Genomic DNA, 110622 nt, shown 5'->3' with positions numbered 1-110622 from the left:
CAGCAGTTGAGTACGTTCGTTTATTGGAGTAGCCACAAGCTTCGCCGTTGCACTTGCTGATATGAAACTCGTATCCAACCATGTGCTGGGATTGATCGACCTCAATGACTGATAGTCTACCAACGCGACACTTGGGGCAGGCTTCACCAGCCCGCAACCCTGCCAGTTCAGATCTTAGTTCTGAGACCTCTATCTTCGCATCGGCTAGTGCGACTTGTGCATCCGCAAGAGCAGACATTAATTCCGCAAGCTTCATTTTGAAGGACGCTTCATCTACTGATTTGTCGATTTCACGAATGTCCTTGGCCAAGTCGAGAGCTAACCGGGCTGCTGTTAGTCCGCCGAGAATATCCATATCAGCTACCGACCATACCCAATGCCAGCCTCAGGAGCAAAATACTCTAGCCCCCAAGGGGTTGGCGATGCCATTTCTTTGAGGCGAACGGACATACACTACAAATCCATCAGCAGCCGCCGAGGATCTTCCAACGCCTCTTTCACTCGAACAAGGAACGTCACAGCCCCTTTGCCGTCCACGATCCGGTGATCATAGGACAGCGCAAGGTACATCATGGGCCGGATCACCACCTGACCGCCAATCGCCATTGGCCGATCTTGGATCTTGTGCATGCCCAATATACCTGACTGCGGCGGGTTCAGGATGGGCGAGGACATGAGTGAGCCGTAAACGCCGCCGTTCGAGATGGTGAACGTGCCGCCCTGCATTTCGGCCATGGACAGCTTGCCATCGCGTGCGCGTGCGCCTTTTTCGGCGATGGCCTGTTCGATTGCGTGGAAGGACATGGCGTCTGCGTCGCGGATCACTGGCACCACGAGGCCCGTGGGCGTGCCCGCGGCAATGCCCATGTGCACAAAGTTCTTGTAGACAATGTCTGTGCCATCGATTTCGGCATTCACTTCGGGCACTTCCTTCAGCGCATGGCAGCACGCCTTGGTGAAGAAGGACATGAAGCCCAGCTTCACCCCGTGTTTCTTCAGGAACAGGTCCTTGTACTCATTCCGCAAGGCCATCACCTCGGTCATGTCCACCTCGTTATAGGTGGTGAGCATGGCGGCGGTGTTCTGGCTGTCCTTCAGGCGCTTGGCGATGGTCTGTCGCAGGCGGGTCATCTTCACCCGTTCCTCGCGCGCGGCGTCATCGGCAGCGACCGGCGCACGGGGCGCGGCGACGGGGGCCGCCGGGGCAGGTGCGGTGGCTGCAGCTGCAACGGCTTTGGCTACATCCTCTTTCATCACACGGCCATCGCGACCCGTTCCGGTGACTTGGTCGCCACTGATCCCGGCCTCGGCCATCGCTTTCTGAGCTGACGGCGCATTTTCGACATCCGAGTGGCCTGTCCCCGCGGGGACAGCAGCCGGTGCGGCCTCGGGAGAGGCTGCGGCAGGCGCGGCGGCTGCGCCAGAGGATGAGATCACGGCCAATTTGGCCGATGCGTCTACGGTGGTCCCTTCAGGCGCCGTGATTTCGGCGAGGACGCCAGCGGCGGGAGCGGGCACTTCGACGCTGACCTTGTCGGTTTCCAGCTCGCAGAGCATTTCGTCTTGCGCGACGCTGTCGCCCACGGCTTTGAACCATGTGGACACGGTTGCTTCGGTCACGCTTTCGCCCAATGTGGGCACCATGACGTCAACGTTGTCTCCGCTCTTAGCGGGAGCGGCGGCGGGCGCTTCGGCCTTTGGAGCAGCCTTGGGCGCGTCGCTGGATGCTGCCGCTGCCCCACCTTCGGCGATGTTGGCGAGCAGGGCGTCCACGCCAACGGTTTCGCCCTCCGCCGCCACGATGTCAGCCAGCGTTCCCGCCACAGGGCTGGGCACCTCAACCGTAACCTTGTCGGTTTCCAACTCGCACAGCATCTCGTCCACCTCAACACTGTCGCCGGGTTTCTTGAACCATGTGGCGACGGTGGCTTCGGTGACGCTTTCACCCAGGGTGGGCACGCGGACTTCGGTGGTCATGGTGTTATCCTTCGATGGTCAGCGCTTCGTTCACGAGCGCGGCTTGTTGGGCTTTGTGCTGGCTGGCCAGACCTGTAGCAGGGCTGGCAGAGGTGGCGCGGCCCACGTAAGCAGGGCGTTGGTGCTTGGCCTTGATGCGGGTCAGGACCCATTCGATATTGGGTTCGATGAATGTCCAGCCGCCCTGGTTCTTGGGCTCTTCCTGGCACCAGACCATTTCGGCCCCTTTGAACCGCTCCAGTTCCTTGACCAGAGAGATTGCCGGGAATGGGTAGAACTGTTCAATCCGCATCAGATAAATGTCGTCAATGCCGCGGGCGTCACGTTCTTCCAGCAGGTCGTAGTAAACCTTGCCCGAACACATGACGACGCGCTTGATCTTGTCATCTTTGGCCAGCTTGGTGTCGGAATTTCCGTGCTCAGCATCGTCCCACAGCACACGGTGAAAGGACGAGCCGGTTGTGAACTCGTCGGCCTTGCTGACAGCCAGCTTGTGACGCAGCAGCGATTTGGGTGTCATCAGGATCAGCGGCTTGCGGAAGTCACGGTGAATCTGGCGGCGCAGGATATGGAAGTAGTTGGCGGGCGTCGTGCAGTTGGCGATGATCCAATTGTCTTGACCGCACATCTGCAAGAAGCGTTCAAGGCGGGCAGAGGAGTGCTCCGGCCCTTGCCCCTCGAACCCGTGCGGCAGCAGAACGGTCAGGCCGGACATGCGCAGCCATTTGCTTTCCCCCGAGCTGATGAACTGGTCGAACATGATCTGCGCGCCGTTGGCAAAATCGCCGAACTGGGCCTCCCACAGAGTCAGTGCGTTGGGTTCGGCCATCGAGTAGCCATATTCGAAACCCAACACCGCGTATTCCGACAACATCGAGTCGATGACTTCATACTGCGCCTGACCCGCGCGGATCTGGTTGAGAGGGTAGTACCGCTCTTCGGTCTCCTGGTTCACGTAACCTGAGTGCCGTTGGCTGAACGTGCCGCGGGTCGAGTCCTGACCGGAAAGGCGCACAGGGAACCCTTCGGTCAGAAGCGAGCCGAACGCCAGCGCCTCACCCGTGGCCCAGTCAAAGCCTTCGCCGCTGTCGAACATCTTCCTCTTGGCCTCGATCAGACGGTCCACGGTCTTGTGCATCGGGAAGCCGTCTGGCGTGGATGTCAGGGCTTTGCCCACATCGGCCAGGGTTTCCGGCGCGATGGCCGTCTTGCCGCGCTGGTAGTCTTCCTTATTCTTGTCGAGGTGAGACCACTTGCCGTCCAGCCAGTCGGCCTTGTTCGGTTTGTAGTCCTTGCCCGCCTCGAACTCGTCATTCATCTGAGCCTGGAAGGCGGCTTTCATATCCTCGATCTCGCCCTCGGGGATCAGGCCATCACGGACCAGGCGTTCGGTATATAGCGTGAGCGTCGTTTTGTGCTTCTTGATCCGCTTGTACATCACCGGGTTGGTGAACATGGGCTCGTCGCCCTCGTTGTGGCCGAAGCGGCGATAGCAGAAGATGTCGATCACCACGTCCTTGCGGAACTTCTGACGGAACTCTGTGGCTACCTTTGCGGCGTGCACAACTGCCTCTGGATCATCCCCGTTTACGTGGAAGATGGGTGCCTCGACCACCAACGCGTTGTCGGTGGGATAGGGGGAGGAGCGCGAGAAGTGCGGCGCGGTTGTGAACCCAATCTGGTTGTTCACCACGATGTGCATGGTGCCACCGGTCTTGTGGCCGCGCAGGCCTGACAGCGCGAAGCATTCAGCCACAACACCCTGACCGGCAAACGCCGCATCACCATGCAGCAGGATCGGCATGACGCTGGTGCGTTCGTGGTCGTTGTTCTGGTCCTGTTTGGCGCGCGCTTTGCCCAGCACCACCGGGTTCACGGCTTCCAGGTGCGAGGGGTTTGCGGTGAGTGACAGGTGGACCGTATTGCCGTCAAACTCGCGGTCCGAGGACGCACCGAGGTGGTATTTTACATCGCCCGAGCCATCCACGTCTTCGGGTTTGAAGCTGCCGCCCTGGAATTCGTTGAAGATCGCTTTGTAGGGTTTGGCCATCACGTTTGCCAATACCGACAGGCGCCCGCGGTGGGGCATCCCGATCACGATGTCATTGACCCCTAGCGCGCCGCCGCGCTTGATGATCTGTTCCATCGCGGGGATCAGGCTTTCGCCGCCATCCAGACCGAAGCGTTTGGTGCCCATGTATTTGACATGTAGGAACTTCTCGAAGCCCTCGGCCTCGACCATCTTGTTCAGGATCGCCTTGCGCCCCTCGCGAGTGAACTGGATTTCTTTGCCGAACCCTTCGATCCGCTCCTTGAGCCAGCTGGCCTCCTCGGGGTCCGAGATGTGCATGTATTGCAGGGCAAAGGTGCCGCAATAGGTGCGTTTCACGATGGCGACGATTTCGCGCATAGTGGCGACTTGCAGGCCCAGCACGTTGTCGATGAAAATCGGTCGGTCCATGTCCGCTTCGGTGAAGCCGTATGACTTTGGGTCCAGTTCAGGGTGCGGGGTCTGATCACGCATGCCCAGCGGATCAAGGTCGGCCACAAGGTGCCCCCGGATGCGGTAGGCACGGATGATCATCAGGGCGCGGATACTGTCGAGCACGGCGCGCTTGATCTGATCGTCGCTGACCTCAACGCCTTTTTCCGCCGCCTTCGCCTTGATCTTGTCGCCCGCGCCTTTGACCTCGGCCGGGGCGGCCCACTCACCCGTCAGGGCCTGGGTTAGATCATCGCCCGGAACCGGAGGCCAATCCGTGCGCGCCCAGGACGGCCCCTCGGCCTCGCGTTTGACGGACACCTCGTCATCGCCCATCGCCTTGAAGAACGCCTGCCAGCTTTCGTCAACCGCGCCGGGGTCATTGGCGTAGCGTGCGTACATCTGTTCGAGGTATTCCGCATTGTGCCCCTGCATGAAGGAGGAGGCATGGAATTGGTCGTTGGGGGATTGGTCGGTCATTGGTGTACCTCAGCACAGAGCTCGGGCGGGAACGTCGCCCTTGAGCCATTGGATCCAAGACGGGTCCAGGGTTTCAAATTGGGCATCATCAGTGTCGCAAATTGCCCGTGTGAAAGTCAGAATTTGGTCCATCTCAAACGCACCTTTCTCGAAGATAAAGTGCCGTGTGATTGCATTGGGTGCGCTTGGAGCGAGTTGGATACCTTTAGGGATAGCAACAACTCGGAATCGGTCCATTGGTTTGGCGCCGTCCGCAACCACGGTCTGCGATGAAACGGCCAAAAACAGGAAACCGACTATCCGGCGGCACCGTCGGGTATCCCCCGACCGCCCCCAAGGGCCGGGGATACTCCCCCACCCACGGTTGGGGGACACCCTCAGAGCATATGACCGCCAGTGCAGCATGCTATGCTTAGCCCTTAATCGCTTCCATAACCGCCTCGCCCAGCGTCGCCGGGCTGTCGGCCACCACGATGCCTGCGGCACGCATGGCTTCGATCTTGTCCTCGGCACCGCCTTTGCCGCCCGCGACGATGGCACCCGCATGGCCCATGCGGCGCCCGGGAGGGGCGGTGCGGCCTGCGATGAAGCCGGCGGTGGGTTTCCAGCGGCCCTTCTTCTTCTCGTCGGCAAGGAACTGGGCGGCGTCTTCTTCTGCGGAGCCGCCAATCTCACCGATCATGATGATGCTTTCGGTCTCGTCATCGGCCAGGAACATCTCCAGCACATCGATATGCTCGGTCCCCTTGATGGGGTCGCCGCCGATGCCTACGGCCGACGATTGGCCCAGGCCCATATCCGTTGTCTGTTTCACTGCCTCGTAAGTAAGGGTGCCCGAGCGGCTTACGACACCCACGCTCCCGCGCTTGTGAATGTGGCCGGGCATAATTCCGATCTTGCAGGCGTCGGGCGTGATGACACCGGGGCAGTTGGGGCCGATCAGGCGCGAGGACGAGCCTTCCAACGCGCGCTGGACTTTCATCATGTCCAGCACCGGAATGCCTTCGGTGATGCACACGATCAGGGGCATCTCGGCGTCGATGGCTTCGAGGATCGAGTCCGCCGCAAAGGGCGGCGGGACATAGATGACGGAGGCATTCGCATCGGTCACATCCATTGCCTCATGCACCGAGTTGAAGACAGGCAGGTCCAGATGTGTCTGACCACCTTTGCCAGGGGTCACGCCGCCCACCATCTTCGTGCCATAAGCGATGGCCTGTTCGGTGTGGAACGTGCCCTGCGAGCCGGTCAGGCCCTGGCAGATCACTTTGGTGTTTTCATCGATGAGTACGGCCATGAAGCGCTTCCTTGGTTTGTCAGTCGCAGACAGACTGGGTCTGCGGCGAGAGAGTAGTTTTAGCGAAGGGAAAAGCGTCGAGCTTGGCGTGGCCACGCGCGATCGCGGAAAGGATGGAGAAGGGGTAGGCGGTTTCGAAATAGGTGCGCAGCAACTTTTGGCGATACAGCAACCACCCCTTTGGGCGTTGACGGCCCACATCGGATATCCCGTCATCCAATGGTTTGTTGCCCTGCGCGAAATGGGCCGGTGTCACCCGCGCCACGCCAAGTTGTCGTACAGCGGGCGAGACGTTCAGATTGATCAACAATTGATCGATGGTCAGCTCGAAAGGCAGCTGGGCCAACAACGTTATGGCCGCTTGCCGGGTCAACATGTAGACGGCTGCCCCGGTGCGGCGCGACAGCGCCTGTCGCATGACACCTTTGCGTGTTTTGCTGCCCGAACGCTCGAGCTTTACGATCTGTACGTCGGCGGGCCACCAGTATAGGTCAGCGAGCCACCGCCCCAGATCGGGGGTACCAAACGCGTGATCCTCAAGAATGAGACAGTGGGTTGCATTACTATCGAGAAAGCGTTCCCAGACGCGGGTATGGCTAATAGTTACGGTCCGATCCTGCTGCTTGAACACACCCCAGGGTCCAAACGGGCGCGACAGGCCGTCCAAAGTTCCGTCGGTATCAGTGCAATGCCAAAATCCGGTATGGACGTCACATGCGGCGCCGGTTGCTTGCAATTGGCGGGGCACGCAGTCACGCTGCGTTTGCGCCCGGACGAGGTTAATCATCTCGACATAAACGTGCGTCATCCGGATGTCCCCACGTCTTGGGGAAGCCGGTCGACCGAGATGAGCGTCTTACCTTGGCGTGTGCCGACATGGACCACTGCAACACGCCTGCGCAACAATGCGCGACCTTCGAGATAAGCTGTACCGGGTTCGTTGGCATATGGTGTCGGCAGGGTAATGGGCGTGCCAAAGACCGGCGGTTCAGCCATCTTGGCCCGAACAGCAACCACGGCACGTGTCGCATGATCGCCTTGGAACTCCACGGCGCAGTGGCGTTCGGCGTGATCGGGTGTTCCGGGGGCAGGCTCAAGCGATTTGTCCCAGAAGGTTAGATAGAAGGGCAAGGGTGCTCCCGCGACGCTCTGCATGTTTGCGCGCGCGCGCTCGATTGTCTGACCTGCTTTGAAGCAAACAGATACAAAGGCGTCGACAGCTGGATGCGTTCCGGCGGTGACAGGCAAGGCCAGACTGCACAGACACAAAGCACCAAAGATATAACGTGCGCCTAGCGCCATACAATCCAGACTCCGGTGAGTTTTTGACCCAGCACGTTTGTGCGCGCCACCATCTTCAATCGTGTCCCGGCCTGTGCACCGGATATCGCCCATTCCTGTTGTGCATTTCCCGTGGCCGCGACCGGCGTCAGAGCATAGCCCGCCGCCGTGACAGTGTTCACCAGTGCTTGCGCAGTCGTGGCTTGGTCCTGCCGGCGGACAGAAATGTTGCATTGGAAGATATTGGATCGTCCGGCGCCCAGGGCGACACTCATGAAAATGTCACCACGCCGCTGACCTGAGAGAAAGTAGTTTCGTCCCGCCTCGTCCGGGGCAACCCCGAAATCGCGTCGGCTCACCTGATCGAAGCGCTTTTCGACGCCAGCCATGCTGGGCAGCGATGCGACACAGGTATCCTCAAAGGCCTGCGCGGCCAATGCTATGTTTCCTGTCGGTTTCGCGCGGTTGGGCACTGCCGGTTGCGCAGCAGGCGTCGCGACAGGCGCGCTGCCGCCGGACATCACCGACCGGATTTCGGATGTTGGAATGTCGCGGGCGGCGCGCGCACGCGGCGCGCTGCCTTCACGCTGCTCCAGCCAGACAGCTGTCGAGGCCAACCCAACAGGTGGCAAGCTCTGTTGGACCGGAATGTCTGGCCGTCTTTCGCTGCTGCATGCGGCAACTGCCAAAAGGACGGCGACAACTACTCCCGCGCGCATCATCGGCGTCAGCCCTTAACCGCTTTCACGATTTTCTGGGCGCCGTCTTTCAGGTCGTCGGCCGCGATCACATCAAGACCAGAGTTGTTGATGATGTCCTTGCCCTGCTGCACGTTGGTGCCTTCGAGGCGCACAACCAGCGGGACTTGCAGGCCCACCTCTTTCACAGCGGCGACAACGCCCTCGGCAATCACATCACAACGCATGATGCCCCCAAAGATGTTGACAAGGATGCCCTTCACGTTCGGGTCTGATGTGATGATCTTGAAGGCTTCGGTCACCTTCTCCTTCGTCGCACCGCCACCCACGTCTAGAAAGTTGGCAGGCTCCGCGCCGTAGAGCTTGATGATGTCCATCGTCGCCATGGCCAGGCCCGCGCCGTTCACCATGCACCCGATCTCGCCATCCAGCGCTATGTAGTTCAGGTCGTATTTGGAAGCGGCGAGTTCCTTGGGGTCTTCCTCGGTCTCATCGCGCAGCTCATTGATGTCTGTGTGGCGATAGATGGCGTTGCCATCAAAGGATACTTTGGCGTCGAGCACTTTCAAATCACCGCCGTCGGTCACGATCAGTGGGTTGATCTCGAGCATCTCCATATCCTTCTCTTCGAAGGCTTTGTAGAGCAGGCTCATCAGGCCCACGCATTGCTTGATCTGTTTGCCCTCGAGGCCAAGTGCAAAGGCTATGCGACGGCCATGATAGGCCTGATAGCCGGTGGCCGGATCAACAGAGAAGCTGAGAATTTTTTCGGGAGTCGCCGCCGCGACCTCTTCGATGTCCATCCCACCCTCGGTCGAGCAGACAAAGCTGATGCGGCTGGTCTGGCGATCCACCAGCAGCGCAAGGTACAGTTCGGTTTCGATGCCCGACCCATCTTCGATATAGATGCGGTTGACCTGTTTGCCGACGGGGCCCGTCTGGTGCGTGACCAGGGTACGGCCCAACATCTTCTTGGCTTCCTCGGCGGCTTCCTCGACCGATTTGGTCAGGCGCACGCCGCCCTTGTCGCCTGCATCCGCTTCCTTGAACTTGCCCTTGCCGCGGCCACCGGCGTGGATCTGTGCCTTGACCACCCACATCGGCCCATCAAGGGCGCCCGCTGCCGTCTTCGCCTCCTCTGCCCTCAGAACGACACGACCGTCCGAAACGGGCGCTCCGTAGCTGCGCAAAAGGGCCTTGGCCTGGTATTCATGGATGTTCATGGCAGTTTGATCCCGTATAGATACGTCAACGTTGGGCCTATACGACCAACACTGAACAGCGCGTAAACGGGAAATATGTCGTAGTGGAGGTTTTGTGCGCGAAAATCGGACATTTGTGATCACTGCATTAAATCGTGTGATCACAAATCTAGATTTGAAAAGGAATCAACCCCCATGGCGACGCAATTTCCTATAAAACCAGAGGAAAATGGCGTGCGCTGGGGCGTGGTAATGACGGCAAGCGAACCGTTGGCCCTGGTCGAAACCAATGTGCGGTGGCACCTCGCAACAGGTGCCGAGACCGTTTTCGTGTTCCTTGACGACCCGAACGATCCGTCAAAAGATGCGCTTGGGGCAATTCCGAATTGCTCGGTTCATCTGTGTGACGATCGCTATTGGAATGAAGCCAAGCCCAAAAATGGTCGGCCGCCGTCGCAGATGCGGCGCCAAACAATCAATGCCAACTGGGTGCAGAGCCATTGTGATCTGGATTGGCTGTTTCATATCGATGCCGACGAATTCATCTGGCAAAATGGCGATCTCCGGTCCGAACTTGCAGACCATGGTGATCCCCGCACCGAAGTGAACTTGCCGGTGTTCGAAAGGGTCTTTCCGAATGGGCAGCAGCAGTCCCTGTTTGACGGCGCATTTCGCGCGTCATCGGATTTGATACCGGACCACGCCAATACCGTCTTTGGTTCTTTTGCGTCGCTCATGAAGCGTGGACAGTATTCGCATGGCGCAGGCAAAAGCGGCGTATGTGTGGGGGCCGGTTTGCGCCTTGGAGTGCACAACGCGACACGCACCGGATTGGGCGGGCAGCAGAGACGCGCGGCCAAACGTGTTTCAGAGACGGCGCGCCTGTTGCACTTTGATGGCGTGACGCCCCTTCACTGGATGATGAAAGCGTTGCGCTACCGCCAGACGTCCCCAGAGGTGCAGGCGAAGGTGTTGCAGCCACACCGCGCGGCTCAAATCAGATGGATGATGGAACGTTCGGACACGATGGACAGTATGCGACACGCTCATCGGTCCATGTTTGCACTGACAGTTGAGCGACGTTTGAAATTGAACGCCTTTGGTTTGCTGCACGAGATACCATTCAAGCCCAAAGGCGTCTTGGGCGCAGATTGCCCCAACCTCGACCCCGACGCGTTCGATACTGAATTGCTCCGCCGCACTCCGTGGCTGCGCGGACAGTTTGAAGACTAGGGATTTGTCATGGTTGTGTCGGCAACCCGATAGCAATAGCGCTTGCTATAGAGTGTCCAGAGATTTTGAGTTCGAAATATGCCGCTTGTCCGCCTTGATAAAACACTGATCTTTTTTGTGCACATCCCCAAGACCGGGGGAGCAAGTGTCGACCGCTATCTTTCAAAGGTTGGAAACATCGCCCTTTGGACGCCTGGAACCATGCAGTGGTCGAAATGCTCGCCACAGCATATCCATGCAGAATTGCACACACGCATGATCCCTCGTAGCTTCTATCAACACGGTTTCACCATCTTGCGGGATCCCGTGGCGCGTATGATCAGCGAGTACAGATACAGGGCGATGCGTCGCCAGTCAGACAGACCCTTGCCTGAGTTTGACATATGGGCGATCCGTATGTTGCAGCGATATGAGAGCAATCCCTATGTTCTGGACAATCATATTCGCCCGCAATCGGAATTCGTCTCGGACGGCCTCAAGCTGTTTCGCTATGAAGATGGGCTGGATCCGGTGTTCGACTGGATCGACGAAATCGGTGGTCATGCGGCCCTGCCGCGCAAATGGCATAACAGATCCTCTGGTCCGCAGGTCGAACCCTCCAAGGAAGTTGCGGACTTGATCCGTGAATTTTATGCGCAGGATATCGCGTTGCTGGATCAGATCTCGTCAGCATAGCGGGTTTTGACAGGTTGCCAACATACCCGGCATCGCCAAACTGATGGTTCAGGAGGCCGCCGTGTCCGTCGTGGGAAGGGTCTTATGGGCACGCCACTTGGTATAAAGGATGTATACCAGAGCGCCCTCCGGAATGGCGGTCACAAGAAACGGCAAACTTGCATATATATCCACCACGATGATGGCGCCCAGTGCCCCAAGAATGCGATTTCGGTCTTTCTTGAACTTTCGGTGGGCTGGCGTTTCCGTATCTGATGACGTGTCGTCCGCCGCCGGGGCAAAAGCCGTTGCGCGGTCAATCTTGGGACCAAGGTTGTCAAGGTGTCGTGGGGCGGTGACGCCGTCTGCGACGACCGCATACACACCAACTTCTTCCGCGAGATGTTTGGGGGTCGCGGGTCCAAGCGGGCGCAGCTCGACCTTTCCCAGTTTGCCATGTGCATGATCGTACACCTGTTGCGAGATCAGGATGCCGCCCACATCTGCCATCTCTTGCAAGCGCGCGGCCAGGTTCACGCCATCACCCAGCAGGTCAGCCCCTTCGATGATCACATCATCCAGATGAATGCCCAGCCGAAATGGCAGTAGATCGGCCCGTGCATTCAGCGTGCGTTGTACGTCTACCGCGCATTTCACAGCGCCGACAACGGATGGAAAATCAACGATCAGGCCATCGCCCGAGGTGTTGGCGATGCGACCGCCGCATTCTGCAATCGCGCTGTCCATGACATCGCGCGTCGCGCGCAACGCCTGCACTGTACCTTCCTCATCCCGGCTCATCCGACCGGAATAGTTGGCCGCGTCCGCCGCCAGAATGGTGGTCAGCTTTCGTTCAATGGGGCGCGACTGAGACATGTGAACCATATAAACATAAAAAGGGCCGGATGCGACGGCATCCGGCCCCTAAATTCATCGCCGCGGCAAATTTACGCGAGGCTGTCGTCGATGCCCTTGCAGGCCTCCATCAAGCCTTGAACGGCTTTCACGGAGGTGTCGAACATCTCTTGCTCTTCCTTGGTGAGCTTGATGTTGACGATCCGCTCGATCCCGCCTGCACCGATCACGGTAGGCACACCAACATACATGCCTTTCAGGCCGAAATCACCGTCGCAATGGGCCGCACAAGGCAGAACGCGCTTTTGATCCTTGAGGTATGCTTCGGCCATTTCGATGCCAGCTGTTGCGGGTGCATAGAAAGCAGAACCGGTTTTCAGCAGGCCAACAATCTCGGCACCGCCGTCGCGGGTGCGCTGCACGATGGCGTCCAATTTCTCTTGCGTGGTCCAGCCCATCTTGACCAGATCAGGCAGCGGAATGCCTGCAACGGTCGAATAGCGGACCGAGGGGACCATGGTGTCGCCGTGGCCACCCAGCACAAAGGCCGTGACGTCTTTCATCGATACGTCGAACTCTTCCGCCAGGAAGTGGCGGAAACGGGCGCTGTCCAGAACACCGGCCATCCCGCAGACTTTTTCGGCTGGCAGGCCCGAGAATTTCTGCAGGGCCCAAACCATCGCATCAAGCGGGTTGGTGATGCAGATCACAAAGGCGTCGGGTGCGTTGGCGGCAATGCCTTCGCCCACGGATTTCATGACTTTGAGGTTGATGCCCAGCAGGTCATCGCGGCTCATACCCGGCTTGCGGGGAACGCCTGCGGTGACGATGCAGACATCCGCGCCCGCGATATCGGCATAGGATTGCGTGCCTTTCAGCTTAGCATCGAACCCTTCCGAAGGGCCGGACTCCGCGATGTCGAGGGCTTTGCCCTCGGGGGTGCCTTCGGCAATGTCAAACAGGACAACGTCGCCCAGCTCTTTCAAAGCTGCGAGGTGGGCAAGTGTCCCGCCGATTTGACCGGCGCCGATCAGGGCAATCTTGGGTCTGGCCATGAGTGAAAATCTCCGCACTAGGGGTTTTTGCTGGCGCGGTGCCTAGCGCGAGATGGGGCGTCACGCAAGGGTGCCGCACCGCAGCGTATCGCGACAGGCGTGCTGGTGCATATCACATTCGCGCGCTAAGGGTGCAGGACAGCACTGTTTTTCAAAGGGTCGTGCGGGCGTGAACCTGGATCTGTGGTTTTTTGCAATCGCTGCACCGGCGGTGGTCTTTGCGGGGGTTTCCAAGGGCGGTTTCGGGTCTGGCGCATCCTTTGCGTCTGCTTCGATTCTGGCGCTGGTGATTGAACCGGGCATGGCGTTGGGGGTCGTGTTGCCCCTGCTGATGCTGATCGATGCCGCGACGCTCAAACCGTATTGGGGCAAGTGGGATTGGCGCGTGTCGGCGTTGATGATTGCGGGCGGGTTGCCAGGCGTCGCGCTTGGCGCGCTGTTGTATTCGCGTACCGAACCGGACGTGTTTCGAGTGCTGATCGGCGTGATCTCTGTCGGCTTTGTCATCTGGCAGGTGGGACGCAGCCGAGGCTGGATCAGAACGGCATCGCGCGCCTTGCCCGCTTGGTTCGGTGCGCTGACGGGCACAGTTGCGGGCTTCACCAGCTTCGTCAGTCACGCGGGCGGACCGCCTGCCGCTGTATACCTTCTGTCTCTGCGTCCCTCAAAGACGGCATACCAAGCCAATACCGTCCTGATCTTCACTGCAATCAACATCTTCAAATTCGTCCCGTATGCCTTTCTGGGTATGTTCACGGCCCAAACAGCGATCGCAAACATCGCCCTTGCTCCCTTTGCGCTGCTGGGGGCCTGGCTGGGTGTACGGGCGCATCATCTCGTACCGGAACGTGCATTCTTTTTGTTGACCTATGTGTTGTTGGTGATGACGGGCGCGAAGTTGATCTGGGACGGTCTGACATGACCACATGAACACTTACGGTGGGTGATACAGCCCAAGCCGTGCTGTTGTACCGGCACCTTGTCGGAGAACAGCCGCTCGCATCGGAATCGGCATTTGCCGCGTTGATTGCCCACCCGGGCACATCGGTGTGGGGTGCCTTTCTGTCGGATCATCTGGTGGCGATGGCAACGCTTCATGTCTTGCCGAACATGACACAGGGTGGTCGTCCCTACGCATTGGTCGAAAATGTGGTCACGCATGAAACGCATCGTGGAACGGGGCAGGGTCATCGGGGTGATGAAGGCGGTGATCGACGCAGCGTGGGCGGTGGAATGCTACAAGATCATGCTCCTGACCGGGCGCACGGCAGAAGCCAGAGGCTTCTACGAAAAACTGGGTTTCGGCGCGGACGACAAATGGGGCATGACCATTCGCCGTGTTCCCGTGCGTTAAGGATCGTGACGGATCATGACTCGCCTTACAGTTGGTAAGGCGGATATGTGGTCCGCCCCAAGGCAAAGCAAAGGCGCACCGAGGTGCGCCTTACAAAGGACTATCAGGATACTGTAAGGCGGACGTGTCGTCCGCCGCACCGGTTCAGGCGTCGCTACCCTTGGCAGGCAAGGCTTCGGCGAGCGTTTCATAGGCCTGACCGCTGGCAACAAGGCAGGTCATCCCGTTGGGCGTTGTTACTGTGATCGTCCACGATCCGCTTTCGTCCGAGGCAAAAACCTCGATCACTGAATTATTGGCCCCAAGGCCCATGGATTGGCGTGTCTCGCCATAACCTTCGGCGAGACGGCTCACCACGATATCGCGGGGTCCGCAATTGCGGGCCTGCTGCGCCTGTGCCGCATTCACCATTGCCGCAAGCGCTAGAACGCCCGCTATCATCACATTCATCATCCGTGTCATCACGTTCAGCCTTTCACAAAGGAAGGCGTCACCTCTGGTCATCTGGCCCAGCCGGAACCCCGGCGATGACCGGGCAGCCCCGGTTCACACCCGACCCTTTGCGCATTCCGTGAAGTGTTCGGCGGCCCTGCCGAAACGGCCCTCCCCGCGCTGTCGGATTGGGACAAATGTGCGGATCTAGCCTTGAATAGTGGTTAATGCAGCGTGCGCAGGTCGTTAAAATTTGATGAAAGGCTGCTGAACCCAACGAAAGTAGGGACTCCATTTCTGCAGCGCAGAAAAATAGCGCTTGAACTATCTGGCAAAAAGTGGCCCTTTCCGCGCAACTTTATGACTCGCAAGGATCGCACGCAATGGCCCTCGACCGTCCCCTCCGCTCTGTTCTCTACATCCCAGGTTCGAAACCACGGGCGTTGGACAAGGCGCGCGGACTGCCGGTTGATGCGATCATCTTCGATCTCGAAGATGCCGTATCGCTCGAAGAAAAGGAAAGTGCGCGGGCCACATTGGCCGAGGCGCTGGCACAGGGTGGCTATGGCGCACGGTTGAAAATCGTGCGGATCAACGGCTTTGACACGGCTTGGGGTCGAGATGATGCGCAGGCAGCCAAGGATATGGGGGCCGACGCGATCCTGTTGCCCAAGGTCTCCTCGCCCGCCGATCTGGATGCACTGGCTGAGATCACCGGGGACACGCCTCTTTGGGCGATGATGGAAACGCCTCTGGGCATGATCAACGCGCCCGCCATCGCTGCGCATCCGAAACTTCAAGGCATGGTCATGGGCACCAATGACCTGGCCAAGGAGTTGCAGACACGCTTCCGGCCGGATCGACTGCCGCTGCAATCCGGGTTGAGCCTGTGTTTGCTGGCGGCCAAGGCGCATGGCTGTGCCATCGTCGACGGCGTTTACAACACGTTCAAGGACGATGAAGGTTTGCAATTCGAATGCGAACAGGGCCGTGATATGGGTTTTGATGGCAAGACGCTGATCCACCCGGCGCAAGTCGACATCACGAATGCCGCTTTTTCCCCGTCCGAGGCGGAGATCGATCTGGCCCGCCGCCAGATCGCAGCCTTTGAAGAGGTGGAAGCCGCGGGTCAGGGCGTGGCGGTTGTCGATGGACGTATCGTCGAGAATCTGCACATCGTGACTGCGCGCGAAATGTTGGCCAAGGCCGAGGCTATCGCGGAGATGGCAAAGGGATAAGCGATGTATTGGATTGTGTTGATTGCAGGTGTCGCCTTGTGGTGGGCGGCGCATCTGTTCAAGCGGGTGGCCCCGGCACGTCGGGCATCTATTGGGGATCCGGGCAAAGGCATCATTGCCTTGGTGCTTGTCGGGTCCATTGTGCTGATTGTTATCGGCTACCGGGGTGTGGATTTTGTCCATGTCTGGCTGCCCCCAGAATTCATGATCCACATCAACAACCTGCTCATGCTGATCGCAATCTACCTGCTCAGCCCAGCACCCAAACGGGGCAAGCTGGTGTCAGGCATGCGTCATCCCATGTTGACCGGGTTCAGCCTGTGGGCCATCGCGCACTTGCTGGTGAATGGTGATGTCGCCTCGATACTGCTCTTTGGCGGCTTGCTGGTTTGGGCCATTGCAACCGCGCGTATCATCAATGCAGCCGAACCCGGCTGGCAACGTGGGCCAGAGGGTACGCTTGCAAAGGACGCCATGTTCCTTGTCGGGTCCGTCGTCTTGCTGGGCGTAATCGGTTGGGTCCACAACTGGCTGGGTGTCTGGCCGTTCCCGGGGTAAATCCATGAAATTGTACCGCTTTCTGTCCGAAGAGGACACGTCCGCCTTTTGCCACAAGGTTACTGCCGCGCTGAACGCGGGATGGGACCTGCACGGCTCACCGACCCAGACTTGGGACCACGCCGCGGGGATCATGCGTTGCGGACAAGCGGTCGTGAAAGAGGTGCCGGGGGACTACACCCCGGACATCAAGCTAGGAGAGCAGTGATGGCCAAGACCAATGCGGGCCGGTTTTTCGAAGATTACAGTGTTGGCGATGTGCTGACGCACGCGGTTCCGAGGACGGTCGGGGCAGGCGAGCGGGCGCTGTACCATGCGCTTTATCCGGCGCGGCACGCTCTGTACTCGTCAGACACGTTTGCACAGGCGTGCGGAATAGCCGCGTCACCGCTGGATGATATGATCGCTTTTCACACTGTCTTTGGCAAAACCGTCCCGGACGTGTCGCTGAATGCCGTCGCAAACCTGGGCTACGCCGAAGGCCGGTGGCTGAAGCCGGTGTGGCAGGGTGATACGCTTACCTCGCAATCCGAGGTGATCGGGGTCAAGCAGAACTCGAACGGTAAGTCCGGCGTGGTCTACGTGCGGACGACCGGGCGAAACCAGCGGGATGAGGCGGTTCTGGAATATGTGCGCTGGGTGATGGTGCGGAAGGGCGACCTGGATGCGCTCGCGCCTGAGACGGTTGTTCCCGACTTGAACAAGGTTGTCCCCGCGGGGACACTTGCAATACCCGACGGTTTGAACTTCGAAAACTACAATTTCGATCTGGCTGGAGAGCCGCACCGCTGGGGCGACTATGCGGTTGGCGAACAAATCGACCACGTGGACGGCGTAACGATGGAGGAAGCCGAACACATGATGGCGACCCGTCTGTGGCAGAACACGGCAAAAGTGCATTTCGACACATCCGCGCGCCCTGATGGGACCCGGCTGATCTATGGTGGGCACGTGATTTCGATGGCGCGCGCGCTGTCGTTCAACGGGTTGGCCAACGCGCAGATGGTCGTCGGCCTGAACGCGGGCGCACACGCCAATCCTTGCCTGGCGGGTGATACGGTCCGGGCATGGTCCGAAGTGCTGGACAAGGCCGAAACCTCTGCCCCCGGTGTTGGGGCGATCCGGTTGCGGTTGGTCGCGACCAAGGGCGGTGCGCCGTTCCAGTTGCGGGGGGAGGACGGCAAGTATCTGCCCGAGGTCTTGCTTGATCTCGATTACTGGGCCCTGATGCCCATGTAAGGATGCCGGGGTGACGCGCGTCTGGCGACGACGCCCCACCCGCCATCCCGCAGGACGCGAAGGAGAGACATCATGCTGCGATATGTGTTGCCGTTTCTGTTGCTACCTGGCGTGGCGCTTGCAGATGAAGAGCGTGAGGCCTTTGTCGAGGCCAATCTTCTGGGTATCTTCTATCACGAATTGGGCCACGCGCTGATCGACATCCTCGCCCTGCCGGTTTTCGGGCAAGAGGAAGATGCGGCTGATGTCGCGTCGGTTCTGCTGATTGACGGCTTCTATGAGGAAGAGGCAGCACAGGCGCTGGCCTATGACGCCGCCTTTGGGTTCTTGGGAGAAGCCGCTGCGGCTGCCGACATCGCCTATTGGGATACGCATGGACCGGATGAGCAACGTTTCTACAACACGGTGTGCCTTTTCTACGGTGCCAATCCAGAAGCGCGCGAGGATTTTGCAATTGACCTTGGCCTTCCCCCCGAGCGCGCAGAAACCTGTCCTGATGAGTTCGCATTGGCGCTCGACAGCTGGGGGCCCGCCTTTGACGAGATTGCGGGGCGGGGCAATACGATCCAGTTCGATCACGGTGGGCATGCCCTGCTGACAACGGACGTTATGCGGGCCGAGGTTGCCGCACTGAACGATGATTTCGATCTGCCCATCACGCTGACAGTCCGGGTCGAGGAATGTGGCGAGGCCAACGCGTTTTATGACCTTGGCACCACCGAAATCATCATGTGCACAGAGTTCGAAGACCATCTGCGCACGCTTTATGACGCGCTTGAGTGACCGTACGTTTGTGAAGTGCACTGTGTGACAGGACGCGCTAGGCTTCTGTCATGTGGCGCTTGGCTTCCATCTGTCTGGCATTGGCGTCGCCAGCGCGTGCATGCGAGTTGGCGCTGCTTCTGGCTGTGGATGTGTCAGGCTCGGTTGATGGCGATGAATACCGCATCCAGATGGACGGCATGGCCCATGCGTTGCGGGATGGGATTGTGGCCGATGCGCTGATTGCGCAAAATGCGCAAGTGAGCCTTGTACAGTGGACAGGTGCTTCCCGTCAGCGTCAGACAGTGCCATGGACAGCCATCCAGACCTATCAGGACGTGTTGACACTTGCCGACCGGATCGAAGGCGACGCGCGCGTCTGGCGGAACTACTCGACGGCCATTGGTGAAGCGCTGGCTGTGTCACGTGTGTCCTTTGCCCCTGTGGCTCACTGCCAGCGCAAAGTGATCGACGTGTCCGGCGATGGGGTCTCGAACGAAGGGGTGGAGCCGGCGACGCAGCGCAAAGTGCTTACGCAGGACAACATCACGGTGAACGCCATCGCGATTGAGACCGACGATACGGATCTGACGGCGTATTTCTTTGAAAACGTGATCACCGGGCCTGGCGCTTTTGTGGTCACAGCCCAGGGATTCGAGGACTACCCCGAGCAGATCAAACGCAAGCTACAACGTGAGACGACAAAACAGGTGACTTATTCTGCACAGTGACCAATCTTGTGATCACACGCATTTCAACCGTGATCACGTTTGCGCAGAATCCTGCAAATGCGCCAAAAAACCGCGCCAATTGTGAAGGCGTCGCGCGTGACATGTCTGTAAAAAGAGGTATCAAGAAGCAACCGATCACAAAGGATGCACAATGGCAGACGTCAACCGGGGCAATCGCCCGCTTTCGCCGCACCTGCAAATCTACCGCCCACAGTGGACATCGATGTCGTCCATTATGGTGCGCATCACCGGGATAGGCTGCCTGATCGCCTCTGTGCTTGTGGTTGCTTGGCTCTTGGCCGCTGCATCATCCGAGGCTGCATTTGCCGTGGTTGATGGTCTGCTGCGCAGCGTGCTCGGCAATCTGGTCCTGATCGCAGCAGTGTGGGGCATCTTTTATCACATGCTGGGTCGGCTGCGTCACGTGTTGTGGGACTTCGGCCATTTTATCCAGGTCCCCGTGTCCGAAGACATGGCCAAGGGCATGTTCATTCTGGCCACTTTGCTGACCGTTTTTGTTGTGATCGCAGTTTAGGGGAGGGTTCGATATGCGCTTTTTGACAGACCGCAAACGCGCCATGGGCCTGGGGTCCGGACGTGAAGGTACACACCATCATTGGCAGATGATGGTCAGTTCGATCCTGCTTGTGCCGCTCGTGCCAATCCTTGTCATCCTGTTCGCGTCGGCCCTTGGCGGCAGTCATGCCGAAGTTGTGGCGTTCTTCAGCCGTCCCATCCCGGCCATTCTGATGGGGCTATCCCTGATCGTGATCGTGCTGCACCTGATGCGTGAAGCGCATGCGGCGATTGAGGATTACGTTCATGGGACAGCTGGTAAGTTGACGTTAATCGCAACCACCGCATTTGCCTACACTATGATCGCGGCAGGCCTGTTTGCGATCGCGCGCATCGCGCTTTGAAATAACCAAGCGCGCTTCGCCAGCGCCGCTGTGAAACGAGGAGGCCGAAATGGCTGCATATGATTACGAGACGCATGAATATGACGTCGTGGTCGTTGGTGCCGGTGGCGCTGGACTGCGCGCGACATTGGGCATGGCCGAACAAGGCTTGCGCACCGCTTGCGTGACCAAGGTGTTCCCCACACGCTCACACACTGTTGCGGCACAGGGTGGCATCGCGGCGTCCTTGTCCAACATGGGCCCCGACAACTGGCAGTGGCACATGTATGACACGGTCAAGGGCTCGGACTGGCTGGGTGACACGGATGCGATGGAATACCTCGCTCGCGAAGCACCCAAGGCGGTCTATGAACTGGAGCATTACGGCGTGCCGTTTTCCCGTACGGAAGAGGGCAAGATCTACCAACGGCCATTCGGCGGCCACACCACCGAATTTGGCGAAGGACCGCCCGTGCAGCGCACCTGCGCCGCGGCCGACCGGACCGGCCACGCGATCCTGCACACCCTCTATGGCCAGTCGCTGAAGAACAACGCGGAATTTTACATCGAATACTTCGCCATCGACCTGATCATGTCCGAGGATGGTGTCTGTCAGGGTGTGCTTTGCTGGAAGCTGGATGACGGCACCATGCACCTGTTCGCCGCCAAGATGGTTGTGCTGGCAACTGGCGGTTATGGCCGTGCTTATTTCTCTGCCACTTCGGCCCACACCTGCACCGGCGATGGCGGTGGCATGACGGCCCGCGCCGGTCTTCCGCTGCAGGATATGGAGTTCGTACAATTCCACCCCACCGGCATCTACGGCTCGGGCTGCCTGATCACCGAAGGCGCACGGGGCGAGGGCGGATACCTCACCAACTCGGAAGGCGAGCGGTTCATGGAACGCTACGCACCGACCTACAAGGACCTCGCGTCTCGCGACGTGGTCAGCCGCTGCATGACCATGGAAATCCGCGAAGGGCGCGGCGTGGGCGCCGATGGCGACCACATCCATCTGCACCTCAATCACCTGCCACCCGAAACACTGGCCGAACGGCTGCCGGGTATCTCGGAAAGCGCGCGCATCTTTGCAGGCGTCGACCTGACCAAGGAACCGATCCCGGTCCTGCCCACCGTGCACTACAACATGGGTGGCATCCCCACGAATTACTGGGGTGAGGTGCTGGCACCAACCAAGGACAATCCCGACAACGTCTCACCCGGTCTGATGGCCGTGGGCGAAGCGGGCTGTGCCTCGGTTCACGGTGCGAACCGTCTGGGCTCCAACTCGCTGATCGACCTTGTGGTGTTTGGCCGTGCGGCGGCGATCCGGGCCAAGGATGTCGTGGATGCAGACGCGCCTATACCGACGCCAAGCAAACGCTCGATCGAAGCCGCGTTCTCGCGCTTTGACGGCCTGCGCTATGCCAAGGGCCACGTGCCCACGGCCGAGCTGCGGCTCGAGATGCAGCGGACCATGCAGGCCGATGCGGCGGTGTTCCGCACAGACAAAACGCTGGCGGAAGGCGAAGAGAAGATGAAGGGCGTGGCAGGCAAGCTCGAGGACCTGCAAGTCACCGATACGTCGCTGGTCTGGAACTCCGACCTGATGGAAACGCTTGAGCTGACCAACCTCATGCCGAACGCTGTGGCCACCATCACGGCGGCAGCGGCGCGCAAGGAAAGTCGGGGCGCCCACGCGCACGAGGATTACCCCGACCGCGATGACGAGAATTGGCGCAAGCACTCTTTGATCTGGTTTGAAGGCAATCAGGCGAGCCTTGGGTTCCGTGGTGTGCACCTGCAACCGCTGACCAGCCACAACGATGGCGGCATTGACCTCAAGAAAATCGCGCCCAAGGCGCGGGTCTACTAAGCCCCGCATGGCCCACGCGGTACGCAGCACGGATGATGTGGCACTCGTCCCCGGACGGGTGCTGCGCGTCTATGGCATGCGCCGCTCGGGCAACCATGCGCTGATTGATTGGATCATGCGGAACACCAGCGGCGGTGGGCTGTTCCTGAACAACTGCAAACCGGGCCGCGACCCACTGGAAACAACGCGCGCCGTCACCGTCTATCGCGACGGGACGCAGCTGGACATGCCAGGCCGGGAAGCCAGGATTGCCGCGGCAGGTGACGCGCCCACGGCGCTCGTATCCTACGAGGACCGCATGCCGCCGCTTGAGCGCAAACCGCTCTATGCAGCGCCCGAAACTTGCGTGCTCATCTACCGCAGCTTCTTGCATTGGGCCGCGTCTCTGCTGCGCAAGATCCAGGGCAATCCGGGCTACGGTCCCGTTGATCGGATGCGGGTGATGATGAACGCCGTCAACACCTATGGCACGATGCTTGAGCGGGTGCAGGACGGTGACGTCGTACCGCTGCTCTATGACCGCTGGAATACCGAGGACAGTTATCGTGCCGAGATGGCGGCGCGCCTCGACTTGCCGGGGCGCGACCTGAGCAAGGGGCGGGTCCAAAGCTACGGCGGTGGCTCGTCCTTTCAGGGCAAGTCGGTGGCCCCCGAAACACTTACAACCGATCAACGCGCCGCCCAGATGGCAGATGATCTTGAGTATCAGCTGATCCTGTGGACAGCGGCCCGCGACCCCCATTTCATCGCGCGGCTGGCCGAGGTGTTTCCCGAAGACGCGCTGCGCCTGTCCGGCCTGCTGCGCACCGCCAAAGCCGAGGTAACCCTGCCATGATCCGTGCCGCCGCCCTTGTTGCTCTCCTGACGCTTACCGCTTGCGAAGAAACCACCCAAGCGGTGGACAACGTCGCCCGCCGCAGCGCCAAAGCCGCTGTTTCGGAAACCATAGTCACGCGCTTCCCGGCTGTGCCGAAACAGGCGGTCACGCCCTTTACCGACTGCATCATCGACAACGCGTCAGCGCGTGAGATCGGTGAATTTGCCAAGGACGCCGTGATAGGCGTCTCAGAAACAACCGCTGCTCTGGTACGTTCCGTGCTTGAGCGGCAACAGACACAACAGTGCATCGTCGGGGCAGGTCTCTCTGTCCTGACCGCGTGAAAGGAGAACCGCAATGGTCCAACTGACGCTTCCCAAGAACTCTCGCATGACGACAGGCAAAACCTGGCCCAAACCCGAAGGGGCCACCAACGTGCGCAAGTTCAGCATCTACCGCTGGAACCCCGATGACGGGAAAAACCCGCAGGTCGACACCTATTTCGTCGACATGGACACCTGTGGCCCGATGATCCTGGACGCGCTGATCAAGATCAAGAACGAGATTGACCCGACCCTGACCTTCCGCCGCTCCTGCCGCGAAGGCATCTGCGGGTCCTGTGCGATGAACATCGACGGCATCAACACGCTCGCCTGCATCTACGGCATGGACGAGGTGAAGGGCGACGTCAAAATCTACCCGCTGCCACACATGCCCGTGGTCAAGGACCTGATCCCGGACCTTACGCATTTCTACGCCCAGCACGCGTCGATCATGCCCTGGCTGGAAACCAAGACGAACCGCCCCGCGAAAGAGTGGAAGCAGTCAATCGAGGATCGCAAAAAACTCGACGGCCTCTATGAATGCGTCATGTGCGCCTCCTGCTCGACTGCATGCCCCAGCTACTGGTGGAATGGTGATCGCTACCTCGGGCCAGCAGCGCTCCTGCACGCCTACCGCTGGATCATCGACAGCCGGGACGAGGCGACAGGCGAACGGCTCGACGACCTTGAAGATCCGTTCAAGCTCTACCGCTGCCACACGATAATGAACTGCGCCAAGACATGCCCCAAGGGCCTGAACCCGGCTGAGGCGATTGCCAACATCAAGCAGATGATGGTCGAACGTACCGTCTGATGCGGGTATGAGCGACGTCTGGGCGGCCCTTCTGCTGGCAACACTTGCAGGCGGATCGATCCCGCTGGGTGCCTGGATTGCGACATTCAACGCCGCCTGGCCCAACTGGCTCAAGACCGAAGCACGACACGGCGTGATCGCGTTCGGGGCCGGTGCGCTTTTGGCCGCCGTCGCTCTTGTACTGGTCCCCGAGGGCACGGAACGGCTTGGGCCTGGCGCTGCCCTTAGCTGGTTCTTTGCAGGCGGTGTCGCTTTCGCCATGATTGACCGTGCGCTGTCGCGGGCGGGGGGCAAATTCGCGCAGTTTCTTGCCATGATGATGGACTACCTGCCCGAGGCGATGGCGCTTGGCGCCCTTATCTCAGGTGATCTTGGCACCGCGCTCCTTGTGGCGGGCCTTATTGCCCTGCAAAACCTGCCCGAAGGCTTCAATGCCATGCGCGAATTGTCAGAAGATGGCCCCGCGCCGCTGTGGCTGTTTGTACTGATGGTCCCACTCGGTCCGCTGGCGGCTTGGGTCGGGGTATCCCTGCCACCCACCCAAGAGGGTGTGATCGGCGCGGTCATGATGCTGGCGTCGGGTGGTATACTCTTCCTGATGTTCCAGGACATCGCACCACAGGTGCCATTGAAGAACGCGCATCTGCCGACACTGGGCGCTGTGTGCGGCTTTGGCCTAGGATTGGCCGGCGACCTGCTGATTTAGCCCTTCGAGCCTGACGCATCTTGCCTCCGCACCCCCCGGCTGCCGCTGAAGGCCGATGTGTGATACCCTGCGCGTGATCAAACGGGGGTGGACATGTCGGATATCACCATTCTCATCGGCACGACCAAGGGTGCGTTTCTTTTGCACAGTGCCACGCGCGACACCTGGAAACTGACGGGACCGCATTGCGACGGTTGGGCCATTAACCATGTGATTGGCGATCCCAAGACAGGCAATATCTGGGCCGGTGGTGGCAATGCTTTCAGCGGTGCCGGGATCTGGCGGTCCGAAAATGGCGGCGCGACATGGCAGCTGTCCAAACTGTCGAAAGGAGAGATGGACAGCTGGGCCGAAGACAATCCGGAAGAGGCAGCCCTTTTCGGTTGGACGGCGCACGACACCAGTTTTGACGGGGATGTCACCGCGATCTGGTCACTGTCACTGGCCAACGGGCGGCTCATGGCAGGTGGCAATCCCGGCCGTCTTTATGAAAGCACCGATGGCGGCCAGAACTGGAACCGCAACGATGCGCTCAGTGATCATGGCACGCGCGACAGCTGGAACCCCGGTGGGGCGGGGCTGGTCCTACACACGATTGTTCGCGATACCAAGGATGACGCCAAGATGTGGGTGGGGATCTCGGCGGCAGGCGTTTTTGCGACCGAGGATGGTGGCGCCACATGGGACCGGCGCAACCGGCTCTCCAATGCAGAAAGCTGCGGCCAACATGCACATTTGGCAGCACCCCGGGATGGTGAAACTGGGCACTGTGTGCATAATTTCGTCCGCGCCAGCACGGATGTGCTCTATCAGCAAAACCACCACGGGGTCTGGCGGTCGTCCGATGACGGCCGCAGTTGGGAGGATATCACAGAAGGGCTGCCCTCGACCTTCGGGTTTCCCATCGCCGTACATCCCCACAAGCCACAGATGATCTGGACCCTGCCGCTCAACGGTGACAGTGACGGGCGCTATCCACCGGATGCCAGCGCCGCCGTTTGGCGGTCTGAGAACGGCGGCGACACCTGGACAGACCAGCGAAACGGATTGCCACAAGACACCTGCTTTTTCACCGTGTTGCGACAGGCCATGGCGACCGATCAGCAGACGCAAGCGGGAGTGTACTTTGGCACAAACTCCGGCTCGGTCTTTGCATCACGGGACGAAGGTGAAACATGGGATGAAGTCGCCCGGCACCTGCCGACAATCCTCTCTGTCGAGGTGATGGACCGTATCTGACACTTGCACCCAACGTGCGGGCAGTTAGGCTGCGCGCATGACCGATGCCCCCGACTATGCCGACGCTCACCGCGCCATCCCGCCAGTGATCTGCTACCCGCCCGAGACATTGCCGAAACCGGATATGGCGCGCTATGCCCGTGCCCGTGATGGCATGACCAAACTGTCCGAGATCCTTGCCGCCCCACGCGAGGCGGCAACGTTCGACGTGCCTGCGGGTCACATCTTTCGCATCTCCTCTGTCGAAGGGCCGCAGGTCGGTGATCTGAACCTCTGGAATGCAAACGACCTGTCCGAACGGTTCTACTCGGGCAAGACGCGGGCCTTGCACGGCACCCATGTGGACACGGGCGACAGATTGTGGACCAGCTTTCCCACCCTTCGCCCGATGGCCACGATCATCCATGACACGCTTGATTGGTACGGGTTCGATGAGTTTGGGGGTGGTGTGCATGACGTGATCGGTACGCGGTGTGACCCCTATACAGGCAACCTCTTGCAGGGTGGTCACTACCATCACTGTTGCCATTCAAACCTGACCCGCGCGCTGGCCGACCACACCGGACTGTCGCTGGTCGAGGCCGAGCCGCATGTGCATGACGTCATGAACGTCTTCATGTGCACCGGCTTCACCCGCGACACCGGTCAGTACTTCATGAAGGCGTCACCGGTCCGTCCCGGCGATCATATCGATGTCTTTGCCGAGATCGACCTGCTGGGCGCGCTCAGCGCCTGTCCGGGTGGCGATTGCGGGTCCGAGCATTCCTCGGACACCGCGCCCTGCTTCCCGCTCAAGATCGAAGTGTTTGCGCCCGCACCCGGCGCACTTGATGGCTGGCAGAGCCCGCCGGTCAACGGCTACGACCGCAGCCACGGACGCGCATAGCGCGACAGGGTCCAGCCTTCCCTGTTTTGGAAAAATCCCCGCCGGAGGCTCCGACGAAGGCCACATGCATAACGGTGCATTCATCGCGCGTTAAGCAAGACGCGCTACAAGAAAGTTAACCAACGCTTGCATGACCGTGACGGTGGGGGTGCACAGGGGGTGTACAGATGGTGCACGCGGGGTGACAGGCTTGTGCCACCCCTAATAGGCTGAAAAATAGTGCTAAAATAGCGTCGCGTCAGGCAAACGCGGCTTCCAGCGCAATTTCCACCATATCCCCAAAGGTCTTTTCACGATCTTCCGACGGCAGGGCTTCACCTGTCTGAAGGTGGTCACTGACGGTCAGCACAGCCAGTGCGCGGCGCCCGTGACGCGCCGCCAAGGTGTACAGCTCCGCAGCCTCCATCTCGACGGCAAGGATGCCATGGCGAACCATCTGTTCGTCCAGGTCGGCCCGCTCGGCATAGAACACGTCGGATGAATAGATGCCGCCCACATGCGTCCTAGTGCCCTTGGCCTGGGCCGCATTTACTGCTGCCGCCAACAGACCATAGTCGGCACAGGGGGCATAGTTGATCTCTTTGAAAAAGCCCGAGGACGGTGACGTGATGGTCGTCGATGTCATCGCAATGATCACGTCGCGGATGCCCACATGCGGCTGCATGCCCCCGCATGATCCAATGCGGATCAGCGTCTGCACGCCATACGTGGTGATGAGTTCATTGGCATAAATCGACAGGGACGGCATGCCCATGCCTGACCCCTGGATGGTGACCCTGTTACCCTTCCACGTCCCGGTAAAGCCCAGCATGCCACGCACTTCGTTGACCAGTTCAGCATTCTCGAGGAACGTCTCAGCCGCCCACTTGGCGCGATAAGGGTCGCCGGGCATCAGCACGGTTTCAGCAATTTGGCCCGGTGCGGCACCGATATGAACGGTCATGGTCAACTCCTTCGTCTGGGAACAGCCGTTGCAGTACTCGCTTTCAGCGGAAAGGAGAATAGCACGCACGACAACGGCGCAGATTTGCGCATGGATCGCACATCAAAATGTGGAAGATGCGCCCGAAACAAAAAAGGCCACGTTCCCGTAGCAAAAGGAACGTGGCCTTTCTTGAATTGGCGCGCGGTCAGATTTCCATCTTCTCCGCTGGTGTGCCTGCTTCGACGGCTGCCTTGAACCAGTTTGGCTGACGCCCTTTGCCAGTCCAGGTTTGCGCAGGATTTTCAGGGTTCATGTATTTCGGTTCGGCACTCGACGCTTTCGCGCTTCCCCGTCCCGATTTCTTACTCGTCAACTCATCCAGCGAAAAACCATACTCTGCTGCCGCTTTTTGGGCCGCGGCCAAAGCATCATGCCGCTCTGATTTGCGACGTTGCACAATTGCCTCGTCTATGTCAGCGCGCAGTGCTTCTAGTTCTTTGCGGCTCATTTTGTCGAGTTTGATTGCCATTTTTTGTCCAGTTTATTTTAAGATTACATACTCTATTTGGTGAAATCTTAGGAAAATCAAGAGCCTGACTGATCGTAATTGTGTCAGCAGCGGGGACTTGCTCGTTATGCGCGTTTCTTTCGACTACGAGTGGAAAACTGACTTGGTGAATTGATGGCACCGGAATTGAGCTTCCCGTAGGGCGGGAGAGGCCTATGGCAATTGAAACTGAAGATCATTGAAGCGGTGGTCGACGTGACCAAAGCTTATTCTGATTTGGCGCAGTCACTATCGTTGGTCCTATTGGACGCAACTGCCGCCCAGCAAAAAAGGTACAGCCAAAACATTATTGAAACCGCGAAACTGCGCGCGCAGTTTACAGAAGGATTGATCCGGTTTCGGGCCGGGCTGATTGGCTGCACATAGACAGAGGGTGATATGGCCGCAGCAACGCTGGCGCGGGCTGTGATGCCTGGGCAAGCAGGGATACTGCCGCAGCATCCACCACCCAGACCGGAGTGGACACAGCTTTGCAGCCCCTGCAGCGGGTCGCTGACCTCGCTCAGGCAGTATCGGTTTCGAAAAAAGCGCAGTGACGGCTATTCTGCCGCAACAGCCTTTGGATCGGCCAGTGTGACGATGTCCTGCATGATCGTGTTCAGCTCGAAATCTTTGGGCGTATATACCCGGGCGACGCCCATGGCGCGCAACCGATCGGCGTCGTCATCGGGAATGATACCGCCGACAATCACCGGCACGTGTCCCAGCCCCGCGGCTCGCATGCGCTGCATCAGGTCTTCGACAAGTGGAATATGGCTGCCCGACAGGATCGACAGGCCCACCACATGCGCATCGTCATCACGGGCGGCGGTCACGATTTCCTCAGGTGTCAGGCGGATCCCTTCATAGGCGATGTCCATCCCGCAATCACGCGCGCGGACGGCAATCTGTTCTGCACCGTTCGAATGACCATCAAGGCCCGGCTTGCCTACAAGAAATTTCAAGCGACGACCCAAACGGTCGCTCACAGCATCAACAGCATCGCGCAAATCATCCAGCCCCTCGGTCATGTTCGAACGACCTGACGACACGCCGGTTGGCCCGCGATACTCTCCGTGCACCGCACGCATTTGCGCCGCCCATTCACCGGTGGTGACGCCAACCTTGGCGCAGGCGATCGAGGCAGGCATGACATTCTGGCCCGCCTGCGCCGCTGCTCGTAAATCGGAAAGGGCAGCCTTCACTGCGGCATCATCCCGTTCTGCGCGCCACGCGTTCAGCCGGTCAATCTGGTCTTGTTCGACAGCCGGATCGACAACCATGATTCCGCCATCGCCGGTCATCAGTGGGGAAGGCTCCCCAGCCTGGTACTTGTTTACGCCAACCACAACGGTTTCACCCTTTTCAATGCGGTTCAGACGCTCGGCATTCGATTGCACCAGTTGGGCTTTCATATAGTCAATTGCCGCAATGGCTCCGCCCATCGCATCAAGGTTTTCCAATTCGTGGCGCGCGCCGGTTTTCAACTCCTCGACCTTGGCGTCAACAGCAGGATTGCCATCAAACAGGTCGTCATATTCCAGAAGGTCCGTTTCAAAGGCCATAATCTGCTGCATGCGCATCGACCATTGCTGGTCCCATGGACGCGGCAGACCCAGCGCCTCGTTCCAAGCGGGCAATTGCACCGCACGGGCCCGCGCCTTTTTCGACAAGGTCACTGCCAGCATTTCAATAAGAATGCGATAGACGTTATTTTCTGGCTGCTGTTCGGTCAGGCCAAGTGAATTGACCTGCACCCCGTAACGGAAACGGCGGAATTTTGGGTCAGTCACGCCGTAGCGCTTCTCGCAAATCTCATCCCACAGATCGACAAACGCGCGCATCTTGCACATCTCGGTCACAAAGCGGATGCCTGCATTCACAAAGAAGGAAATGCGCCCGACGACAGCCGGAAAATCGGTCGGGTCAATACGTGGTTTCAGTTCGTCCAGAACAGCCGTGGCCGTGGCAAGAGCGAATGCCAATTCCTGCTCAGGCGTCGCGCCCGCCTCTTGCAGGTGATAGGAACACACATTCATCGGGTTCCATTTCGGTGCGTTGGTGTAGCAGTATTCGGCCACATCCGCGATCATCTTGAGTGATGGTTTTGGCGGGCAGATATAGGTGCCGCGGCTTAGGTATTCCTTGATCAGGTCGTTCTGAACTGTGCCTTGCAACTTGGACACATCCGCGCCCTGTTCCTCGGCCACGGCGATATAAAGCGACAGCAGCCATGGGGCTGTTGCATTGATTGTCATCGATGTGTTCATCTGTTCGAGGGGAATGTCCGAGAACAGCGTATGCATATCGCCCAGATGCGCTACGGGGACACCAACCTTGCCGACCTCACCGCGCGCCAGAACGTGGTCGCTGTCGTACCCGGTTTGTGTTGGCAGATCGAAAGCCACGGACAGGCCGGTTTGACCTTTGGCGAGGTTTGACCGGTAGAGCGCGTTGGATGCGGCGGCGGTTGAGTGTCCGGCGTAGGTGCGGATCAACCAGGGGCGGTCTTTCTGTGCAGGCTGCGACATGGCGTACTCTCCCGTGAATCGGCTGGGTAACAAAATTTCGTATGATGTGAGGTATAGGTAATTTTGTGGCGCAGTCAATCCGCTGCGTTGCGGCATTTTCCGCGTTGCGGCCAGACGGCTACGACAAACATCAGCCATCCCAGAACCCCGACGCTGTGGGCTGACAAGGTGATGGGCCCGGTAAAGGTTAGCAGTGCCAGGATATCTTCCGGCGGGGGCGGCGCCTTGATCACGGATTGCGCAGGCAACCCGTCAAAAATCATGCGGTAGTAGGTATAGTATCCTTGCGGTGATGCCCAAACAAAGGTGATGAAGGCGACCAGCCACACGGGCACCCGGATGATCAGCGGGCGCCTCAGCACCAGCAAACGTGTGAACCCAAGAGCAACAACAGCAAACAGAAGGGATACAACGGCAAGGCCGATCTGTCCCCAAACGGTCAGAGTATAGAAGGAATCTCCGTCATACATTCCGCCACTTTCAGGCCGCGACAGGGGAAAGACCAGCCCATTTCGCTTGCTCCTACCCCATACGCCTGCGAGGGTTCACGCGATGATGAGATCGGTTGAACTCCCCCTCTGGCTTTTTGTGCTGATCGTGTTGTTCGCAGCCGTGACCTTTGCATCGCATTTCCTGTTCCCGTCGGTGCGCTGGTTCTTTCGACGGCGGTTGGAGCGGGCGGTGAGCCGACTGAACGAGCGGCTGACACGGCCCATTGAGCCTTTCAAGCTGGCCCGCCGTCACGACATGATCCAGCGTCTGATCTATGACCCGGAGGTGACGGAGGCCATCGTTCAGCACGCGGATGAGAACAACGTGCCCGAGAACGTGGCTTTTGAACAAGCGCGCCGCTATGCCCGCGAAATCGTGCCCAGTTTCTCTGCGTTTGCCTATTTCAGCTTCGGTGCGCGCGTCGCACGGTGGTTGGCAACGGCGCTCTATGATGTGCGGACCGGCCTCAACAACGATCAGCAAATCCAAAGCGTGGACCCGGATGCGACGGTGGTTTTCGTCATGAACCACCGCAGCAACATGGACTACGTTCTGGTCACATATCTTGCGGCGCGGGCCTCGGCGCTCAGCTACGCGGTGGGGGAATGGGCGCGTGTCTGGCCATTATCGCGTTTGATCAAGTCGATGGGCGCTTACTTTATCCGCCGCAGATCGCGGGGTGCGCTGTATCGCAAGGTTTTGTCCCGCTACGTGCGCATGGCAACTGCGGGTGGCGTGACCCAAGCCATCTTCCCCGAAGGCGGGCTGAGTGTGAATGGTCAGCTGATGCCGCTCAAGATGGGGCTCCTATCCTATGTCGTTGATGGGTATGACCCCAGCAAACGTGACGTCGTCTTTGTTCCCGTCGCGATTAACTACGACCGTGTGCTCGAAGATCGCGTTCTGATCGCTGCCGACAAACGAGGAGATCGCCGGTTCGGGGTCAGTATCACCGTGGTGATGGCGGCCATTCTACGCCTGTTGTGGCAGTGGATAACGCGGCGGTATCGCAAGTTTGGCACAGCTTCCGTTGTCTTTGGCCCTCCGGTCTCCCTTGCGGCTTTGGGTCAGGATCGTGACCTGGATCAACTGGCAGAAACGCTTCGTGGTCGAATACAGGATGTGATGCCAGTCCCGTTTGTCCCGTTGCTGGCACGCATGTTTTTGCAAACGGACACGCCGATCCCGGATACGGATATGACCCATCGGATCAAGACGGCCATGCCATCCGAGCGTGGAACACGGCCGCCATTGACAGACGATGATCTGAGCAACCGCATTTCCCGTGCTTTGGGCGACATGGAACGGCGCGGCATGATCCATTGGATCGACAATGGATGGGCAAAGGTAAGCGACGAACAGGACCTGTTCCGCTTTTATGCCAATTCAATCGACGATCTGTATCCGGACAGCATCACACCGGAAGATGCTGCGCGCGCAAAGTCATAAAATTACAAAAAAGCTAATGCATGGGTTGCTTTATTTCGTGACGAGCCATATTCAGCCGTAACGCAGTCGATTCTGCGCTGCGGCACGGAATTTTCAACCCGGAGGCTCAACATGGCACTCGACACTGGCATCGCGTCCTACGACGCACCTGAAAAAGACCTCTACGAGATGGGTGAAATCCCACCCATGGGGTATGTCCCGAAACAGATGTATGCGTGGGCCATTCGGCGCGAACGCCATGGTGAGCCGGACACGGCAATGCAGTTGGAAGTGGTCGATGTGCCAAAGCTCGACAGCCACGAGGTGCTGGTTCTAGTGATGGCCGCAGGGGTCAACTACAACGGTGTCTGGGCCAGCCTGGGCAAGCCGATCTCGCCCTTTGACGGGCACGGCCAGCCGTTCCACATCGCCGGTTCTGATGCTTCGGGCATCGTTTGGGCCGTGGGTGACAAGGTAAAGCGCTGGAAAGTCGGGGATGAGGTGGTGATCCACTGCAACCAGGACGACGGCGACGACGAACACTGCAACGGCGGCGACCCGATGTACTCGGAAAGCCAGCGCATCTGGGGTTATGAAACACCCGATGGGTCCTTTGCCCAGTTCACCAATGTGCAGGCCCAGCAGCTGATGCCACGGCCCAAGCACCTGACATGGGAAGAAAGCGCGTGCTACACGCTGACGCTTGCCACGGCTTACCGCATGCTGTTTGGCCACGAACCACATGACTTGAAGCCCGGCCAGAACGTTCTGGTCTGGGGCGCGTCCGGCGGCCTGGGATCCTATGCGATCCAGTTGATCAACACAGCCGGAGCGAATGCGATTGGTGTGATCAGCGACGAAAGCAAGCGCGACTTCGTCATGGACCTGGGCGCCAAGGGTGTCATCAACCGCAAGGACTTCAACTGCTGGGGTCAACTGCCCACGGTCAACACACCTGAATATGCGGAGTGGTTCAAGGAAGCTCGCAAGTTCGGTAAGGCGATCTGGGACATCACCGGCAAGGGCGTGAATGTTGACATGGTCTTCGAACACCCTGGCGAAAGCACGTTCCCGGTCTCGACCTTTGTGTGCAAGAAGGGCGGTATGGTTGTGATCTGCGCGGGTACCACTGGCTACAATCTGACCTTCGACGTGCGTTACATGTGGATGCATCAGAAGCGTCTGCAAGGCAGCCACTTCGCCCACCTCAAGCAAGCGTCGGCTGCCAACCACCTGATGGTCGAACGCCGCCTTGATCCTTGCATGTCCGAAGTCTTCGCCTGGAATGACCTGCCTGAAGCGCACATGAAGATGCTGCGCAACGAACACAAGCCCGGGAACATGTCGGTTCTGGTGCAGGCGCCCAAGACCGGTCTGCGTACTCTTGAAGATGCGCTGGAAGCGCGGCGTTAACGCCATACACGCCAAAGATGAGTGTAAACGCCCGCGAATCACCCTGTGGTTTCGCGGGCGTTTTGCTGTTCCAAGGCCAGATGTAGCTGGATCAATGGCTTGTAAATTACCACCTCGCTATTTCTGGGGAGGGGAAATACGTGAATTTTCGGGGCAAGTTAACACATGCTATAGTTGTGTTAACCTTTCATTAACCACTCGGGAGTGAGTTTGATCATGAAAAGTGACTGGATACTGGACGTTCTTACGGACCTAAAGACTTTTGCCCGCTCCAACGACATGCATGCGCTCGCTGAGCAGTTGGACGACACCGCAATCGTCGCGATGGCCGAGATCGCCGCGATGAAGGAAACACAGGATGGTCAGCGTCACGACGGCGAGGCAGCCGTTGGAACCTATTTTGGAGGGTTTGGAGCAAGCTGAGGGGCTCGCTGCCCTACAGGCGGCGTCCGAAGAAATACGCGACCACTACAGGGTCGATCACGTGGTGTACCACTGGGTCGATTCCGCCGGGGATCAGTATGGTTGCGGAACGTATTCGGATGTCTGGCGTGACCGGTATCTTGAGCAGAATTACCTGCGTATTGATCCGGTCATAATGGGGTGTTTTCAAAGGTTTCACCCCGTAGACTGGAAACGGCTGGACTGGAGCAGCAAGTCCGCCCGCACCTTTCAAGCCGAAGCCATTGCACACGGGGTCGGGAACCAGGGTTTCTCGGTTCCGATCCGCGGCCCGAACGGCCAATTTGCACTCTTTACGGTCAGCCACTCATGCGACGACAAAACATGGGCCGAATGGACAGACGCGCATCGCCGTGACCTGATCCTGATCGCGCACACGTTCAACGAAAAGGCGCTCGATTTCGAACCGGACCGGGCGCCGGAACAATCCCAAGCGCTCAGCCCGCGCGAGGTTGACGCAATGACCTTTCTGGCCATGGGATACAGTCGCGCGCAGGTGGCCGATACGCTTTCGATTTCGGAGCACACTCTGCGCGTCTACATCGAAAGCGCCCGGTTCAAGCTGGGTGCAATGAATACGACACATGCCGTTGCTCGGGCCATGAGCCGGGGCTTGATCGTCGTATAAAAAACGCTTGTTGCCTGAGAGGGCAACATAACGGACGGGCATGCGTACAAGATATTAACTTACGTTACGGTACCTTCTGGTCACACCTCCCCGGTTTGATAAGGAGTACAGCGATGCTGCGTTATGTTTATGCCTCTGATCTTGGTGATTATCCCAAACTTGCCCGCACCATGTTTCGTGATCGTGCGGACCAATTCAAAACCCGATTGGGTTGGGATGTGAACGTTGATCAGAACGGTTATGAGCGTGACGAATACGACGATCTGAACCCGCTTTATGTCATTTGGGAAGAACCCGATGGCTCGCACGGCGGCTCCATGCGCTTTCTTCCCACGACCGGCCGCACAATGGTGAACGAACACTTTGGCGATCTGATCTCTGGACCCATTACCAGCCCATTGATCTGGGAATGCACCCGTTTCTGCCTAACACGCGGGGCCGGTGGTCATGTCGCTGCCGCTTTGATGCTGGGCGGTGGGGAAATCATGCAGAACTTCGGGATTGAGCACTTTGTGGGTGTCTTTGACGCTCGGATGGTTCGCATATACCGCATGATTGGTTCCTCGCCCGAGGTGCTGGGCAGCAAGGGTACGGGCCGTGACCAGATCAGCGTTGGTCTCTGGCACTTTGACGAAAGCGCTGCAGCGGTTGTCGCAGAGCGGGCGGGTGTCCCGATGGAACGATCGCGCCAATGGTTTGACCGCGCATTCGGGATGACACGCTACCGCAACTACGCGCGCAGCGCCTGATCCCGCTGGCACCTACCGCGACCCATCTATAGGGTCGCGGCATGTCCACTTCCCTTGCCCTTTCTGACGACCAGGCCAGCGCTTTTGACACCGTAACCGAGATGTTGCGCGGTGCTGGCATCGATCTTGATGACGCGCTTCTTATGCCGCCGAAATCCTCGGCCACGTCCGTCATGGCAATCACGGGCAAGGCTGGATCGGGCAAGACACTTCTGCTGTCCGAACTCTACAAGGCGCTCGAAGCTGCCGGGGTCGAGATCGTGTCGGGCGATTACGAATCCCGCAGGCACAAGGACCGCCGGACCCTTGCCATTCTTGCCCCCACAAACAAGGCGGCAAGCGTGCTGCGCTTTCGCGGCGTGCCTGCGACAACGATCCACCGCATCCTCTACACACCAGTCTATGACCCAGAATACGAACGCATTGCCGAATGGCTCGCCGGCAATGGCGACCGGCCTGACGTCGAGGGGCTGACCGACCAGGCACTCGATCGAGCCTTTGCCTTCTACCAAACAAACAAGTCCATTCCCGGCGCATTGGCTGCTGCGGGGTTGCGTGGAAGCGACTTCATCACCGGTTGGAAACGGCGCGAGGAACCGCTGGATATTGGCTTCATCGACGAAGCCTCCATGTTGGATGACAAGCAGTTCGAGGATCTGAAAGAGATTTTCCCAACCCTCTTGCTGTTTGGTGATCCTGCACAGTTGGCCCCAGTCAACCAATCTGGCGCGATGGTGTTCGACAAGCTGCCCGAACGCCGGGTCATGAACCTGGGCCGTATCCACAGGCAGGCAGCGGACAACCCGATCCTCGACCTCGCCCACGCGCTGGCCGACCCGCAGGTCGATTTCTACCGGTTTGAAAAGATGGTGGAGGAGGCCGCAGCTGGTGACGAACGTGTCGTCTGGGGTCAGCGGGTCGAGGTGGACCTGATGGCGCGCAGCCCGGTCCTTGTCTGGCGCAACGCCACACGCATCCGTCTGATCAATGCCTTCCGTGCGGTGTACGAAGCCCCCGATGACCGCCTGATCGAAGGCGAACCACTGATCTGTGACGGTCTGGAACTGCCGCTGAAACACCGCAAGAAACGGCTCGATCTCGAAGCGCGCGGGCTGATCAAGGGCGCGCAGGTTGTTTATCTTGGGGAAGGGCGCAAACCCGGCTTTTCCCGCCTGCACGTGATCGGGGCCGAAGACCCGCAGGTCTCGGCTGCGTCAATTGTGAAGATAGAAAAACCGGACGAGGAAGAACCTTTTATCCCCTATGCCGCGCGCATGGGCGCCACATTCCTCCACGGGGCCGCCGTGACAATCCACAAGGCGCAAGGGTCGCAGTGGGACACGGTGCAGGTGTTCGCGCCTGACCTTTATGTGGCCGCCCGCATGAACCGGACAGAGGCAGGGCAGCCCCTCTGGAAGCGGCTGGCCTACGTGGCCATCACGCGGGCACAGAACAGGCTGATCTGGGTGGTACGGAACAGGTTGTCAAAACCGACAGGTCCGCTGCGCGTCGACGATTTGCGCAGCGTTCCGGCTGCCACCCTCACCCTCGCGCCCGAGGAACCAGAACTCTAGTTGCGCAACAGTGAAAACGCAGCCGACGCAGTCCATCCGGCTGCAATGGCAATCGCGAGGGACATCAATCCGTACCAGAACGGGTTTTCGCGGCTAAGGACGAACAACCAGCGCTCCAGTCCTACTTTGCGGACGTCAATGGTTGTCTCGTAGCTGGCCACCACCTCTGCGTCCCGCGTCAGAAAGATGCGCGTTTCATAGGCGCCTTCTGTCAACGCCGCCGGCAGGCGGATGCGGGTCCGAAACAGCGTGTCTTCATCGACAACAACCTGACCTTCAAGCAGCTGGTAAGTCTCGGCAGCGGTGTTGATGCGGATCAGGGCCGCCACATAGGAACTGGCATCCAGAACCGAGTTTGGTGCGCCGACGGCATTCAGTTTGCTGGTGACAGATACGCGGTGTTCCAGATTCTCACGAATCCCCAAGACTTCCTCGAGTGGGGCGCTTGATGCCACAGCGTAGTAACTTGGTGCCCCATCAAACTCGACCGCGTCGGTGTTGACCCAGATACCGAAACGCCGCTCCTTGCGGCGCACGGTGACGGGCTCAGGTGGGCCTGCAATGGTGACGATGACACCCAACTCACCCTCGGGGATGGGGGCTTCGCGTTTGACCGCGCCAAAGATCAGGATTTCGGATCCATCAAAGCTGGTGGTGATCGCCACTTCGTCCTGGCTCAGACCCAGTACGACCTCTTCGGCCCAGGTGGGCAGGGCGACGAGAATGAACAGGGCCAACCAGCGCAGCATCAATGACCCCCCACCGCACCAACAGAGTACAGTTCGGACGGCATGACAAGCAGATCAAAGGCCAGCTTGCCGCAGACAACCAGCACCATCAGGGCCAGCAAGATGCGCAGCTGTTCCGCCTTCATCCGCACGCCGATACGCGTGCCGATCTGGGCACCGATCACACCCCCAACCAACAGCAACACGGCCAATACCACATCCACCGTAAAGTTCGTCGTGGCATGCAGCATCGTGGTGAAGGCGGTGACAAAGATGATCTGGAACAGGGATGTCCCGACAACCACCTTGGTTGGCATGCCAAGCAGATAGATCATGGCAGGCACCATGATGAACCCGCCACCAACACCCATGATGGCGGCGAGGATGCCAACACTCAGTCCGACCAGAAGCGGCGGAATGACCGAGATATAAAGACCAGACACCCGGAACCGCATCTTGAAGGGCAGCTTGTGGATCATCCCGTGTTTCTTGCGGGTGGGCATTGCACTGCCCTTGGCAGTTTTGCGGATCGCATTAAGGCTTTCGACAAACATCAATGCGCCGATCACGCCAAGAAAAACGACGTAACATAGACGAACCAGCAGATCGACCTGACCCAGCGACTTGAGATAGTTGAAGATCAGCACGCCCAGGGCCGCCCCTATGAGGCCGCCAATCAGCAGCACGGTCCCCATCCTCAGGTCCACCGTCTTGCGCCTGAGATGGGCCAGCACGCCCGAGAAGGACGAGGCAACAATTTGGTTGGCTTCAGTCGCAACCGCGACAGCGGGTGGAATGCCAATAAAGAACAAAAGCGGCGTCATCAAGAAGCCGCCACCAACACCAAACATGCCGGATAGGATACCCACCATGCCGCCCAATCCAAGAAGAAGGAACGCGTTAACCGATACCTCGGCGATGGGCAGGTAGATTTGCATGGGTACTGTTAGGACGGCACGGTATGGGAAATCAAGATGTCATGCCGCTACGCAGCAAACTGGGGTTAAGTTTGTGAGAAATCTGGACCTATAGCAGGGCGCACAGACATGTGCGCCTTACAACAAGGGGGGTGATGGCACATCAAGATGCGCCTTACCGCTCTTTCACATAGGGCTCGCCGCCCGCACGCGGGGGAATCGCCTTGCCCACAAAGCCCGCAAGGATCACGACCGTCAGGATATAGGGCAGGGCGTCCAGAAGCTGGACCTGCACTCTAAACCCAAGCGCGCCTTCGATGATGTCAGGGCGCAGGGCGATGGCCTGCAAGTAGCCGAACAGCAGTGTGGCCCACAGCGCATGCCAGGGCCGCCACTTGGCAAAGATGAGGGCGGCCAGCGCGATAAAGCCACGACCGGCGGTCATGTCCTTGACGAAGCCAGCTTGTAGACCCGTCGCAAGATAAGCCCCCGCGATGCCACATAGGATGCCGCAAATACCAACGGCCACAAAACGCAGGCCGACGACCGATACACCGGCTGTATCCACGGCCGCCGGGTTTTCACCGACAGCGCGCAGGCGCAAGCCAAAACGGGTGCGGAAGAGCAGCCACCACGTGCCCGGCACGGCCAGAAGCGCCACGTAGACAAGGATTGAGTGGCCCGAGATCAGCTCGGCATAGATCGGGCCAAGGAACGGCACGCCGCGCAGGCTTTCGGCAAAGGGCAGGATAATTGGTTCGAACCGGCCACCGCCGATCAGCGACGGGGTGCGCCCACCTTGCTGAAACCAATCCTGTGCAATCAGCACAGTCATGCCCGCAGCAAGGAAGTTGATGGCCACGCCGGAAATCAGCTGATTGCCCCGGAAGGTGATCGAGGCAAGGCCATGGATACCGGACAAAGCCATCGACGCGGCGATACCGGCCAAAAGCCCAAGCCAGACAGAGCCCGTCATGGCCGCTACGGCAGCAGAGAAAAATGCCGCAAACAGCATTTTGCCTTCAAGGCCGATGTCAAAGATGCCCGCACGCTCCGAGAACAGGCCGGCAAGACAGGCCAGCAGCAGAGGCGTTGCCAGACGCACGGTTGAGTCAAGGACCGAGAGGTCGAAAAGGGCGAGAAAATCCATCGTACTTACTCCGCCGGTTCAACCGATTTGGACGTCCGTGCATTGCGGGCCGCAAGGAATATCCGTTCCAACGGCATCCGCACCATGTTGTCCAGTGCACCTGTGAACAGGATCACAAGCGCCTGAATGACGACAATCAGCTCACGTGGAATCGATGTCCACAGCGCCAACTCCGCCCCACCTTGGTAGAGAAAGCCAAAAAGGATCGCGGCCAGGAAGACGCCGAAGGGGTGGCTGCGACCCATCAGGGCCACCGCGATGCCAATAAAACCTGCACCCTCAACCGCGTTCAGAACCAGTCGCTCGGCCTCGCCCATCACGTTGTTGATGGCCATCATGCCCGCGAGCGCCCCCGAGATCAGCATGGCGATCATGGTGATGCGCACGGCCCCTATACCCGCGTATTTGGCAGCGCGGCCTGACTTGCCATAGGACCGGATCTCAAGGCCCAAGGGCGTGCGCCAGATCAACAACCAGACCAGCACACAGGCGATAATGGCGATGACCAGCGACACGTTTGCCGGTGCTGCCTTGGAGAAGTTGATGCCAATCGGGGCCAGCATCTCGTGTAGGTTCGGCAGATGCACAGCTTCGCGGAACCGCTCGGTGGCGGGGTCCATGCTGCCCGCTGGGCGCAACTGGTTGACGAGCATGTAGTTCAGCACGGCAGCCGCGATGAAGTTGAACATGATCGTGGTAATCACGATATGGCTGCCCCGCTTGGCTTGCAGATAAGCAGGGATCGCGGCCCAAAGTGCACCAAAGACTGCAGCACCCGCCGTTGCAGCCAACAAGGCGATGGTCCAATGCGGCCAGGGAATGAACAGCAAGACAAGAGCAACGCCAAGCCCGCCCAACATGGCCTGACCTTCGCCACCGATGTTGAACAGCCCGGCGTGGAACGCCACGGACACGGCCAGCCCGGTAAACATGAAGTTGGTCGCGTAGTAGAGCGTGTAACCCCAGCCATAGGTCGACCCAACCGCGCCAGTGACCATCAGGTTCACGGCCTCTACCGGATTCTCACCAATGGCAAGGATCACCAGCGCCGACAGAAGCGCCGCAAGGATCAAGGAGATAAGCGGAACAAGGATCACCTCGGCCCATTTTGGCATCACATCCATGGTTCAGACCTCCTTCGACGCATCGCCGTGCGCATGGGCAAGGTTGGCTTCAATCTCGGCCATCGTGTGGGGCTTGTCGGTGTCGGTAATGCCCGCCATCAGCAAGCCCAGCTCTTTTTCGTCGGTCTCGGTCGTCTGCCGCTCACCCATGATCTGTCCGTCAAACATGACGGCCACGCGGTCGGCAAGACCCAGAATTTCTTCCAACTCAACCGACACAAGCAGGATGGCTTTGCCCTGATCACGCAGGGCAACGATCTGTTGGTGAATGAATTCGATGGCCCCGATATCCACGCCACGCGTGGGCTGCCCGATCAGCAACAGGTCCGGGTTCCGCTCAATCTCGCGCGCAAGCACGATCTTCTGCTGGTTCCCACCGGAGAAGTTCTTGGCCGCCAGATGCGGATGCGGCGGACGCACGTCAAAGCGCTCCATCTTCTCGGCCGTATCGGCCTTGATGGCCGCATTGTTGCTCAGCAGGCCCGAGGTATAGGCCGCATCCCTGTGATAGCCGAATGCTGTGTTTTCCCAGGCCGCGAAATCCATGATCAGGCCTTCGCGCTGACGGTCCTCGGGCACGTGGGCGATGCCACGGTCGCGGCGTGACCGTCCATCCGAATGCTTGCCGGTCAGGTCAATGGGCTGGCCATTCAAGGTCACGGTCCCGGTTGCGTCCTCGTAGCCACCTAGCACCTCAAGCAATTCTGACTGACCGTTGCCTGCAACCCCCGCGATGCCCAGAATTTCACCTGCGCGCACCTGTAAATCGATGCCACGCAAACGCTCAACGCCTTGTTCGTCCACAACTTTCAAGTTCTTGACGTCCAAGACAACGTCACCGGGTGCCGCCGGCGCCTTGTCAACGCGCAGCAACACCTTGCGACCGACCATCAACTCGGCCAGCTCTTCGGGACTGGTTTCAGCGGTTTTGACTGTGGCAGTCATTTCGCCCCTGCGCATCACGCTGACGGTGTCGGTGATGTCCATGATCTCGCGCAGCTTGTGCGTGATCAGGATGATCGTTTTGCCTTCTTCCTTTAGACGCCCGAGAATGCGGAACAACTGATCCGCCTCGGCAGGCGTCAGCACGCCCGTGGGCTCGTCAAGGATCAGAATGTTGGCCTGCCGGTACAGGGCTTTCAGGATCTCGACACGCTGCTGCATCCCCACACCGATCTCTTCGATGACGGCATCCGGATCGACCTTGAGGTCGTATTCCTTCTCCAGCTCCAAGAGGGTCTTGCGGGCCTTCGAAAGCGACGGCTTCAGCAAGCCACCGTCTTCGGCGCCCAGAATGATGTTTTCCAGCACGGTAAAGTTCTCGACCAGCTTGAAATGCTGGAAGACCATGCCGATTCCGGCGGCGATGGCCGCCTGGCTGTCGGGGATCTCGGTCTTGCTGCCCCCGATGAAAATCTCGCCCGCGTCCGCCTTGTAGAAACCGTACAGGATCGACATCAGGGTGGACTTGCCTGCGCCATTCTCACCGATGATCCCGTGGATTGTGCCAGGCATCACGCGGATCGAGATGTCTTTGTTGGCCTGAACAGGGCCGAAGGCTTTGGAAATGCCTTTGAGTTCAATGGCGGGGGCTGTCATGCGGTATCTTCCGTTCCCATGAAACCGACCATGCGCGTCAGCTTGCCGTTTATGTCATGGTCGATGAAATATTGTACACGCGCCATCGGCGCACCGTCACGCGTCAAATCAAGGGTGACGCGCGCGTGTGTATTGTGACGGGATGTTGCGACGATCTTGGCTGCCGCGTCGGGTACGCGTTCGGCGAACACCGTCAGAAAATCCAGAAAAGCGGAAACGCCCTGATACGGGTGCGGTGCGTGCGGGTCAGCATAGTAGAAGTTTTCATTTAAAGCGGGCGTAACCAGAGCGGCGCGCGTTGCGGCGTCGGGCTCACCCCAGGCATCGAAGATGGGTTGTAGTTCCAAAGTCATGCAATGCGCCAGCTTGAACGGCAGGCCGCGCCACATGATGTGTGGCGCGGCCCTTGTTTCATTCAGATCGGATCAGAAGTTCAGCACAGGGCAGCTGTCGTCCGACATATAATCGTGAACGGTCAGCGTGCCGCCCGCGATCTCTGCCGATGCTGCGTCCACGGCGGCCTTCATCTCGTCCGAGACCAATTCCGCGTTGTGCTCGTCCAGCGCATAGCCGACGCCGCCATTGGCCAGACCCATGACGTTAAAGCCGGTTTCCATGTCTACACCATCGGTAAAGGCCTGGAAGACGGCGTTGTCCACGCGCTTCATCATCGACGTCAGAACCTTGCCCGAGTGCAGGTAGTTCTGGTTGCTGTCCACACCGATCGACAGAATGTCTTCGTCAGCCGCGGTTTGCAGAACACCAACGCCTGTGCCACCCGCAGCAGCATAGACAACATCAGCACCCTGGCTGATCTGTGCCTTGGTCAATTCCGATCCCTTCACAGGGTCGTTCCAAGCGGCGGGCGTCGTGCCGGTCATGTTGGCGATCACGGTTGCGTCGGCGTTCACGGCCTTGACACCTTGGGCGTAGCCGCACGCGAACTTGCGGATCAGCGGGATGTCCATGCCGCCGATGAAGCCGACCGTGCCGGATTCGCTGGCCTGCGCCGCCATCATACCCACGAGGTATGAGCCTTCATGCTCGTTGAAGACAACGGAACGGACGTTGGGGGCGTCCACAACCATGTCGATGATGGTGAACTTGGTGTCGGGATAATCAGAAGCAACCTGACCCAGTGCATCGGCAAAGGCAAAACCGGCCATGACGATTGGGTTCGCACCGGATTCGGCAAAGCGGCGCAGGGCCTGCTCGCGTTGGGCTTCGGATTGCAGTTCGATCTCGCGGAAGCTGTTGCCGGTCTCGTCCGCCCAGCGTTTCGCACCGTTGAAGGCCGCTTCGTTAAAGGATTTGTCGAACTTGCCGCCCAGATCAAAGATCAGCGCGGGTTCGGCCAGCGCAGCACCTGCGGACAGGGCCAGGGCCGCAGTCGCGCCAAGGAATTTCTGCATCATGGTCATCTATCAGGTCTCCCAGTTTTATCATGGTTGGGGCGGTGGCGGCGGACCACCGAACGCCCGGGATCAAAAGATCATACGGGATTAGGCCGCAGGGGCGGGGGGGCGTCAACCGCTTTTTAACCCATGGGGCGGGTGTGAAGGGGGCTAACCTTGCGCAAAGCTGATTGGGTAGGCAGGGTGGCTGTCTGCCCCCGCTCGGCCCTACGGGCGAAGCCCTCCCGAGGATTTTTTGAGAACAGACAAGGGGAGGGCCGCGCGCATGATCAGCGCGTCAGCACGGCTGTCCGGGCGATGGTAGTAGTCCGGACGGGTCGCAATGATTTCAAAGCCTTGGTGGGTGTAGAGTGCAATGGCGTTCGCGTTGTCCGATGCCACTTCAAGAAAGGCGCTAGCGCACGTCGTGGCTGCCTCTGACATCCAAGAGGTCATCAACTTCGTGCCAATTCCCTGGCCCTGATGCGCCGGGTCAACGGCGATGGTCAGCAGTTCCGCCTCCGCTGCAATCCCACGCCAAAGGGCGAATCCATGCGGGACCGTGTTTAGATGCGTGTGGGGATTCGCCAAAAGATCGACGAACTCCTGCGCTGACCATGGGCGTTCGCGGGTAAAGGCAGCCCCATGTAAAGCGGCAAGTGTGTCCGGTGTCATGGCAGGATCGGTGGCGGTGCATCCCGCGCCGGTGCCGCATCCGGTGGACGGACATAGAACGGGGCAGGTGGCGGTGTCTTGGTCGGCCAGACAGAGGCGGCGTGCAGTGCGATCGCGGTGGCCAGTTCTGCGGGGGCAGGATGCGGCGCTGGGTTCGAGACTTCCGCAACGGGTCGCAACTGTGCTTTGCCACTCTCCGTGACATAAGCCATGTCACGGGGGGCCGGGATAGCGACGGTCGTGCCGTCTGGTGCAAGCCGCGTCCGAGCCTCGAAACCTGTGACGCCGTAGGCGGGGCACCCGAGCCCAAGGGCCAGGCCGCGCGCCGCCGACACGCCAATCCGAATGCCGGTGAAGTTGCCCGGCCCGGTTCCCACGGCCAGTGCATCCAGATCGGCCCAGCTTACGCCCTGGCAGTCCAGGACCTCTTCAAGCAGGCCCATCAGTCGCTCGGCTTGCCCGCGTGCCATCTCTTCGCCAACGGCGGTCAAAACTGCCTCGCCGCGCACCAGTGCCGCCGCGCAATGGGCCGCGGAGGTATCAAATCCAAGGATGAGAGGTTTTGTCATTCGGCCACGGTGTTCAAAGCATCACGTGCCGACGCATCGGAACGCGGCAGATCGTCATCGATATGCAGCCACGGCAAGGCACTGCCAGAATGGCTGTGCATCGCGGGTGCAAGCTGCTCCGCCTGATCAATGATCCCGATAGGCACATAGATCTGGTCCGGCAAGTAGTCGAAGGCCGCGCCCAGCGGCGCATGACAGGTGGGACATGTCCAGCGTTCGACACCAGCGGCACCCCGAAATGCATCCGGCAATTGTGCGATCACATCGGCCCGATCAAAGGCGGCAAAGGCCGCGACCGGCGCGCCAGTCCAGCGACGACAATCGTCGCAATGGCAATAAGCCACCGTGAAAGGTGGCTTATCCAGCGTCAGTCGGGACGCACCGCAATAGCATCGGGCCGTGATCGGCCCGGCAGTGTCAGACGGCAACAGGGCGTACCTCTGTCACCTCGGGAATATAATGGCGCAGCAGGTTCTCGATCCCCATTTTCAGTGTGAGGGTCGAAGACGGGCAGCCCGCACAGGCACCCTGCATGTGCAGGTAGACAACGCCGCGGTCAAAGCCGTGGAAAGTGATGTCTCCACCGTCCTGTGCAACGGCGGGACGGACCCGGCTGTCGAGCAGTTCCTTGATCTGACCAACAACGGCGGCATCTTCACCATCATGCTCTGCATGGCCGGAGGCCGGAGCGTGGCCATCATCCATGACAGGCTGGCCGGATTGGAAGTGCTCCATGATCGCACCCAGCAGGGCCGGCTTGATATGATCCCAATCGACGGCATCCGCCTTGGTCACGGTGACAAAGTCGGTGCCAAAGAACACGCCCGTCACACCTTCGACCGCAAAGATGCGCTTGGCGAGCGGTGACTTGTCTGCCGCCTCGGCGGTTGGAAAGTCGGCCGTACCCATTTCAAGCACGGACTGGCCGGGCAGGAATTTCAGCGTCGCGGGGTTGGGTGTGGATTCGGTTTGGATGAACATGGGCACAGCTCCTGAGCGTTACACTAGGATATGCGGATGCGACGGCGCGCTGTCAAGGTTTGGAACGATTCTAAAGTGGGCGAGGACACACAGATTGCGATCAGGTGATGGCTTCCAGCTTCTCTTTACTCAAATCGCCCGGCACGACAGTCATCGGAATCGGCAGATTGCCTGCGTTGCGGCTCAGCTGCGTGACAAGCGGGCCAGGGCCCTTTTTGTCCGTCCCAGCACCCAGCACCAACACACCGATCTCTGGGTCGTCATGGACCTGCGCCATGATCTCGTCCACGGCCTGCCCCTCGCGGATAACCAGCTCTGGGTCGATACCCTGCTTGTCGCGCATCCACTTGGCGAACACCTCGAAATGGGCGTGGATGCGCTCGCGGGCCTCCTCGCGCATGACATTGCCGACACCGATCCAGTGATTGAACTCGTCCGGTGGGATCACCGATAGGATTGCAACGCCACCGCCCGTATGGTTGGCCCGCATTGCTGCAAAGCGCATCGCGTTCAGGCACTCACGGCTGTCATCCAGCACCACCAGAAATTTGCGCATCCTGTCCTCCGCTCACGTGCCGGCACAATGGCCCAACGTCCGCGCGCGCGCAATCCCGCGTGTGATCACGAGGCGCGGGCGTGGGCAAGCGCCTGTTCCAACCGGTCATTGCCCCAGAACAACGCACCATCCACGACAAAACTCGGGGCACCAAACATCCCACGTTCCAGCGCCTCTTCGGTCGCACGACGTAGCAGGGCCTTGCCTTCTGGTGCGGTGGCCGCAGCCAGCACTGGCGCTGCATCCAGTCCAATCTCGTTCAGAAGGGTGGCGATCACGTCGTCGTCCGAAATATCGCGATCCTCGGCAAAATTGGCATGATACACGGCACGGACAAAGGCTCCGACCCACGGGGCATCCAAATGTGCCGCAGCAATGCGTGCAGCCAGCAGGCTGCCCCGCGGAAACGAGGATGGCTTGGCAAAGGGCAGCCGCAGATTGGAACAGCACCGCGCAATGTCCGTCCACATGTAAGCCCCCTTCACCGGAAACATGTTGAACGGCGAATCCGTCATGCCCTGCGCGCCAAAGACAGGCCCCAGCAGAAAGGATCGCCAGACCAGCGGCACCCCGGCCTTGGCACAGGCATCTTCGATCCGGGCAGCACTCAGATAGCTGTATGTGCTGGCGAATTCGAACCAGAACTCAAGCGGCTTACCCATGGCTTGCGGCCCAATCCCAATACATCTCTCGCGCGCGGCGGGTGACAGGACCGACTTGGTAGGACGTGTCCTCGAACCCCGACACAGGCGTGACTTTCATCATATTGCCAGACAGGAACACCTCGTCAGCGTCCTCGAAATCCTCGAATGTGAGGACTTTTTCGATGACCTCCATCCCATCGGCACGCATGTTTGACATGTGGCGGGCGCGGGTGATGCCGGACAGGAACGTGCCGTTCGGGATAGGGGTAAAGACCACGCCATCCTTGACCATGAACACGTTGGCAGTGGCGCTTTCGGCCACGTTGCCCATCGCATCGGCCACCAGCGCGTTCTGAAAGCCACGCTTGCGCACTTCGGCCAGCATACGGGCATTGTTGGGGTAAAGGCATCCAGCCTTGGCGTTGACCACGTTGTCTTCGATCACGGGGCGGCGAAACCGCGTGCGTCCCAACGTGATCGACGTGGACGGATCAGCCATCGGGATCGCTTCGAGGCAAATGGCAAATCCGGTGGCGTCCGGCTTGGGCACGATGCCTGACGCATCGCCGTCCAAACCCCAGTACATGGGCCGGATGTAAACGGCATCGGACGGATCATAGGCTTTCAAACCTTCGTGGATCGCCTCCACGATATCTGCGCTTTCCATGGTTGGGGTCAGCATCAACGCCTCAGCGGACCGGTTTACACGGGCGCAATGCAGATCCAGGTCGGGCGCACGGCCATCAAACCAGCGTGCGCCGTCAAACACCGTGCTGCCCACCCAACTGCCATGATCTGCGGCGCGCATGACGGCAACGTCTTCATCATGCCATGCACCTTCAAAGAATGTGCGGATCTTGGTGCCGGTCGCCATATCAGTCCTCCCCTACTGACCCGCAGGCTAGCAGAGACAGGTCAAGGGTCCAGACCTTTTCACTTCGGTTCCTTGCGCAACTGATACACACCTTCGGGCAAGTCCAGTGCCGCAGCCAAATCACGCGCCTGTTCCGGGGACAGGGTGATCTTGACCACGCTGTCGGTGCGCGGGTCATATTGCTCGACCGTGATCACCTCGGCGAACGAGTTGATCACAACATCTTCCTGCAGCGGGGCGGCCCCGTCATCCACCAGCGTGACGACTGTGGCGTCGAATTCATGCTCGATTGTAAACATGGGTTTAAGCGTATGCCATGCGCGCAGAGTTGCAAAGGGGCACACGGCTGCGTGAACAGGGCTGGAAGCTGCCAACATGCGTGATAGTATCTACTGCGTTTTCTACGAAAGGACATCGCCTTGATCACGCGTCTCTTGGCCGCCCTGACAACACTGGCTTTCGTGGCCGCCTGCGATGATGTGGTAATCGCGCCAGCGCCCACCGGTGGCCCCGCGCCCGCCACGCAGAGCGTGCCAGATGAATTGGGCTCGCGGCAGCAATCCCTTCGTGCCTTTGCCGAGGTAGTGCGCCGTGTCGAACCCGTGGCTGAACGCGAATGCCGTGCCCGGACGCGGGACGTGAACTGCGATTTCAGAATCATCGTGGATGATCGGCCAAACGCCCCTTCCAATGCCTTTCAAACGCTTGATGACGATGGCCGCCCGCTGCTGGTGTTCACAGAGCGGCTGATCGACGACGCGCGGAACGTGGATGAGCTGGCCTTTGTCATGGGCCACGAAGCGGCGCACCACGTGCGCGGCCACATTGCGCGGCAGCAACAGAATGCGGCTGCAGGGGCGGTCATCTTCGGCGGTTTGGCCACAACGCTGACCGGCGGTGATGCAACTGCAATCGAGTCCGCCCAGCGGATCGGGGCGCAGGTGGGCGCACGGACCTATTCCAAGGATTTCGAGCTTGAGGCCGACGCGCTGGGCACCGTCATTACGGCCGCCGCGGGCTATAATCCGGTCAACGGAGCCGAGTTCTTCAACCGCATCCCCGATCCTGGTGACCGATTCCTCGGGACGCACCCGCCCAACGCGCAGCGCATCGAAACCGTGCGCCGTACCGCCGCCGGTCTTTAGACCGGTGCGGATGCACCGCGGCGTTTCAATCGGACCAGGATGCCGACAAGAGACATCGCCACCCAGAAGATCTGCAAAAGGGCCGAGGCCAGATTGAAACTGGCCATCAGCCCCAGCAACACGCAGCTTGCGGCAACGAGGTTGATGCAGAAATAAGCCAGACAATCGCTGCTTAGGCAGCGGGTGGTCAAAAGGCTGTAATTCGTCACATAAAGGGCAAAGCCCAGAATGCCGATCAGCTCATAAATGGGCATCGGCGGCAGTATTGAAAACGTCATGGGAAAATCCCCGGTTTGAAATTGTCTTTAATCAATCAATGCAGCGGGGATAGCACATGCGGGCCCGTCTGTCGGGTCTGGGAAACCCGACCTTGAAGCAGCTTGGGCACATCCTGACTGACCGCGGCTCGAAATACGCCGTGTCCGGCTGTCCCGTCATATCGCGGGCCGACATTGACGCTGCACTAAAAGACCTCAAACGCGATCGGGTCTATGCCAAGGCCACCCACAATACGTGGGGTGCCGCACTTTCCGATGGTGGCCCGATCAAGGGCGACGATGGTGAGGCGGGCGCGGGTATGGTGATCCTGCGCATGCTCGAACGCGAGGTGCTGACCGATCACCTGGTCGTGGTCACCCGCTGGTATGGCGGCAAACATCTGGGCGGTGACCGCTTCCGCCATGTGCAAAGCTGCGTGCGCGCCTATCTCGACCAGCTTTGATCTAGATCAAGGACCTTCCGCACCGCGCCCGTCAGGCTGGAACCATCCAAGGATCTCGTCGAAAGGGACGCCCGATGACTGACGCCCGATTGAAGACCCACGCCGATTTGGTCGACCGCATGGCCACCGCCCGCGGTGTCGACCTGCAAGAAGCCGCCCTGCGCGCGCATCTTACACCCTCCGACATCTCGGATCTCGTGCTGAAATGTGTGGGTTGCACAAAGCCTGACGCCTGCGCGCAATGGCTGGAAATGCAGCCCGGTCGAGTATCTGAAACGCCGGACTTCTGCCGCAACGCCGAAGCATTTGGCGAACTGGCCCGCCGCTCAGACTGACACGCCGAGGGCCACAGCCCCAAAGAAACAGGCGGAGGCGGCCAGAACGAAGCTGTGCCAGATCGCGTTCTGAAAGCGCAGCGACTTCTGCGCGTAAAACACCGTGCCCAGCGAATACAGACCGCCGCCCGCCACGATCAACGCGGTCGAGGCCCCGGGCAGGTTCTGCCACATCGGCCAGATCAACAGCACGCTCGCCCAGCCCATCGCCAGATACAGCGCCAGCGACCCGCGCGCATCCGTGGCCCAGAAGCTCAGCTTGGCCACGGCCCCCAGCAGGGCCACCATCCAGACAGCGGCTAGCACCACGTAAGCAAAGGCTGACCCGATCAGGACAACCAGCGGCGTGTAAGTGCCCGCAATCTTGAGGTAAATAGCGGCATGATCGACCCGGTGAAACACCGGACGCGACCGCTCCCACGGCAGCAGATGATAGGCCGCAGAGGCCACAAGGGCAAAGACCGCAAGGCCGGTATAGATGCTGGTCGCAGCAATCTGTGCCGCCCCTTGGGTCTGCACAACATGAACCAACAGCATTGCACTTGCTGTGATCCCGGCTGTCAGACCAAGAACATGAACAGAAGCATCGGCAAGGGTTTCACGAACGGAATTTGGGTATGGCATCTGGGCAGCCTGACCTGTGAGATGCGCGTAGTCTAGGCACAAACCCTCACGATTCAGTTGACGTTGCTGCCGCCTGACGCCGCAGGTGCCACTGGTAGATCAGCGGCGCCAACACATGGTCATATGCTTTGGACGCCAGCCAATGGAGACCGGGCAGCGACACGATCCGTGCCAACCAGTGATAACGCGGCATGTCCTGCCACAGCACGATGAAGGCCGGGATGCCCGAATACATCTGACCACCCCGCAACACGTACAGACGGCGCGCCGCCTCGTCCCGGCTTAGCCCCCAATCCGTCATATCGATGCAATTCAGATCTTCAAAGCGGATGGGCAGGGCACGGCCCTCACTATACTTGGCATAGTGGTCAATCTCGAAACTGCAGACAGGGCAATCTGCGTTATAAAGCACCCGGGTATCTTCAGTCATGATGCAAATATAGAGCCGCACCAGCGCGGCTCTACAGACAAAGCGCCGCACTTACCGCGGTTTGTTCCCGTCAATCCAGCGCGACATCATCACCTTGTCCTTGAAACACTCCGCCGGGATCTGGCGGCGCTTCAGACGGGCAATGCGTTCGGCAAACTGCACCTGCTTTGCGCTGGGATAAGCTGAAAAACGGCCCTCTTGGGCTTTGGGCTTGGCCCGATCGATCCACGCCGACAAACTCGCCCGGTCACGGAAGAGTGCCGCAGGCAAGGGGCGGCCCGTCTTTGCAGCCAGCGTCCGGGCATAGACAATCTGCTTTTCCGTTGCAGGCTGCGCGTCAAGAGGCAGGGCCGTCTGCACCGGCTCGAACAGGCCGGGAAGGGTAGGATGGATCGACATATCTGTTCTCCTTGCTTTCGCCAGGGTGGAGAACAAATATAGAACAAATTAACCAAAACGCAAGGTTTGTGGGGAAAGGCCGCGAATGTGTTGAATATGGATAGGTGCAACCGGGCCCTTATTCAGCCCGCTGTCACCAGCTTTCCCCACAGGTCGTAGTCACCCGCCTCGTCCACCTCGACGGTGACGATATCGCCGGGGGTCAAATTCTCGAACCCCTCGTCGATGAACAGATTGCCATCGATCTCGGGCGCATCTGCCTTGGTCCGGCAGGTGGCGGCCTCGTCGTCCACCTCGTCAACGATCACGTCCATGCGCTGACCCACCTTGGCGGCCAGCTTGGCTTCGGAAATGGCCGCGGCCTTCTCCATGAACCGCTCCCAGCGTTCCTGCTTCAGTTCAGGCGCCACGTGATCGGGCAGGGCGTTTGATCGCGCGCCTTCCACGTTTTCGTACTGAAAGCATCCCACGCGATCCAGTTGCGCCTCGTCCATCCAGTCCAGAAGGGTCTGGAATTCCTCTTCCGTTTCACCGGGATAACCCACGATGAATGTCGAACGCAGAGTAATCTCAGGGCAGATCGACCGCCATTCGGCGATCCGGTCCAGCGTCCGTTCGGCGGCAGCAGGGCGTGCCATGCGGCGCAGCGTATCTGTGTGGGCGTGCTGGAACGGAATATCCAGATAGGGCAGCACCAGCCCCTCCGCCATCAGCGGGATCAGCTCGCGCACATGGGGGTAGGGATAGACATAGTGCAACCGTACCCACGCGCCCAGTGATCCCAGATCGCGGGCCAGATCAGTGATATGCGCGCGGTGTCCCCTATCCTCGGCATGTTTGATATCGACGCCATAGGCCGACGTGTCCTGAGAGATGACCAGCAGTTCCTTCACTCCGGCCTCGACCAGCTTTTCGGCTTCCCGCACAACGGCATGAGCAGGGCGGGACGCAAGGCGGCCACGCATGTCCGGGATGATGCAGAACTTGCACTTGTGGTTACAGCCCTCTGAAATCTTGAGGTAACTGAAATGGCGCGGGGTCAAGCTGACGCCGCGCGCGGGCAGCAGATCGACAAACGGGTCCGGGTCTGGCGGCACCGCCGCGTGCACGGCATCCAGCACCTGCTCGTATTGATGCGGCCCGGTCACGGCCAGCACTTTGGGATGTGCGCCGGTGATGTACTCAGGTTCCGCGCCCAGGCAGCCGGTGACGATCACGCGCCCGTTCTCGTCCAGCGCCTCGCCAATGGCATCAAGGCTTTCGGCCTTGGCACTGTCCAGAAAACCGCAGGTGTTCACGATCACCGCATCCGCGCCGGAATAGTCGGGCGAGATGCCGTAGCCCTCGGCCCGCAGCCGGGTCAGGATGCGTTCACTGTCGACCAGGGCTTTGGGACAGCCCAGGCTGACCATCCCGATTGTGGGCTGGCCGGGGCGGCGTGTGCCGTCCAGCGTGGCTTTGGGGGCAATATCGGGGCGCAGATCAGGCGGGTTTGTGCTCATGGCTTGCCTCATATGTGATGTGGTGGCCCGGGAAAAGGGTTGGGTGCTATGCGTGCGCTGCGTTACGCTGGTCTCAATACGTCGTCAGAACGGAGCAGTCGTCATGAAATGGATTTTGCGCCTCATCGGGTTTGTCCTGGTTCTTGTGCTTGTGGCCGTCGTGTCCTTGTTCTTCCTGCCTGCCGACCGCATCGGCGTCATCGCTGCTGACCAGATCCGAAAGGCAACGGGGCGTGACGTGACCATCACCGGGGTGTCGATGACACTGTGGCCGGTGTTGGGTGTGCGGGCAGATGGGCTTGAGGTTGGCAATGCCGAATGGTCCGAACAGGGGCCCATGCTCACGGCTGAGAATGCTGCGATTGGCGTGGACCTCATGGCCTATATCCGCGACCGCGAAATCCGCATCACCAATATCGAAGCAACGCGCCCCACCATCCGGCTCGAAAGTCGTGCTGATGGGCGGGCAAGCTGGGTCTTCACCGATGCCAGTGGAGAGGCGCAGATCGAAACCGAGACGGCACCCACCCGCGACGCGCAGCCTTTGTCGATCCAGAAGCTACAGATCACGGACGCCACGTTGGTCTATGCTGCGGAAGGGTCAGATACGCTTTCATATTCAGGTGTGGACCTGTTTCTTGACTGGCCCGAGCGTCTGGGCCCGGCCACCATCGACGCGACCCTGCGCCCCTCGGGGACACCGGTTGAGGTAGACGCCACCATTGGCGGGTTCGCGGGCTTCATCGCGGGACAGGTGCAACCCGTCAAGGCATCCATCGAAGCAGGTGGGGGGCTCTTGACGCTGGACGGACGCGCCAGCACCGCCGGAGAGGTTGCAGGCACGCTTGGGTTGAACCTGCCGGATACCGATACGTTTATGGCCGCCTTGGGCCTGCCGCGCCCCGGTCTGCCAGCAAAACTGGGGGAGTCGGTCGAGATGTCGACGCAGCTCACCCTCACCGCCGACCGACGCCTGTCCCTGCGCGATCTTCGGGCAGACCTCATGGGCAACATGGTGACTGGCGCGGCCGATATCAGCCTGAACGGCACACCGACAATCAACGCCCAGCTGAATGCCGGTGCGCTGGACCTGAGCAGTGCAACCGGCGGGGCCAGTGAGGGTGGTAGTGGCAGTTCCTCCTCCTCGGAGACTGAGGTAGGCACCGGCTGGCCCACGGATCCGATCGATGCCAGCGGGCTGGCGGGGTTCAATGGTGAGATCGCATTGGCCGCCTCTTCCATCGACCTTGGCCAATTCAAACTGGGGCCGACGCGCACCCTTTTGCGCAACGATAACAGTCGCATGGTGTTCGAACTGCGCGAGGTCGCCGCCTACAATGGCACCTTGGCGGGCGAGTTTGTGGTCAACAACCGCTCGGGTCTGAGCGTGGGCGGGAACCTGACGGCGCGGGGCCTTGGCCTGCAACCCTTCCTGCGGGATGCCGCGGACCTTGAGATGTTGACCGGCAAAGCCAATGCGCAGGTGAAATTTCTTGGCGTCGGTTCCAACGTGGACGCGATCATGAAGTCCCTTTCGGGCAATGGGTCATTCAATGTCGCGGGCGGCACAATCGAAGGGCTGGACCTTGATGGTCTTCTGAAATTTGGTCGTGGCAACGGACGCACAACGGTGTTCGAAGACATGAGCGCAAGCTTCCGAATGGAGGGCGGTAACCTTCTGAACGATGACCTTCTTGTCGTGCTGCGCAGCTTCGAGGCGCGGGGTGCTGGCCGGGTTGGACTGGGCCAGCAGGACATCGACTATCTGTTCACACCCACGGCACTCAAAGGCGATGATGGCCCCGATCTGGCGATCCCCGTGCGCATTCGGGGACCTTGGGCCGACCCCAGCATTCTGCCCGATCTGGACTCGGCCATTGACCTGAAGCTGGACGAAAAACTCGAGGCCGAGAAAGCCAAGATCGAAGCCAGGGCCAAGGACAAGGTCCGCGAGAAAGTGACCAAGGAACTGGGTGTCACCGATGAGGGCCAGGACCTGGAAGGTGCGGCCAAACGGAAGCTGGAAGATGAGGTCAAAAAGGGGCTGCGGAGCTTGTTTGACTGATTTGTCCCCGCGGGGACAGCCTGTTCGGTGGCGTCACGGAATCTTGGTGGTTTTCTGAATTTGTAATGGCGTCAGGGACTTGGCCTTGCGCACGGTCGGTTTGGGCCAAATTAACCAGATTTTCGGCAAGCTGCCCACGAAGGCGGGCGGCAATTTGGTGCGGGTGCGGGACGGGCAAATGACGGTGCGGGGCTGTACTGCTTTTTCGGGTTTCTGAGACCGATCTTTCCTGCGCAAGGTTGGCATGTGACGCACATTGGTCTGGTCTATCGTCGCCGACCCACCTTTGAATTCTGATCGGGCAACGGCGGTGACGCGTTTCCAATTCAGTACGGCAGACCAACATAGTTGAGCGCCATTGCCGCTTGCGCCTCTTGGCTGTCGCGCAGGAAGGCAAGTTCGGCCAACTGCATTTTCTTGTCGAAGGCGGTTTGTCCGGGGAAGTGGTGCATGAGGGTCGAGAACCACCAGCTAAATCGTTGTGTTTTCCATACACGGCCCAGGGCGCGTTCCGAGTAACGGTCGATCCCGTTGCTGTCGCCCTCTCCGTAGAATTGGCGCAGTCCCTGGTTCAGATAGTGAACGTCTGATGCGGCGGTGTTGAGGCCCTTGGCTCCGGTCGGTGGAACGATATGGGCCGCGTCGCCGCACAGGAACAGACGCCCCCAGCGCATCGGCTCGCACACGAAGCTGCGCAGCGGCGCGATGGATTTTTCGATGCTGGGGCCGGTGATCAGTGTGTCTGCGGCCTGCGGTGGGATGCGGCGGCGCAATTCGTCCCAGAAGGCGTCGTCCGTCCAGTTGGACGGGTCATCTGATGTGTCACACTGGATGTAGTACCGGCTGAGGTTTTCGTTCCGCATCGAGCAGAGGGCAAAGCCGCGATCCGAGTTGGCGTAGATCAGTTCATCGTTCACGGGTGGTGTTTCGGACAGGATGCCGAGCCAGCCGAAGGGATAGACCTTTTCATACTCCTGCCGCACGCTTTCTGGAATTGTCTGTCGGCTGACACCGTGAAACCCGTCGCAACCCGCCACGAAATCACAATCGATCCGGTGGTTTTGGCTGTGTCGGGAGAAGGTGACATAAAGCGCGTCGGTGTCGGCGTCATGGATCACGACATCTTCGACCTCGAACCGCGTATCGCCGCCTGTTGCATCGCGAGCATCATAAAGGTCGCGCGTCACTTCGGTCTGTCCGTAGACCAGAACCGTTGCGTCCGTGTGGGTGGTGAAATCCACGCGGAACATGTCGTTGTCATAGGCGATGAGCGTGCCGTCATGCGCGAAGCCTTCGGCCTTCATCCGGGTGTCCACACCGGCTTCGCCCATCAGACCGACTAGGCCCCGTTCCAGCACGCCTGCGCGGATGCGACCAAGAACATATTCACGCGATTTGCGCTCAAGAACGACCGTTTCGATCCCGGCCTTGTAGAGCAGTTGGCCCAGCAACAGGCCGGACGGCCCACCGCCGACGATGACGACCTGAGTGCGCATGATACCCTCCCCGATATTTGTCATACGACATAACTATTTTGGGGAAAGGTCAAGCAGGGTCGGTGTGGCCGGTGACGTCGCGGGCGTAGGCAGCGAAGGCCTTGATTTCCGCATCTGACGCGGTGTGGCCCGTATAGGCGACGAGGTATCCCGGCACCATCGCCAGCCGTTCGTCCAGCGTTTCGCCAAGGTTGGCGTCATCGTAGCCAAGTTGCATGTAATAGATGACCCGCGCGCGCGCCTTGGCCTCAAGTTCGGGGTAGTCGAACCGCAGGAACATGTGTGTCAGCGCGGCGATGCGTGCGTCGTCGCCGGCTTTGAGCACCGCATTGACCCGGTCGGAGCGCCGTGCCCAGTCGCGGATGGCAAAGTCGAGCCGGTTGTCGAAGAGCGCGGTGTTGATGTTGCAGCGAAAGACGTTGCAGCAGGCTTCGGTGATGGTGTCAGCAGGGGCGTTTGCCTGTGCGACCATGGCGGCCGTATTGGTGTGTTCCCAATGATCGAGCAGGGCGTTCAGCAGGTCGGTGCGGTTCTTGAAATACCAGTAGAAACTGGACCGTGAGACACCCATTTGCCCGGCCAGTTCCGCCACTTTCACAGCCTCGACCCCGCCTTGCTTGAGGACAGAGAGGGCTGCGTTCAGCCAGTCCTGGCGGGTGACCTTGATGTTGCCGACCAGCGGGTCCTTGGCTGGGTCATCACGGTGGAGAAGCGGTTCTGACATCAGCTTGTGGGGGCGCAGCCGCCTGCGGCTGTCCGGTCTGCGATGTATTTGTGCAGGGTCTCCATCCTGTCCTCATTGGTGATGGGTGGGGTAAAGTCGCGCAGGATGCTTTTCCAGATCTCCGTTGCCCGCGTTGTGGCATCGACGCTGCCGCGTTCTTCCCACGTGCCGAAATTGGCGAAATCCGCAACTACGGGTTCATAGAACTCGGTCGCGTAGCGTTCCATCGTGTGGGCGGCGCCAAAGAAGTGGCCGCCGGGTTGTACTTCCTCCAATGCATCCATTGCGATTTCTGCCTCGTCTGCTGGAGTTGCGGCGCATAGTTCGGCCACCATCTGCAAAACCTCAACATCTGTGATCAGTTTTTCATAGGAAATGGTCAAGCCGCCTTCGAGCCAACCGGCGGCGTGCAGCGTGACGGTGGCCCCGGCCAACAAACATCCCCATGTGCCGAATTGCGTTTCGTTCGCGGCCTGCACGTCGCCAAGGTTTGCGGCTGACCCGGAGGCGCAGCGCCATGGCAGGCCGATGTGGCGGGCGAGTTGGCCAGCGGCGAGGGATGCTTTGAAGTGTTCGGGCGTGCCAAAGACGGGGGCGCCTGATTTCATGTCCACGTTCGAGGTGAATGTGCCGTAGCAGACGGGCGCGCCGGGGTTGACCAACTGGCCAAGTGTGATGGCGGCAAGAGCCTCCGCGTGGCTAAGCGTCATGGCGCCCGCCACTGTGATCGGCGCCATGGCCCCCATGAGAGTGAATGGCGTGATAATCGCCATCTGGCCGTGGCGGGCGAAGTCCATGACACCCAGCGCCATGGGGATGTCCAGCTGCCGGGGCGAGTTGGTGTTGATGATCGTGTAGCAGTGCGAGTTGGCGGCGAAGTCCGCATCCGACAGACCACGAAAGTCACGCAGCATTTCGAAGGATTCTTCGACCTGACCGGTGCAGCGCGAGAAGATGAAGGGCAGCTTGTCAGTCAGCTCCATCTGCCCTTTTGTCATGGCGTAGTGGCGCAGGTGGATCGGCACGTCTTGCGGTTCAACGAGTGGCGGGATCATGTGCAGGACATCGTAGTGCTGGGTCAGCGTGATCAGTTCGCGAAAATCCTGTTCGGTGCCTGGGCGGCGGCCCCGTTCCAGATCCGTCGCGTGGGGGCAGCCCGCACCGGGCTGGAAGATCATGGACCCCAGTTCCATCACCAAGCTGCGGTCGGGATGGCCCGCAATCAGGGGAAAGGATTTGGGTGCGGTGGTGAGTGCCGCCTCGACCATCTCGCGCCCGATATGCACCATCTCGGTGCTGTCATCGACACGCGCGCCGCCTGCTTTGAATTGGGCGCGGGCTTCGGGAAGGAGCACCTTGATCCCCAGCCGTTCCAGCACGTCGAGCGATGCCTCGTGCATGGCCGCGATCCGATCGTCCGAGAACACGTTCATCGGGGAGAACGGGTTGCGCAGGTTGCGGTAGTTGGTGGTGCGCGCTTTTTGTGGTGGCGCACCACGACCGCGGCGACGGCGGGGGAGGTCGGTCATCCCCGCATTGCCTTGCCTGTCGGATCGTAGGGTGAGGGGGCGATTACCTTGGCGGACCGTTCCACGCCGACGACGTGGACCTTCAGGTCCGTGCCCTCGGCTGCTGAATCGGCGTCAACCAACGCCATGGCGAGTGATTTTTGAACCGTGTGCCCGTAGCCGCCCGAGGTGACGAAGCCCACGCGTTTTTCGCCGCTCCATACGGGTTCGTACCCGCTGGCGTCTGCATCATCCGCATCGATTTCAAACGTCACCAGCTTTTGCGCAGGGCCATTCCCGTCACGCTCGGCCACGGCAGCGGCCTTGCCCACGAACTCCTTGTCCCAGTCGATCCAACGGTCCATGCCGGTCATGCCGGGCGTGTAGCCTTGGGTGAATTCGGCTGACCAGATGCCAAAGGATTTCTCCAGCCGCAGCGACAGCATGGCGTTGAAGCCGTATTCTTGCAGGCCGAACTCCTCGCCCGCTTCGAGCAGCATCCGGCGCAATTTGACGTGGTCGCCGTAGCGGCAATTGATCTCATATCCCAACTCACCCGCGACAGACATGCGCGCCACCTTGGCCCGGATCATGCCCACATCGAAGTCGCCGCAGCCCATGAACTTGAGCGCGCCGATGTCCTGATGGCAGAGTTTCTCGATCACCTTGCGGGAATTGGGGCCGGTCAGGCCGAAGCCGCACATGTCTTCACCCAGATCGCGCACCTGCACGCCGTCGATCATGTGGTCGTCGAACCAACGCATGTGCCAGGCGCGGAGGTAGTAGGAGCCCATGATCCACCACGTGCAGTGTCCAGACGAGTCTGTGCCCCAGTTGAGGACGGTCAGGTCGCCCTTGAGCCGCCCGTCTTCGCCCAGCATGGGCGCCAGTTTGGCACGACCGGGGGCGGGCAGTTTCGAGGCCATGACGTTGTTCAGCCAAACCTCGGCATTGGGTCCTGTCACCTCGAACCGGGAAAAGCCTGTAATGTCGACCATGCCGACATTCTCGCGCACATTCTTGCATTCGGCGGCCACGATTTGATGCGCGTTTGAGCGCTTGAGCGTCAGGTTCTCCTCAAAATCCTCAGACGGCGCGAAGTAGAGCGGCGTTTCCAGATCCCAGCTTGATCCCCAGCGGCAGCCCGCAGCGGTCATCGCGTCATGGGCCGGGGCCATTTTGAGTGGACGACCTGCAGGCAGTTGTTCGTTGGGATAGGAAATCACGAAGCGGCGGGAATAGAACTGGCCGGTGGTTTCCTTGATGTACTGCTTGTTCTCGGCAAACTTACCGTAGCGGGCGACGTCCATGCAGTAGACATCGGCCTCGGGCTCGCCCTCAATCATCCATTCGGCCAGCGATTTGCCGACGCCGCCGCCCTGCAGGAACCCGGCCATGACGGCGCAGGCGGACCAGTAGCCGCGTTTGCCCGGGACTGGTCCGACCAGCGGGTTGCCATCGGGTGAGAAGGTGAAGGCGCCGTTGACCCATGTCTTGATCCCGACGTTTTCAGCGGATGGGTAACGGGCAAAGCCCAGCATCAGCTCGTTCTCGATCCGGTCGAGGTCTTCCTGGAACAGCTCCATCCCATAGTTCCACGGCGCGCCATTCATGGCCCAGTGCTGATGCTCAATCTCGTAAATCCCGATCAGGATGCCCTTCTGATCCTGCCGCATATAGGTGAACCCTTCGAGGTCCACGGTCATGGGCATCTCAAAGTCGTGCGCGGCGACTTCGGGGATCTGGTCGGTGATCAGGTAGTGGTGTTTGAGCGGGGAGACCGGCAATTCCACGCCCGCCATGCGGCCCACCTGCTTGGCCCAGAGGCCTGCGGCGTTGACCACGTGTTCGCAGCGGATGTCGCCCTTGTCGGTCTTGACGATCCAGCCGTCATGGACCTGTTCCATTGCTTCGACCTTGGTGTGTTCAAAGACGGATGCGCCACGTTTCTTGGCCGCTGTGGCATAGGCGTGCACGGTGCCGGTGGTGTCCACATACCCCTCGCGGTCGGCCCACATAGCCCCCAGCACGCCGTCTGTTGACATGATGGGGCAGCGTTCCTGCGCTTGTTGCGGGGTCAGAAGTTCGCAATCCTCGATCCCGATGGATTGGAAGACGCGGTAGGCCGATTGCAGCCATTCCCAGCGTTCTGGCGTGCCCGCGAGCGTCAGGCCGCCGGTCATGTGCAGCCCGATATTTTGGCCGCTTTCCTCTTCAATCTCGCTCAGCAGATCGATGGTGTAGGCCTGAAGCGCCGCCATGTTCGGGTCGGCGTTCAGGGCATGAATGCCGCCTGCGGCGTGCCAGCTTGACCCGGCGGTCAGGACCGACCGTTCGATCAGTACCACGTCGGTCCATCCCATCTTTGCCAGGTGATACAGGACCGAAGCCCCCACCACACCGCCACCAATCACGACAACCCGGTATTGCGAATTCATGTTCCGTCCCCGTCGACTCACTGTTGATTGTCGGCAGGGTGCGAAATACTGGACAGCTCTGTCCAGTACTTTCACGACACGCCGGGGTCAAACTGCGACCCGCGGTCAGGTGGCGCCTTTGCGGTGTGGGTTTGCCGTGTGTGGGGCAGGAGCTGCGGTCAGGCGTTCTGCTGATCCGGCGCATGGATTGCGCCAGCGTCGACCAGCGCGGCGATCTGCTGTTCTGAATACCCCAGCGCGTTCAGGATCGAATTCGTATCTGTGCCAAGTGTCCGTGGTGGAAGCGCATCGGCTGGTGGATGCATCCCATCCATCAGAAACGGTAAGTCGGTAAACCCAGCGGCCCCACGCTTTGGCATGTTGCGCTGTATTGCGGGTGGCAAATCCAGCGCTTGAGCCAGCGTCCGCAGCCGTGCGCATGGAACACCAGCTGCCATGAGGCGCTGTTCCCAATCGTCGGCAGAGCGCGTTTGCAGCACGTCCGAGATGTCTTGTCCAAGGGCCGCACCGTTTTGATCGCGTGCCACCGCATTGGAAAAACGTGCATCTGTCAGCCAGTCGGCCCGGTCCAAAGCGTGGGCAAGCGCCTGAAATTGCGCATCTTCGTTCACGCCCAGGCTGATCTGCCCGACCTTGCAGTCAAACACACCCGACGAGGGCGATCTGCTGTTCGCCGCGTTTCCGCGCGCTTTCGGCTCTGTTCCAGTCAGTTGGAAATCGGTGAGTGTTGAACTCATCAAGCTAAATGCGGTTTCGAGCATGGAGACATCGACAAATGCCCCTTCACCTGTGTTCTGCCGCCGCATCAGGGCCGATACCGTGGCGAGTGCTGCCGTCAGGCCAGTCGCGTAGTCGATGATCGGTGCGCCCGTTCGAAGTGGGCCGGTGTCCTTGGTGCCCGTCAGGGTCATCAATCCGCTGATGGCCTGAATGTTCACGTCATATGCCGGTGCCCCCGACATATCGTTGCTGCGTCCGTAGCCGGTCATGGCGCAATGGATCAGCCGTGGGTTGATGACGCGCGTTTCTGCCTCGGACAGCCCAAGGCGGGCGAGGGTGTCGGGCCGGTGGTTTTCGACCAGAATGTCAGCTGAGCGGAGCAGCCGGTCGAACACGTCCCTGCCCATCTTGGTAGACAGGTCCAGAGCAACGCTGTGCTTGCCTGCGCTTTGGGTCATGTAGGCTGTGCTCATCCCGGCAGCGGCGCGGGCCTTGTCGGTGCCGCCGCGATGACGCATTGCATCGCCGCGGCCGGGGCGCTCGACCTTGATCACTTCGGCCCCGAGCAGGCCGAGGTAGTAGGCACAGGCGGGACCCGCCAGCACATGTGTCCAGTCGATCACGCGGATGCCGTCGAGCGGGGTCGTCATTGTGCGGTTTCCATATGTGGCGCGCGGGATTGCCGGCTCAGGCTGCGCACCCGCATGACCAGCGCTGTGATCCCGATCAGGAGAAACAGGAGCGCAACCGGTCGTGTGACAAAGATCATCAGGCCGTTGTCCGAGAGCAGGAGGGCCTGGCGAAATGTCTCTTCCGCGCCACCGGCCAGCACGAACGAGATGACAAACGCCGCCGGGTTGAAGTCCAGCTTGCGCATGGCCCAGCCAGCAAAGCCTGCGGCCACCATAACATAGACGTCGAACAGGTTGCCGCGCGAGGTGTAGGCGGCGACAAAGGAGGTCAGGAAGATCACCGGGTACAGCACCTTGGTCGGGATACGGGTGATGAACCGCCCCACGAACGCCGCGCCGAAATAGCCGATCAGTCCATAAAACACGATGCCGATCAGGCCGCAGGCAAACAGCGCATAGACAAGGTCCCGGCTGGTCAGGAACATCGTCGGGCCGATCTGGATGCCGTGGATCAGGAACACACCGATCAGGATGGCCCCGATCGTCGAGCCGGGAATCCCAAGCGTCAGGAGCGGGGCCATGGAGGGGCCGCTGACCGCATTGTTCGCGGCCTCGGGCGCTGCCACACCTTCCAGTGCGCCCTTGCCCCACGCCTCGGGATTTTTGGCCCGCCGCTTGCCCTCACCATAGGCGACAAAGGCGGCGATGGCGGAACCGAGCCCGGGCAGCATGCCGATGAAGGCCCCGATAAAGGACGAACGTGCCACATGCGGCAGGCACGGTTTGTATTCAGCCCAGGTCAGCGTGTTGCGCGCGGCGTCATTGCCGTTCTGCACCATCTCGGTTGTTTGTTCGCGTTCCTCGATCTGGGCAAAGACCTCGCCCAGAACGAAGATGCCAATCATCAGCGGCACCAGCCCGATCCCGTTGGTCAGGTCGAAACTGCCAAAGGTGAAACGCTCGGTCGAGCTGATGGGATCAAGGCCGATCATCGCGACCAGCACGCCCAAGGCGGCTGAGGCCAGCCCGCGTGTGACCGATTTTTCGATCACGGAACCAATCACGATGAAGGCCGCGAAATAGACTGCAAAAAGCTCGGGCGGACCCAGTTTCAGGGCGATGGTGGCAATCCATGCAACGCCGACGATCAACAGGATTTCGCCAGTGAAATCCCCGATGACCGAAGAGATCGTGGCCACCTTCATGGCTTTGCTGGCCTTGCCCTGTCGCGCCAGAGGATAGCCGTCAAGCTGTGTGGCCGCCGATGCCGCTGTGCCGGGTGTGTTGAACAGGATCGCAGCGATGGAGCCGCCGTAGCGTCCGGATTTGCCGATGACATACAGAAAGGCGAGGGCGGGCAGAGGCTCCATATAGAACGTCAATGGCAACAGCATTGCGATGGCTGCCGATGCGGTCAGGCCGGGGATGGCCCCCACGATCATTCCGACGATGGCTGCCAGTAGAACCCATCCCGTCAAAACGGGATCAGAGAGAACGGCAAGGAGAGCGGGGAAGATATCCATCAATATCCCCCAATGACGTCCAGAAGGTCAAAGTAGCGACCCAGGGGTGGGAAAACCCCGAGCAGTTTGAAAAACACCAGATGATAGGCAGCGGGGCACAAGAGGGCCGCAAGACCAAGGCCCGCCGCGCTGCGTATGCCAAAGATCCACAGAGCGGCGGGCGCTGCCAGAGCGGTGGCAATCAGGTATCCAAAACCCGAGATGACCCAGACATAGGCAACTGACAGGATCAGCAGTGCCGCGATGGCCGGGAGGTGTTTGCGCTCGGTCATATGTGTGCCCGGGGCGTTCCGCAGCTCTGCAAGCCCCAACAGGATCAGTGCAATTGATCCTGCCAGTGGAAAGAACCGCGCACCCCAGCGGCCATATTGGTCAAGCGAAATGCTCATCGAGGTTGCTGTGGCGCCGATCCCGATCAGGACCAGCGCCACGCCGACCACCCGAGGGGCAGGAGAAGACCCTGGGGCCACCTGTCTCAGCCCTGCTGCTTCAGCGCGTCGATGACGGGCTGGGTGTCAATTTGCATTTGCTGCAGGCGGGCCTTGGTCTCGTCCCCGCTGAGGAACGCCGGAACATTGCCGCGCTCGCGCATCAGATCGGCAAACTGCGTTGTCTCGGTGATCTTTTGCAGGGCCGCCTCCATCCCCGACACGATATCCGGGGCGGTGCCTTTGGGGGCAAAGAAGACGATGGGCGATGACACCGCGACATAATCAAAGCCAAGTTCGGCCAGTGTTGGTACATCGTCCCGGATCGGGTCCCGTTCCGGCGCGACCAGCGCCAGCACGCGCAATTCGTTTTCGAAACCCGCGGCCTGCTGGATGCCGACAAAGGCAAAGTCGACCTGCTCGCCTATCACGGCTGCGCGGGTCGGGCCGCCGCCCTTGAATGGCACATCCTGCGCCTCAAGCCCATTGCGGTTCAGGAAGCTTTGACCCGCAACTTGATGGAACCCGCCGCGCCCATTGTGGGCCCACCTGAGGCTGCCAGGATTGGCGCGAGCTGCATCGACAAGGTCCTGGACAGATTGAAACGGGCTGTTGGCGGGCACGATGATAGCGGGGGTCAGATTGCCAATCTGTGCGATAATGTCGAAGCTATCGAGCGGGTTTACATCCGTGTCCCGCAGCATGGATGTCAGCAGGAAAGAGCCCGCCGAGGTGACCATGACCGTGTTGCCATCCGGGCGTGCAGCTGCTGCTTCGGTGGCCCCGGTGATACCGGACGACCCCGGCTTGTTCACGATGACCAGTGGCACGGGCAGAATGCCGTCGGCAGATGCTGCCGCGGCCCGGGCCAGGGCGTCGGTTCCGCCACCTGCGGAATAGGGCAGGATGGCATTGATGGGCCGGCGGGGTGTCCATTCGGCAAGGGCCGGTGCTGCCGCCAGCAGCGTGGATGCGGCCAAGCCGGTCCCGATGAAGTCGCGTCTTTTCATTGTGTCCTCCCATGACTCGTTGGCGTTTTAGGCAACGCACTTGCGATCACGGCTGGACGATAGCGTACACGGTGTTTTAGAAAAAACGCAATTATCACAAGTATAGATCGAGAAATTCGAAGTTATGAACCTGCGCAGCCTCAAAGTCTTTGTTCTGGTGATGGAGGAAGGCACGCTTGCACGGGCTGCCGCAGCCATGCATCTCAGCCAGTCCGCAGCCAGTCGGCTTTTGCAGCTGCTGGAAGATGAGTTCGACATCTCTCTGTTCAAGCGGGACAAGAAACGTCTGGTGCCCACGGCGGAAGCGGAACGATTTTATCAGGAGGCGTTGCGCATCCTCTCCCAGATCGAGGCGTTGCCGGAGTTTGCGCGCCAGATCCAATCCGGGGTGCCGGAACCATTCCGCATCATCGCGCAGTCCCGTATCGTCAACGGTCTTGTGTTGCCGGCCATTGCCGCACTCGAAAACCGGATCAAGGATCAACCGATTAAGCTGGAGATTCACCGTCGCCGCGATTTGGGGCGCCGGATGATGAATGACCGCTTTGATGTCGGGATTTCAGCACTGCCGTTGTCGATTGACCGGCCTGAGCTGATCCGCCTAGGGTCCGCCCCCTCAAGATTGCCATTTCCAAAGAACACCCATTGGCAGGCCGTTCCGTTTTGCGACCACGGGATATTGTTGATGTTCCCTACATCGCGCTGGACGATACAACAGTCATCCGCCGTATCGTCGATCAGGAGCTGACTGCCATGGGCGTGCAGCTTGACGTGGCGCATGAGGTTTCCCTGGGTTCGGCGGCTTATCGATTGGTGCAGCGTGGGCTTGGTTTTACATTTGCTGATCCGGTCGCTTTGGACCCTGAATTGGAGCCACAGGTGCGCCTGATTGACTGGGAGCCGCGTATGGAGATCGAATTTGGTTTCTTCGCACCGAACCGGGACAGCAAGCCAGAGCTGACAGCGGCGTTTGAAAGCGCTTTGCGGCAGGTCTTTGCGGAAAGATGTGGGACGGCTTAGTGCGCTGAGCCGCGGCGGCGTGCTGTTTGTCCTGACCTCGCTTTTTGACATGCCTCAGCCTGCCTCAGAAATCGAGACCTGACACAGGAACGTGGCCGCCAATATCGTTGATTATTAAACCAGTTGACTAATTAACTAATAGGTTAAATAATGACAACCTATGGATCAAGACGACCAACTGGACGCAGCATTTTCGGCCTTGGCGCACCCAACGCGCCGGGCCATCCTCGCACGTCTTGCGCAAGGCAAGGCGACGGTGAATGCCTTGGCGGAGCCGTTCGACATGTCACTGCCCGCGGTATCAAAGCACATTCGCGTTCTTGAGAATGCCGGGTTGATCAAGCGTGAGAAGGACGCGCAGTTCCGTCCGTGCACGCTCAATCCCAAGCCCATCCAGGACATCGCGGATTGGACGGAAAAGTACCGGCCCATATGGGAAGCCCGTTTTGATGTGTTGGGGAAACTACTGGACGAGATGAAGGATCAATCATCATGAGTGACACAGAAAACTGGGTGCGCATTGAGCGCGAGTTTGATGCCCCATTGGAATTGGTATGGCGCATGTGGACCGTGCCAGAACTGTTCAAGCGGTGGTACGGCCCCAACGGCATGTCCGTGCCCACAGCTGAGATGAACGTCACGGTTGGTGGTACACGCAAGGTCTGCATGGCGATGGAAACCCCCGAAAGATCCATGTCGATGTGGTTCACAGGAGTTTACAAAGAGGTCACCGCGCCGCGCCGCCTTGTCTACACCGAAAGCATGTGTGACGAGGCAGGCAATATCATCCCGCCGCAAAGCATGGGTATGCCCGAGGGCTTTCCCGACATCACCGAAGTGATCGTCGAGCTGAGCCAAGTGGGCGATAAGACCAAGATGACGATGGTGCATGTTGGCGTGGCCGAAGGCACCGCGGGCGCGGGTGGTTGGAACCAGGCGTTCGACAAACTTGCCGCGCTGGCCCAAGCGCAAGCCCAAGTGGGCAACTGATATGCGCGAGCTGGCAATCCTTGCTTTCGTGACGGTTGATGGGGTGATGCAAGCGCCCAGCATGGCCGACGAAGATCGTTCGGGCGGCTTTGACCGGGGCGGGTGGGCCGCGCCCTATTGGGAAGGGGTCATGCCGCATGTGGAAGAGACGGCCATGTCGACGCCTTATGATGTCCTATTCGGCCGGAAGACCTACGACCTGTTCGCAGGTCACTGGCCGAATGCCCCTCGATCAAAAGCGAATGAACGGCTGAACAGTGCCCGGAAGTTCGTCGCAACGTCTTCACCCTTGGGGACGGAGTGGGAGAATTCCGAGGTTTTGACGGGCGAAGTTGTCCCCGAGATAGCGCGTCTGAAGTCGCAGGACGGTCCACTGATTCAGGTGCACGGCAGTGCGCAGTTGATTCAGGCGCTCACCAAACATGACCTGATAGACGAGTTCCGGATATGGACGTTTCCGGTTCTGGTTGGCAAAGGAAAACGTTTGTTTGAAGGGGAGCATCCGCCGCGAGACCTGACCCTTGTGTCGGCTGAAGGTCTCTCCAATGGTGTTGTGTCGCAAGTCTACCGGACAGCTCGCTGAGCGACATGCATTGCGCAGCGGCCGCTCCGGCGGGTCTCGACCGTTTGTGGGTCTACTTGGTTGCCGGCTTCTCTTCGTTCGAGTGGTCAGGCGAATCCAGAGTGGACCACATCTCGTCATCCGTTGGTTTGGGTGGCGTCATGCACTCACGCGTGTGGATGCTGACCTTGGCAAGGAAATGCGCGGACACCGGCGCCGTTACAAACAGAAAGGCCATGATCAGAAACTCGTGCATCGACGGATCGCCAGAGGCGGCGGCCGTCAGGATCGATGCCAAAAGCAACATACCGATGCCGAGCGTCCCAACCTTGGTAGGCGCATGAAGGCGTGTCATCGGGTCGTTGAATTTCAACAGGCCAATGACACCGACCAGCACAAAGATCGACCCGATCAGGAGTGAAATGGCTGCGCCAATGATTGCAAGGGCTTCCAATGTCATTCGATGATGTCCCCCCGCAGAACGAAACGGGCCAGCGCCACCGTCGATACGAAGCCCAGCATGGCAACGAGCAAGGCCACTTCGAAATACACGCCGACCCCTTGGTGGATGCCAACCACCACAACAAGGCCAAGCGCGTTGATGACCATCGTGTCCAGGGCCAGCACACGGTCGCCGCCCGTGGGGCCAATCACCAGACGCACCATCGAAAGCACCTGACCGATGGCGAGTACGACAAGCGCAATCGAAAGCGCGATGTCAAAAAAGCTGGTTGCGAGTGTCATGCGAAGATCTCCTTCAAACGGCGCTCGTATCGATCCTTGATTTCGTCCCTGACTGCGTCTGGGTCGTCGGTGTGCAGGATATGAACCAAAAGGCAGCTTCCTTCGTTCGACAGGTCCGCGGACACGGTGCCGGGTGTCAGGGTGATCGTGCCCGCCAGAACGGTGATCGCCTCTGGCTGTTTCAGGTCCAGTGGCACAGAGACCCAGGCTGGCTTCAACTTGTCGTTCGGAACGGTCAGAACGATCCACGCAACCTCGATATTGGCGACGATGATGTCGCGGATGACCAACATAGAATACGAGATCATCCGGCCCAGCCGGAACCCCTTGGGCGTGCCGGGCCACCATATCGCAGTGATGCGCGGGATGATGATGCCAAGGATGATGCCGAAGACGACCATCCCGGCACTGACTTCATTTTGAAGCAGTATCCAGACGAGAGCCAAGACCAGCGTCAGCGACGGATGCGGGAGGATCCAGCGAAAGGCGCGTCCCATATCAATGGCCCTCCTGCGGTTTGCTGAGCTTACCGGGTGTGTCCAGTACGGTAGAGATATATGCGTCGGGTGCAAAGAGTTGCGCGGCGATGGTCGTTGTGTAGCCGTGCACTTGCCCTGCAAACACGGTGTGCAGGCTCAGCAGCGTGAACAGCCCACCCACGGCCACATATGACATTGTGGAAGGGCGGTTGGTATCGGGCACCGGTTCTTCGGATTGTTCAACGCTGTGCGCTTTCCAGAACACGATACTGCCCGCGCGCGCAAAGCCAAGGATGCTGATCAGGCTGGATGAGAGTACGATGGCCCAGACCCAGACCATCATGTCACTGTCAAAGGCGGCATCCAGCACCAGCAGCTTGCCAAGAAACCCGGACAGCGGCGGCAGACCCGCCATCGCGATGGCCCCGGCAAAGAACATCCCAGCCGTGACAACAGCGCCGATCATGGGCGCTTGGGTCGTCAGATCGACATTGCCGCGTCCGGTCCGAACAAGGTCAGACACCATGAACAGCACGGCGCCCGCGAAGGTGGAATGCACGATGTAGTACAGCGCGGCTGCAATGCCCGCCGGGCTGAACAGAGAGATGGCAACCATAACCATCCCCATCGACCCGATGACCGAGAACGCAACAAGCCGATCGAGTTTGCGCGCGGCGAGCACACCGACCATCCCGATGGCCAGTGATACCAGTGCCGCGGGCAAGAGCCACACGTCATGCAATCCCGCCGTGACCTCAAGGTCAGGCGGGAAGATCATCGTGTAGACCCGGATGATGGCGTACGCGCCCACCTTGGTCATGATGGCGAACAGGGCTGCAACGGGCGCGGGGGCCTCTGCATAACTGGAAGGAAGCCAGAAATGCAGCGGGACCAGCGCGGCCTTGATGGCAAAGACCAACAGCAGCAGAACGGCGGCCACGCGGATGCCAACAGTCTCTTCCGGCGCGATCAATTGCACACGCTCAGCTAGGTCCGCCATGTTGAGCGTTCCGGTTTCGGCATAGATGGCGCCGAGCGCGAACAAGAACAGGGTCGAGCCGATCAGGTTGAACAGTACGTATTGTATGCCTGCCCGCAGACGCGCGTTGCCACCGGCATGGATCATCAGGCCGTACGACGCGATCAGCAGCACCTCAAAGAAGACAAACAGGTTGAACAGGTCGCCCGTCAGGAAGGCGCCGAGTATGCCCATCAACTGGAATTGGAACAGGGCGTGGAAATGGCGGCCGCGATCATCCCATCCCGACCCGATGGCATAGAGCAGCACAAAAAGCGCCAGCACCGAGGTCAGGAGGATCATCAATGTCGACAGCCGGTCGCCAACGATGACAATGCCGAACGGCGCGGCCCAGTCGCCCAAGCGATAGTAGATGACGGACCCGTCCGAAACCTGCCAGGCAAGCCCGGCAGCAAGGCCGATCAGCGCGACGACACCAGCAACGGAAAAGACCCGCTGAATGCCGATGTGATACCGCGCCGCCAGAACGATCAGCGGGGCCAGAAGGGCAGGCAGGATGATGGGGGCAACAATCCAGTGGGTCATGGCTGGCCCTCCGTCTCGCGCGGCTCTGGCTGATCATCGATATGATCGTCGTCGGACCCAAGGAAAGCACCAAGCCCGATCATCACCGCAACGGCCGTCATCCCGAATGAAATTACAATAGCGGTCAGCACCAGTGCCTGCGGCAGTGGGTCGGTGTATCTGGTCACGTCATCACTCAGCACCGGAGGCGCACCAATGGTCAGCCGCCCGGACGAGAACAGGAATACGTTCACAGCATAGGTCAAAAGCGAAATACCCAGGATCACCGGAAAGGTTCTGAGCCGCAGCACGAGGTAGATACCACCGGCGGTCATCACGCCAATGGCGGAGGCAACAAGCAATTCCATGTCAGCCACCCTCCTTCACAGGCGCAATTGGATCGGATGATCCTTCGGCCCTTGCTGGATTGATGTCCATGGGGTGTTCGGTTTCGTCCGCATTTGCACGCCGTGCTAGCCGCGAGAAGCTTTCGAGCGACAGCATGACCGCCCCGACAACGGCCAAGAACACGCCAACGTCGAACAAGGCGGCTGTGGCCAACTCGAATTTGTCGAACGGGGGAATGCGAACATAGGTGAAGTCCGAGGTCAGGAAGGGTTTGGTGACAAACCACGACCCGATGCCCGTGAAGCCAGCCACCAGAACGCCAGCACCGATTACACCATGATAGGGGTACTTCAATCGGGCCGAGGTCCATGTGAAGCCACTTGCCATGTACTGCATGACAACCCCGATCGACACGACCAGACCGGCAATAAAGCCGCCGCCGGGTTCGTTGTGGCCACGCAGGAAGATGTAGAAGCCAACCAACAGAACAACCGGCATGATGACGCGTGTCAGCACGACCATCATCATCGGGTGCATGTCGCCCGCACGCGGTTGATCAGGGATACGGTTCAGAAGGCGTGCGCGCACGGGACCGCGCAGCAGCGTCTCGGTAAGCGCATAGATCAACAGTGCGGCAATCCCCAGCACGATGATCTCGCCATAGGTGTCAAAGCCCCGGAAGTCGACAAGGATCACGTTCACCACGTTGGTGCCGCCGCCGCCCTTGTACGAATTGGCCAGATGGAACTCGGAGATGGGCGTCGCGACCGCATCCCGCAGCATGTAGTGATAGGCGAGCGCAAAGGCGGCAAGCCCGCCGACAATCGCCACGCCGGTATCGCGTGCTCTTCTCAGAATGGTGCTTTCGGATGGCGTTGTTTTCGGCAGGAAGTTCAAGGCCAGCAAAAGAAGAATGATTGTCACCACTTCGACCGTGAACTGGGTCATGGCAAGGTCTGGTGCGCTGAGGAATACGAACCCGACGGAAACCATTAGTCCAACGATCCCGATCAGTATGAGGGCCAGGAACCTGTTACGGTGCATGAAAACCAGTGCGCCGGTCGCAGCCACCAGCATCGCCCAGCCGGCGATGGGAACGGGCCCGGCGACTTGTACGGCGCGAGTTGTTTCCCCAATCGTGCCGGTCACCCATGCGTGGTAGCCGATGGCGACGATTGCCACGAAGGAAATCATCGCGTACCGGCTGAACGCGCCATTGTGCAGGGTGTGGGTAAACGTACGTGCTGCTGATGCCGCAGCTTCGACAATGCCTTCGAATATGACCTTCGCTTCGGGGCGCGGCGCGGCTTCCCATGCGTTGGACAGCGGCTTGAATATGACCATCAGGATCAGACCGCCGACCACGGCAGCAATCGACATGAACAGCGCGGGCACAAGGCCGTGCCAGATCTTGAAATACGCCTTGGGCACTTCCGCGGCCTCACCCAATAGGGATGCTGTCACGGTCTTCACAAAAGGCTCGGCCAGGAACGGGGCGACGCCGATCACGACAACCAGCACAACGAGAATGGCCGGTGGCAACCACATGCCCGGGTTGGGGTCGTGCGGTTTCGACGGGTAGTCGTCACGCACCTTGCCAAGGAAGGTGTGGCCAATAAGCCGGAAGCAATATGCGGCGGAGAAGAGCGAGCCGACCGTCGCCAGCACAGGCACCAGCCATGGGCTGTTGAACAGCACGGTGTGCGTGGCTTCCTCCAGCATCATCTCTTTCGACAGGAACCCGTTCAGCAGTGGAATGCCTGCCATCGAGAGTGCTGCGAGTGTTGCGATGACGAAGGTCACTGGCATGAGTGTCCGCAGCCCGCCCAACCGCCGGATGTCGCGGGTGTGTGCTTCGTGATCGACGATGCCTGCGGACATGAAGAGGGCGGCCTTGAATGTGGCGTGGTTCAGGATGTGGAACACGGCCGCCATGGCACCAAACGCGGTGCCGGTGCCCAATAGCATCGTGATCAGCCCAAGATGACTGACGGTTGAGAAGGCGAGCAATGCCTTCAGATCGTGTTTGAACAGAGCGATCACTGCACCCAGCACCATAGTCACAAGCCCTGCGGTCGTGACAATAGCAAACCATTCGGGCGTGCCCGACAGAACCGGCCACATGCGCGCCATCAAGAAGATGCCCGCCTTCACCATCGTGGCAGAGTGCAGATAGGCCGAGACGGGCGTAGGCGCGGCCATTGCGTGTGGCAGCCAGAAGTGGAACGGAAACTGTGCGGATTTGGTGAAGCATCCTAGAAGGATCAGGATCAGGGCAGGGAGGTACAGGGGATCGGCCTGGATCAGCTCCCGGTTTTGGAGGATGACGCTCAGGTCATAGCTGCCCGCGATCTGGCCAAGGATCAGCATGCCACCGATCATGGCGAGACCGCCCATACCAGTCACCGTCAGCGCCATGCGCGCGCCCTGACGCCCTGCGGGCAGGTGCTTCCAATATCCGATCAGCAGGAAGGAAGACAGCGACGTCAGCTCCCAGAACACCAGCAAAAGCAAGATGTTGTCGCTGAGAACAATTCCGACCATCGCGCCCTGGAACAGCAACAGATAGGTGAAAAACTCACCCATATTGTCGTCGCGGCTCAGGTAGTGACGCGCATAGGTGATGATCAGCAGGCCGATGCCCAGGATCAGAAGCGCAAAGAAGAACCCCAGCCCGTCCAGCATCAACGTGAAATTCAGGCCTAGTTCCGGCATCCAGTTGACGCGTGCCGTGACCAGTTCACCGCGCAGGACCTGCGGTAGATTCGTCAGCAGGCCCACAAAGGCGGCGAGGGAAACCGTGAACGTCACGCCTGCGCAGGCCGCGCGGCCTGCAGCATTCATTAGTCCGGGGAGAAGCGCGCCCAGGAAGGGGAGTGCAACGATAAAGAAGAGTGACAATGTCGGGCCCAGTAAGGTTAGTTCGAATCTATCCAACAAGATAGATGGCATTCCGGTGTGTTCAGGCAACCGGAATCGTTGGGAAACTTGCGATAACCCGCTCAATTCCCAGCATCTTGGGTGTCAGTGGGTGCGCTGCACCGCAGAACGGGATGCTTGGGTGCGGTTGACTGATCGCGCGTTGGACGACCGGTTGATGCATTGCGCCTGTCAATGGCCCAGCACGGGGATAAGACGCCATCTGGCACGGTTGCCAGCCATTTGCGCCGTTAACTGGGTGAGCGGTGTAAGCGAGGCTGATCGCCATTCGTCGGGTGTGGTGTTTGCTGCTGAGACACCGTTGCCGTGCCGCCAAATGCAGCATTACTCAGATTCACCTGCCTATCTTTTCGGCGAAATCGGGTATTTCGTCCAAAAAATGTGCAAAATCTCGGATGACGGCTCATTTTTCAGCCGTGCGGCGTGCACTGCGCAGTCTTGGAGCTACCACTTGGCGCGGGTTTCAAAACCCAAGAACGTGCGATGGTGCCGGCCTAGGAAACCAAACACCACCGCACTCCGCATCATATGCGTGGGGGGTGATATGGGTGTTTTGCCTGCAGAACACAACGTCCCTGCGCGACACGCAAAGGGAATGGCAATGTACAAGAAACTACTCGCAACAACAGCGACACTAACAACCATGGCGGCTCTGCCAGCCGTCGCGCAGGATTGCCCAATAAAAGTGGGCGTTCTGCACTCGCTGTCTGGGACAATGGCGATCTCGGAAACGACGCTGAAGGACACCATGGAAATGCTCGTTGAGCAGCAAAATGCCGCTGGCGGCGTGTTGGGCTGTCAGCTTGAAGCCGTCGTGGTTGACCCGGCATCCGACTGGCCGCTGTTCGCTGAAAAAGCGCGTGAGCTGCTGACCGTTCATGAGGTTGACGTCATCTTTGGCAACTGGACGTCCGTGAGCCGCAAGTCCGTTCTGCCCGTGATCGAAGAGTTGAACGGTCTGCTGTTCTACCCTGTGCAATACGAGGGCGAGGAAAGCTCGAAAAACGTGTTCTACACGGGCGCCGCGCCGAACCAGCAAGCCATCCCGGCCACCGACTATTTCCTTGAAGAGCTGGAAGTCGAGAAATTTGCACTGTTGGGAACCGACTATGTGTACCCGCGCACAACGAACAACATCCTTGAATCATACCTTCAGCAAAAAGGCATTGCCGCTGAAGACATCTTTGTGAACTACACACCGTTCGGTCACTCGGACTGGTCCAAGATTGTGGCGGACGTTGTCGCGCTGGGCGCGGATGGCAAGAAAGTTGGCGTAATCTCGACCATCAACGGTGATGCCAATGTGGGTTTCTACAAGGAACTGGCCGCTGCTGGCATCTCGGCGGATGACATTCCGGTTGTCGCCTTCTCGGTTGGGGAAGAAGAGCTGTCGGGTCTCGACACATCCAACCTCGTGGGTCACCTCGCGGCGTGGAACTATTTCCAGTCGGCAGACACCGAAGCCAATGAAGCATGGATCGATGCATGGAAAGCCCGCATGGGTGACGAGCGTGTGACCAACGACCCGATGGAAGCCCACTACATCGGCTTCAACATGTGGGTGAACGCGGCGACTGCGGCAGGAACCACCGACGTGGATGCCGTGCGCACCGCGATGTATGGTCAGGAGTTCCCGAACCTCACAGGCGGGACCGCGGTCATGCTGCCGAACCATCACCTGGCCAAGCCGGTCCTGATTGGTGAGATCCTGGAAGACGGCCAGTTCGACATCATCAGCCAGACCGAAGAAGTGCCTGGCGACGCCTGGACCGACTTCCTGCCGGAATCGGCTGTCCTGGTGTCGGATTGGAAAGAGCTGGGCTGCGGGATGTACAACACCGACACATCCACCTGCGTGCAGATCAAGTCCAACTACTGATCTGACATTGCGGGGGCAGGCAACTGCCCCCGACACTTCTTCAAGGATAATACTTGGATGCCGGTTTTCCGCCAATTTTGCGCTGCCCTGATGTCGGCGCTGTTGATCGCGTTTACAGCCCCATTGGCTGCGCAGAACGCCGACGCGCCGATTCAGCGCTTGCTGCAAGAGCATGGCGAGATCATTGTAAAAAGCTCACGCCGCACCATCGGTCCTGCCATCGATGCGCTCGCTGACAGTGGTTTGCCCGAGGCGCAGGCGGTGCTGGAACGCTGGCGGGCCAAGGAGATGTGGTTCGACAAGGATACCGGTCTGTTTATCTACGCTGAAGAGATTGACCGCCGCACCATCCGCACCTTCGATTTTGCCAACGGTGCCGAGTTGGGGGAGTTCGAAGACAATGGGTTCAAACAGCTCAAACCCAACAGCGGCATCCGCGGCCTGATTGGCGCAGCGTTGGTGAGGTTTCAGTTGAACGATCCCAATCCGGTCGCGCGCGCTGCGGCCCTGATCGCCATCGAACGGGATGCGAATGAAAGCCACCTTGCCGCCTTGCGCGCTGTGCGAGACACCGAAGAGAACCCGCGCTTGAGCGCACGCATCGATCGCCTTGAACGGCTCCTGACCATCCGCTTTGCAGAGGATGACGCAGAGCGCGTTGCCGCAATCCAGAGCTTTGAGGGTGATCTGGGTGTCGATGTGCGCGCGGCCCTCAATCCACTTGTCGTTACAATGATGGATGCCGGTACGGACCTGCCGAACGATGCCGATGTGGCGAGGCAGGTGGTGCCCGGTTCAGAGGTGCTCAGCGAGGCTGAGGCTTATAGGATACTTGTCGCCAAGGAACTGGCGCCCCCGCTCATTTCGCGCGCCGCTCAAAAGGCTGCGTTGATTGCCAACATAGATGGCACCTCCGTCGGCGGAATTCAGGTTGCATCACTGAACACCGAAGCGAGGCGTGACGCTGCCTATGACGAATTGGTGCGGCAGGGTCGTGTCGAAAATGCAGCAACGGTCACCGATGTGACACAGACGGTAGATGCCTATGTGTTTTTTGAACGGTATTCCGCCGCCGCGCCGACCGTTGCACTTGCCGCACAGGCGGTGCTGTCCGGGATCGAGAACAAGGTCGCCTTGAACCAGACAATCGATCTGGGGCTAGACGCGCTGTCGCTGGCGTCGATCTATTTCCTTGCAGCCATCGGCCTTGCCATCACCTTTGGCGTCATGGGCGTGATCAACATGGCCCATGGCGAGTTTATCATGATGGGCGCCTATACCGGCTATGTGGTCCAGCTCTTTATCCCGGACTACACGCTCAGTATCATGGTCGCCATCCCGTTGGCCTTTGCAGTGACCTTTGGCGCGGGGGTCGCGATGGAGCGGTTGGTGATCCGGTGGCTCTATCATCGCCCGCTTGAGACGCTTCTGGCGACTTTCGGTATCTCGATCGCGCTTCAGCAGTTGGCCAAGAACATCTTTGGCACGCAGGCCCGGCCCTTGACCGCACCCGGCTGGCTGGACGGGTCACTGGTGTTCAACGACATTGTGTCGATCAGCTATATCCGCATCGCTATCTTTGTTCTGGCACTCCTGTTTCTGGCCCTATTCCTGATCGTGATGAACCGCACCCGGTTGGGTCTGGAAGTACGCGCTGTCACCCAGAACCCACGCATGGCGGCCTCCATGGGCATCAACCCGGATCGGATCAACATGCTAACCTTTGGCTTTGGCTCCGGCATCGCCGGGATCGCGGGCGTTGCCATCGGCCTTTATGCCAAGGTCACGTCGGAAATGGGCAGCGACTACATCGTGCAATCCTTCATGACTGTCGTGGTCGGCGGGGTGGGCAACATCTGGGGCACGCTGCTGGGTGCCACGATGGTGGGCACGATGCAAAAGGGGATCGAGTGGTTGAACCCGTCCAACACCCTTGCGGCCCAGACCTACATGATCCTGTTCATCATCCTGTTCATTCAGTTCCGACCCAAGGGCATCATCGCCCTCAAAGGTCGCGCGGCGGAGGCTTGAGCCATGACAAACGTCGCACTTGATACCGCGCCCGCACGCAAGCCAACGTTTCTGCTGGTGAACAACCCGTCGGTCCTGATTTTCCTGGCTTGCCTTGCCTTGTTCACTCTGGGCGTGACGGTGCTGGCCGAAGGGTTTGGCATCGGTGTGGTCTCGACCAGCTTCGTCAAGACACTCGGTAAGACACTCTGCCTATGCCTTGTCGCGCTCGCTATGGATTTGGTCTGGGGCCATTGCGGCATCCTGAGCCTCGGGCACATGGCGTTCTTCGGCATCGGGGGCTACGCCATCGGCATGTGGTTGATGTACGCCCGTACCGAGATTATCGTAGTACAAAGCCTGTCAGCCGCTCCATTGCCACCAACGACCCAGGAAATCTCGGACGGGATCGCAGCGCAAATCTTTGGTGTTGTGGGCGCGTCCGAGTTCCCGCCCATCTGGGCTGTGGCCCATTCGCTGCCCTTACAATTGGCGGCCGTGGTGCTGGTACCCGGGCTGCTGGCTTTGGTCTTTTGCTGGCTCGCGTTTCGCAGCCGGGTGACAGGCGTCTACCTGTCGATCCTGACCCAGGCGATGACGCTCGCCCTGTCGCTTTACCTCTTCCAGAATGACAGCGGGTTACGCGGTAACAATGGGCTGTCCGGGCTACAGAACCTGCCGGGGCTGGGGGATGTGCCGCAGTCCACCGTGTCGATCTGGTTCTTCTGGGCATCGGCACTGGCGCTTGGGCTGGGCTACCTGCTGTGTGTCTGGGTGGTATCGGGCAAGTTCGGCTCGGTCGTTCGTGCGATCCGCGATGACGAGAGCCGCGTGCGGTTCCTTGGCTACCCTGTCGAAGCATACAAACTTTTTATCTTCACGCTGACCGCGGTCATCGCAGGGATTGCCGGCGCGCTCTATTACCCACAGGCAGGGATCATCAACCCGGCCGAGATTGCGCCGATCGCCTCCATATACCTTGCTGTCTGGGTCGCTATCGGCGGGCGTGGTCGGCTGTACGGTGCGGTGATTGGCGCGGCTTTCGTTTCGCTTCTCTCGACCTACTTCACGGGCGGTCAGGCGCCAGACATCAACCTTGGATTCTATACGATCCAATGGGTCAACTGGTGGACAGTCCTGTTGGGACTGTCATTCGTCGTGGTCACTCTGTTCGCGCCCAAAGGGCTAGGTGGACTGTTTGATTTTATTGCGAGTAAAAGATCACCCAGCCGCCACGGCGCTGACCTTGGCCCCGACGCGGGTGCGTTGCGCGAAAAGGAGGCCGAGACATGAGCACACTTCTTGAAGTGTCCGGTGTGTCCGTCTCATTCGACGGGTTCAAGGCCATCAACAACCTGACCTTCCAGATCGGCGAGGCCGAGATGCGGGCGGTGATCGGACCGAACGGGGCTGGAAAAACCACCTTCATGGATATCGTCACAGGCAAGACGCGACCGGATGAGGGGCGCGTGCTGTGGGGCGAAAAATCGCAATCGCTTCTGTCGATGTCAGAAAGCCAGATCGCGCAGGCGGGGGTCGGGCGGAAGTTCCAACGCCCAACGGTGTTCGAAGACCAGACTGTTGCCGAAAACTTGATGCTGGCGCTGAAAAAGAAACGGTCCCCCTTTGCCGTTCTGAACTTCCGCGCGTCACGCGCAGACCAGGAACGGGTCGAAGAATTGGCCGGTGAGATCGGACTGGTCGCTGCACTCGCCCGCAAGGCGGGCGAGTTGAGCCATGGTCAAAAACAATGGCTGGAGATCGGCATGCTGCTTGCACAAGAACCACGCCTGCTTCTGGTCGATGAACCGGCAGCGGGCATGACCCCGGCAGAACGCGAACACACGACCGAAATACTGGTGGAGGCGGCCAAGACTCGCGCGGTTGTGGTGGTCGAGCACGACATGGAATTCGTCCGCCGCCTCGATTGCAAGGTCACCGTCCTGCACGAAGGTTCGGTTCTGGCCGAAGGATCGATTGATCACGTGACATCCAACGAAGCCGTCATCGAGGTGTACCTTGGCCGATAACCTGCTCGAAATCGAAGCGCTGACCCTGCATTACGGCGGCAGTGAAATCCTGCGTGGCATCGACCTGACGGCGCGGCGGGGTGAGGTCACGTGCGTGATGGGGACCAACGGTGTCGGCAAGACCAGTCTGCTCAAGGCTATCTCGGGCACACATGTCCGCAGCGATGGTGTTTATCTGTTGGATGCCGAAGAGATCGGTAAATCCAGTGCCCATGCCCTTGCTCAGAAGGGCGTCGCCTATGTGCCGCAGGGGCGCGAGATTTTTCCGTTTCTGACGGTGCAAGAAAATCTTGAGACCGGGTTTGCCTGCCTGCCACGTAGCAAACACAGAATTCCAGATGAGATTTTTGACCTGTTCCCGATCCTGAAAGACTTTCTGCATCGTCGTGGTGGAGACCTTTCGGGCGGCCAGCAACAGCAGCTTGCTATCGCACGTGCGCTGGTCACCGAACCCAAGCTTCTTCTTCTGGATGAGCCGACCGAAGGTATTCAGCCCAACATCATCAAGCAGATCGGCGAGGTCATCTCGACCCTGCGGGAGCGGGGGCAGATGGCCATTGTGCTGGTCGAACAGTATTTTGATTTTGCCTTTGATCTTGGCGACAGGTTCACGGTGCTTGAGCGCGGAGTGGTTAAGCTGGAAGGACGGCGCGCCGACATTGAACGTTCAGATTTGCTGAAGGCTGTCTCGGTCTAAAATCAATCTCACTGGAATGCCTGCGTTTTACTGTCGCCAGGGCACTACAACGATGTTTCCGGTGTGCTGTTTGGCGATGAATGCCGTTTGCGCGGCGTGCAACTCGGACAAGGGGTAAGTGGCTGCCAGAGCGGGTTGGATTTCGCCCTGTTCGATGTACCGGACAAGGTTTGGCATGACCTCAAGATCAATGACGGTGGAACCTGTGAACGTCAGGTCCCGCAGGTAGAATGTGCGCAGATCCATCTCGACAATGGGGCCAGCGATGGCACCGGAACATGTATAGCGGCCTCCGCGCTCCAGAACGTCGATCATGGTGGGCCAGTACGCCCCCCCAACAACATCCGCCAGTACGGTGACCTTTTCGCCGCTCAAAGCGGTCTTCAGGTTCGTCGGCGCGCGGGGCAGCACCACATCGGCACCTAAAGCGGCGACATCTGCATGTTTGGCCTCAGACGCCAAGGCAATGACGCGCGCGCCACGCCGCTTGGCAAGCTGCACCAAGGCGCTGCCAACGCCACCCGACGCTCCGGGAATCAATACAGTGTCCTGATCTGTTACACGCGCCCGGGTCAGCATGCCTTCGGCCGTGGAATAGGAGCACGAGAATGTGGCCAATTCGGCATCCGACAGATCGGATTTGACGGCTACGGCGTTGCGCGCGGGCATGGTTGTGTACTCGGCAAAGCCGCCATCGCGTTCCGATCCGAAGTAACCCGTTTTGTTCTTGTTGCTCAGGTCCGTTGGGTCACGCAGCCAGTTGTCGGTGATCACCCGCTCTCCAATGCGCGACGGGTCAATGCCATCGCCTACGGCCACGATGGTGCCGCATACATCCGCGCCCTGAACGCGGGGAAAACTGATGGGGGCGCCGCCCCAACTTGGGTCCTCTTCGCCGACCTCTTCAAAGGCGCCGCCAGTCGTCGCCTCGGTCACGGTTTTGGAGTACCAGCCGGAGCGGGTGTTCACGTCGGTGTTGTTCAACCCGCAGGCGCCAACTTTGACCAGAACCTCGCCTTCAGCAGGGTCCGGGCGCGGCCATTCGGCGTGCCAGACCATCTGATCCAGATCGCCGTGACCCATCGTGACCATTGCATTCATTGTTTTGGGAAGCGTCATCGAAAGGGCTCCGGTGTTCTGTTCGTACGTCGCTCGAATGCAGGTGGGTTGGACGAAAACCGTACCGCGCGTGATGACCATGGACCACGGTCGGCAAGGGGGCGTCTAGTGCAAAACAGTACCCCTGGGAGGAAGCAGTGCTTTGTTGGACATGCGGTGAATACAGGTTCGACTGGCCGGGCGTATCGTTCACCAGACTGCCTGGGGCGGTCTTGGAATTGAAAACAGATGTCGCCTTTTTCTGCCGCAGTCGTGGTTGATCCTCGTCACGCTTGAATGATTCAGGTCGTCAAAGAATGTGGTCCATAGAAGTGTTTCAAAGGGCTTTGATGAATTTAAGGTATTGATTATAAATGCTTTATTTCTACTAATTTTTTAGTTTGACAGAAAATTTACTTTGCGCCTATCGTAAGCACAGTCGGCGAAATCCGGCTCACATAGAAATTTGGGAGGACACAAGATGCGCAAGTATCTTCTCTCCGCGACGGCTGTAGCTGCAGTCATTGCGGGGCATGGGACTGCTTTTGCCGATACGGCGGCAGCCCAGAAATGGATTGATCAGGAATTCCAGCCATCCACGCTCAGCAAAGATGAGCAGATGTCGGAGATGGAGTGGTTTATCCAGGCGGCTGAACCCTTCTCGGGCATGGAAATCAACGTGCTGTCCGAGGGTATTCCGACCCACGGCTACGAGTCCGAGGTGCTGACCAAGGCGTTCGAGGAAATCACCGGCATCAAGGTGAACCATCAGATCCTTGGTGAGGGCGAGGTTGTGCAAGCTGTGCAAACGCAGATGCAGACCCAGCGGAACCTCTATGACGGCTATGTCAACGACTCCGACCTGATCGGGACGCACTCGCGCCTGCAGCTGGCCTATAACCTGACCGAGCAGATGGCGGGCGACTGGGCGGGCACAACCAGCCCGACCCTGGACCTCGATGACTTCATGGGCATTCAGTTCACGACGGGTCCCGATGGCAACCTGTACCAGTTGCCCGATCAGCAGTTCGCGAACCTCTACTGGTTCCGCAAGGACTGGTTCGATGACGAAGACAACAAGGCGGCGTTCCAAGCCAAGTACGGCTATGAGCTGGGCGTGCCGGTCAACTGGTCGGCTTACGAAGACATCGCCGAGTTCTTCTCGAACGACGTCAAGGAAATCGACGGCGTGGCGATCTACGGCCACATGGACTACGGCAAGCGTGCGCCCGACCTTGGTTGGCGCATGACCGATGCGTGGCTGTCCATGGCAGGCACCGGTTCGGTAGGTGAGCCAAACGGTGTGCCCATCGACGAATGGGGCATCCGCATGGAAGCCGGTTCGTGCAACCCGGCGGGCGCAAGTGTGACCCGTGGTGGTGCGGCCAACGGTCCTGCGGCGGTTTACGCGATCCGTAAATGGGATGAATGGCTGCGCAACTACGCACCACCCGGTGCGGCATCCTATGACTTCTACCAGTCGCTGCCCGCATTGGCACAAGGCAACGTGGCGCAGCAGATCTTCTGGTACACCGCCTTTACCGCCGACATGGTCAAGCCGAAGTCCGAAGGCAACAACACCGTGGATGACGAGGGCAACCCGCTGTGGCGGATGGCGCCCAGCCCGCATGGTCCATACTGGACCGAAGGGCAGAAGGTTGGCTATCAGGATGTGGGGTCGTGGACCTTCCTCAAATCCACGCCTTCCGAGCGCGCGCAGGCGGCTTGGCTCTATGCCCAGTTCGTGACGTCCAAGACGGTCGACGTGAAGAAGTCCCATGTGGGTCTGACCTTCATCCGCGACAGCTCGGTCAACCACGAGTCGTTCACGGAACGTGCGCCCAAGCTGGGTGGTCTGGTGGAATTCTACCGCTCGCCTGACCGCGTTGCATGGTCGCCGACCGGCATCAACGTGCCTGACTACCCGAAGCTGGCCCAGATCTGGTGGCAGCAGATTGGTGACGTGAACTCGGGTGCCTTCACACCGCAGCAGGCGATGGATCGTCTGGCCGAGGAGATGGACATCACCATGGCCCGGATGCAGCAGGCGGACGAAGCGGCTGGTGTCTATGGCGGCTGTGGCCCACGTCTGAACGAAGAGCAGGACGCCGAATACTGGTTCGCCAACGGCGGCGCCAAGCCGAAGCTAGAGAACGAGAAGCCGCAAGGCGAGACCGTGAACTACGACGACCTGGTTGCCCGCTGGCAGCAGTAAACTCCCCGTCGGTCCCCTTTCCCAACATGGGGGGCTGACACCTGGTCGAAGCACGCGCGCGTGCTTCGACCTCATTCTTCGCGGATAGGAACAATGACACTCGAGCTGAAAGACGCGACCAAGCGCGTGCGCGGCATCACCCATATCAAGCCCACATCGCTGGTGATGGAGCCTGGACATTTTAATGTCCTGCTGGGGCAGACCGCATCGGGCAAAACATCTTTGATCAAGCTGATGGCTGGCCTCGATCCACTGGCCGATGGCGAGGTCTGGATGGACGGACAGAACGTGTCGCGACTGTCGACGCAGAAACGCAACATCAGCCTCGTGCACCAGTTTTTCGTGAACTATCCGCATATGACGGTTTTCGATAACATCGCCTCCCCGCTGCGGGTTGCAGGCATGGCGAAGTCCGAAATTCAGGGGCGGGTCGAAGAAGCAGCTGACATCCTGCAATTGCGTCCGATGCTGCACCGTCGCCCGCAGGAATTGTCGGGTGGCCAGCAGCAACGGTGCGCGCTGGCCCGCGCAATCGCTAAGGAAAGTCGGGCGGTGTTCCTCGATGAACCCCTCGCCAATCTCGACTACAAGCTGCGCGAAGAACTGCGGGAGCAACTGCCGGAGTTGTTCGCCGGTCGCGGTGCGGTTGTGGTATATGCCACGTCCGAGCCAGAAGAGGCGCTGTTGCTGGGGGGTAAGACGGCGCTGATGGACGATGGTGTCGTCACCCAGTTTGGCACGACGGCTCAGATCTATCGCAAGCCGGACAATCTGACGGCGGCACGGGTCTTTTCCGATCCGCCCATCAATGCCGCGCGGATCACCAAGTCAGGCGGGACCGCTCAGATGGAGACAGGGGCAAGCTGGGCGCTTTCTGGGCCAGCGGCGGAAATCGCCGACGGGGTCTATACGCTTGCCATCCGGCCCCACCACGTGACGCCTGTCCCCGCGGGGACAGATTATGTTAAATTGGATGGCACTGTTCTGTTGACCGAATTGTCCGGGTCAGAGTCCAGCGCGCACTTTCAGATCGGCGATGACGGATGGGTTTCTTTGGCTCATGGCGTGCACCCCTACGAAGTGGGGGAGCGGCATGAGTTCTACATGGATGCATCTCAGGCCTTCTACTTTGCAGAAGATGGGAGGCTGGTGGCGTGACGCGCATCCAATTCAAAATGCTTCGCCTTTCGCTGCCTCTCGCTGTTCGCTCGAACGCGAAAGGCGACACCTATTTGTGCCAAGAACTGGATGCTCTGTAATGGCAAAGATTACGCTTTCGAACCTGCGCCATTCCTATCTGCCTGCCCCAAGCGGACCGGCGGACTATGCGCTCAAGGAAATCGACCTCGATTGGCAGGACGGCGGTGCATATGCGTTGCTGGGACCATCGGGTTGCGGGAAATCCACGCTGCTGAACATCATCTCGGGCCTGCTCACCCCGTCCGAGGGTCGCATCCTGTTCGATGATCGGGATGTGACCGATCTGCCGCCGGATCAACGCAACATTGCGCAAGTGTTCCAGTTCCCGGTGATCTACGACACGATGACTGTGCGGGACAACCTTGCCTTTCCTTTGCGCAATCGCGGGGTGGATGAAGGACGCATTGCGGAGCGTGTGGCAGAGATCGCGCAGATGCTGGAGGTCGAGGAGATGCTCGACATCCGAGCGTCACACCTCAGCCCTGACAACAAGCAAAAGATTTCCATGGGGCGTGGCCTTGTCCGTGATGACGTGAACGTCGTCATGTTTGACGAGCCTCTGACAGTGATCGACCCGCATCTGAAATGGAAACTGCGGTCGAAGCTGAAAGAGCTGCACCAGCGGGTGCGCGCGACGATGATCTATGTGACCCATGACCAGACCGAGGCGCTGACCTTTGCCGATCAGGTGGTTGTCATGCAGGACGGTGAGATCGTTCAGATTGGCACCCCGGTTGAGCTGTTCGAGCGACCGCAGCATACGTTTGTGGGCCACTTCATCGGGTCACCCGGCATGAACGTTCTGCCTGCCGAAGAAAGTGATGGCGCGGTGCGGTTCCAGGGACGCCAAGTTGCGCTGGAAGGCGCAGTGACCGGGCAGGGGGGGATGACGCAAATTGGCGTGCGCCCCGAGTTTGTGTCGCTGACCGATGCAGGCCTGCCTGCCCGTGTAAACAAGGTGTCTGACGTTGGTCGCCATGCGGTTGTTGAGGCGATGGTGGGCGACACAGCCGTCAAGGCCATCGTGGAGGGGGAATTGCCGGAGCAGGGTGCAGAAATACATCTGGCCTTCCGGCCTGACCATACGCGCCTGTATCGCGATGGGTGGTTGTCGACGGAGGCACGGACATGAAGACCGAAAACCAAAAGGCATGGTTCTTTGTCCTGCCCGTGCTGCTGCTAGTCGCGTTCAACGCGCTGGTGCCCATCATGACGGTGGTCAACTACTCGGTGCAGGAGACATTTGGGAACAACGTATTCTTCTGGCAGGGCTTGGACTGGTTTGAACAAATCCTGCGCTCGGACCGGTTTCAGGCGGCCTTGGGCCGGCAGTTCCTGTTCACCTTCCTGATCCTGATTATCGAAATTCCGCTGGGCATCGTCATCGCCCTGTCCATGCCGAAGAAAGGTATGTGGGTGCCGGTTTGTCTGGTTCTGATGGCCCTGCCCATGCTGATCCCGTGGAACGTGGTGGGCGCGATGTGGAACATCTTTACCCTGCCGAAAATCGGGTTGCTGGGCTACTTCATGAACGACGTTTTGGGCATTTCATATGACATGACCCAGAACCCGTTTGCGGCGTGGGTGACGATTATTGTCATGGATGTGTGGCACTGGACATCGCTGGTAGTGCTTTTGTCCTATGCGGGGCTCGTGTCGATCCCCGATGCCTATTACCAGGCGGCCAAGATTGATGGAGCATCCCCTTGGAAAGTGTTCCGCTACATCCAGTTGCCGAAGATGAAGACCGTGCTGACAATTGCGATCCTGCTGCGCTTCATGGACAGCTTCAACATCTATACGGAGCCGTTTGTTTTGACCGGCGGAGGGCCGGGCAACTCAACGACGCTCTTGTCGATTGATCTGGTCAAGATCGCCTTGGGCCAGTTTGATCTGGGGCCTGCCGCAGCGATGAGCCTGATCTATTTCGCGATCACGCTGCTGGTGTCGTGGTTGTTCTATACTCTGATGACGAAGGATGACGCGCAATGATCTGGACGCTCCATTCAAGCCTCGTGCACGGCGGGCACCGCCGGGCAGCGCCCGACAGCCCCCCCGGGCGGGCGCTTTCAGCGCGACGCCCGCGGTCGGTCGCTGCCCTCAGTTCTGTTGGACGACCGTTTGAAAGAAGGATGTGCCATGCGTAAACGCTCCCTCATCCCGATCCTTTACATCGCGTTCCTGATGCTGCCGATCTATTGGCTGGTGGCGATGTCCTTCAAAACAACGAACGAGATACTGTCTGGCTTCAGTCTGTTCCCTCAGACTTTTACGCTCGAGAACTACAGGGTGATCTTCACCGACCCAAGCTGGTATTGGGGCTACATTAACTCGATCATCTATGTGTCGATGAACACCGTAATCTCGGTCGCTGTGGCCTTGCCAGCGGCCTATGCTTTCTCCCGCTACAGGTTTCTGGGCGACAAGCAGTTGTTCTTTTGGCTGCTGACGAACCGTATGGCGCCCGCTGCTGTCTTCGCTCTGCCGTTCTTCCAGCTTTATTCGTCCGTCGGTCTTTTTGACACGCATCTTGCCGTGGCGTTGGCGCATTGCCTGTTTAACATTCCGCTGGCGGTCTGGATTTTGGAAGGGTTCATGGGCGGGGTTCCCAAGGAGTTGGACGAGACGGCTTACGTTGACGGCTATTCCTTCCCCCACTTCTTCGTCACAATCTTTCTGCCGACAATCAAGGCGGGGGTCGGTGTGGCAGCGTTCTTCTGCTTCATGTTCTCTTGGGTGGAGTTGCTGCTGGCTAAGACGCTAACGGCGGTGCAGGCGAAGCCCATCGCTGCCGAAATGACCAAGACCGCATCGTCTGCGGGATACGAATTGGGTCTGCTCGCAGCGGCCGGGACGTTGACGATCATCCCGGGTGCCATCGTGATTTACTTTGTCCGCAACTACATCGCCAAGGGCTTTGCCCTGGGGAGGGTGTGATGAAACGACTGATATATCTTGCTGCGCTGCTTCCGACGTCGGCTGTCGCGCAGGGTTGGGGCAATGTTGCCAACCAGCAAGAAGAAAAGGGGTTTTCTTGGACCGATCCGCTGTGGCCGGCGTTCTGGATGGCATGGACACCTGCGACCTTTGCCCTGTTCTGCGGCATCTTTAGCGCCATCGCGATCATCGGCGTACTTGAGGTGGTCAAGTATCGCGACGGGATCGAACGGCGGGGTATCCTTGGGTTGACGACCACCTTGGGTGATCGGCTGTTCATCTCTCTTTTGGGCTCAGCCTATATCTTTCTGCTGTGGCTTGGCCTGATGGGTCAACCGCTGTGGATTCCGCTTGGCCTTGCCATCGTGTGGGGTGTCTTCTGTTTCTGGAAGGTGTGAGAAAGCGTTTTGTAAAACGAAAGAGTTCGTATTTACTCACCCGGCGTAACGAGTGAGCGATACGTCTTGGATAGGACGGTATGAGACAAAAGAAGAAAAGCGAACTGCTGACCGAGGTTGAACTGGAGTTCATGACCGAACTTTGGGATCTGGGTGAGGGCACTGTACGGGACGTTCTGGACAAGCTGCCGGAAGACCGGAACCTGGCCTACACCTCGGCCGCGACCATTCTGCGCATTCTGGAGCAAAAGGAATTTGTCACCAGCCGCAAGGATGGCAAGCGCCATGTCTTCAAGCCGACGCTGGGCAAGGATGCGTACCAGACCCGCTCACTCAAGGATCTGTCGATGAAGTTGTTTGACGATACACCCGCGTCTTTGGTCGCGCGATTGGTCAACGATGATGCACTGACAGAGGAAGCATTGGGGCAAATCCGAGCGCTTGTGGATCGGAGGTTGAAAAATGATTCCGGGTGACGCGCTGCTCGACGCATTCATTAATGCCAATATTCTTTTTGTTGTGGCTTACGGCCTTTGGTACGCCGCACGCTTCCTGTTTTACCGGTTGGGTTTGACGCACAGCTACGCAACGCAATTGCGGCTGCTGAACAGTGTTTTTCTGGCCATCGTTTTCTCTCCGTTCCTTATTCTTTTGTTCACGACCCTGCAGTCGAACGGCTATGCCAAGGCCGTGAACGTCAACCTGTCGGATATGGTTGTTGCTTACTATCTGAATGGTGGGTTCAGCATGCAGGCGACCGAGTTCGAGAAGCTCGTGAATATGCGGGACACGTTCCTGAGCAATGTGACCAATGCCGTCGGATGGGGGGCCTGGACGGTTATCGCGGCGTTCTTTGTTGGTCTAATCGTTGGAACGGTGCGCTTGGTGTTTTCGATGTTCTGCCTGTTTCGCATCGTGTCCGCCAGCTACGCATGGCGTCGGTTCGGGCGTGTTCGACTTCGTTTGTCTGACAAGACGCTGGTTCCGTTTTCGACGCGGGGCCTTTGGTACTACTACGTTGTCATTCCATCGCACATGCTTGGCCAGCCTAAGGAACTAAGTGTGACGTTGGCGCACGAGTTACAGCACTTGCGTCAGGGCGATATCGAATGGGAGATTGTGCTGGAAGCGCTGAAGCCTTTCTTCTTTCTCAACCCGGCCTATCATGCCTGGAAGCGACAGGTGGAAAACCTGCGCGAGTTTGCCTGTGATACAGAAGTGCTGACGCGCGGCCGGATCGATGTACGTGCATATTGCGATACGTTGCTGTCTGTTTGTCAGCAGACTCTTAGACGCGACCGCATGTTTGTGGTCGCCGTGCCAAAGGTCACATTAGTCACCGCTGATCGGTCGGCCCTGCGCGATGGGCGTATGACGTTCCTTGAACGGCGGATCACCTCGCTTCTTGATATGCGCCATTTGAGCCACCCACGCCTTTTGTTTCTGGCGACACTGTTGCCCCTGATCGCAGCCATCATGCTGACGGCCATGGCCATTCAAAGGCCAGGGGATTGGAGCCAGGATAGATTGATGCTGTCGACAGTCGTCAATCTTGAGCGGCTGGATGAGATCAACCGCCTCTCGACGTTTGGGCGCATTCGGAACTGACGCCTAGCGGTCTACCTTCCATGCACTGTTGTCTGGATAGACCAACCGTTGCATAGGAGGCTCGTCGGGATGGCTGATCCTGTGCATGAGTGCGCGGGCCAGAAAATCTCCGGCCTCGTCCACGTTTTCCTCGAGCACCAAAATGCCCGGCCGAAATCGGCGTAGGAAACTCACGGCCTCTTTCGCGGCAATGTCGAAGTCCTGTTCCAGCACCAGCCCCAGTCTTTCAAGCGCGGAAACCATTGTGACACAACCACCTATGCTGGGTGCAATAAGGGCATCGGGCCGGTCAGCTTGATGGAACAAGGTTGTCATCGCCTGTTCCACAATCGGGACGGTGCTGTGCGATGTTGCCCCTTCGATGACAGAGAACTGCACACCTTCATCCGAGGCGGCGGCACGCGCGCCTTCTATCATGTTCTGCGCATAACCTTGGTTTTGTGGTGGTGCCAGCATCGCAACGTGTTTGCGTCCCCGTTCCGCCAACGCTTTGATGGCCAATGAGCCAAAGGCGGTGTTGTCATAGTCGAAATAGGCATGCTGCTCGGACAGGGCCGTTCGTCCGTGTGACACAAAAGGAAATCTGTTTTCCAACATGTAACGCACGCGGGCATCGTCCGGTTCGGTCTGATTGATGATGAGCCCGTCCGCCGATCCGGTTTCGACGATGTAGCGGATGGGAACCATCGGATCCTCATCGGGAAAGTAGGGCGTGATGATCACGTGATATGGCGTGCCTCGTAAGGCGGATGTGACAGCTGAAATCAGGCGCCCGGTGTTGTTCATCGCGTCGTGTTCGGTCGACATCACGAGCGAGATCACGTTGGTGCGTCCGGTGCGCAGGCGCACGCCGGCGCGGTTGGGGCGATAGCCGATTTGGTTCGCGATGTCGCGGATGCGTGTCTTTGTATCTTGCCGGATATCGGGGGCATCGGCGAGGGCTCGTGACACGGTTGGAACGGCAAGGCCAGACAGCCGCGCAATTGTTTTCAACGTCGGTCGCTCACCTGGTGCAAGTTCAATTTTTTTGGGTGTCTCCGATGTGCCTGATTTGCTCATTCCGGCCCCCTTACGGTACGCAAACGCGATTCTGACCTGTGTCGCCTCACGTTCAATCATAACGGAATCAACCCGTTACATATTCGTCGATGATTAATTCGAGCCATAGCAAAATTCTAGCTTGATCGAAAAATCTAAATCGTTGTAGCAATTACTATAACGATTTAGAAGTCAGGGAGGACTCAATATGAGAATAATCGCAAAACTGATGGCGTCCGCTGCGCTGTGCACGGCGTCCATGGCGCATGCCGGCGAACTTGAAGTGACGCACTGGTGGACATCGGGTGGCGAAGCTGCGGCCGTTGCCGAGTTCGCAAAAGCGTTTGACGCGACCGGCAACACGTGGGTTGACGGTGCAATTGCCGGGTCTGGCGGCACAGCCCGTCCGATCATCATCAGCCGCATTCTGGGCGGTGACCCGATGGGGGCCACGCAGCTGAACCATGGTCGCCAAGCCGAAGAATTGATCGAGGCTGGTCTGATGACCGATCTTACAGAACTGGCCGAGGCGGAAGGTTGGAAGGATCTGGTCAATCCGTCCTCACTCCTGGATGCCTGTACCTTTGAAGGGCGCATCTATTGCGTTCCCGTGAACATCCATTCGTGGCAGTGGATCTGGTTGAGCCATGACGCCTTTGCCAAGATCGACACACCCGTGCCCTCTGACTGGAGCGATTTTGCCGCCGCGGCGCCCAAGCTGGAAGAGGCGGGTATCGTGCCTCTCGCCATGGGCCAGCAGGGCTGGCAGCAGAATGGTGCCTTTGGTGTGATGACCATTGCGATTGCGGGTCTGGATGCATGGCGCAAAGTTGTGGTCGACAAGGATGCGGATGCCGCCCGCGGACCGGAATACGCTGCTGTGTTCGAAGCGGCAGTCGACGCGCGCAACTTCGCCGCCAACTCAAACGTACAGGATTGGAATCTGGCGACGAACATGGTGATCACCGGCAAAGCCGGGGCTCAGATCATGGGCGACTGGGCGCAGGGTGAATTCCAGATGGCTGGTCAAGTTGCCGGTGAGGATTACACGTGCCTGCCGGGTCTTGGTGTGAACGAAATTCTCGATACCGGTGGCGGCGCGTTCTATTTCCCTGTCATCGACAACGAGGATACGAAAGCAGCGCAGATGGCGCTGGCCTCCACCCTGATCTCGCCCGAGGTGCAGGTGGCCTTTAACCTTAAGAAAGGTTCGCTGCCCGTGCGTGGCGATGTGGATCTGAGTGCTGCGAATGACTGCATGCAAAAGGGTCTCGATATCCTCAAGGCGGGTGGGATCATGCCCTCGGGCGATATGAACCTGACGGCCGACACGCAAACGCAGATCGAGGATCTGATGGCCGAATTCTGGACCTCCGACATGTCGGCGGATGACGCGCAGGAGCGTTACGCCGATATCATCGCGTCCGCAGAGTAAGGGCGCACCTCCCAGCCACCTGCCCGGGTTTCCGGGCAGGTGCACATTTGCATGTAACGGGGTGTGTCATGTCTTCTTCTTCGAATGCGCGGAAGCCCTCCGGGTTGTTCCGCAACCTGTCGGCCAAGATTGCATCGGTGCCGATGGTCCTGACGGCGTTGGTCGTTTTTGTCGGCGGGACAGCGTGGACGGTGTTGTACTCTTTCACGTCGTCCAAGCTGCTGCCCAAGATGAATTTTGTCGGGTTGGACCAGTATGAACGGCTGTGGAGCACGCGGCGCTGGTTGATCTCGATCGAAAACCTGGCCGTCTACGGTTTCTTCTCGATGATCTTCACGTTGGTGATCGGGTTTACGCTGGCCGCTTTACTGGATCGCAAGATCAGGGGCGAAAACGTGTTTCGCACCATTTTCCTCTATCCTTTCGCCCTTAGTTTTGTGGTCACGGGATTGGCGTGGCAATGGATCCTCAACCCTGATCTGGGGGTTCAGAGTGTCGTGCGGTCGCTGGGTTGGGAAAGCTTCACCTTCAATCCACTGAATGACCCCGACATCGTGATCTATGGCATCCTGATTGCGGGACTGTGGCAGGGCACAGGCCTGATCATGGTGATTATGCTTGCCGGTCTGCGCGGGATTGATGAGGACATCTGGAAAGCCGCCCGCGTTGACGGCATCGGTACCGTCAAAACCTATATTCGCGTCATCATTCCAATGATGCGCCCCGTGTTTGTGACGGCGCTGGTCTTGATCGCCTCTGGCATCATCAAAATCTATGATCTGGTCGTCGCCCAGACCAATGGTGGTCCCGGCATCGCGTCCGAAGTGCCGGCAAAATACGTGATCAACTACATGTTCCGCGCCCAGAATCTGGGTCAGGGCTTTGCCGCCTCGACCATGATGCTGGTCAGTGTGATCGTCATTCTGATCCCGTGGGCCTACCTAGAATTTGGAGGGAAGAAACGTGGTTGACGCTGTGATCCCACGCGGACCAAAACCCCGCCCCCGCTTTTCCCGAACCAATATCATGCTTTACGGCACCCTGATCGTGGTCGCTGCGTACTACGCTCTGCCGCTGTATGTGATGATTGTCACGTCGCTGAAAGGCATGCCAGAAATCCGCATCGGCAACATCTTTGCCCCACCGGTCGAGGTCACATACCAGCCGTGGGTGAAGGCGTGGTCCGAAGCCTGTACGGGCATCAATTGCGAGGGGCTGAGTCGCGGCTTTTGGAATTCGGTCCAGATCCTGATCCCCTCCGTGATCCTGTCCATCGCCATCGCATCCGTGAACGGCTACGCGCTGGCAAATTGGAAGTTCAAAGGGTCCGAGGTGTTCTTCACCATCCTGATCCTAGGGGCCTTCATCCCCTATCAGGTGATGATCTACCCGATTGTGATCATCCTGCGTGAGATGGGGCTGTACGGAAACATCTGGGGGCTGGTGATGGTGCACACGGTATTCGGTATGCCCATCCTGACGCTTTTGTTCCGCAACTACTTCACCTCGGTGCCGGAGGAGCTGTTCAAAGCCGCACGCGTCGATGGGGCCGGGTTCTGGGGGATTTACTTCCGCATCATGCTTCCCATGTCCCTGCCTATCTTCGTGGTGGCAATCATCCTGCAGGTCACGGGCATCTGGAACGATTTCCTGTTCGGCGTGATCTATACCAAACCCGCCGATTATCCGATGACCGTGCAACTCAACAACATCGTCAACTCGGTGCAGGGCGTTAAGGAATACAACGTCAACATGGCCGCCACGTTGCTGACCGGTCTTGTCCCCCTCATCATCTACTTCGCTTCCGGCAAGCTGTTTGTTCGGGGCATCGCCGCTGGCGCGGTGAAAGGCTGATCCATGACTTCTGTACTTGTCAAAGACCTGACCCTGAAATTCGGCGCGCTGACGGTGCTGGACAACCTCAACATCGACATTCCCGAGGGCGAGTTCCTTGTGCTGCTGGGCGCGTCGGGCTGCGGGAAATCCACCTTGTTGAACTGCATTGCGGGGCTGCTGGATCCCACCGATGGCGAAATCCACATCAACGACCGCAATGTCACATGGGAGGAACCGTCAGGCCGAGGCATTGGCATGGTGTTCCAGTCCTATGCGCTCTATCCGCAGATGACGGTTGAGGGGAACCTATCCTTCGGTCTGAAAAATGCGCGGATGGCCAAGGCCGAGATCAAGCAGCGCGTGGCCCGCGCCGCCGAGATTTTGCAGATCGAGCCGCTTTTGCACCGCAAACCCGCCGCCCTCTCTGGCGGGCAGCGCCAGCGCGTTGCCATTGGGCGCGCGCTGGTGCGCGATGTGGATGTGTTCCTGTTCGATGAACCCTTATCAAACCTTGATGCCAAGCTGCGCGCCGATCTGCGGGTCGAAATCAAACGCCTGCACCACAACCTAAAAAACACCATGATCTACGTGACCCATGATCAGGTCGAGGCGATGACACTCGCCGACCGGATCGCCATCATGAAAGGTGGGATCATCCAGCAATTGGATACACCGACCGAGATCTACAATCGTCCGCGGAACAAGTACGTGGCTGGGTTTATCGGCAGTCCCGAGATTAATTTCTTCGAAGGTGAGGTTGAACAAGGTGCCTTCGCCACCGGCGGAGAGCGGTTTTCATTGGATGGCTATGCGTTCCAAGGTGCCGCGACAGGAGGCTCTGCCTGGTTGGGCATCAGGCCCGAGCACATCCTGTCCGGAGATGCCGCCAAAGACTTGCCTATGACGGCTGAAGTGACAGTGGACATCGTTGAACCGATGGGGTCGGACACGTTGGCGTGGGCGACCTGGGCAGGAGTGCCTTTGCGGATCCGTATGGATGGGCAAGCCGCTGTTTCAACGGGTGATCGCATCCTGATCGGTTTCGATCCTGCGCGCGCGTCCATGTTCGACAAGTCGACTGAGGAAAGGCTCTGACGCTTTATGCTTGACCTCAGCGGCCCATGGCACCTGTCGGACGAGACGGGTCAGTATTCTGCGCCAATGACGCTGCCCGGCGACGGGATCAGTGCATTGCGTGCCGCGGGCATTATTCCCGATCCTTATTGGGGGCAGAATGAATATGACCTGCGCTGGATTGCGGATCGCGACTGGCTGCTGACCCGAACGTTCCAGGCCAGTGAGCGAAACATGACGTTGGTCCTGTCGATGCTGGACACGGTTGTTGACGTGTCATTGAACGGGCAAACCGTTCTGCAAGCCAACAGCATGTTTCGCACACATCGCGTGGACATCTCTAATGCGTTGATCCTGGGCGAAAACGTGATCACGCTACATTTTCGATCTGCGCCACGCGCGGCCAAGGCGCTTGCCGATGCGCAACCGTTTCCGGTGCCGTTTCAGGCTGACAATTGCCCTATCCCTCATGGCAACATGCTGCGCAAACCGGAGTGCGATTTTGGCTGGGACTGGAACATTGCGCTCGCACCCTTCGGCATGTACGGAGATATCCGGTTGGAACAGCACGGGCCGCGTATTTCCACTATCGCGGTTGTTCAAGATCATAGCGCGACCGGGGCAACGGTCACCGCGACTGTCCAGACCGAAGGGATTGACGACGGCGCAGACCTGCGGGTGTCGTTGTGTGGGCAGGAGGCCTGCGCACCGGTCATATCCAACACTGCAACAGTGTCGCTGAAATTTGATAGCGCCGAGCTTTGGTGGCCTGCTGGCCATGGCAAGCAGGCACTGCATGTGCTGACAGTGGCTGTTGGCGACCTGACTGCAACGCGCCGCATCGGTTTTCGAGATGTTCAGCTTGTGACCGCCAAGGACGAAACGGGCACAGGTTTTGCTCTGCATGTGAATGGGCGCCCAGTTTTTATGAAAGGGGCGAACTGGATACCGGCGGATGCTTTTGGATCGGCGATCACGCCTGACATCTGCCGTGATCTGCTTCAGTCGGCCGTTGATGCCAACATGAACATGATCCGGGTTTGGGGTGGTGGCCGGTACGAGCCTGACTGGTTTTATGACCTGTGCGATGAGTTGGGCCTGCTGGTCTGGCACGACTTCATGTTTGCTTGCCACCTCTACCCGGCGACTGATGACTTTCTGGCTGAGGTGGACGCCGAGGTGCGCGAACAGGTTGCGCGCCTGAACCATCATGCCTGCATTGCATTGTGGTGTGGCGACAACGAATTGCTGGGTGCGTTGAACTGGTACGAAGAAAGCCGGCAAGATCGTGATCGCTATCTCGTTGCATACGACCGGTTGAACAGAACACTTGAGAAAGCTCTGCGAGAGACCGCACCGCATGCCATCTGGTGGCCGTCCAGCCCATCGCCGGGCCCGATGAGCTTTGGTGACGCGTGGCATGATGACCGGTCCGGCGACATGCATTTCTGGTCCGTTTGGCACGAAGGGCGGGACTTTGATCACTACCGTGATGTGTCGCCACGGTTCTGCTCCGAATTCGGGTTCCAATCTTATCCATCCATGGACGTGATCCGGCGCTTTGCCGATCCCGCTGATTTCAACATTGCCGCCCCAGTGATGGAGAGCCATCAGAAGAACGCAGGCGGCAACGCGCGGATTGCCGAGACGATGTTCCGCTATTTCCGTTTTCCGGTTGGTTTCGAGAACTTCGTCTATCTCAGCCAGGTCCAGCAGGCGCTCGCGATCAAGACTGCAGTAACCCATTGGCGCAGCCTCAAGCCGCATTGCATGGGCGCACTGTACTGGCAGCTGAATGACACCTGGCCTGTGTGTTCGTGGTCCAGTCTGGATCACGGCGGGGGTTGGAAACTGCTGCACCACGTCGCGCGTCGTTTCTATGCCGATGTTATTGTGTCGGCCGTTCCCACCGCAGACGGTGTGGAACTGCTTGTCGTAAACGATCAGCCCGACGCCGCGCAGGTTGAGGTCGAAGCCTTTGCTGTGTCCATGGATGGTCGGATGCGGACCGTAGGGACAGCATCTGTCGAAGCCTGCGTCGACACCGCCATTTCAGCACTTGTTGTTCCGCGAGCCGCTCTGAACGATGACGAGATACTGATGTTTGATTGGGCCGCGAATGACAGGCCGCGTCAATCCGATCACTTCGCGGCGCGCCCTTACAAGGCGTATAAGCTCGGACCCGCCAGTATTTCGACCGAAGTTACCGAGCAGGACGGCCAATATGCCGTCACGCTGACGTCCGCCGCGCTTGCCCTATACGTTGCGGTCGAGGCGGACAGGCCTGGACGTTTCAGCGACAACGCCTTTGATCTGCTGCCGGGCCGACCTGTCACCATAGAGTTCACGCCGATTGACCCGAGCGTCACCACGGAATTCACAATCCGTGATCTTCATTCCGCCACTCACCATATATGAAAGGCTACCGACATGACCGCATTGTCTTACCAGCTCTACAGTTCCCGCCTGTTTCCGCCGCTTGAGGATACGCTCAAGATGCTGGCCGAGATCGGATATGCGCATGTTGAAGGCTACAGCGCGTTACTCGCGGACAGTGCAGGAGTCGATGCGCTTGAAAGTGGGCTGCAAGCACACGGGCTGACGATGCCCAGTTGCCATGTTGGTCTTGATATGTGTGAAAACGATCCCGGTGCCGTGGCACAGCTCGCGTCGCGTTTCGGGATCGAAACGATCGTCATTCCATACATTCAGCCGGATGATCGCCCGGCAACGGCCGATGGGTGGCGCGCCTATGGGCAGCGACTGGCTGCGGTCGCGCAGGAGCTGTCGAAGTCTGGCTTGAAACTCGCCTATCACAACCATGATTTCGAATTCGTACCACTTGCCGACGGGGCGCTGCCAATGGACCTGATCCTCGAAAGCGCGCCCACCGTGTTGTTTGAGTATGACGTCGCATGGGCCGTGCGCGCGGGTGCCGATCCAATGATCCCCGTTGCAAAGTACGGATCGCGTATCGCGATTGCGCATCTCAAAGACATTGCGCCTGACGGTGAGGCCCAAGACGAAGATGGCTGGGCCGATGTGGGGCATGGGATCATGGATTGGTCATCGCTCTTCCAATCGCTGCGGGCTGTAGGCACGCGACATTTCGTGATGGAACACGACAACCCCAGCGACCACCGCCGTTTTGCGCAACGTGCGTTTGACGCCACGCAGACATTTTAAGGGAGACTTCCATGCAAGGCATTGGAATCATTGGATGTGGTAACATCTCGACCGCCTATCTGACGCTCGCGCCCCTGTTCAAAGGGCTGGAGGTGCGTGCGGTTGCGGACCTTAACATCGAAGCGGCCAGTGCGCAGGCAGCAGCATTCGATGTTCGCGCGCACACTGTAGAGGATCTTTTGGCGGCGGACGACATCGACATCGTTGTGAACCTCACAATCCCCGACGCGCATTTCGAGGTGACGCGTGCGATCCTGCAGGCAGGTAAGCACGCCTATTCAGAGAAGCCGATCGTGCTGACCCAAGCGCAGGGCGAGGAGCTTCGTACGTTGGCAGCAGCGCAGAACCTGCGCATCGGCTCTGCGCCGGACACATTCCTGGGCGGAGCTCATCAGGCGGCGCGAGCGGCATTGGATGCGGGCCAGATTGGGGATGTGGTCGCGGGCACAGCACATGTGATGAGCCATGGGATGGAGCATTGGCATCCGAACCCGGACTTCTTCTTCCTGCCGGGTGCCGGGCCAATGCTGGATATCGGCCCATACTATGTGACCAACCTGATCCAGTTGCTTGGTCCGGTGCGCCGGGTCGGCGCGCTGACCACAACACCTGCAGACACAAGAACCATCCTGTCCGAACCGCGCCGTGGTGAAGTGATTCCGGTCAAGACACCCACCAACATCCATGCATTGCTGGACTTCCATTCCGGGGCAAGCATCACTTTGTCGACGTCGTGGGATGTTTGGGCGCACCGGCATGGGCATATGGAGCTTTATGGAACGTCGGGCAGCATGTTCCTGCCTGATCCCAACTGGTTTTCGGGCGACGTTGAGATCGTGAGTGCCGAGGGCGAGACGACCGCTCTTGAAACGGAGACGCACCCATTCGGAATTCCCAATCAAGAAAACAACGGCGTTGCGAAGGCCAACTACCGTACGGCCGGGCTGGCCGACATGGCTGCGGCGATGAATGCGGATCGACCACATCGCTGCTCGCTAGAACTGGCCCTGCACGCCGTGGACGTGATGACCTCGATCCTTGAGGCCGGGGAACGCGGCGAAATGGTTACGCTGACCACCACTTGTGAAAGGCCCGAGCCGCTTACCGCAGATACGGCGCAGGCCTTGTTAAAATAGGGAAGGTCAGGCGCTTTACGCAGTGTATGCGTTGAGCGCCGCCTCGACCCCGTCTGACCAGATCAGGCGCAACCATGTCTCAAACTGCTGGCTGAAGTCGGGGACCTGAGCCAGCTCCTGATAGTATTGAGTTTGTGCCAGCCATGCTTGGGGGTTGGTCTTTGCCTTTTCGGCGGCAATGGTCAGGGTTTCCCAATGCGGATCATTGCTTTCAATTGCACTTCCGTCTTCGCGTGTGCCGGCGCACATGCGGGCCCAAAGCGCCTCGACAAGGCTGAGCCCGGCAATGGCGCCGTTTGCCTGAATGGCATCCCGTAGGATCGGCAAGACAAAGCCGGTGTGGCGGGATGAGCCGTCAAAGGCTACGCGGCGTGTGGTGTCCCGGATGGCATTGTTGGCAAACCGCGGTTCAATCAGGTCAACGTAAGCCGCTGGCGTAAACCCGGGCACTTCGGCGACATGAGGCACTATTTCGTCCATCTGCACCTTGCGGAAAAACCTGCGCAGGGTCGGGTGGGCCATGCAATCGGCGATGGTTGCCAGTCCCAACAACTCACCTGCATTGGCCAGCACCTGATGACCTGCGTTAAGGATGCGGATCTTCATTGCTTCGTATGCATGAACCTGGTCCGTAAAGATGGCACCAGCCTTGTCCCAGTCCGGACGACCCGCACAAAACGCATCTTCGATCACCCATTGGCGAAAGTTTTCGTGGGTCACGGGCGCTGCGTCAGCGATACCAAGCTGGGCGGCGAGCGCAATTTCGTCAGCGCCAGTGGCAGGCACGATGCAATCCACCATTGAGTTGGGGAATGTGGCATGGGTTTCGAGCCAGTCCGCCAAATCCTCGTCCGTTGCGCGGGCCAGTGATACGACAATCGTTTGAAGGATATCGCCATTCCCCTGAAGGTTGTCACAGCTTTGGCTGGTGAATGGCCCATGGCCGGCGGCCTTGCGTTTTGACAGCGCTGCAACAATCGCGCCAAACGCTGTGCAGGGGGAATCCGGGTGAGCAACGTCGTGCACGATGTCCGGATGCGTGAGGTCGAGTCCGCCAGTCTTGGGATCGACATAGTAGCCACCCTCGGTGACGGTCATGGCCACGATCCGGACATTCGGGTTGGACATCGCCGCAATCAAATTGGCGTTGTCAGGTTCAACCGGCAGGAAGTCGATCATGGATCCGACCACCTCGGCAGAGGTCCCACTTGGGTCAAGCTCAACCAACGTTGTCAAACAGTCTTGCGCCAGCAGCTTGTCACGCATAATGGCATCACCCGGGCGCACACCTGCACCGATGATTGCCCAATCCTGTGCCAATCCGGCTTGCATGAGCCGGTGCAGATACCACGCCTGGTGCGCCCGGTGAAAATTGCCAACGCCGATGTGGACAATGCCGGGCTGCAGCATCGACCGGTCGTATGTTGGGCGCAGGATGCTGCTGGGCAGCATCGCAAGCGCCGTGTCCGTGAGTGGTACGACGTGCCGTCTTTCTGAACCATCTGCCATCAGCTCATCCATTGTCCGCCATCAACGTTATAGCATTGGGCGACGATGTATTCGGCTTCGTCGCTGGCAAGGAACACGGCCATGCCGGTCAGATCCTTGGCTGTCCCCATACGGCCATAGGGAACGGCGTCGCCCACTTCCTTCTTCTTTTGCCCCGGTGCTTTGCCCTCGTATTTGGCAAAGAACGCATCGACCCCATCCCAGTGTTCGCCATCCACCACACCCGGCGCTATGGCGTTCACGTTGATGCCGTGCTGGATTAGGTTCAGCCCTGCGGATTGGGTCAGCGAGATAACGGCGGCCTTGGCCGCGCAGTAAACCGCAACCAAAGGTTCCCCCCGCCGCCCGGCCTGGCTTGCCATGTTGATGATCGCCCCTTTGGTCCCCGTGTCGATCATGTGGCGCGCTACGGCCTGTAAAGTGAATAAGGTGCCTGAGACATTGATGTCGAATACGCGCTGGTATTCGTCGCGCGTGATTTCCGTGATTGGAGCGGCAGAGAAGATGGCCGCGTTGTTGATCAGAATGTCGATAACACCAACATGTTCGATAGCAGTCGCAAGACCTGCGTCGATGCTGGCCTGATCCGTCACGTCCAAATGTACCGAAAACGCACCATCCCCCAGTTGAGACGCTGTTTCGGCTGCCCGTTCGGTGTCGATATCGGCGATGACCACACGTGCGCCCTCGCGCAAATACGCTTCGGCAAAGGCGCGGCCAATGCCGCGCGCGGCCCCGGTGATCAGTGCCGATTTACCTGCCAATCGTGTCATGCCATGCGCAATCCGTCAGCGCCGAACTTGTGCAGCTTGTCCATCTGCGGCGTGAGATAGATGTCATCGCCATGCGTCACCGCGATGTCTCCGGCGATGCGCACAGTGACCATGTCGGCGAGCCCGGTGTCGTGCACGTGTATGAACGTGTCGGACCCCAGATGCTCGGCCACGCCGACCCGGCCTTTCCACTTGCCTTCGGTGGTACTGACATCTGTATGTTCAGGCCGGAACCCGATCGAGGTCGCACCCAGTTTTTCCGCTTCGGGGCCATCGATGATATTCATCTTGGGCGAACCGATGAAACCGGCCACAAAGATGTTGCGCGGAGTATGATAGAGATCTAGCGGCGAGCCGACCTGTTCGATGTTACCTGCGCGCAGCACCACGATCTTGTCGGCCATGGTCATGGCTTCGACCTGGTCGTGGGTCACATAAATCATCGTTGTGTTCAGACGGTTGTGCAGTTCTGAGATTTCCAACCGCATACCGACGCGCAGCGCCGCATCCAGGTTTGACAGGGGTTCATCAAACAGGAACGCCGCCGGTTCACGCACGATGGCACGGCCGATGGCAACCCGCTGGCGTTGCCCGCCAGAGAGTTGCCCCGGCTTCTGCTCGAGATAATCAACAAGGTTCAGGATCTTGGCGGCCCCTTCGACTTTCTTGTCGATTTCGGCCTGGTCCATCTTTGCCATCCGCAGGGGAAAGGCGATGTTCTTGCGCACTGTCATGTGCGGATACAGGGCGTAGGACTGGAACACCATCGCCAGCCCGCGCTTTGATGGCGGCACCTGCGTTGCGTCTTCGCCATCAATCTGGATCTTACCCGATGTCGTCTCCTCCAAGCCTGCGATCAGGCGCAGGAGTGTAGACTTGCCACAGCCCGAGGGGCCAACAAATACCGCGAACTCGCCATCCTCGATGGCCAGGTCCAGGGGGGGATCACCTGGGCATCCCCAAAGCTCTTGGTCACGTTTTCAAGTACGATACGTCCCATTGGTTTTCCTCTTATGCGCTACCGCTTTGCTACTTGAGCGCGGGCGTTCCTATTTCACGGCGCCAAAGGTGAGCCCTTGGACCAGTTGTTTTTGACAGAACCAGCCCAGCACAATGATCGGGCCAACTGCGGCGGCGGATACGGCAGACAACCGGCCAAAGAACAGACCTTCGGGTGCGCGGTTGCCTTCGATGAGTTTGGACAGGGTGGCAGCCTCGGTCGTCGTCAGGCGAACCGTCCAGTACGCTTCGTTCCAGCAGAAGATGAAACAAAGCAGCGCGGTCGAGGCGATGCCACCCCAAGCCAGTGGGATCAGGATTTCCTTGACCTCACCCCAGGTATTCACACCATCCATCTGGCCTGCTTCAATGATGTCCTTAGGAATTTCCTTGAAGTAGGTGAACAGCATCCAGACCACGATGGGCAGGTTGATCAACATCAGCACAACGATCACCATGAAGTGCGTGTCAAACAGGCCCAAGCTCTTGGTCAGGAACGTCATTGGATACAGCACCGCGGCGGCGGGTAGCATCTTGGTCGACAGCATCCACATCAGGACGTCTTTGGTTGCCCGCGATGGATTGAACGCCATGGCATAGGCACAGGGAATGCCGACGGCCAGTGCAAAGACTGTAGCAAAGACCGATGTAATGACCGAGTTGGTCGCAAAGCGCCAATAGTCATAGTTCTCTGTCATGTTTAGATAGTTATCGAGCGTTGGCGTGAAGAAGATCAGGAATTCAGGCTTCACCGCGTCCGCGTCCGTCTTGAAGCTTGTGAGTACCAGCCAGAAGATCGGGAAGAAGAAGATCAGACCCACGATCCAGGCCAGAACGGGCCGTCCATAGATGCTGAATTTGGTGCTGGTTGCAACAATGGCCATGGGAGTTACTCCATCAATGTCTTGCCGATCATCCGCAGCAGGAAGATGGCAACAATGTTGGCAAGGATGACGGCAAAGATACCGGTAGCGCTGGCCGCACCGATGTTGTTGTTGGCGAACTCGCCAATCAGATAGGGCAGGTTCTTGTTGCCGTTGCCGCGGCTTACGATCTCGATCTCGGCGTAAAGCGACAGATGGAAAATTGCTTGGATCATCACCACGATGGCGATGGGTCGCGCAAGGTGGGGCAAGGTGAGAAAGCGAAACTGAGAGAGCGCGCCAGCGCCATCAAGAACTGCGGCCTCCTTCTGCTGCTGATCTTCGGATTGCAGTGAGGTCATGAAGATCAGGACCGCAAAGGGTGTCCACTGCCACGTCACCATGATGATGACAGCGTAGGCCGATGTCTGAGTGGCCCGGAAAGAGATGGGTGCAACGTCAGGCCAGAGTGAGAAGAACCAACCGATACCCGGTGCCCCTTGCAATGACGCGATCAGGTCATTGATGCCGTTCACGGCAAGACCTTGCAAACCCAGTACCGGATCAAGGATCATGTTGATCCACAAAACGGCATTCACGGCGGGCATTACAAAGAAGGGCGAGATCAGCAGAACCCGTACAATCCCTTGGCCAGGAAAAGCCCGATTGATCATGACGGCGATGAGCACGCCCAGGATGACGGTCAGGAACAAGATACTTCCGACGATCAGCAGGCTGTTCTGAATTGCAAACAGGAAGTCCTTGGAATTCAGAACAAATTCGTAGTTACCGAAGCCACGCCAGTTGCTGAAGCTTGGTGTGGTCCACTCCGGCCGACGCAGGTTGTTCAGAACGTAGCGGATGAAAGAGAAGTAGAGCGTTAAGCTCAGGGGAACCAGCATCCAGATCAACAACAGCACGACAGCCGGTGTTTGAAGGAGGCGGGGAAGCTTTCTGTCAGACATAACCCTAGTCCCTAGCATCGCGCGTGTTGAGCGATGCTGTTGGATGTTGATTGCGATTTACGAGTGCCAGCCTAGGCGATTGTGGGGCTTGAGTAACCCCGATGGACCATAGGCCGGGTTGGCTGGGGGGCCCGGTTGGGCGGGCCCCCCACTAAGTCTGGGAAGACCTAGTAGTAACCTGCTTCGCGCATGACTGAGTCTGCGACTTCTTGTGCCGCGGCCAATGCGTCTTCGACCGACTTGGCGCCCGACAGTGCGGCCGACATTTCTTGGCCAAAGGCGCTACCGATTTCCGGGAATTCCGGGATCGCAACGAACTGGACGCCAACGTAGGGCTTCAGATCGGTTGCACCGGGGGCGGCGGAGTCGATTGCGGCCATCTCGGCTGCTGCAAACTTCGCCACGGCCTGGAATTCAGGGATCTCGTAGGTCGATGCGCGCTGACCTGTCGGAACCTTGTCCCAGCCGAAGTCTGGGTGGGTGCCAACGGCCTTCACGTAGTCTTTGGATGTAGCCCACTCGATGAAGGCTTTTGCCTCTTCTGCATTTTCAGTTCCGGCGGGTACAGCCATCGCCCATGCCCACAGCCAATTCGCACCAACCGGGTTACCGGCATTTGGCGATTGTGCATAAGCGACATTCGGGTTCTCTAGGAAAGAAGCCGCGATTGTCGCGTCGATCCACAGGCCACACTTGTCTTCGTTATAGAGGGCGAGGATTTCGTTGAACGAGTTGCCTTCCGAACCGGGAGGGCCGTAGTTGCTGAGCAGGTCAACATAGAAGCTGACAGCCGCGTTCCACTCGGGCGAGTCGAGCTGCGGTTTGTAGTCTGCGTCGAACCAGCGCGCGCCGAACGAGTTGGCAACAGTCGTGATAAAGGCGGCGTTATCGCCCCAACCCGGCTTGCCGCGCAAACATGCACCGTAGATGCCATTGTCGGGGTCGTGCATCGCAGCAGCGGCAGCTTTCAAGTTTTCCCAGCTGTCGTTGTCCGCAATCGTGACGCCAGCCGCATCGGCCAGGTCCTTGCGGTACATCACCATCGAGCTTTCGCCATAGAACGGTGCGGCATAGAGCTGCCCGTCGTAGCTCAGGCCTTCGCGCATTGCGGGCAAGATGTCGTCGACATCGTATGCGTCGCTGAAGTCCAACGGCTCGATCCAGCCGGCCTGACCCCAGATTGGTGCTTCTTGCATGCCGATGTTGATGATGTCGTACTGGCCGCCACCGGTTGCTGTGTCGGATGTGACCTGCTCGCGCAGCACGCTCTCTTCCAGCGAAACCCATTCAAGTGCGACGCCCGTTTCTTCGGTGTAGGCTTCCGCAACTTTCTGCATGTTAATCATGTGACCGTTGTTCACGATCGCGATGGTGAGCGACTTTGCATGGCCGTCTGCCAGTGCGCCCGTTGCCGTGACAAGCGACAATGCTGTCGCCGCACGCAGTGCGTTCTTCAAGTACATCCGACTCCTCCCTATTATTGGATGTTACACAGCAAACGCTATCCGCAGACTTATCGCCACGTCAATTTATTTTTTACGCGCGTAAAGATTTCAGTCAAAGCGCTGGAAACCAAGGCTTTAGGCAGAGTCCCGCATGATCAAGCGCGCCGAGAACAGCGTTTCTTCCCGGCTTTGGAACCGTCCTCCTGATTCGATCAGACGGAACAATGTCTCTACCGCATGGCCCGACACGCTGCCGTAATCATGCGCTGCTGTCGTAAGGGACGGACAGGTGTAACGTGAGAACGGATGATCGTCGTGCGACGCAACGCGCAGGTCGTCATCGGTGCTGCGTCCGACCTTGTAACCGATCTCGAAACAGGCCGACAGAAATCCGATGGCCAGACGATCATTGCTGCACAGAACCGTGTTGGTGGGCAGTGCTTGCCTGTTGAGAATATCATGTGCCCCTTTGCGTCCGATCTCTTCAAACGCCCAGCCGGAACCATCCACCTGCATCACATGTGGCTCCAGTTGCAGTCGTTCCATCATATCCAGATAGGCACGACGGCGTTTGTTTGCGTTCGGGTTGGCCGGGTGCTTCATTTCAAAAAAGCACGGCGGTTCGCCTGTTCGGCTTAGATATTCCACGGTTTGCGAAACGAAGCTGTAGTTGTCGGACCCTACAAATGCTTCGCCCATCCCATCAATGTTGCTGTCAAACAAGACCGTAGGAACATCGCGGCAAAAGGTTTCGATCGCGGATTTGTCCGATAGTCGCCCGAGAGGTGCCAATAACACGCCAGCAGGTTTGAGAGACCGCAGCGTATCCAGAATATCCTTTTCTTGCTCCGGCTCACCGTGTGAGCTGAAAAGAGAGGGAGAAAACCCAGCTTCGATACACCGCATTTCGATGACACGAACGATCTCGCCAAAGAACGGGTCGGCAAGGTATGGCACAACAATGCCAATATTCTTGGTCAACTGCCGGTTCTGGTTCATCGCGTAGATGTTCGGGCGATAATCGTATTGTTCGATGGCCGCCTCAATCCGTGCACGCGTGGATGCGCGTACGCTGGTCGGGTCGTTGAAGTACTTGGACACAGTCGGACGAGAGATGCCGCTGACCGAGGCGAACTCTTCCATGTTCCTTATCTTGCGTTCGCCCATTTCGCACTCCGTCCTACGCCCTGCCAGACAATGCGTCGGACTCGCGTCAGATGAACGATAGAAAAAAACTTTGCGCGCGCAAACTGCCTGGCTGCGGTGTGTGCCTAGTGCATTCATTTGCGCACCACCCCAAAGCGGAATTACGTCTACCCGGCAATTTACACCGGCGTTTATCTTTAGGCTGCACAATGAAAAAGGAGATGGTTTATGCGCACCCTGGACGACATTCTTGCCATCAGCGCAGATCGCAAAGGCAGTGAAGATATTGTGTTTGCCGGTTCTGAGCCGCCGGTTGAACCGGATGTTCTATCGGAGATCCCTGATCACCGTTGGCTTGCCGAAATGACACGCTCCATTTTTCAGGCAGGGTTCAACTGGAAGGTCGTGGAGCGTATGTGGCCCGGCTTCGAAGAGGCTTTTTATGGTTTCGATGTGGGACGCTGCGCCATGATGAGCGAGGATTGGTTTGATGAGCTTTGTGCAAACACAGCCATTATTCGTTACCCGCAAAAAATCCGGTCTGTACAGCAGAACGCTGTCTTTGTTCAGGAACAAGCCACGATCCATGGCAACTTTGGCAAAATGGTCGGCCACTGGCCTTCAGACGATTTTGCAGGCCTTTTGGATCTCCTCAAGAAAGAAGGATCGCGGCTGGGCGGAACAACAGGGCAATACTTTCTCCGATTTATGGGCGTGGACGGTTACATTCTGTCGCGCGATGTCACTGCGCGCTTGATCGCTGAAGGCGTGATTGACAAGCCGCCGACCTCAAAATCGGCGATGAAGGCGGTTCAGGAAGCAATGAACGCCTGGGTGGACCAATCGGGGCGTTCATTGAAAGAAATCAGCCGCATCCTTGCCACCAGTTGCGGTTAGCCTCGTATTTGCGGGGATTGCCCTTCATCCAAATTTTGAATGCAACCGGTTGCAAAATGCAGCGACTCGCCTATCATCGCGGTCGTTGCCAGCCGGGGACTCAGTCCGAGGAGAGACGGTTTTCGGTCGGCGGTCCGGCAAAAATGGCGTGATCCGGACACGCAACTTGGGAGGAAACCATGAAGAAATTTGTGACAGTAGGCGCGCTGGCGATGCTGATGGGTGGCACGGCGATGGCCGAAACCATTGGCGTGTCGGTGGCCCGTTTTGACGATAACGGCCTTACGATTATGCGCAATGGTATGACCGATCATATTGAAACGCTGGACGGTGTTGAACTGATCATGGAAGACGCGCAGGACGACGTTGCGCGCCAACTTGATCAGATCAACAACTTCATTGCGTCAGGCGTGGATGCGATCATCGTGAATGCGGTCGACACCAACGCGACCGAGGCGATGAGCCAAGCCGCTGCAGCCGCAGGTGTGCCGATGGTCTATGTGAACCGTCAGCCCGTTAACATGGACACGTTGCCCGAAGGCCAGGCTTTTGTGGCGTCGAACGAGATCGAATCCGGTACGCTGAAGGCCTTTGAAATCTGCAAGAACCTGCGCGCAGCAGGTAAGTCAGGTGGTGCAACAGCATACATGCTGATGGGCCAGCTTTCGAACCAGGCCGCCGTTCAGCGTTCCAAGGACGTAGAGGACGTTCTGGGTATGGACATGTGCAACTTCATCACCCTTATCGACAAGCAAACCGCCAACTGGTCGCGCGACCAGGCGCAAGACTTGATGACCAACTGGATTTCCTCGGGCGAGCCGTTTGACGCTGTTTTCGCCAACAACGATGAAATGGCGATTGGCGCGATCCAGGC

115 protein-coding genes and 1 pseudogene (2 of these 116 only partly in view) are annotated in these 110622 nt (G+C 59.1%); 57 read left to right on the top strand and 59 right to left on the bottom strand.

What is annotated here, in order from left to right; genetic code table 11:
- The 8 genes from ACZ1HN_RS20720 to sucC all read right to left on the bottom strand — a co-directional run.
- A protein-coding gene (locus tag ACZ1HN_RS20720; protein WP_472728862.1) for a hypothetical protein crosses the window boundary here: on the bottom strand, positions 1 to 355 show its 5' portion. The gene continues 20 nt to the left of window position 1, outside the view; only the first 355 of its 375 coding nucleotides appear in the window; the start codon lies at positions 353 to 355; its stop codon lies beyond the left edge, outside the window.
- Between the two features lie 98 nt (positions 356 to 453).
- Positions 454 to 1977, bottom strand: coding sequence for a 2-oxoglutarate dehydrogenase complex dihydrolipoyllysine-residue succinyltransferase (gene odhB / locus ACZ1HN_RS20715; protein ID WP_472728861.1), 1524 nt, complete (start codon positions 1975 to 1977; stop codon positions 454 to 456).
- A 4-nt stretch (positions 1978 to 1981) separates the two neighbouring features.
- A complete protein-coding gene (locus ACZ1HN_RS20710) occupies positions 1982 to 4939 on the bottom strand; it encodes a 2-oxoglutarate dehydrogenase E1 component (protein WP_472728860.1) in 2958 nt (985 codons plus the stop codon).
- A 412-nt stretch (positions 4940 to 5351) separates the two neighbouring features.
- A complete protein-coding gene (gene sucD / locus ACZ1HN_RS20705; protein WP_299610065.1) occupies positions 5352 to 6236 on the bottom strand; it encodes a succinate--CoA ligase subunit alpha in 885 nt (294 codons plus the stop codon).
- 19 nt (positions 6237 to 6255) lie between these two features.
- Complete coding sequence (locus ACZ1HN_RS20700; protein ID WP_472728859.1) at positions 6256 to 7044, bottom strand: glycosyltransferase family 25 protein; 789 nt, start codon at positions 7042 to 7044, stop codon at positions 6256 to 6258.
- The gene (locus ACZ1HN_RS20695) at positions 7041 to 7367 is read right to left on the bottom strand and encodes a hypothetical protein (RefSeq protein ID WP_472728858.1); all 327 of its coding nucleotides are present in this window, start codon (positions 7365 to 7367) and stop codon (positions 7041 to 7043) included. The genes ACZ1HN_RS20700 and ACZ1HN_RS20695 overlap by 4 nt, the downstream gene beginning before the upstream one ends.
- 161 nt (positions 7368 to 7528) lie before the next feature.
- Positions 7529 to 8239 carry a hypothetical protein gene (locus ACZ1HN_RS20690; protein ID WP_472728857.1) on the bottom strand — a complete coding sequence of 237 codons (711 nt, stop codon included), beginning with the start codon at positions 8237 to 8239 and terminating at the stop codon, positions 7529 to 7531.
- 5 nt (positions 8240 to 8244) lie between these two features.
- Positions 8245 to 9438, bottom strand: coding sequence for an ADP-forming succinate--CoA ligase subunit beta (gene sucC / locus ACZ1HN_RS20685; RefSeq protein ID WP_472728856.1), 1194 nt, complete (start codon positions 9436 to 9438; stop codon positions 8245 to 8247).
- Positions 9439 to 9612: 174 nt separating this feature from the next.
- Here sucC and ACZ1HN_RS20680 point away from each other — a divergent pair, with 174 nt between their 5' ends.
- Both ACZ1HN_RS20680 and ACZ1HN_RS20675 read left to right on the top strand, forming a co-directional pair.
- A complete protein-coding gene (locus ACZ1HN_RS20680; RefSeq protein ID WP_472728855.1) occupies positions 9613 to 10650 on the top strand; it encodes a glycosyltransferase family 2 protein in 1038 nt (345 codons plus the stop codon).
- A gap of 78 nt (positions 10651 to 10728) precedes the next feature.
- The gene (locus ACZ1HN_RS20675; protein WP_472728854.1) at positions 10729 to 11325 is read left to right on the top strand and encodes a sulfotransferase family 2 domain-containing protein; all 597 of its coding nucleotides are present in this window, start codon (positions 10729 to 10731) and stop codon (positions 11323 to 11325) included.
- A 48-nt stretch (positions 11326 to 11373) separates the two neighbouring features.
- Here the strand turns inward: ACZ1HN_RS20675 and ACZ1HN_RS20670 are convergent, their stop codons facing one another.
- Both ACZ1HN_RS20670 and mdh read right to left on the bottom strand, forming a co-directional pair.
- The gene (locus tag ACZ1HN_RS20670; RefSeq protein ID WP_299599535.1) at positions 11374 to 12180 is read right to left on the bottom strand and encodes an adenylate/guanylate cyclase domain-containing protein; all 807 of its coding nucleotides are present in this window, start codon (positions 12178 to 12180) and stop codon (positions 11374 to 11376) included.
- Positions 12181 to 12251: 71 nt separating this feature from the next.
- Entirely contained in the window at positions 12252 to 13214 is a 963-nt protein-coding gene (gene mdh, locus ACZ1HN_RS20665) for a malate dehydrogenase (RefSeq protein WP_299201309.1), read from the bottom strand.
- A 169-nt stretch (positions 13215 to 13383) separates the two neighbouring features.
- On the opposite strand from mdh, the gene ACZ1HN_RS20660 reads away from it, so the two are divergent.
- Together ACZ1HN_RS20660 and ACZ1HN_RS20655 are read left to right on the top strand one after the other, a co-directional pair.
- Entirely contained in the window at positions 13384 to 14136 is a 753-nt protein-coding gene (locus ACZ1HN_RS20660) for a sulfite exporter TauE/SafE family protein (RefSeq protein WP_472728853.1), read from the top strand.
- Between the two features lie 237 nt (positions 14137 to 14373).
- Positions 14374 to 14568, top strand: a complete 195-nt coding sequence (locus tag ACZ1HN_RS20655; RefSeq protein WP_472728852.1) for a hypothetical protein — start codon at positions 14374 to 14376, stop codon at positions 14566 to 14568.
- Between the two features lie 144 nt (positions 14569 to 14712).
- Here ACZ1HN_RS20655 and ACZ1HN_RS20650 read toward each other — a convergent pair whose 3' ends face one another.
- Entirely contained in the window at positions 14713 to 15021 is a 309-nt protein-coding gene (locus ACZ1HN_RS20650; RefSeq protein ID WP_299202519.1) for a hypothetical protein, read from the bottom strand.
- 362 nt (positions 15022 to 15383) lie between these two features.
- On the opposite strand from ACZ1HN_RS20650, the gene ACZ1HN_RS20645 reads away from it, so the two are divergent.
- The 15 genes from ACZ1HN_RS20645 (at position 15384) to ACZ1HN_RS20575 (ending at position 27088) form a co-directional block, all read left to right on the top strand.
- Positions 15384 to 16238 (top strand): HpcH/HpaI aldolase/citrate lyase family protein, encoded by an 855-nt coding sequence (locus ACZ1HN_RS20645; RefSeq protein ID WP_299698625.1) that lies wholly within the window; start codon positions 15384 to 15386, stop codon positions 16236 to 16238.
- Between the two features lie 3 nt (positions 16239 to 16241).
- Positions 16242 to 16796, top strand: a complete 555-nt coding sequence (locus ACZ1HN_RS20640) for an NnrU family protein (protein WP_472728851.1) — start codon at positions 16242 to 16244, stop codon at positions 16794 to 16796.
- A 4-nt stretch (positions 16797 to 16800) separates the two neighbouring features.
- Complete coding sequence (locus ACZ1HN_RS20635; protein ID WP_299546552.1) at positions 16801 to 17004, top strand: DUF1737 domain-containing protein; 204 nt, start codon at positions 16801 to 16803, stop codon at positions 17002 to 17004.
- Positions 17004 to 18035 (top strand): MaoC family dehydratase, encoded by a 1032-nt coding sequence (locus ACZ1HN_RS20630; RefSeq protein ID WP_472728850.1) that lies wholly within the window; start codon positions 17004 to 17006, stop codon positions 18033 to 18035. Before ACZ1HN_RS20635 ends, ACZ1HN_RS20630 begins: the two co-directional genes overlap by 1 nt.
- A gap of 72 nt (positions 18036 to 18107) precedes the next feature.
- The gene (locus ACZ1HN_RS20625) at positions 18108 to 18818 is read left to right on the top strand and encodes a DUF4344 domain-containing metallopeptidase (protein ID WP_472728849.1); all 711 of its coding nucleotides are present in this window, start codon (positions 18108 to 18110) and stop codon (positions 18816 to 18818) included.
- 50 nt (positions 18819 to 18868) lie between these two features.
- Positions 18869 to 19528 (top strand): DUF1194 domain-containing protein, encoded by a 660-nt coding sequence (locus ACZ1HN_RS20620; RefSeq protein ID WP_472728848.1) that lies wholly within the window; start codon positions 18869 to 18871, stop codon positions 19526 to 19528.
- A 151-nt stretch (positions 19529 to 19679) separates the two neighbouring features.
- Complete coding sequence (sdhC, locus tag ACZ1HN_RS20615; RefSeq protein ID WP_299599521.1) at positions 19680 to 20063, top strand: succinate dehydrogenase, cytochrome b556 subunit; 384 nt, start codon at positions 19680 to 19682, stop codon at positions 20061 to 20063.
- A 13-nt stretch (positions 20064 to 20076) separates the two neighbouring features.
- Positions 20077 to 20448 carry a succinate dehydrogenase, hydrophobic membrane anchor protein gene (sdhD, locus tag ACZ1HN_RS20610; protein WP_299201343.1) on the top strand — a complete coding sequence of 124 codons (372 nt, stop codon included), beginning with the start codon at positions 20077 to 20079 and terminating at the stop codon, positions 20446 to 20448.
- 49 nt (positions 20449 to 20497) lie between these two features.
- A complete protein-coding gene (gene sdhA / locus ACZ1HN_RS20605) occupies positions 20498 to 22303 on the top strand; it encodes a succinate dehydrogenase flavoprotein subunit (RefSeq protein WP_299201346.1) in 1806 nt (601 codons plus the stop codon).
- Between the two features lie 7 nt (positions 22304 to 22310).
- Complete coding sequence (locus ACZ1HN_RS20600) at positions 22311 to 23138, top strand: hypothetical protein (RefSeq protein WP_472728847.1); 828 nt, start codon at positions 22311 to 22313, stop codon at positions 23136 to 23138.
- A complete protein-coding gene (locus tag ACZ1HN_RS20595) occupies positions 23135 to 23464 on the top strand; it encodes a hypothetical protein (protein WP_299201353.1) in 330 nt (109 codons plus the stop codon). Before ACZ1HN_RS20600 ends, ACZ1HN_RS20595 begins: the two co-directional genes overlap by 4 nt.
- A gap of 13 nt (positions 23465 to 23477) precedes the next feature.
- A complete protein-coding gene (locus tag ACZ1HN_RS20590) occupies positions 23478 to 24257 on the top strand; it encodes a succinate dehydrogenase iron-sulfur subunit (protein WP_299201356.1) in 780 nt (259 codons plus the stop codon).
- A gap of 7 nt (positions 24258 to 24264) precedes the next feature.
- Positions 24265 to 24963 carry a ZIP family metal transporter gene (locus ACZ1HN_RS20585; RefSeq protein ID WP_472728846.1) on the top strand — a complete coding sequence of 233 codons (699 nt, stop codon included), beginning with the start codon at positions 24265 to 24267 and terminating at the stop codon, positions 24961 to 24963.
- Between the two features lie 93 nt (positions 24964 to 25056).
- On the top strand, positions 25057 to 26202 hold the full coding sequence (locus ACZ1HN_RS20580) for a WD40/YVTN/BNR-like repeat-containing protein (protein WP_472728845.1): 1146 nt from the start codon (positions 25057 to 25059) through the stop codon (positions 26200 to 26202).
- Positions 26203 to 26239: 37 nt separating this feature from the next.
- Complete coding sequence (locus ACZ1HN_RS20575) at positions 26240 to 27088, top strand: urea carboxylase-associated family protein (protein ID WP_472728844.1); 849 nt, start codon at positions 26240 to 26242, stop codon at positions 27086 to 27088.
- A 238-nt stretch (positions 27089 to 27326) separates the two neighbouring features.
- Here ACZ1HN_RS20575 and deoD read toward each other — a convergent pair whose 3' ends face one another.
- The gene (gene deoD / locus ACZ1HN_RS20570) at positions 27327 to 28031 is read right to left on the bottom strand and encodes a purine-nucleoside phosphorylase (RefSeq protein ID WP_472728843.1); all 705 of its coding nucleotides are present in this window, start codon (positions 28029 to 28031) and stop codon (positions 27327 to 27329) included.
- Between the two features lie 187 nt (positions 28032 to 28218).
- Entirely contained in the window at positions 28219 to 28542 is a 324-nt protein-coding gene (locus ACZ1HN_RS20565; RefSeq protein WP_299698633.1) for an H-NS histone family protein, read from the bottom strand.
- A 201-nt stretch (positions 28543 to 28743) separates the two neighbouring features.
- Between ACZ1HN_RS20565 and ACZ1HN_RS20560 the strand changes: the two genes are divergently transcribed.
- A complete protein-coding gene (locus ACZ1HN_RS20560; RefSeq protein ID WP_472728842.1) occupies positions 28744 to 28947 on the top strand; it encodes a hypothetical protein in 204 nt (67 codons plus the stop codon).
- 173 nt (positions 28948 to 29120) lie between these two features.
- On the opposite strand, the gene ACZ1HN_RS20555 is transcribed toward ACZ1HN_RS20560, so the two are convergent.
- Together ACZ1HN_RS20555 and ACZ1HN_RS20550 are read right to left on the bottom strand one after the other, a co-directional pair.
- Positions 29121 to 31091 (bottom strand): methylmalonyl-CoA mutase family protein, encoded by a 1971-nt coding sequence (locus tag ACZ1HN_RS20555; protein ID WP_472728841.1) that lies wholly within the window; start codon positions 31089 to 31091, stop codon positions 29121 to 29123.
- Positions 31092 to 31165: 74 nt separating this feature from the next.
- Positions 31166 to 31561 carry a hypothetical protein gene (locus tag ACZ1HN_RS20550; protein ID WP_472728840.1) on the bottom strand — a complete coding sequence of 132 codons (396 nt, stop codon included), beginning with the start codon at positions 31559 to 31561 and terminating at the stop codon, positions 31166 to 31168.
- Between the two features lie 82 nt (positions 31562 to 31643).
- Between ACZ1HN_RS20550 and ACZ1HN_RS20545 the strand changes: the two genes are divergently transcribed.
- From ACZ1HN_RS20545 to ACZ1HN_RS20520, 6 genes are all read left to right on the top strand, one after another.
- Positions 31644 to 33032 carry a 1-acyl-sn-glycerol-3-phosphate acyltransferase gene (locus tag ACZ1HN_RS20545; protein ID WP_299770131.1) on the top strand — a complete coding sequence of 463 codons (1389 nt, stop codon included), beginning with the start codon at positions 31644 to 31646 and terminating at the stop codon, positions 33030 to 33032.
- 111 nt (positions 33033 to 33143) lie between these two features.
- Positions 33144 to 34424 carry a crotonyl-CoA carboxylase/reductase gene (ccrA, locus tag ACZ1HN_RS20540; RefSeq protein WP_299201399.1) on the top strand — a complete coding sequence of 427 codons (1281 nt, stop codon included), beginning with the start codon at positions 33144 to 33146 and terminating at the stop codon, positions 34422 to 34424.
- Positions 34425 to 34640: 216 nt separating this feature from the next.
- Complete coding sequence (locus tag ACZ1HN_RS20535) at positions 34641 to 34847, top strand: hypothetical protein (RefSeq protein ID WP_189370924.1); 207 nt, start codon at positions 34641 to 34643, stop codon at positions 34845 to 34847.
- The gene (locus tag ACZ1HN_RS20530) at positions 34783 to 35514 is read left to right on the top strand and encodes a helix-turn-helix transcriptional regulator (protein WP_299201404.1); all 732 of its coding nucleotides are present in this window, start codon (positions 34783 to 34785) and stop codon (positions 35512 to 35514) included. Before ACZ1HN_RS20535 ends, ACZ1HN_RS20530 begins: the two co-directional genes overlap by 65 nt.
- 113 nt (positions 35515 to 35627) lie before the next feature.
- The gene (locus ACZ1HN_RS20525; RefSeq protein WP_472728839.1) at positions 35628 to 36263 is read left to right on the top strand and encodes an acyl-homoserine-lactone synthase; all 636 of its coding nucleotides are present in this window, start codon (positions 35628 to 35630) and stop codon (positions 36261 to 36263) included.
- A gap of 41 nt (positions 36264 to 36304) precedes the next feature.
- Positions 36305 to 37837, top strand: coding sequence for an ATP-dependent DNA helicase (locus tag ACZ1HN_RS20520; protein ID WP_472728838.1), 1533 nt, complete (start codon positions 36305 to 36307; stop codon positions 37835 to 37837).
- Here ACZ1HN_RS20520 and ACZ1HN_RS20515 read toward each other — a convergent pair.
- The 15 genes from ACZ1HN_RS20515 to ACZ1HN_RS20445 form a co-directional block, all read right to left on the bottom strand.
- Entirely contained in the window at positions 37834 to 38586 is a 753-nt protein-coding gene (locus ACZ1HN_RS20515) for a TIGR02186 family protein (protein ID WP_299201411.1), read from the bottom strand. The genes ACZ1HN_RS20520 and ACZ1HN_RS20515 overlap by 4 nt on opposite strands.
- On the bottom strand, positions 38586 to 39503 hold the full coding sequence (locus ACZ1HN_RS20510; RefSeq protein ID WP_299599486.1) for a sulfite exporter TauE/SafE family protein: 918 nt from the start codon (positions 39501 to 39503) through the stop codon (positions 38586 to 38588). Before ACZ1HN_RS20510 ends, ACZ1HN_RS20515 begins: the two co-directional genes overlap by 1 nt.
- Positions 39504 to 39657: 154 nt before the next feature.
- Entirely contained in the window at positions 39658 to 40632 is a 975-nt protein-coding gene (locus ACZ1HN_RS20505) for an ABC transporter permease (RefSeq protein ID WP_299201415.1), read from the bottom strand.
- Positions 40633 to 40637: 5 nt separating this feature from the next.
- Positions 40638 to 41756 (bottom strand): ABC transporter permease, encoded by a 1119-nt coding sequence (locus tag ACZ1HN_RS20500; RefSeq protein ID WP_299201417.1) that lies wholly within the window; start codon positions 41754 to 41756, stop codon positions 40638 to 40640.
- A 3-nt stretch (positions 41757 to 41759) separates the two neighbouring features.
- The gene (locus ACZ1HN_RS20495) at positions 41760 to 43355 is read right to left on the bottom strand and encodes an ABC transporter ATP-binding protein (protein WP_472728837.1); all 1596 of its coding nucleotides are present in this window, start codon (positions 43353 to 43355) and stop codon (positions 41760 to 41762) included.
- A complete protein-coding gene (locus ACZ1HN_RS20490; protein ID WP_299201423.1) occupies positions 43352 to 43744 on the bottom strand; it encodes a nuclear transport factor 2 family protein in 393 nt (130 codons plus the stop codon). Before ACZ1HN_RS20490 ends, ACZ1HN_RS20495 begins: the two co-directional genes overlap by 4 nt.
- A 36-nt stretch (positions 43745 to 43780) precedes the next feature.
- Positions 43781 to 44776 (bottom strand): BMP family lipoprotein, encoded by a 996-nt coding sequence (locus ACZ1HN_RS20485; RefSeq protein WP_299201426.1) that lies wholly within the window; start codon positions 44774 to 44776, stop codon positions 43781 to 43783.
- Between the two features lie 201 nt (positions 44777 to 44977).
- A complete protein-coding gene (gene rimI / locus ACZ1HN_RS20480) occupies positions 44978 to 45424 on the bottom strand; it encodes a ribosomal protein S18-alanine N-acetyltransferase (RefSeq protein ID WP_472728836.1) in 447 nt (148 codons plus the stop codon).
- Positions 45421 to 45993: a tRNA (adenosine(37)-N6)-threonylcarbamoyltransferase complex dimerization subunit type 1 TsaB gene (tsaB, locus tag ACZ1HN_RS20475; RefSeq protein WP_472728835.1), complete on the bottom strand. Its 573-nt coding sequence runs from the start codon at positions 45991 to 45993 to the stop codon at positions 45421 to 45423. The genes rimI and tsaB overlap by 4 nt, the downstream gene beginning before the upstream one ends.
- Positions 45990 to 46421 (bottom strand): GFA family protein, encoded by a 432-nt coding sequence (locus ACZ1HN_RS20470; protein ID WP_472728834.1) that lies wholly within the window; start codon positions 46419 to 46421, stop codon positions 45990 to 45992. The genes tsaB and ACZ1HN_RS20470 overlap by 4 nt, the downstream gene beginning before the upstream one ends.
- On the bottom strand, positions 46411 to 46974 hold the full coding sequence (locus ACZ1HN_RS20465) for a NifU family protein (protein ID WP_299201438.1): 564 nt from the start codon (positions 46972 to 46974) through the stop codon (positions 46411 to 46413). The genes ACZ1HN_RS20470 and ACZ1HN_RS20465 overlap by 11 nt, the downstream gene beginning before the upstream one ends.
- 100 nt (positions 46975 to 47074) lie before the next feature.
- Positions 47075 to 47530 (bottom strand): universal stress protein, encoded by a 456-nt coding sequence (locus ACZ1HN_RS20460; protein ID WP_299201441.1) that lies wholly within the window; start codon positions 47528 to 47530, stop codon positions 47075 to 47077.
- A 65-nt stretch (positions 47531 to 47595) separates the two neighbouring features.
- Complete coding sequence (locus ACZ1HN_RS20455) at positions 47596 to 48192, bottom strand: DsbA family protein (protein ID WP_472728833.1); 597 nt, start codon at positions 48190 to 48192, stop codon at positions 47596 to 47598.
- Complete coding sequence (locus ACZ1HN_RS20450) at positions 48185 to 49048, bottom strand: branched-chain amino acid aminotransferase (RefSeq protein ID WP_472728832.1); 864 nt, start codon at positions 49046 to 49048, stop codon at positions 48185 to 48187. Before ACZ1HN_RS20450 ends, ACZ1HN_RS20455 begins: the two co-directional genes overlap by 8 nt.
- Before the next feature lie 59 nt (positions 49049 to 49107).
- Entirely contained in the window at positions 49108 to 49347 is a 240-nt protein-coding gene (locus ACZ1HN_RS20445; RefSeq protein ID WP_189370941.1) for a hypothetical protein, read from the bottom strand.
- Positions 49348 to 49470: 123 nt separating this feature from the next.
- On the opposite strand from ACZ1HN_RS20445, the gene ACZ1HN_RS20440 reads away from it, so the two are divergent.
- Complete coding sequence (locus tag ACZ1HN_RS20440) at positions 49471 to 50193, top strand: M48 family metallopeptidase (protein ID WP_472729361.1); 723 nt, start codon at positions 49471 to 49473, stop codon at positions 50191 to 50193.
- Here the strand turns inward: ACZ1HN_RS20440 and ACZ1HN_RS20435 are convergent.
- Entirely contained in the window at positions 50190 to 50471 is a 282-nt protein-coding gene (locus ACZ1HN_RS20435) for a CBU_0592 family membrane protein (protein ID WP_299599466.1), read from the bottom strand. The genes ACZ1HN_RS20440 and ACZ1HN_RS20435 overlap by 4 nt on opposite strands.
- 56 nt (positions 50472 to 50527) lie before the next feature.
- On the opposite strand from ACZ1HN_RS20435, the gene ACZ1HN_RS20430 reads away from it, so the two are divergent.
- Both ACZ1HN_RS20430 and ACZ1HN_RS20425 read left to right on the top strand, forming a co-directional pair.
- Complete coding sequence (locus ACZ1HN_RS20430) at positions 50528 to 50914, top strand: YigZ family protein (RefSeq protein WP_472728831.1); 387 nt, start codon at positions 50528 to 50530, stop codon at positions 50912 to 50914.
- 74 nt (positions 50915 to 50988) lie between these two features.
- A complete protein-coding gene (locus ACZ1HN_RS20425; RefSeq protein WP_299698648.1) occupies positions 50989 to 51249 on the top strand; it encodes a DUF6455 family protein in 261 nt (86 codons plus the stop codon).
- On the opposite strand, the gene trhA is transcribed toward ACZ1HN_RS20425, so the two are convergent.
- The 4 genes from trhA to rimO all read right to left on the bottom strand — a co-directional run bounded on the left by trhA (position 51241) and on the right by rimO (position 54204).
- The gene (trhA, locus tag ACZ1HN_RS20420) at positions 51241 to 51873 is read right to left on the bottom strand and encodes a PAQR family membrane homeostasis protein TrhA (protein WP_472728830.1); all 633 of its coding nucleotides are present in this window, start codon (positions 51871 to 51873) and stop codon (positions 51241 to 51243) included. The genes ACZ1HN_RS20425 and trhA overlap by 9 nt on opposite strands.
- 46 nt (positions 51874 to 51919) lie before the next feature.
- A complete protein-coding gene (locus tag ACZ1HN_RS20415) occupies positions 51920 to 52303 on the bottom strand; it encodes a thiol-disulfide oxidoreductase DCC family protein (protein WP_472728829.1) in 384 nt (127 codons plus the stop codon).
- 51 nt (positions 52304 to 52354) lie between these two features.
- Entirely contained in the window at positions 52355 to 52702 is a 348-nt protein-coding gene (locus ACZ1HN_RS20410; RefSeq protein ID WP_472728828.1) for a hypothetical protein, read from the bottom strand.
- 122 nt (positions 52703 to 52824) lie between these two features.
- Positions 52825 to 54204 (bottom strand): 30S ribosomal protein S12 methylthiotransferase RimO, encoded by a 1380-nt coding sequence (gene rimO / locus ACZ1HN_RS20405; RefSeq protein ID WP_472728827.1) that lies wholly within the window; start codon positions 54202 to 54204, stop codon positions 52825 to 52827.
- A 103-nt stretch (positions 54205 to 54307) separates the two neighbouring features.
- Here rimO and ACZ1HN_RS20400 point away from each other — a divergent pair, with 103 nt between their 5' ends.
- The gene (locus tag ACZ1HN_RS20400; protein ID WP_472728826.1) at positions 54308 to 56269 is read left to right on the top strand and encodes an AsmA family protein; all 1962 of its coding nucleotides are present in this window, start codon (positions 54308 to 54310) and stop codon (positions 56267 to 56269) included.
- Between the two features lie 33 nt (positions 56270 to 56302).
- Here the strand turns inward: ACZ1HN_RS20400 and ACZ1HN_RS20395 are convergent, their stop codons facing one another.
- The 9 genes from ACZ1HN_RS20395 to ACZ1HN_RS20355 form a co-directional block, all read right to left on the bottom strand.
- On the bottom strand, positions 56303 to 56515 hold the full coding sequence (locus tag ACZ1HN_RS20395; RefSeq protein WP_472728825.1) for a hypothetical protein: 213 nt from the start codon (positions 56513 to 56515) through the stop codon (positions 56303 to 56305).
- A gap of 80 nt (positions 56516 to 56595) precedes the next feature.
- Entirely contained in the window at positions 56596 to 57765 is a 1170-nt protein-coding gene (gene pobA, locus ACZ1HN_RS20390) for a 4-hydroxybenzoate 3-monooxygenase (RefSeq protein ID WP_472728824.1), read from the bottom strand.
- A 49-nt stretch (positions 57766 to 57814) separates the two neighbouring features.
- Positions 57815 to 58492, bottom strand: coding sequence for a TetR/AcrR family transcriptional regulator (locus tag ACZ1HN_RS20385; RefSeq protein ID WP_472729360.1), 678 nt, complete (start codon positions 58490 to 58492; stop codon positions 57815 to 57817).
- Entirely contained in the window at positions 58489 to 60018 is a 1530-nt protein-coding gene (locus tag ACZ1HN_RS20380; RefSeq protein ID WP_472728823.1) for a trimethylamine methyltransferase family protein, read from the bottom strand. The genes ACZ1HN_RS20385 and ACZ1HN_RS20380 overlap by 4 nt, the downstream gene beginning before the upstream one ends.
- Positions 60015 to 62435 (bottom strand): GcvT family protein, encoded by a 2421-nt coding sequence (locus ACZ1HN_RS20375; RefSeq protein WP_472728822.1) that lies wholly within the window; start codon positions 62433 to 62435, stop codon positions 60015 to 60017. The genes ACZ1HN_RS20380 and ACZ1HN_RS20375 overlap by 4 nt, the downstream gene beginning before the upstream one ends.
- A gap of 158 nt (positions 62436 to 62593) precedes the next feature.
- Complete coding sequence (locus ACZ1HN_RS20370; protein ID WP_472728821.1) at positions 62594 to 63805, bottom strand: CaiB/BaiF CoA transferase family protein; 1212 nt, start codon at positions 63803 to 63805, stop codon at positions 62594 to 62596.
- Complete coding sequence (locus ACZ1HN_RS20365; protein WP_472728820.1) at positions 63802 to 65310, bottom strand: tripartite tricarboxylate transporter permease; 1509 nt, start codon at positions 65308 to 65310, stop codon at positions 63802 to 63804. Before ACZ1HN_RS20365 ends, ACZ1HN_RS20370 begins: the two co-directional genes overlap by 4 nt.
- Positions 65310 to 65741, bottom strand: a complete 432-nt coding sequence (locus ACZ1HN_RS20360) for a tripartite tricarboxylate transporter TctB family protein (RefSeq protein WP_472728819.1) — start codon at positions 65739 to 65741, stop codon at positions 65310 to 65312. Before ACZ1HN_RS20360 ends, ACZ1HN_RS20365 begins: the two co-directional genes overlap by 1 nt.
- A 44-nt stretch (positions 65742 to 65785) precedes the next feature.
- Entirely contained in the window at positions 65786 to 66748 is a 963-nt protein-coding gene (locus ACZ1HN_RS20355; protein WP_472728818.1) for a tripartite tricarboxylate transporter substrate binding protein, read from the bottom strand.
- A 124-nt stretch (positions 66749 to 66872) separates the two neighbouring features.
- Here ACZ1HN_RS20355 and ACZ1HN_RS20350 point away from each other — a divergent pair, with 124 nt between their 5' ends.
- From ACZ1HN_RS20350 to ACZ1HN_RS20330, 5 genes are all read left to right on the top strand, one after another.
- A complete protein-coding gene (locus tag ACZ1HN_RS20350) occupies positions 66873 to 67496 on the top strand; it encodes a LysR family transcriptional regulator (RefSeq protein ID WP_472728817.1) in 624 nt (207 codons plus the stop codon).
- The gene (locus ACZ1HN_RS20345) at positions 67394 to 67768 is read left to right on the top strand and encodes a LysR substrate-binding domain-containing protein (protein WP_472728816.1); all 375 of its coding nucleotides are present in this window, start codon (positions 67394 to 67396) and stop codon (positions 67766 to 67768) included. The genes ACZ1HN_RS20350 and ACZ1HN_RS20345 overlap by 103 nt, the downstream gene beginning before the upstream one ends.
- A gap of 160 nt (positions 67769 to 67928) precedes the next feature.
- Positions 67929 to 68264, top strand: a complete 336-nt coding sequence (locus tag ACZ1HN_RS20340; RefSeq protein WP_472728815.1) for an ArsR/SmtB family transcription factor — start codon at positions 67929 to 67931, stop codon at positions 68262 to 68264.
- Positions 68261 to 68758, top strand: coding sequence for an SRPBCC family protein (locus tag ACZ1HN_RS20335; protein WP_472728814.1), 498 nt, complete (start codon positions 68261 to 68263; stop codon positions 68756 to 68758). The genes ACZ1HN_RS20340 and ACZ1HN_RS20335 overlap by 4 nt, the downstream gene beginning before the upstream one ends.
- 1 nt (position 68759) lies before the next feature.
- Positions 68760 to 69341, top strand: coding sequence for a dihydrofolate reductase family protein (locus ACZ1HN_RS20330; protein WP_472728813.1), 582 nt, complete (start codon positions 68760 to 68762; stop codon positions 69339 to 69341).
- A gap of 52 nt (positions 69342 to 69393) precedes the next feature.
- Here ACZ1HN_RS20330 and mnhG read toward each other — a convergent pair whose 3' ends face one another.
- The 6 genes from mnhG to ACZ1HN_RS20300 are packed head-to-tail and all read right to left on the bottom strand — an operon-like array spanning position 69394 to position 75335.
- Positions 69394 to 69780 (bottom strand): monovalent cation/H(+) antiporter subunit G, encoded by a 387-nt coding sequence (gene mnhG / locus ACZ1HN_RS20325; RefSeq protein ID WP_299201514.1) that lies wholly within the window; start codon positions 69778 to 69780, stop codon positions 69394 to 69396.
- Entirely contained in the window at positions 69777 to 70064 is a 288-nt protein-coding gene (locus tag ACZ1HN_RS20320; RefSeq protein ID WP_299201517.1) for a K+/H+ antiporter subunit F, read from the bottom strand. The genes mnhG and ACZ1HN_RS20320 overlap by 4 nt, the downstream gene beginning before the upstream one ends.
- On the bottom strand, positions 70061 to 70561 hold the full coding sequence (locus tag ACZ1HN_RS20315; protein WP_299698664.1) for a Na+/H+ antiporter subunit E: 501 nt from the start codon (positions 70559 to 70561) through the stop codon (positions 70061 to 70063). Before ACZ1HN_RS20315 ends, ACZ1HN_RS20320 begins: the two co-directional genes overlap by 4 nt.
- A gap of 1 nt (position 70562) precedes the next feature.
- The gene (locus ACZ1HN_RS20310; protein ID WP_472728812.1) at positions 70563 to 72107 is read right to left on the bottom strand and encodes a monovalent cation/H+ antiporter subunit D; all 1545 of its coding nucleotides are present in this window, start codon (positions 72105 to 72107) and stop codon (positions 70563 to 70565) included.
- Positions 72104 to 72454, bottom strand: a complete 351-nt coding sequence (locus tag ACZ1HN_RS20305) for a Na+/H+ antiporter subunit C (protein WP_299599426.1) — start codon at positions 72452 to 72454, stop codon at positions 72104 to 72106. Before ACZ1HN_RS20305 ends, ACZ1HN_RS20310 begins: the two co-directional genes overlap by 4 nt.
- Before the next feature lies 1 nt (position 72455).
- A complete protein-coding gene (locus ACZ1HN_RS20300; RefSeq protein WP_472729359.1) occupies positions 72456 to 75335 on the bottom strand; it encodes a monovalent cation/H+ antiporter subunit A in 2880 nt (959 codons plus the stop codon).
- 634 nt (positions 75336 to 75969) lie between these two features.
- Between ACZ1HN_RS20300 and urtA the strand changes: the two genes are divergently transcribed.
- Genes urtA through urtE form a run of 5 tightly spaced genes read left to right on the top strand, consistent with a single transcriptional unit; the run spans position 75970 to position 81990 of the window.
- A complete protein-coding gene (urtA, locus tag ACZ1HN_RS20295) occupies positions 75970 to 77253 on the top strand; it encodes an urea ABC transporter substrate-binding protein (RefSeq protein WP_299599424.1) in 1284 nt (427 codons plus the stop codon).
- Between the two features lie 57 nt (positions 77254 to 77310).
- A complete protein-coding gene (gene urtB / locus ACZ1HN_RS20290; RefSeq protein ID WP_472728811.1) occupies positions 77311 to 79284 on the top strand; it encodes an urea ABC transporter permease subunit UrtB in 1974 nt (657 codons plus the stop codon).
- Between the two features lie 3 nt (positions 79285 to 79287).
- Positions 79288 to 80556 carry an urea ABC transporter permease subunit UrtC gene (gene urtC / locus ACZ1HN_RS20285; protein WP_472728810.1) on the top strand — a complete coding sequence of 423 codons (1269 nt, stop codon included), beginning with the start codon at positions 79288 to 79290 and terminating at the stop codon, positions 80554 to 80556.
- Complete coding sequence (gene urtD, locus ACZ1HN_RS20280) at positions 80553 to 81293, top strand: urea ABC transporter ATP-binding protein UrtD (RefSeq protein WP_299201539.1); 741 nt, start codon at positions 80553 to 80555, stop codon at positions 81291 to 81293. Before urtC ends, urtD begins: the two co-directional genes overlap by 4 nt.
- On the top strand, positions 81283 to 81990 hold the full coding sequence (gene urtE / locus ACZ1HN_RS20275) for an urea ABC transporter ATP-binding subunit UrtE (protein WP_472728809.1): 708 nt from the start codon (positions 81283 to 81285) through the stop codon (positions 81988 to 81990). The genes urtD and urtE overlap by 11 nt, the downstream gene beginning before the upstream one ends.
- 27 nt (positions 81991 to 82017) lie before the next feature.
- On the opposite strand, the gene ACZ1HN_RS20270 is transcribed toward urtE, so the two are convergent.
- On the bottom strand, positions 82018 to 83091 hold the full coding sequence (locus ACZ1HN_RS20270) for an alcohol dehydrogenase family protein (protein ID WP_472729358.1): 1074 nt from the start codon (positions 83089 to 83091) through the stop codon (positions 82018 to 82020).
- 478 nt (positions 83092 to 83569) lie between these two features.
- Between ACZ1HN_RS20270 and ACZ1HN_RS20265 the strand changes: the two genes are divergently transcribed.
- The 8 genes from ACZ1HN_RS20265 to ACZ1HN_RS20230 all read left to right on the top strand — a co-directional run bounded on the left by ACZ1HN_RS20265 (position 83570) and on the right by ACZ1HN_RS20230 (position 91446).
- Positions 83570 to 85303 (top strand): ABC transporter substrate-binding protein, encoded by a 1734-nt coding sequence (locus ACZ1HN_RS20265; RefSeq protein ID WP_472728808.1) that lies wholly within the window; start codon positions 83570 to 83572, stop codon positions 85301 to 85303.
- 93 nt (positions 85304 to 85396) lie between these two features.
- Positions 85397 to 86461: an ABC transporter ATP-binding protein gene (locus tag ACZ1HN_RS20260; RefSeq protein WP_472728807.1), complete on the top strand. Its 1065-nt coding sequence runs from the start codon at positions 85397 to 85399 to the stop codon at positions 86459 to 86461.
- 100 nt (positions 86462 to 86561) lie between these two features.
- On the top strand, positions 86562 to 87635 hold the full coding sequence (locus ACZ1HN_RS20255) for an ABC transporter ATP-binding protein (RefSeq protein WP_472728806.1): 1074 nt from the start codon (positions 86562 to 86564) through the stop codon (positions 87633 to 87635).
- Positions 87632 to 88495: a carbohydrate ABC transporter permease gene (locus ACZ1HN_RS20250; protein WP_472728805.1), complete on the top strand. Its 864-nt coding sequence runs from the start codon at positions 87632 to 87634 to the stop codon at positions 88493 to 88495. Before ACZ1HN_RS20255 ends, ACZ1HN_RS20250 begins: the two co-directional genes overlap by 4 nt.
- Before the next feature lie 147 nt (positions 88496 to 88642).
- Positions 88643 to 89440 (top strand): carbohydrate ABC transporter permease, encoded by a 798-nt coding sequence (locus tag ACZ1HN_RS20245; protein WP_299201559.1) that lies wholly within the window; start codon positions 88643 to 88645, stop codon positions 89438 to 89440.
- A 128-nt stretch (positions 89441 to 89568) separates the two neighbouring features.
- A complete protein-coding gene (locus ACZ1HN_RS20240; RefSeq protein ID WP_366869846.1) occupies positions 89569 to 89838 on the top strand; it encodes a DUF2160 domain-containing protein in 270 nt (89 codons plus the stop codon).
- Between the two features lie 80 nt (positions 89839 to 89918).
- Complete coding sequence (locus ACZ1HN_RS20235; protein WP_189370976.1) at positions 89919 to 90314, top strand: BlaI/MecI/CopY family transcriptional regulator; 396 nt, start codon at positions 89919 to 89921, stop codon at positions 90312 to 90314.
- Complete coding sequence (locus tag ACZ1HN_RS20230; RefSeq protein ID WP_472728804.1) at positions 90301 to 91446, top strand: M56 family metallopeptidase; 1146 nt, start codon at positions 90301 to 90303, stop codon at positions 91444 to 91446. Before ACZ1HN_RS20235 ends, ACZ1HN_RS20230 begins: the two co-directional genes overlap by 14 nt.
- A gap of 3 nt (positions 91447 to 91449) precedes the next feature.
- Here the strand turns inward: ACZ1HN_RS20230 and ACZ1HN_RS20225 are convergent, their stop codons facing one another.
- The gene (locus ACZ1HN_RS20225) at positions 91450 to 92505 is read right to left on the bottom strand and encodes a LacI family transcriptional regulator (RefSeq protein ID WP_472728803.1); all 1056 of its coding nucleotides are present in this window, start codon (positions 92503 to 92505) and stop codon (positions 91450 to 91452) included.
- A gap of 187 nt (positions 92506 to 92692) precedes the next feature.
- Between ACZ1HN_RS20225 and ACZ1HN_RS20220 the strand changes: the two genes are divergently transcribed.
- From ACZ1HN_RS20220 to ACZ1HN_RS20190, 7 genes are all read left to right on the top strand, one after another.
- Entirely contained in the window at positions 92693 to 93919 is a 1227-nt protein-coding gene (locus ACZ1HN_RS20220) for an ABC transporter substrate-binding protein (protein ID WP_472728802.1), read from the top strand.
- A gap of 68 nt (positions 93920 to 93987) precedes the next feature.
- The gene (locus tag ACZ1HN_RS20215; protein WP_299201576.1) at positions 93988 to 94890 is read left to right on the top strand and encodes a carbohydrate ABC transporter permease; all 903 of its coding nucleotides are present in this window, start codon (positions 93988 to 93990) and stop codon (positions 94888 to 94890) included.
- Positions 94891 to 94945: 55 nt separating this feature from the next.
- Entirely contained in the window at positions 94946 to 95773 is an 828-nt protein-coding gene (locus ACZ1HN_RS20210; protein WP_366141792.1) for a carbohydrate ABC transporter permease, read from the top strand.
- Positions 95774 to 95776: 3 nt separating this feature from the next.
- Positions 95777 to 96850 carry an ABC transporter ATP-binding protein gene (locus tag ACZ1HN_RS20205; protein ID WP_472728801.1) on the top strand — a complete coding sequence of 358 codons (1074 nt, stop codon included), beginning with the start codon at positions 95777 to 95779 and terminating at the stop codon, positions 96848 to 96850.
- Positions 96851 to 96856: 6 nt separating this feature from the next.
- On the top strand, positions 96857 to 99247 hold the full coding sequence (locus ACZ1HN_RS20200) for a beta-mannosidase (protein WP_472728800.1): 2391 nt from the start codon (positions 96857 to 96859) through the stop codon (positions 99245 to 99247).
- Between the two features lie 12 nt (positions 99248 to 99259).
- Entirely contained in the window at positions 99260 to 100015 is a 756-nt protein-coding gene (locus ACZ1HN_RS20195; protein ID WP_472728799.1) for a sugar phosphate isomerase/epimerase family protein, read from the top strand.
- A gap of 11 nt (positions 100016 to 100026) precedes the next feature.
- Positions 100027 to 101151, top strand: coding sequence for a Gfo/Idh/MocA family protein (locus ACZ1HN_RS20190; protein WP_472728798.1), 1125 nt, complete (start codon positions 100027 to 100029; stop codon positions 101149 to 101151).
- Positions 101152 to 101166: 15 nt separating this feature from the next.
- Here the strand turns inward: ACZ1HN_RS20190 and ACZ1HN_RS20185 are convergent, their stop codons facing one another.
- The 7 genes and pseudogenes from ACZ1HN_RS20185 to ACZ1HN_RS20155 form a co-directional block, all read right to left on the bottom strand.
- Complete coding sequence (locus ACZ1HN_RS20185) at positions 101167 to 102660, bottom strand: mannitol dehydrogenase family protein (protein ID WP_472728797.1); 1494 nt, start codon at positions 102658 to 102660, stop codon at positions 101167 to 101169.
- Complete coding sequence (locus ACZ1HN_RS20180; RefSeq protein ID WP_472728796.1) at positions 102660 to 103433, bottom strand: L-iditol 2-dehydrogenase; 774 nt, start codon at positions 103431 to 103433, stop codon at positions 102660 to 102662. Before ACZ1HN_RS20180 ends, ACZ1HN_RS20185 begins: the two co-directional genes overlap by 1 nt.
- Positions 103430 to 104433: pseudogene (locus tag ACZ1HN_RS20175) on the bottom strand (ABC transporter ATP-binding protein). Before ACZ1HN_RS20175 ends, ACZ1HN_RS20180 begins: the two are co-directional and overlap by 4 nt.
- 49 nt (positions 104434 to 104482) lie before the next feature.
- On the bottom strand, positions 104483 to 105316 hold the full coding sequence (locus ACZ1HN_RS20170; RefSeq protein WP_299201601.1) for a carbohydrate ABC transporter permease: 834 nt from the start codon (positions 105314 to 105316) through the stop codon (positions 104483 to 104485).
- 5 nt (positions 105317 to 105321) lie between these two features.
- Entirely contained in the window at positions 105322 to 106260 is a 939-nt protein-coding gene (locus ACZ1HN_RS20165; protein ID WP_299599396.1) for a carbohydrate ABC transporter permease, read from the bottom strand.
- A gap of 167 nt (positions 106261 to 106427) precedes the next feature.
- Positions 106428 to 107723: an ABC transporter substrate-binding protein gene (locus ACZ1HN_RS20160; RefSeq protein WP_472728795.1), complete on the bottom strand. Its 1296-nt coding sequence runs from the start codon at positions 107721 to 107723 to the stop codon at positions 106428 to 106430.
- Positions 107724 to 107840: 117 nt separating this feature from the next.
- Positions 107841 to 108872, bottom strand: a complete 1032-nt coding sequence (locus tag ACZ1HN_RS20155; RefSeq protein ID WP_472728794.1) for a LacI family DNA-binding transcriptional regulator — start codon at positions 108870 to 108872, stop codon at positions 107841 to 107843.
- Between the two features lie 207 nt (positions 108873 to 109079).
- On the opposite strand from ACZ1HN_RS20155, the gene ACZ1HN_RS20150 reads away from it, so the two are divergent.
- Together ACZ1HN_RS20150 and ACZ1HN_RS20145 are read left to right on the top strand one after the other, a co-directional pair.
- Positions 109080 to 109748 (top strand): DNA-3-methyladenine glycosylase I, encoded by a 669-nt coding sequence (locus tag ACZ1HN_RS20150; RefSeq protein WP_472728793.1) that lies wholly within the window; start codon positions 109080 to 109082, stop codon positions 109746 to 109748.
- 179 nt (positions 109749 to 109927) lie between these two features.
- Positions 109928 to 110622 carry the 5' portion of a sugar ABC transporter substrate-binding protein gene (locus ACZ1HN_RS20145; protein ID WP_299599389.1) on the top strand. It continues 244 nt past the right edge of the window, so only the first 695 of its 939 coding nucleotides appear in the window; its start codon is at positions 109928 to 109930; its stop codon lies beyond the right edge, outside the window.

Source organism: Tateyamaria sp. GN1-10, from assembly GCF_055693845.1.
Note: the sequence above shows the minus strand (reverse complement) of the source record. Positions and strands in the feature narration are given on the sequence as shown.

What these genes read in the sequence shown, in the direction of transcription:
- odhB (WP_472728861.1), bottom strand. Translation starts at nt 1,977, where the DNA reads ATGACCACCGAAGTCCGCGTGCCCACCCTGGGTGAAAGCGTCACCGAA.
- ACZ1HN_RS20710 (WP_472728860.1), bottom strand. Translation starts at nt 4,939, where the DNA reads ATGACCGACCAATCCCCCAACGACCAATTCCATGCCTCCTCCTTCATG.
- sucD (WP_299610065.1), bottom strand. Translation starts at nt 6,236, where the DNA reads ATGGCCGTACTCATCGATGAAAACACCAAAGTGATCTGCCAGGGCCTG.
- ACZ1HN_RS20700 (WP_472728859.1), bottom strand. Translation starts at nt 7,044, where the DNA reads ATGACGCACGTTTATGTCGAGATGATTAACCTCGTCCGGGCGCAAACG.
- ACZ1HN_RS20690 (WP_472728857.1), bottom strand. Translation starts at nt 8,239, where the DNA reads ATGATGCGCGCGGGAGTAGTTGTCGCCGTCCTTTTGGCAGTTGCCGCA.
- sucC (WP_472728856.1), bottom strand. Translation starts at nt 9,438, where the DNA reads ATGAACATCCATGAATACCAGGCCAAGGCCCTTTTGCGCAGCTACGGA.
- ACZ1HN_RS20680 (WP_472728855.1), top strand. Translation starts at nt 9,613, where the DNA reads ATGGCGACGCAATTTCCTATAAAACCAGAGGAAAATGGCGTGCGCTGG.
- ACZ1HN_RS20675 (WP_472728854.1), top strand. Translation starts at nt 10,729, where the DNA reads ATGCCGCTTGTCCGCCTTGATAAAACACTGATCTTTTTTGTGCACATC.
- ACZ1HN_RS20670 (WP_299599535.1), bottom strand. Translation starts at nt 12,180, where the DNA reads ATGTCTCAGTCGCGCCCCATTGAACGAAAGCTGACCACCATTCTGGCG.
- mdh (WP_299201309.1), bottom strand. Translation starts at nt 13,214, where the DNA reads ATGGCCAGACCCAAGATTGCCCTGATCGGCGCCGGTCAAATCGGCGGG.
- ACZ1HN_RS20655 (WP_472728852.1), top strand. Translation starts at nt 14,374, where the DNA reads ATGAAACGCATCGTGGAACGGGGCAGGGTCATCGGGGTGATGAAGGCG.
- ACZ1HN_RS20650 (WP_299202519.1), bottom strand. Translation starts at nt 15,021, where the DNA reads ATGATGAATGTGATGATAGCGGGCGTTCTAGCGCTTGCGGCAATGGTG.
- ACZ1HN_RS20645 (WP_299698625.1), top strand. Translation starts at nt 15,384, where the DNA reads ATGGCCCTCGACCGTCCCCTCCGCTCTGTTCTCTACATCCCAGGTTCG.
- ACZ1HN_RS20640 (WP_472728851.1), top strand. Translation starts at nt 16,242, where the DNA reads ATGTATTGGATTGTGTTGATTGCAGGTGTCGCCTTGTGGTGGGCGGCG.
- ACZ1HN_RS20635 (WP_299546552.1), top strand. Translation starts at nt 16,801, where the DNA reads ATGAAATTGTACCGCTTTCTGTCCGAAGAGGACACGTCCGCCTTTTGC.
- ACZ1HN_RS20630 (WP_472728850.1), top strand. Translation starts at nt 17,004, where the DNA reads ATGGCCAAGACCAATGCGGGCCGGTTTTTCGAAGATTACAGTGTTGGC.
- ACZ1HN_RS20625 (WP_472728849.1), top strand. Translation starts at nt 18,108, where the DNA reads ATGCTGCGATATGTGTTGCCGTTTCTGTTGCTACCTGGCGTGGCGCTT.
- ACZ1HN_RS20620 (WP_472728848.1), top strand. Translation starts at nt 18,869, where the DNA reads ATGTGGCGCTTGGCTTCCATCTGTCTGGCATTGGCGTCGCCAGCGCGT.
- sdhC (WP_299599521.1), top strand. Translation starts at nt 19,680, where the DNA reads ATGGCAGACGTCAACCGGGGCAATCGCCCGCTTTCGCCGCACCTGCAA.
- sdhD (WP_299201343.1), top strand. Translation starts at nt 20,077, where the DNA reads ATGCGCTTTTTGACAGACCGCAAACGCGCCATGGGCCTGGGGTCCGGA.
- sdhA (WP_299201346.1), top strand. Translation starts at nt 20,498, where the DNA reads ATGGCTGCATATGATTACGAGACGCATGAATATGACGTCGTGGTCGTT.
- ACZ1HN_RS20600 (WP_472728847.1), top strand. Translation starts at nt 22,311, where the DNA reads ATGGCCCACGCGGTACGCAGCACGGATGATGTGGCACTCGTCCCCGGA.
- ACZ1HN_RS20595 (WP_299201353.1), top strand. Translation starts at nt 23,135, where the DNA reads ATGATCCGTGCCGCCGCCCTTGTTGCTCTCCTGACGCTTACCGCTTGC.
- ACZ1HN_RS20590 (WP_299201356.1), top strand. Translation starts at nt 23,478, where the DNA reads ATGGTCCAACTGACGCTTCCCAAGAACTCTCGCATGACGACAGGCAAA.
- ACZ1HN_RS20585 (WP_472728846.1), top strand. Translation starts at nt 24,265, where the DNA reads ATGAGCGACGTCTGGGCGGCCCTTCTGCTGGCAACACTTGCAGGCGGA.
- ACZ1HN_RS20580 (WP_472728845.1), top strand. Translation starts at nt 25,057, where the DNA reads ATGTCGGATATCACCATTCTCATCGGCACGACCAAGGGTGCGTTTCTT.
- ACZ1HN_RS20575 (WP_472728844.1), top strand. Translation starts at nt 26,240, where the DNA reads ATGACCGATGCCCCCGACTATGCCGACGCTCACCGCGCCATCCCGCCA.
- deoD (WP_472728843.1), bottom strand. Translation starts at nt 28,031, where the DNA reads ATGACCGTTCATATCGGTGCCGCACCGGGCCAAATTGCTGAAACCGTG.
- ACZ1HN_RS20565 (WP_299698633.1), bottom strand. Translation starts at nt 28,542, where the DNA reads ATGGCAATCAAACTCGACAAAATGAGCCGCAAAGAACTAGAAGCACTG.
- ACZ1HN_RS20555 (WP_472728841.1), bottom strand. Translation starts at nt 31,091, where the DNA reads ATGTCGCAGCCTGCACAGAAAGACCGCCCCTGGTTGATCCGCACCTAC.
- ACZ1HN_RS20550 (WP_472728840.1), bottom strand. Translation starts at nt 31,561, where the DNA reads ATGTATGACGGAGATTCCTTCTATACTCTGACCGTTTGGGGACAGATC.
- ACZ1HN_RS20545 (WP_299770131.1), top strand. Translation starts at nt 31,644, where the DNA reads ATGATGAGATCGGTTGAACTCCCCCTCTGGCTTTTTGTGCTGATCGTG.
- ccrA (WP_299201399.1), top strand. Translation starts at nt 33,144, where the DNA reads ATGGCACTCGACACTGGCATCGCGTCCTACGACGCACCTGAAAAAGAC.
- ACZ1HN_RS20535 (WP_189370924.1), top strand. Translation starts at nt 34,641, where the DNA reads ATGAAAAGTGACTGGATACTGGACGTTCTTACGGACCTAAAGACTTTT.
- ACZ1HN_RS20530 (WP_299201404.1), top strand. Translation starts at nt 34,783, where the DNA reads ATGGTCAGCGTCACGACGGCGAGGCAGCCGTTGGAACCTATTTTGGAG.
- ACZ1HN_RS20525 (WP_472728839.1), top strand. Translation starts at nt 35,628, where the DNA reads ATGCTGCGTTATGTTTATGCCTCTGATCTTGGTGATTATCCCAAACTT.
- ACZ1HN_RS20520 (WP_472728838.1), top strand. Translation starts at nt 36,305, where the DNA reads ATGTCCACTTCCCTTGCCCTTTCTGACGACCAGGCCAGCGCTTTTGAC.
- ACZ1HN_RS20515 (WP_299201411.1), bottom strand. Translation starts at nt 38,586, where the DNA reads ATGCTGCGCTGGTTGGCCCTGTTCATTCTCGTCGCCCTGCCCACCTGG.
- ACZ1HN_RS20510 (WP_299599486.1), bottom strand. Translation starts at nt 39,503, where the DNA reads ATGCAAATCTACCTGCCCATCGCCGAGGTATCGGTTAACGCGTTCCTT.
- ACZ1HN_RS20505 (WP_299201415.1), bottom strand. Translation starts at nt 40,632, where the DNA reads ATGGATTTTCTCGCCCTTTTCGACCTCTCGGTCCTTGACTCAACCGTG.
- ACZ1HN_RS20500 (WP_299201417.1), bottom strand. Translation starts at nt 41,756, where the DNA reads ATGGATGTGATGCCAAAATGGGCCGAGGTGATCCTTGTTCCGCTTATC.
- ACZ1HN_RS20495 (WP_472728837.1), bottom strand. Translation starts at nt 43,355, where the DNA reads ATGACAGCCCCCGCCATTGAACTCAAAGGCATTTCCAAAGCCTTCGGC.
- ACZ1HN_RS20490 (WP_299201423.1), bottom strand. Translation starts at nt 43,744, where the DNA reads ATGTGGCGCGGCCTGCCGTTCAAGCTGGCGCATTGCATGACTTTGGAA.
- ACZ1HN_RS20485 (WP_299201426.1), bottom strand. Translation starts at nt 44,776, where the DNA reads ATGACCATGATGCAGAAATTCCTTGGCGCGACTGCGGCCCTGGCCCTG.
- rimI (WP_472728836.1), bottom strand. Translation starts at nt 45,424, where the DNA reads ATGACACCGGACACACTTGCCGCTTTACATGGGGCTGCCTTTACCCGC.
- tsaB (WP_472728835.1), bottom strand. Translation starts at nt 45,993, where the DNA reads ATGACAAAACCTCTCATCCTTGGATTTGATACCTCCGCGGCCCATTGC.
- ACZ1HN_RS20465 (WP_299201438.1), bottom strand. Translation starts at nt 46,974, where the DNA reads ATGTTCATCCAAACCGAATCCACACCCAACCCCGCGACGCTGAAATTC.
- ACZ1HN_RS20460 (WP_299201441.1), bottom strand. Translation starts at nt 47,530, where the DNA reads ATGCGCAAATTTCTGGTGGTGCTGGATGACAGCCGTGAGTGCCTGAAC.
- ACZ1HN_RS20455 (WP_472728833.1), bottom strand. Translation starts at nt 48,192, where the DNA reads ATGGGTAAGCCGCTTGAGTTCTGGTTCGAATTCGCCAGCACATACAGC.
- ACZ1HN_RS20450 (WP_472728832.1), bottom strand. Translation starts at nt 49,048, where the DNA reads ATGGCGACCGGCACCAAGATCCGCACATTCTTTGAAGGTGCATGGCAT.
- ACZ1HN_RS20445 (WP_189370941.1), bottom strand. Translation starts at nt 49,347, where the DNA reads ATGTTTACAATCGAGCATGAATTCGACGCCACAGTCGTCACGCTGGTG.
- ACZ1HN_RS20435 (WP_299599466.1), bottom strand. Translation starts at nt 50,471, where the DNA reads ATGACGTTTTCAATACTGCCGCCGATGCCCATTTATGAGCTGATCGGC.
- ACZ1HN_RS20430 (WP_472728831.1), top strand. Translation starts at nt 50,528, where the DNA reads ATGCGGGCCCGTCTGTCGGGTCTGGGAAACCCGACCTTGAAGCAGCTT.
- ACZ1HN_RS20425 (WP_299698648.1), top strand. Translation starts at nt 50,989, where the DNA reads ATGACTGACGCCCGATTGAAGACCCACGCCGATTTGGTCGACCGCATG.
- trhA (WP_472728830.1), bottom strand. Translation starts at nt 51,873, where the DNA reads ATGCCATACCCAAATTCCGTTCGTGAAACCCTTGCCGATGCTTCTGTT.
- ACZ1HN_RS20415 (WP_472728829.1), bottom strand. Translation starts at nt 52,303, where the DNA reads ATGACTGAAGATACCCGGGTGCTTTATAACGCAGATTGCCCTGTCTGC.
- ACZ1HN_RS20410 (WP_472728828.1), bottom strand. Translation starts at nt 52,702, where the DNA reads ATGTCGATCCATCCTACCCTTCCCGGCCTGTTCGAGCCGGTGCAGACG.
- rimO (WP_472728827.1), bottom strand. Translation starts at nt 54,204, where the DNA reads ATGAGCACAAACCCGCCTGATCTGCGCCCCGATATTGCCCCCAAAGCC.
- ACZ1HN_RS20400 (WP_472728826.1), top strand. Translation starts at nt 54,308, where the DNA reads ATGAAATGGATTTTGCGCCTCATCGGGTTTGTCCTGGTTCTTGTGCTT.
- ACZ1HN_RS20395 (WP_472728825.1), bottom strand. Translation starts at nt 56,515, where the DNA reads ATGCCAACCTTGCGCAGGAAAGATCGGTCTCAGAAACCCGAAAAAGCA.
- pobA (WP_472728824.1), bottom strand. Translation starts at nt 57,765, where the DNA reads ATGCGCACTCAGGTCGTCATCGTCGGCGGTGGGCCGTCCGGCCTGTTG.
- ACZ1HN_RS20380 (WP_472728823.1), bottom strand. Translation starts at nt 60,018, where the DNA reads ATGACCGACCTCCCCCGCCGTCGCCGCGGTCGTGGTGCGCCACCACAA.
- ACZ1HN_RS20375 (WP_472728822.1), bottom strand. Translation starts at nt 62,435, where the DNA reads ATGAATTCGCAATACCGGGTTGTCGTGATTGGTGGCGGTGTGGTGGGG.
- ACZ1HN_RS20370 (WP_472728821.1), bottom strand. Translation starts at nt 63,805, where the DNA reads ATGACGACCCCGCTCGACGGCATCCGCGTGATCGACTGGACACATGTG.
- ACZ1HN_RS20365 (WP_472728820.1), bottom strand. Translation starts at nt 65,310, where the DNA reads ATGGATATCTTCCCCGCTCTCCTTGCCGTTCTCTCTGATCCCGTTTTG.
- ACZ1HN_RS20355 (WP_472728818.1), bottom strand. Translation starts at nt 66,748, where the DNA reads ATGAAAAGACGCGACTTCATCGGGACCGGCTTGGCCGCATCCACGCTG.
- ACZ1HN_RS20350 (WP_472728817.1), top strand. Translation starts at nt 66,873, where the DNA reads ATGAACCTGCGCAGCCTCAAAGTCTTTGTTCTGGTGATGGAGGAAGGC.
- ACZ1HN_RS20340 (WP_472728815.1), top strand. Translation starts at nt 67,929, where the DNA reads ATGGATCAAGACGACCAACTGGACGCAGCATTTTCGGCCTTGGCGCAC.
- ACZ1HN_RS20335 (WP_472728814.1), top strand. Translation starts at nt 68,261, where the DNA reads ATGAGTGACACAGAAAACTGGGTGCGCATTGAGCGCGAGTTTGATGCC.
- ACZ1HN_RS20330 (WP_472728813.1), top strand. Translation starts at nt 68,760, where the DNA reads ATGCGCGAGCTGGCAATCCTTGCTTTCGTGACGGTTGATGGGGTGATG.
- mnhG (WP_299201514.1), bottom strand. Translation starts at nt 69,780, where the DNA reads ATGACATTGGAAGCCCTTGCAATCATTGGCGCAGCCATTTCACTCCTG.
- ACZ1HN_RS20320 (WP_299201517.1), bottom strand. Translation starts at nt 70,064, where the DNA reads ATGACACTCGCAACCAGCTTTTTTGACATCGCGCTTTCGATTGCGCTT.
- ACZ1HN_RS20315 (WP_299698664.1), bottom strand. Translation starts at nt 70,561, where the DNA reads ATGGGACGCGCCTTTCGCTGGATCCTCCCGCATCCGTCGCTGACGCTG.
- ACZ1HN_RS20310 (WP_472728812.1), bottom strand. Translation starts at nt 72,107, where the DNA reads ATGACCCACTGGATTGTTGCCCCCATCATCCTGCCTGCCCTTCTGGCC.
- ACZ1HN_RS20305 (WP_299599426.1), bottom strand. Translation starts at nt 72,454, where the DNA reads ATGGAATTGCTTGTTGCCTCCGCCATTGGCGTGATGACCGCCGGTGGT.
- urtA (WP_299599424.1), top strand. Translation starts at nt 75,970, where the DNA reads ATGGCAATGTACAAGAAACTACTCGCAACAACAGCGACACTAACAACC.
- urtB (WP_472728811.1), top strand. Translation starts at nt 77,311, where the DNA reads ATGCCGGTTTTCCGCCAATTTTGCGCTGCCCTGATGTCGGCGCTGTTG.
- urtC (WP_472728810.1), top strand. Translation starts at nt 79,288, where the DNA reads ATGACAAACGTCGCACTTGATACCGCGCCCGCACGCAAGCCAACGTTT.
- urtD (WP_299201539.1), top strand. Translation starts at nt 80,553, where the DNA reads ATGAGCACACTTCTTGAAGTGTCCGGTGTGTCCGTCTCATTCGACGGG.
- ACZ1HN_RS20270 (WP_472729358.1), bottom strand. Translation starts at nt 83,091, where the DNA reads ATGAATGCAATGGTCACGATGGGTCACGGCGATCTGGATCAGATGGTC.
- ACZ1HN_RS20265 (WP_472728808.1), top strand. Translation starts at nt 83,570, where the DNA reads ATGCGCAAGTATCTTCTCTCCGCGACGGCTGTAGCTGCAGTCATTGCG.
- ACZ1HN_RS20260 (WP_472728807.1), top strand. Translation starts at nt 85,397, where the DNA reads ATGACACTCGAGCTGAAAGACGCGACCAAGCGCGTGCGCGGCATCACC.
- ACZ1HN_RS20255 (WP_472728806.1), top strand. Translation starts at nt 86,562, where the DNA reads ATGGCAAAGATTACGCTTTCGAACCTGCGCCATTCCTATCTGCCTGCC.
- ACZ1HN_RS20250 (WP_472728805.1), top strand. Translation starts at nt 87,632, where the DNA reads ATGAAGACCGAAAACCAAAAGGCATGGTTCTTTGTCCTGCCCGTGCTG.
- ACZ1HN_RS20245 (WP_299201559.1), top strand. Translation starts at nt 88,643, where the DNA reads ATGCGTAAACGCTCCCTCATCCCGATCCTTTACATCGCGTTCCTGATG.
- ACZ1HN_RS20240 (WP_366869846.1), top strand. Translation starts at nt 89,569, where the DNA reads ATGGCATGGACACCTGCGACCTTTGCCCTGTTCTGCGGCATCTTTAGC.
- ACZ1HN_RS20235 (WP_189370976.1), top strand. Translation starts at nt 89,919, where the DNA reads ATGAGACAAAAGAAGAAAAGCGAACTGCTGACCGAGGTTGAACTGGAG.
- ACZ1HN_RS20230 (WP_472728804.1), top strand. Translation starts at nt 90,301, where the DNA reads ATGATTCCGGGTGACGCGCTGCTCGACGCATTCATTAATGCCAATATT.
- ACZ1HN_RS20225 (WP_472728803.1), bottom strand. Translation starts at nt 92,505, where the DNA reads ATGAGCAAATCAGGCACATCGGAGACACCCAAAAAAATTGAACTTGCA.
- ACZ1HN_RS20220 (WP_472728802.1), top strand. Translation starts at nt 92,693, where the DNA reads ATGAGAATAATCGCAAAACTGATGGCGTCCGCTGCGCTGTGCACGGCG.
- ACZ1HN_RS20215 (WP_299201576.1), top strand. Translation starts at nt 93,988, where the DNA reads ATGTCTTCTTCTTCGAATGCGCGGAAGCCCTCCGGGTTGTTCCGCAAC.
- ACZ1HN_RS20210 (WP_366141792.1), top strand. Translation starts at nt 94,946, where the DNA reads ATGCTTTACGGCACCCTGATCGTGGTCGCTGCGTACTACGCTCTGCCG.
- ACZ1HN_RS20205 (WP_472728801.1), top strand. Translation starts at nt 95,777, where the DNA reads ATGACTTCTGTACTTGTCAAAGACCTGACCCTGAAATTCGGCGCGCTG.
- ACZ1HN_RS20200 (WP_472728800.1), top strand. Translation starts at nt 96,857, where the DNA reads ATGCTTGACCTCAGCGGCCCATGGCACCTGTCGGACGAGACGGGTCAG.
- ACZ1HN_RS20195 (WP_472728799.1), top strand. Translation starts at nt 99,260, where the DNA reads ATGACCGCATTGTCTTACCAGCTCTACAGTTCCCGCCTGTTTCCGCCG.
- ACZ1HN_RS20190 (WP_472728798.1), top strand. Translation starts at nt 100,027, where the DNA reads ATGCAAGGCATTGGAATCATTGGATGTGGTAACATCTCGACCGCCTAT.
- ACZ1HN_RS20185 (WP_472728797.1), bottom strand. Translation starts at nt 102,660, where the DNA reads ATGGCAGATGGTTCAGAAAGACGGCACGTCGTACCACTCACGGACACG.
- ACZ1HN_RS20180 (WP_472728796.1), bottom strand. Translation starts at nt 103,433, where the DNA reads ATGACACGATTGGCAGGTAAATCGGCACTGATCACCGGGGCCGCGCGC.
- ACZ1HN_RS20170 (WP_299201601.1), bottom strand. Translation starts at nt 105,316, where the DNA reads ATGGCCATTGTTGCAACCAGCACCAAATTCAGCATCTATGGACGGCCC.
- ACZ1HN_RS20165 (WP_299599396.1), bottom strand. Translation starts at nt 106,260, where the DNA reads ATGTCTGACAGAAAGCTTCCCCGCCTCCTTCAAACACCGGCTGTCGTG.
- ACZ1HN_RS20160 (WP_472728795.1), bottom strand. Translation starts at nt 107,723, where the DNA reads ATGTACTTGAAGAACGCACTGCGTGCGGCGACAGCATTGTCGCTTGTC.
- ACZ1HN_RS20155 (WP_472728794.1), bottom strand. Translation starts at nt 108,872, where the DNA reads ATGGGCGAACGCAAGATAAGGAACATGGAAGAGTTCGCCTCGGTCAGC.
- ACZ1HN_RS20150 (WP_472728793.1), top strand. Translation starts at nt 109,080, where the DNA reads ATGCGCACCCTGGACGACATTCTTGCCATCAGCGCAGATCGCAAAGGC.